Below are 115,343 nucleotides of genomic sequence, written 5' to 3'. Positions count from 1 at the left end.
CGCGTGCCGTCGGGACGGAGTTGTCTGGTGCGGAGACCAAGAACAGGGATCGAGCCGCCCAGTTGTTGTTCTTGTCGACCTGGACCGCCGTGCCGGTGGCCTTGGCCCCGTCCCACCCGGTGCGGTAGAGGGCGCCGTTCGACCGGCTCGCGTAGTAGAGACTGTCGCCCACCACGAAGGCGCCGGCCACGTCGGTCCACGATCGGCCGTCGACGACCGTCACCTGGGCCGCCATGATCCCTGACTCCGGCACGAAGTACCGGGAGTACATCGTCGAGGCGCCCGTGAGCGTGTAGTAGATGCGGTGGTTGGCGTAGAACATCGACGAGACGTTGACGAACTGGCCGTAGAGGTTCGGCACCACACCCCGGTAGGTCTGCGTGGCACCCGAACCGCTGTCGACCGGGCTCCACAACGCATCGTTGTAGGGGTCGACCCCGACCTCAGGACCGAACGAACCGCCGTCATAGCTGCGCTTGTTGAAGGTCCCGTCCGTCTTGCCGTAGAAGAGCGTCGACCCGACGAGGAAAGCACCACGCGTTGTGGCCCAGTCCATGGTTGCGGTGTCTGTCGTGGCGAGAGAACCGAACGAGCTCGAGCTCGCAACGGTCGAGGCGCGCAGCGCGTGGGGATCGGGTGGCCCGGCAGGCGTCGGACTCGTCTGAACGATCTCGATCGCGTTCACCAGGGGGTTGTTGGTGCCGTGGGTGAAGTCGATGTTGATCGTGCCGTCGCTGACCGCACTGAACTGACGCATGGTTCCGCGGTTGTTGCCCGTGGCCGCGATGATGTCGAAGCTGGACAGCACCCCAGAGCCCTCGACGGCGACGTCGAACTTACGCGACCCAACTCCGGTGGTGCTGCTGGCCCGGTTCGCAAAGTAGAGACGGACGTTCACAGTGGTCCCCGAGGCGACCGGGAACGCCCACTTCATCTCGCCCCCGTCGTTCTTGACGCCGGGGTCGTAGCGTTCCGTGTTGAAGAGCGTGGTGGGCGTGCCCGCCGGGATCGTGCTGTCCAGGGAGGCCGTGCCGGAATAGGTGGCAACCGTGCTTCCGCTGTTGCGGTAGGACGACGGCTCCGAGTTGTCAGCGACCCAGCTCGGGCCACCGTCGGTGCTCACCACGGCCGGCCCGGCCGCATTGACCCGGTACAGAACGTCGTAGCGAGCCGATGCGTCCAACCCGCCGGCGGCCAGGATCTTACCGGGAATGGTGCCTGTCGTGTCAGACGGGATCGCCGACCCGGTGGCGATGGGGAAGAAGGCCACTCGACCGCGGTGGTAGCGGTAGTTCCCGATGTAGTCGGTGTCGCTGCCGGTATAGAGGCCGGTGTCGGTGACCAGAATCGCGAAGGTCCCGACCCCGCGGGGGTTACGGCCAGGGTTCCAGGACAGTGGCACACCCGTCGACGGGTCGAGAGCGGCCAGACCCGGTCGCGGCACGGCCCCTTCCTTCGCGTTGTCGCTACCCAGGGGGTTGTTCATCCAGCGCTCGTGCCCGCCGACGTACACGGCGGCTCCGGACACCGCGACAGACAGGAGGGTGTCGCGACCGGTCAGCGCGACCCACGTGGGCAGAACGCTTGTGCCGGTGGCGTTCAGCTCCCAGCGAGACGCCGAGTCACAAAGGGCCTTCGTGCCGTCAACGTTGTTCGTCCACTGTCCGCCCGTCGCCGCCACGACGAAGTAGGTGCCGGTCGGGTCGATGTCGACGTCGCGAACCCAGGAGTCGAAGGCGTTCGTGGAGCATTGGCCGGTGAACTGAACCGAACGCCAGCTTCGGTTGATCGAGGCCGTGCCCGGACCCAGGTCGATCAGGGCGACCTGGTCTCGGTCAGTGGTCCCGTTCGCGTCGGTGACCGAGGTGAAGTTTCCGATGACCACCATCTGGCTACCGTTGGGGCTCACCACGATCTTCTTGGGAGACAGTTCCGCCTTGGCCCTGCCCGTACCGTGGCGACCGGCGAAGTCGACCTTGAACCAGCTGAGGTCCTTGCCGGTCAGAGGATCCAGAGCGGCCATCTCAGCGTGGGAGTTGCCGCCTGACTTGCTGAAGGAGCCCCCTACGTAGAGCACGCCATCACCAAGTGCTGCAGTGGCGGTGATGTTGTTGACCGAGGCCTTCCACCCCGCGGAGATCGCCCCGGTCGCGCCGTCAAGGCGCACGATCCGGGTCTTGACCCCGTTGACCTGGGTGAAGGACCCCACGACGTAGACCGAGTTGGCGGGGCCGGCGATGATCTGGCCGACCTCGCCGTTGATCTGCGGGACGAAGCTCTGGTCGACGGCGCCCGTCGTGGCGTCGAAGGCCAGGATGTTCGTACGCGCCAGCGGGGTGCTCGAACCCGGGTCACGCACCGTCGTGAAGGTACCGCCGAGGTAGACCCGGTTGCCCACCTTCGCAATCGTCTCGACGATGCCATCGTCGACATCCGGGGTGAGCTTGGATGGTGAGGCATCGACGACAGACACCTGCGAGACTGCCGCCGCAGGGGCGGCGGTCGCTGCTGCCGCAGTCGTCACCCCCGCAACCGCCACAGTGCCGACCAGCATCGCGCGCAGAGCGCGGGCGAGTTCCCCCATTATTTTCCCTCAGAATCTCTTGAGTCATACCCGCGCAAACAGAACACCGCCGCCCCCCGGCGGGGTGGTGATGGACGCCATCGTAGGGTCGGCCACCGGCTCGTGAACGGGTTTTGGAAAACCTGGGTGAAACCGCGCCGAATCGACCAGACCGGCGGGCACTGCACGCTCCGGCTTGCCTCAGATGCGCAACAGGCTTGGCCGTGGGCAGCGGCTCAGCCCAGAGGAACCGTGGGCCCCGTCGGGAGTAGTGAGAGGTCGTTCACGTCATAGCCCCACTGCCGGATCGCGTCGCCGAAGTCGCGCTCGATGAGGGAGCGGTTGCGTCGCGCCAGCAGCCCGCCTGACGCCATCGCGGCCCACTGCTTCTCATACCGGTCACTGTGGGTCGAGCGCAGGGCACCGCTGTCGAGCGGTGTCGACAGACCGAGCAGGTCGTTGACGGGGGCCAGCTGTGACTCCGCGTCGGAGACGAGGTTCTCGTACCTCAGCACGTGCACCCGTTGCAGGTGACCGAGATCTTTCCTGAAGATCTCGTGGGCGGTCAACCAATGCTCCACAAGGTCGTAGTAGGTCGTGTGCATTCGCACGTTGCGAGCAGCGAAGCGGCGCCACTTGTGCGTCGAGAGCGCAACCACGATCGGGTGACGGATGACGGCCACGAACGCTGAGCCCGGAAACAGGCTCTGGAGGAATCGGCCCATGATGAGGTTGGGTGGCGACTTCTCGAGCAGAAAGTCGCGCTCGCGATCCCAGAACGGGGACCACTCCTCGATGAGCTTCGCGGCGTTCCCGGCCGAGACCAGCGACGACTCCTCCGTCAGGTGGGATCGAGGGTCCATGGCGAAGCGGCCCGCGCCACCGTAGGTCTTGGCCTTCGCGTAGACACTCTGCAGGTGCTGGCCCTCGTCCTCCTTGACACCTGTCTCACGGAGCCCGCTGATCTGCGGGTGCGACCCCATCGTGCGAGCCAGGGGCGTGGTACCGCTCCGGTGCAGGCCGGCGACGAAGATCAACCGAGCTGGGTCTGTCATGATTCTCCACTTCTCGAAGTTTCCTGGCGGGGCTGCAGTGCCACCGGCAGCAACGCGAAGGGTGGTGTCCTATGACGGACACCACCCTTCGCTCAGACTGTGGCGAAGTTCGCCCTTACTGGTTCGGCGCCGCGAACAGCGAGCGACCGGTCCAGCTGTGGCCACTCACGGCTGGGTTGTCCACCAGGCTCGGCGTGCCGGAGACGGCACCGTTGCTGAACGCGACCGACCAGAGCTGGCCGTCGGTACGCACATAGTAGAGCCTGCCGCCGTTCAGCGTCATCGAGGTCACGGTCGAGAAGTCGAGTGACGTCGGCGCGAAGCTCTCGATGGGGTAGACGATCCCGCTGTCGGCGTTGAACGAACGGTAGTGCAACCGTGGGTCCCCGGACGTCGAGTAGTAGATACGGGAGTTGTCGAAGAACAGGCCGGTCAGAGACGGCAGCTGGGCCGCGAGGTTCGGGTCGGTGCCGTTGTACGTGCCGCCCGAGCCGTTGCTGATGTTCATCCACAGTGGGTCGTGGTACGGGTTGAGAACCACCTCAGGACCGTAGGTGGTGCCGCTCACGGTACGACGGTAGAGCAGCCCGTTGGCCTTGGCGTAGAACAGTGATCCCCCGATGACGAAGGCGCCCCGGGTGTTGCTCCAGTCGATCCCTCCACCGTTGACAGTGGTCGTGGCGCCGACCGTGCTGCCGTCGTAGGCAGTCTGGGTGACAGCGTCGGTGACCGTCGCAGCCACGGTGGGCACGCTCGGGTCGATGATCTCGATGCCGTTGACCAGAGGGTTCTCGGTGATGTGACCGAAGCCGATGTCGACGGCACCGTCACTGGTGACGGTGAACTCCCTCATGGTGCCCGTCTGGTCGGTGGCGCTCTTGACGATGTCGAAGTTGCTGAGCACCGGGTTGCCGTCGATGGCGACGTTGAACTGTCGGCTGTCTTCAGCGCTGGTGCAGGTGCACCGGTTCGCGAAGTAGAGCCGCACCTTCACGGAGTGACCCGCTGCGACGGGGAAGCTCCACGCCATCTCATCGCCGCCCGACGGATCCCAGCGCTCGCTGTCGAAGATCGCCGACGGGGTGCTGGCCGGAACCGTCGAGTCGACGTTCGGCACGGGTGCGTAACCTGCTGAGTTGCTGCCGCTGTTGCGCACCGGGCTGGGGTCGGACTGGTCCGCCGCCCAGTCGGGCCCACCATCATTCGCAGCAACGGTCGCGCCACCGGCATCCACCCGGTAGAGAACCGGCGAAGACCCAGGGCTGACCTGACCGCCGACCCGTAGACCGGTGAGGCTCGGTTCCGCGGTTGACGGCAGGTTGTAGCCCCCCGTGTAGGGGAAGAACGCGATGCGCGGACGCTTGTACTTGTGGTTGCCGATCCAGGGGGTGTCGCTACCGACCCAGATGCCGGCGTCGGTGGCCAGCAGGCTGTAGGCCCCGGCTCCTCGTGGGTTGCGGCCCGGGTTCCACGACAGCGGCAGGCCGGTGTCAGCAGCGACGGCGGCCAGGCCCGGACGCGGGACGGCGCCCGGTCCGGGTGAGTCGTTGCCCAGCTGGTTGTTCATCCAACGCTGGTGCCCGCCGAGGAAGACGGCCTCGTCGGTGACGGCCAGGCCGTAGAGCGTGTCGCCGCCCGCGTGTGAGATCCAGGTCGGGTGCAGGTCCTGACCTGAGGCGTTCGTCTCGAAGCGCGAAGCAGCATCGCAGAGCGAGCTGTTGCCGCCACCCGTCGCGGTCACGACGAACCACGACCCACTCGGCGCGAACATCACCTTGCGCACGGTGGTGTCGAAAGCACTGTTGTAGCAGAGGGGTTCGTAGTCGTTGGTCTTGAAGTCGGTTCGCACGGTGGCCGACGTGGCGCCAAGGCTGACGAGCGCCAGCTGCGTGCGCGCCTCGGTTCCGACCGTGCGGAAGTTGCCGATGACCGCCATCTGGCTTCCGTCGCCACTGATGTCGAAGTCGAGCGCACCGGTCTTCTCGACGCGGCCGCTGCCTGTGTCGTTGTGCCGGCCCGCCATGTTGAGGTTCATGTAGGGGTCGTTGTTACCCGTGGCCGGGTCGAGCGTCGCGAGCCCGACGTGCTTGAAGCTCTGGTACTTGGTGAACGAACCACCGACGAAGAGACGGCCGCCCGACGTTCGGATGCGCTGCACGATGCCGTTGAAGCCGGCACCCGGCTTGAAGGTCGTGACAGCCTGCCCGTTCGACAGGCTGAGGAGCGCGATGCGTGGTGCCTTGACCCCGTTGACGGAGGTGAAGCTGCCTCCGATGTAGACAGTTCCTGCAGTTGGGCCGGCGGCAACGGTCTCGACGTTGCCGTTGACGTTCGGTGCGAACGACGAGATGGCACCCGTACCGGCGTCAAACGCGAAGACCCGGGTGCGGTTGATGACAGCAGTGCTGCCGGAGGCGGAGACCGACGAGAAGGTTCCACCCACCACCATCGTCGACCCGACCTGGGCTATCGCGCGAACCTGGCCGTTGTTGACTCCGGGCGTGAACGCCGCAGGAACGGCAGAAGGAACGTCGTTTCGCCCAGCCGCGGCTTGAGCGGTGTCCAAGGAGGGCGCCCCGAGCCCCACTGCCAGCGTCGCCGCGACGGCCGTCGCACCGGCCACGGCCCTGCGCCGGCTCCCCCGTGTAACTGAATTGATCGCCATTGAATCCCCAAAGTGACTGTGCAGCCTGCTGTCCGCCGGGTGGCTGACAGCGTCAAGTTATCCGTTGTGTGCTGTGGCCGTAGTGGAATCGCAATTTTCGCGACATCGGAGAGTCTCCTTCTGGCTGCGCTTCTCGAGAGATGCGCCGAAGCGGGCCCGCGACGAAGACCTCTGACTCGAGACTGTGCGATTCCCCACCCCGTCGCCCGTGGTGGCCAAACCCTCGAACGAAGGTCGAGTGTCGACGAGCTCTCCGCGCAAATGGGGCAACGCACCCGCGTGTCCTCGACAGAGTGAGACGAAACCCCCTCAGAAGCCACCAGATTCGCCGAACAGGTACATCTTCTGGGAGAGATGGGTTCAATCCTCTCAACGTCTATGTCAGCACCACAACGATGGAGTCGAAGATGCAGCGGCAGTTCCGGTCAACGCTCGCCAAGGTTCTTTGGGTGGTACTCGCGCTGGGCCTGCTCCAGGTCGCTCCGGCCGGGCAGGCCTCAGCGGCCCCCGGTCAGGACACGATGGTGTCGGAGGTTCCGAGCCCCTGGACTCCGGCGTTCAACAACGGTTCTGTTCTGGGAATCGTGCAGACCGGCAGCACCATGGTTGCCGTGGGCGACTTCACCAGTGTCACGCCTCAGGGTGGCTCCGCTGTCTCGCGAGTCAGCGCGGTGGCGTTCAACGCGACCACGGGCGCTCTCGGAACCGGGTTCAACCCCAGCTTCAACGGCGCGGTCACCGACGTCATCGCCGGGCCAACCGCAGGCACCGTCTACCTCTCGGGATCCTTCACCCAGGTGAACGGTAGGCAGGCGCGGAAGGTCGCTCTCGTCAACGTCAGTGACGGTTCGCTCGTCTCGTCGTTCAACACTCCTGCGATCAACGGCACCGTCAACTCCCTGGCCCGTATCGGAAACCGGCTGTACCTGGGAGGCTTCTTCACCAGCGTTGGCAACAGCACCCACGCCGGCATTGCCTCCCTCAACGCGAACACCGGGGCCCTCGACTCCTTCGCGGGCAACAACGTCGCCGAGAGGCACAACTCCGGCGCTTCAGTGGGTGCCGTCGGAGTCAAGAACATCGAGGCGACACCCGACGGGTCGCGCCTCGTCGCCATCGGCAACTTCAAGACGGTCGACGGCCTGATGCGCGACCAGGTTGTCCTGCTCGATCTGACCGGCCCCTCCTCCGTGGTGCAGGCCGACTGGAGAACCCGTCGCTACGAACCAGCCTGCTTCAGCTTCGCCTTCGACAGCTACGTGCGTGGCCTCTCCGTCTCTCCCGACGGCTCCTATTTCGTCATCACGTCCACCGGCGGACAGAACGCGGGGACGCTGTGCGACACAGCGGCACGCTTCGAGTTCTCGTCGACCGGAGACAACGTTCAACCGACGTGGGTCGACTACGCCGGCGGGGACACGCTGTGGGGCGTCGAGGTGACCGAGCACGCTGTCTATGTCGGCGGTCACAACCGCTGGATGAACAACAGCTCGGGCAGCGACTACGCCGGACAGGGCGCGGTGCCACGTGCCGGGCTGATGGCGCTGGATCCCCAGACCGGCCTGCCCCTGGCCTGGAACCCGGGTCGGAACCCGCGCGGGGTGGCCGTCTTCGTGCTCTACGCTACGCCGGCCGGGCTCTGGATGGGCAGCAACACCGACTGGGTCGGAAGCTACAAGTACAAGCGGCCGAAGCTGGCCTTCTTCCCGCTTGCCGGGGGGAGCGCCAAGGCGTCGGACGCCATCGCTCCACTACCTGGTACCGCCTTCGTCGGTGGATCGACTGCGCAGGACAACGGCAACATCCTCTATCGGGTCAACGCCGGCGGTGCGGCGGCCGGCTCCGTCGACGCCGGGCCCGACTGGCAGGCCGACGACCAGACGGTCAGCGCCTACCGCAACACGGGAAGCAACGTGTCCGGTTACGAGCCGGGGGCCACCAGCGACGGAACGGTTCCTTCCTCCACTCCGAACTCCGTCTTCGACAGCGAGCGGTGGTCGCCCTCCGACGACCCGGCCATGGAGTGGGCCTTCAATGCGCCCGCCGGCGCTCCGCTACAGGTTCGACTGTTCTTCGCCAACCGCTACAGCGGAACATCGGCCCCCGGCTCACGCATCTTCGACGTCTCGATCGACGGGGTCAAGAAGCTGAGCGACTTCGACATCGCCGCGACTGCCGGTGACCAGCGCGGCACGATGAAGGCTTTCGACGTCGTCAGCGACGGTACGGTCGATATCGACTTCGGCCACGTCAAGGAGAACCCCCTGGTCAACGCGATCGAGATCGTGCGCACCGACCAGGCGCCGCCCGCCGCCGGAGCGAACGGGCTGCAGACCGTCCAGCTGAGCGCCGGCGGTGCTCAGCCGGCTCAGACGATCCCCAGCCAGGGGATCGACTGGACGAGCGTCCGTGGGTCGTTCTACGCCGGTGGCAAGCTCTGGTACGGAACGAGTGCCGGCACGTTCAACTCCCGGACCCTGACCGGAGCCACCCTGGGCCCGGTGATCAAGATCGACCCGTACAACGACCCCGCGTGGGCGGGGATCGGCACGGGAAGCGGCTCCAGCACCTACGACGGCAAGCCGGTGGACCTCTACAGCCAGCTGTCCGGCGTCACCGCTATGGCTTACGCGGACGGGCGCCTGTACTACGTGCGTTCCGGCGACTCCAACCTCTACTGGCGCTGGTTCAGCACAGACAGCGGGATCATCGGGTCGCAGTACTTCACGGCGAACGGCGGCCGCGCCTGGGCCGGCACGTACGGCATGTTCGTCGCCGACGGGTCGCTCTACTTCGTCACCGCGGATGGCGCGCTCAACAAGGTGGCGCTGCAGAACGGCATCCCCACCGGCGGTTCGACCCTGGTGGATGGACCCTCCCTGTCGGGCACCAACTGGCGTGCACGAGCGGTCTTCGTCGGACCGTCCTCCTCTCCGCCGGCCAACCAGCTACCGACCGCGTCGTTCACCAGCTCGTGCGTCGGCCTCGTGTGCACGTTCAACGGGGCCGGGTCCAGTGACCCGGACGGGTCCATCGCCGGCTATGCGTGGACCTTCCCATCGGGTTCAGGCACCGGCCAGTCGGTGACGCACACGTTCGCCGAGGCAGGCACGTACTCCGTGCAGCTGCGAGTGACGGACAACCTGGGCGGTCAGGCCTCGGTCGCGAAACAGGTCACCGTCGATCAGGGTGCGCAACCGACCGAGGACATTGCGTTCGTCGACACGGCAGTCGCCAACGGCAACCGGGCCAGCCAGACGCTCACGGTGCCCGCGTCGATCCAGGCCGGGGACACGATGGTGCTGGCCGCCGCCGTGAACTCGACCACCACGGTCGGCGACCCGGCCGGGTGGACCCGTAAGGACGGCGAGGTGCACTCGAGCATGTCGAGCACCATCTGGACGCGCACTGCCACCGCCTCGGACGCCGGCTCCACGGTGAAGGTCAACCTGGGCAAGCGGTCGAAGGTCTCACTGACCCTTACCGCGTATCGCGGCGTGGGGTCGGTCGGTACCGTCACGAAGGCCACCGATTCCAAGACTGCGTCACACGCCACCCCGACGGTCACCGTGCCCGGCGGCTCGTGGGTCGTCTGGGTGTGGAGTGAGAAGTCCGCATCCACCTCCCAGTGGACCCCGACCGGCGGCTTCACTGCTCGCGACGAGGTCTACTCGACGGGCACCGGACGGGTGTCCGGGTTGGTCGGAGACAGCAACGGGCCGCAGACCGGAGTCGTGGGGGGCGTGACCGCCACGACCGACGTCACCAGCAACCTCGGAGTGAGCTGGACACTGGTCCTGGAGCCTAAGGTGGCGTGAACCCTCAACCCACCACGACGATCGCACTGCTCGGTCGCGAGCCTGACGGCCCCGCGACCGAGCAGTGCGAGCAGGAGTCACCTCGGCTGTGCGACCGCACAACCGAAAGGAGTACACCCCCACATGCGTACCTCGACCATCGCGAAGTCCTTCTTCTACGCCGGACTGGTGATGCTGCTGGGGTTGGCCCTCACCCAGAGCCTCTCCGAGGTCATACCCGGCAAGCTGGGTCTGTTCCTCTCGAGGAACAGCGAGGCCTACGTGGCGCTGTTGGTTCTGTGCCCCTGGATCGACTGGGTGCGGCCACGCCTGCTCGGAAGGTCGATCGAGTGGCCGGTCGCCGTGTCCGCCGGCGCCGGACTGCTGCTGGCCGGGCTGGCGCTCAGGGAAGCTCCGTGGGCCCCACAGATTGTCACCCTCAACGAGGCCATGATCGGATGCTCGTTGATCATCCCTTACCTGCAACAGCGTCGTCCGGCCGCGCTCTGGAGCATGCTGCTGGCCGGAGGAGCGATCATGGTCCCCGTCGTCTCGGCTGGGAGCGACGCCTTCGTCACAGACATGGCCGAGGCGTTCGGGATGATCGCAGCCGTGGTGCTGCTGGTGGCGGCGCTCGATGCCGGCCTCCTGCGAGGGCGCCCGGTGAACCGCGTCCGCAGCCTGTGGTCAGCAGCAGCGGCGCTGGTCGCGATGCTCCTCGTGCACCGACTCACTCCCGCAGCGCCGACAGGTGTCGTCGAGCACGTCCTGTTCTTCGTCCAGCGGGCCAACGAGGGTCTGTTGGTGCTGATCGTCATGCTGCTCTACTACGCCAGCCGGCCGGCCCTTTCGCGGCCCCGCGACACCAGGAGCACGTCGGTGACCTCAGTCGACTCACCGCGCGAGGTCAGATCTTCCCACTGACCAGCGCGCCGCTGGGGAGCTACCGGGAGGACTTGGCCAGCGCCAGGCGGTCTGTGAAGGGAGCCATCTTCGCGCTCTTGGCGACGGCTGCCGCCACGCTCGGCTCCTTCTGGAACTCGTAGTTGCACGCCGGGCTCGTTCGGCTGGCCCACAGGGTGAACGCCTTGATCTGCGGATACTTCTGCAGTACCTGCGGTACCTGGCTGTACCAGTCAGCGGTCTTGGCCAGGTCGCCGTTGTACATGACCGACCCGGACTCAGAGATCATCATGGGTTTGTTCGGATCGATTCCCAGGCCGGGGCCCTTGGAGTGCACCCAGTCGTAGAAGGGCGCGAGGGCCTCCGCGAAGGTCTTGTACTTCTCAGGCTTCACCTGGCCGCTGTTGCAGCCAGAGGCGTTGTAGACGTTCCAGCTGATCCAGTCGACCGCATCGTTTCCGGGCCAGAGGCTGCCCGCGCGGTCGAGGTTCTCGGGGGCGCCGGTCATCACCCACGTCCAGACGGCATTGGTCGCCCCTGCGGCGATCTGGACCTCGCGAATGTGCCGCCACGCCGCTTTGAACTGTGTTGCATCACCGCGAACGTCCAGTTTCCGGTGCTGGTTCGCCTCCTGCTCGAAGGTGACGAACACCGGGACCTTGAGGCTCGCGATCCCCCTCCCCTGGGCACTGATCGACTTGTCGTACTTTCCGGCAGCGATGTCCTTGTACGTCACGACCAGCTTCTTGTCGGCGTACTCCCGGGCGGCGATCGACAGGTGCAGGATCCGACCTTCCGCGACAGCCTGCTGCTCCACCTCGTCGGGGATGGTCTGTGCGATGTCGTGGTAGCGGTAGATCATGTCGAAGTTCCGACCGACCAGACTCTCCACCGTAGCGACGCCCTGCAGGGTGGCCGGCTGCGTCGAGATCCCCCAGATCACCCCACACGACGGCACCAGCCTGTCGGAGACGGTGCACGAGTCGCCACCCGATGACGAGGGTCGGATGGCCTGGCCCGTGGAGGATGGGGCCTTGGGCAGGGGCGATGAACCGGCGGAACCGTTCGAGCTGCCTGCGGTTGATGAGCAGGCCGCGAGAAGCGACAAAGCAGCTACGGACACGACGACGGGCAGACGACGCAAGATGTGAGGTTCCGTTCGGAAAAGAGTGGTCGATGGGCTCCCGGCGCTTGACATTCCCCCGGTTCGCTCAGGTTACCCGGGCCTCGGGACTTGTTTGGCCGAGTCGACAAAGCCGACCCGGATGCGTGTCACGATGGGCCCCATGCCACTGCGGAACCTGCGCTCGCCTGCCCGTCCGCCCATTCTCGTCACGGGCGTACCCCGCTCGGGAACGACGTGGCTGGCTCGACAGCTGGCACTCGCGCCCGGCACCGCGCTCGCCGGGCGAGAGCCGATGAACCCCCGCGGATCCCAGTACGGTCTCGGGGGCACACTGCACGCCTGGACCCGGCTCAACCAGCCCAGTCGCCACCAGCAAGCCGTTCTGCGCACGGCCTACCTCGGGCTGAACCCCATGGTCTACAGCCGCTACGGCGTCAGACAATGGGCGGCGCCGGTGCCTGGTGTACGAGTGATCGTCAAGGATCCGTTCGCTCTGCTGTCCATCGAGACCCTGCACCACCAGACCGGCGCGCAGGCCGTGGTGGTCGTACGCCATCCGGGGGCCATCCTCGCGAGCTATCGCAGGATGGGATGGTCTCCGGATCTGGAAGAGCTGGACCCGATCGCGCAAGCCAGGCTCGGCGCCGATCGTGCGCTGTCACCGAGCGGTGACGCCGCAACCGACATGGGCGCCTTCTGGGCTGCGCTGCACGACATCGCGATTGCCGACATCGACGCCACAGGGGCCCTCGTCGTCTTCCATGAGGACATTGCCACGGGTGGCGTCGAGGCTGCCCGGCTGCTGTACGAGCGGCTCGGGCTCCGAATGACCCAACGATCCGAGCTGGGCTGGGCGCCAGTCAAGGCCGAGGCCGCCGATGCCGCTCGACTGCACAACTTCGACCGAGACTCCTCGACTGTGGCGCGCGGCTGGCGCGCGGCGACCGACGAGCACGAGCTGGCCGCCCTCGAACACACCGCCGGATCGACGCTCGAGCACCTGCGGGCCCGTGCCATCGACCTGGGTCCTGGAGCGTAGCGCGGTCTTTCTGGGTCAATCGTGGCAGATCACTGCGAAGCGGCCGGGCTTTGCCTAGCATGAGTCCAGGTGAGAAGCCGATACCCAGTTCGGTCGCGGGCGCAGTGCGCCTGAGTGGACAGAACGCCGACGTGGTGTCGAGGTGCCCTTTGAGGCCCACGAGCCCTCACCTGAGACGTACGAATCCGAATCAATCTTGGGGCGATGGAAAACAGTGAACAGCGTGAGTAGCCAGCCCTCAGACCTTTCTGAGCCCAACCGTCAGGAACGACCGACGGTCATCTACATCGCGGGTGCGGGCCGCTCCGGAAGCACCCTTCTCGAACGCACCCTCGGCGCGATGCCTGGACACGTGAACGTGGGCGAGCTGCTGGACCTCTTTCGGAGGGTGGCCCGGGCCGATGAGCGTTGCGGTTGCGGTGAGCTGTTCAGCGAGTGCCCGTTCTGGACCGAGGTCGGTGCTGTCGCCTTCGGTGGTTGGGACGATGCCATCCTGACGGAGTTCACCGAGCTGCAGGTGGCCGTGGCCCGACAGCGGCGAATGCCGGCTGTTCTCCGGCAGCAGGTGCAAGCCGCTCCTTCTCCTGAGCTGGCCCGGTACCGCTCGCTTCACCGGTCGCTCTACGCGGCGATACTGCAGGTCGCAGACGCTGACGTGGTGGTGGACGCCAGCAAGTGGCCGTCACAGGCTCTTGCTCTCTGCGGCGACGACATCGACCTCAGGGTGGTCAACGTCGTGCGTGATGTGCGAGGCGTGGCCTACTCGATGGGCAAACGCGACGTCATCCGGCCCCAGTCCGGTGCCTCCGGTGTGGTGGAGATGGATCGTCGGGGCGTGGCCGAGGCGGCTGCTCGCTGGACGTTGACGCAGGCTGAGACGAAGCTCGTCTCACGGTTCGCCGAACACCACACCTCCCTCGCGTACGAGGACCTGGTAACCCACCCACGTGAGAGCGTGAGCCGGGTGCTCACGGATCTCGGTGTTCCTTTCGATCCCGAGTGGCTCGCTCATGTCGGTACCGACGCCATCGACCTCCCGAGCAGCCACGGCCTCTCAGGCAACCCCTCACGGTTCGCCCACGGGTCGGTCGCACTGCGCCACGACCTTGCGTGGACCACGAAGATGCCGCGTTCCCAGCGACTTACCGCCACGGCAATCGCTGCGCCGATCCTGATCACCGACCACCTGACGAAAGCAGCCCGAGGAACACCGATGACTATCGACAAGGGTGTGACATCACACCAGTCCCCCCGCCCCGAGGATGCATCTCGCGAGTGGCCACTGGTCTCCGTCGTCGTGACGACGCGGGGACGGCCCGAGCTCGTCCGTGAGACCCTCGCCGGCATCGTGCAGCAGGACTACCCCGGAGAGATGGAGATCCTCGTGGTGCACGACCAGGAGGAACCAGATCACACTCTGACGGAGATGGGCGCTGCAGGACGCACCGTCGAGGTGATGCTCAACACTGCGCACGCCCCCGGCTTGGCGGGCGCTCGCAACAGCGGCCTCGACGCGGCGCGAGGTACCTTCATCGCGACCTCGGACGACGACGACGTCTGGCACCCCGGGAAGCTTCGCGCCCAGGTACGGCTCCTGAGCGACGAGCCTGACCTCCTTGCGGTCGGTTCCGGCATCCGACTCCTGTTCCCCGGCAGGGTCGTGGAGTGGCCGGGCCGGTCACCACGGATCTCCCAGAAGACGTTGTTGCGCAACCGGGTCAAGGAGCTGCACTCATCGACGTTGGTGATGCGTAGGGAGACCTTCGCCAGGGCGGGACAGTACGCCGAGAACCTTCCACACGGCTACGCAGAGGACTACGAGTTCCTGCTGCGTGTCGCTCAGGTGGGCGCCATCGGTGTGGTTCGCGAGCCGCTGGCCGACATCCGCAAGGACAACCAGTCGTGGTTTCTCCAGCGGGCAGAGAACACCAGCGAGGCGTTGACCTTCCTGCTCAAGCTTCATCCCGAGCTCAAAACCAGCCGGCCGGGTCACGCGCGCATCCTGGGCCAGATCGCGTTCGCCCAGTCGTCGTTGGGCCACCGTCGCGCAGCCTTCAAGCTGTCTGGACAAGCCTTGCTGAGGTACCCCGTCGCGCCGCACGCCTACCTGGCGTTGGCACAGGCCACGACCGGTGTCGACCCACGACGAGCCCTGGGGCTCGCCCGCCGGTTCGGCCGAGGTCTGTCATGAAGCCGAGCGGACGGCTGCCGAACTTCGTCTACATCGGCCCCGACAAGGCGGGATCCTCCTGGCTGCACGAGGCCTTGTCGCACCACCCTCAGATCAAGCTCTCGGAGGCGAAAGACCTCTACTTCTTCGACCGCTTCTACTCGCGCGGTGAACAGTGGTACGCCAACCAGTTCCGAGGCACCGAACCACAGCACGTTGTCGTCGGCGAGGTGTGTCCCGACTACCTGGCCTCCCCAGAGGCACCGGCCCGCATGCACCACGTGATCCCGGAAGCCAAGCTCGTTGTGACACTTCGCGATCCGGCCACTCGAGCCTTCTCGTCCTACCTCTACATGCGCAAGCACGGTGAGGGCCCCAGTACCTTTCGTGAGGCGCTCTCGAGCTTCCCGGACCTCCTCGAGCACGGACGCTATGGCACCCAGCTGAGTCGCTTCCAAGAGTTCTACTCCGGGGACTCCCTTTTCGTGGGGCTCTTCGACGACCTTCGGACCGACCCCCAGGGATTCATCGACGGGCTGACCGACTGGTTGGGCTTGAACCGCAATCCCCTGCCCGACGGCGAGCTGGAAGCCAGGCTCCCAGCGAGCCGGGCCCGGGTGCCGCTGCTGGCGTGGCTCGTTCGTCGGAGCGCCGACTTCGTCCGCACCCACGACGGCGCCAAGATCGTCGGAAGGATCAAGCGGTCACGTCTGGTGCACTCAGTTCTCTACGAGCCGCTTGGGGAGGATGCGCCGGTACTGGCCGACGACGACCGTGACCTGGTTCGAGACACCTTGATGGACGAGGTGGTGGAGGCGGAAAGGCTCAGCGGACTTCCGCTGCGCGAACGGTGGGGATGGCCGGTGGCCGGCCGCGCATCGCAGCCGACCACATCGGCTGCACCGGCTGAACGGCAGGAGCGTTCATGACGCCGTCGATCCGCAAGTCGGTTCCGCAACCGCTGCAACGCGCCGGCCGAAAGCTCTACGTGTCAACCGGCTCGATGTCATCGGGCCTTCGCGTCAAACCGGACTTCATCATGATCGGTGCCTCACGCGGTGGCACAACCTCGCTGTTCCGGGCCCTGATGGAACACCAGGACGTGGTACGTCCGACCTTCCACAAGGGCATCAACTATTTCGACCTCAACTACTACCGAGGTCCGTCGTGGTACGCGGGCCACTTCCCCACCCGTAGGGCAGCGTCCCGGAAGGTCACGCCCGGTCACCAGCCGCAGGTCTTCGAGGCGAGCGGCTACTACATGTTCCACCCGTTCGCGCCCGAGCGCATGGCTCAGGATCTGCCTTCCGTCAAGCTGGTCGTGATGCTGCGCGATCCCGTCGAGCGGGCCTACTCCGCTTACCAGCACGAAGTGTCACGGGGTTACGAGCACGAGTCTTTCGACCGTGCCCTGGCGCTGGAACCGGAACGACTGTCCGGGGAGGTCGAGCTGATGCGGCGCGACCCGGCTTACGAGAGCTTCCCCCACCGTCACCATTCGTACGTCGGTCGCGGTGAGTATGCCGCACTGCTCGAACGCTGGCTGTGCCACTTTCCTCGAGAGCAGATCCACGTCATGGCTTCCGAGCTCTTCTTCACCGAGCCCGAGACCACGTTCGAGAACCTCGCTCGCTTTCTGGGACTCTCCCCGCAGCCGGGGATGAGGTTCAAGCGCTACAACGCCGAGCCGCGCAGCGGCATGGACCAGCAGACGATGAAGCAGCTCGACGACCACTTCGCACCCCACAACGAACACCTGGCCCGGCTGCTCGGTGACACCTGGCGACCCCCGCCCTGGCTACAACGTCGTTGAGTCACGCGAGGGTGCTCCACTGAACCGGAGATGAGCCCCGCAGACGAGCAGCTTCGCCCCCGAACCACCGAGCAGCGCCGTCTGGCGCGGTGGTCCGGGGGCGAAGCTGTCACACCTGGCCCGGGCCTCGGTCAGCTCGAACGAGTGCGACGCCGGCCGGCACTGAGCAGGTCCACCAGCGCTGTCTGACGACGCGTCACCCACAACATCACGGCGTAGACGAACCCGCTGACGACGGCGGCAACGGCGAGCGACTGTGCGCCTTGGCCCAGTCGGAGCTGAATGCACCACGGGAGCAGGCCCATGAAGACGGTGGCCAAGCCCATCGAGACCAGAGCCCCGCGCCCGAACGGATGCAGCTTGAAGGCGACCGACACCTGGATCAAGGGAATCAGGTTGGCCGTGACGATGGCGACGGCCCAACCGACAGCCGCTCCCACGATTCCGTAGTGCGGGATCAGCAGCAGGTCCAAGCCGATGTTCACCCCGAAGGCGACCAACACGTTGGCCAGGTTCCAGGTCGTCTTACCGGCCATGGTCAGCACCATGCTCACCATCCCGCAACCCGTGCCGACGATCATGCTCACCGACAGGATGAGCAGAACCGGCCGACCGTCACCGTAGCCCCCACCGAACACGCGAAGAATGGTCGGCGCGAAGATGATGAGGAAGAAGTAGATGGGCCAGGCGCCAATCACCAGCCACCCCGTGGCCGTCTGGTACAGCTCTCGTGCTGATCGCTGGTCGCCTCGACCCAGCGCCTCACCGAGCAGTGGCTGCACCGCCTGTGAGATCGCGCCGTTGGCCAACAGTCCCAACGACAGAAAGCGTGTTGTCGCGGCGTACACAGCGGCGGGACCGACCCCGGCCAGGGACGCGACAAGGATGATATCCAGACGTTGCATCGCCACCTGGGCAACCCCGGAGAGCCCGCGCGGCAGAGTGAACTTCCAGAAGGCCCGGCGGGGCAGGTAGCCGGGGTCAGGTTTCGCACCCCCGGTGGCTCGAAGGCTCATCTTTCGCCACGCCCACCAGGCCAGGACGGCCGCTGGGAGATACGGAATGGCCCAGAACGTCGGCATCTGGTCGGCTGAGATCACCCAGGCGGCGACCGCGACCAGACCGAGCTGAAGCAGGGGACGTAGCAGCTGGTCGAGGATGGCGTTGGCCTTCATGCTGCCGAGGCCTCTGGTGCCCGACAAGGAGACATTCAGCACCGCCGCAAGGGGCACGAAGGGCGCAAGCCAGCGAATCGAGCTCGCCACGGCACTGTCGACCGGGCCGTTGGACATCAGCTCAGCCAGCGGCTGAGCCCACACCCACATCGCAACGGCCAGGGCGACGCCCAGGATCAGAACAGGGCGCATCCCCAGCCGCATGTAGACGCCGGCGTTCCGCAACGACCCTGTACCGCGCGCTCGGGAGATGAAGTAGACCACGCCGGTGTTGGTACCCAGCTGACCGATGTTGGTGGCCAGTAGGAACAGAGCGGTGGTCGTGAAGAATGCGCCCGCCTCAGCCTTCGAATGGCCATTCGTGACCACGGCCGCGAGCGCAAAGGCCGACAGCCCGGAGACGAGTGCACCGGCCAGGTTGAGCGCCCCACCGCGGGCAGCGCGCGCCACGTGCCTCCCCCCAAGGCCCCCGTCCTCGCTGGCAGGGCCCGGCTGAGGGGCGCTCACGCTGGGGGGTTGAGTTCCATCTGCTGCCTGGGTTATCGGCTGGGTGGGCCTCACTTTGTTCAACGCTCTCTTCCTGGCCCGCGTTCATGCAACAGCTGGTCCACCACGGGGAAGAGCCAGTCGTCGAGGCGACCGAGGCGGGCGCCCGCTTCTTCTTGACCGTCCACGGCGTAGCGGCACCCAAGAGTGAGGAGATAGACGAGAGTCGTGATGGTGGAGGTGACCGCATCGTGACCCCAGGGCGCGAGAATCTCCTGACGACGACCCACGTGCTCGGCGGTGACCCGAGCGGCATCCGAGCCCGGAACACGCAGGGATCGCTGGATCTGCAGGTGCAGGGCGTCCATGCCCAGCGGCACGCCCCGCTGTAGGCGCTCCCAGTCCCAGACGTTCACCACGTCACCCGACCACGACATGTTCCACGGGGTCCAGTCACCATGCCACGCTCCGGTGGCGACGCTCAGGTGTCCGAACGACTCTCGCAACCGGTCGAGGGCCCCCACGAGCAACCGGCCCTGTGGTGAGGACAGTGCTGCCGCGTTCGAACGCAGGCCCTGAAGGTGATCGCTGTCACCCACAGCCACAGAATCGGTACCGAGCGCCTCGCTGATCTCGACCATCGCCTGCTGCACCAGCGTGAGTGGAGCCGGCCTGCTGGTGGAGGTGTCGAGGGGCGAAAGACAGAGGATGCGCAGGTCGCCCCAGGTCTCCTCGTGCAGCACCTGCGGAACCTGGACGGCCCGGAGCGGAGCCGCCCCGATGCGAGTGAGGGCCTTGCCCTCAGCGCAGACGAGCGACCGCGTCAAGGGGTTGATGCCCACCTTGACGAAGGCAACCGTGCGGCCGGCGGCGTTCACCACGTTCAGCACCGGCTTGCGGTTGGCCCGTGGCGGACCGAGGTGGATCGAGGTGGTGAGAGTCTCATCGAAGATGGCGCTGAGACGTGCGATCAGCGACGGGGCGCCGGCCTCCTCCGCGATCGCCACGCCGGTCGGAGTGAACCGCAGCAGCCCGGCCCGAACGCCACCGGTGAGAGCCTTTCGGCGCAGTTGACCCATCAGGCCCGCCTTGCCGGCGGCGCCCGACAGCGCGTCTGCGGTCGAACCAGATCGGTTGTCGGGCACCAGCCGGGTGGGCCGGACGGCGTTGGGCAGCACGGCAAAACCCCGCTGCCTCAGGCTCGGCCCGGCTGTGGTGACCTGATGTGGAGGTGGCCAAAGCAGTCGGACGATGTCCAACGTCTCGTCGATGGCCTCGGTGCCGTCAGTCAGTGAGCTCGCGGGCCGATCAGTCACGGAGCGCATGGGAATCTGGAACCGCCGGGGCGCCGACTCGCGTGGAGGCGGCTTTTCGGTGGCTCGTGGCCACCACACGACCGACCAGGAGGAGCCCGAGTGACGGAGCCCCCAGGCGAAGCATGCGCTCGCGGGCCAGGCGGACGCCCGGGACGGTGGAGCGGTTCTCGCTCGCCACCAGCACGGTCGCATCGGCGAGCGAGGCCCCGACATCGCCGTCAGCGGTCCCACAGGGGGCCGCAGCCAGAATGGTGAAGTCGTTCGTGGCCCGCAGCTTCTCCAGGCGAGTCCGGACCTCGGGGTTGTAGAAGTCGTGCGGTTGCCCGTCAGCACGGATGACCTCCACGCCCGCGATCCCAGCGCCGTCTCCGGTCGACTCGGCCGTGGCACCCAGCTGCTCGAGCAGCCCCGGTGCGGACGAGTCCAGATCGACGACGCAGGCGCTGTATCCGGCGAGGGTGAGGGTGGTCGTCAGGTTGTAGGCCAGGACCGCAGTGGGCTTGGCCGGGCGAAGGCTGGTGAAGGCGACCACAGTTCCGCGTCCGGCCGACGTCGTGACCGCCGTGCGAAGCTGTCGGAAGGTCTCCAGGAGCGACTGCATGTCAGCGGAGGCCGCGTCGGAAGGGTCCAACACCTGCATCGGAACAGCGGCGGCCGCCAGGATGGGCAGGCCCTCGACCACCGTGGTGTCAGCGCTGCGGATGCGCTTGTCTCCCAGCTGTCGGGCCACTGCTGCCAGCAGGCCCAGGACCATTCCGAGAATGGCACCGGCCGCGACCAGGACCCAACCGGGAACCCCGTTCTCCGTCGTGGGGAGAACACCGGTGCGGATGACCGTGCCCGGGTCCAGCGAGACCGTGCCCGCTGTGCTGATCGAGTTGTTGAGGGACGCGACGCGCTCGGCGTACAGCTGTAGCTCTTGGGCGGCATAGGAGCGCGGGTCGGTGTCGCTGGCTGCCTGGGCAGCGGCAGTCTTCAGGGCAGCATCAGCGGCCTTCAGCTGGCTCTGCAGCGACTTCGTCTGTGCGTCCGTCGCAGCCTTGGCGTTGCTGGCTCGGAAGCTCAGGAACGCTTTGGCATACGCGTTGGCGCCAGCCTCTGCTCGGGTTGCGGTCGGCGCGGTATAGCTGACCACGACGATCTGCGTGCTCGGTGGCACGGTCGCTGCGACGGCGTCGCCTGTTGCCGGCAACGAGCCACCCGCGAGTGAGCTCGCTTTGGCAGCCACGACCGGCGTGGTGACGAGGGACACCTCGGTGGTCATCGCGATCGTGAGCTGGTTCGCGTTGGACAGCCCGATCTGCGGTGACAAGGAGTTGCCGGGGCTCGGACGCAACAGCACCGAAGCTGATGCCGTGAACGACTTCGGTGAGAGTTTCGAGAAGCCGAAGCCGGCAACCCCTCCGAGGAGGGCGCACACGATAACCACCGGGAAGTACCGACGGACTGCTGCTCTCACCACCGCAGCAAGCGTGGTGGTGTTTGACTCGTCGGATAGCAAGGATTCCTCTTCCATATGGTTTGGGCAACAGGGCGAGTCTAGACGGTGGGCCGAAGGCAAGATGAGCGTTTTGGAATTCTTGTCAAGAGGCTCTCCTGCTGGCCCGGTGGTGTCGCGGTCGATTCCCCGACCACGGCAGTGCTCGTTCCCTAAGATGGGGCGCGAGACTCGCGCGGCCACAAGAGCGGTGCGTCCAGGACGGACCCAGGACTCACCCATGACGTATCAATGGCGCGTCCGTGACGCATCCATGACGCATCCATGACGCATCTATGGCCCACTGAGAGACGAATCGAGATGGAGAGAGTAAGCATGCCGATGGGCACAGAAGATGTAGGGGACGGCAGGCCGTCACGCGTGTTGCTCATCGCTTCGAGCGGAGGGCACCTCGCTCAGCTGCTGGCACTTCGCTCATGGTGGGAGCCGCTGGACCGTTCATGGGCCACGTTCGACACCCCTGACGTGGTCTCCCAGCTGGAGGGCGAGAAGATCGACTTCGTGCGCCACCCAACCACTCGCAACGTGCCGAACCTGCTTCGCAACACCGTGATCGCGTGGCGCCTGTTACAGACGAGACGTCCGGATCTCATCGTGTCGACAGGGGCGGGCTCAGCCATCCCGTTCTTCCTCTTCGCCAAGGTGCTGGGGATCCCCAGCGCGTACATCGAGGTGTACGACCGCATCACCTCACGAACGGTGACCGGGCGGATCTGCCGTCCCCTGTCGTCCGCCTTCTGTATCCAGTGGGACGACCAGAGTGCGCTGTACCCAGGCGCGCACGTGATCGGACCGTTGCTGTGAGCCGGCTGACCATCGTTGAGACGGTGGGATCAGATCATCATCCCTTCGACCGTCTCATCGGCTGGACCGACAGCTGGGCCGCGACTCACCTGAACGACATCGAGCTCAGCGTGCAGCACGGTACGGCACGGGCCCCCCTGCACGGCGAGGCCATGGCGTACCTGCCCCACCCCACCCTGATGCGGCTCATGGAGAGCGCGGACGTGGTCGTCACGCAAGGCGGCCCGATGGGCATCGTCGAGACCCGGCGCATGGGCTTGAAGCCCATCGTCGTGCCACGTCTCAAGGCCTTCGGTGAAGTGGTCGACGACCACCAGGTCGACCTCTGCCGTCGACTCGCCGATCGTGGCGACATCTGGCTGGCCGAGGATGAGCGCGCTTTGCACGCGGCCCTCGACGCTGCCATCGCGGACCCATCTGTACTCCGCTTCGACCCGGTCGATGCCGAGGCCGGCGTCGAAGAGTCCGTCGCTCGGTTTGCCGCTGTGGTGGCGAACCTGCCTTCTCGGTCTGGTCCGTTGGCCTGGTTCACCTCAAGGAAGCGCGGGTCCCGCAGTCACGACTCGCACGAACGGCCGTCACCGCAGTGACCGGCTCAGGGCCGCTGACTCTTTCTTCTTGAGCCCGGCACGCCGCAGCCCCCGGGAGGCATGGTGGCGCAGCAGGGCCTTGGTGCGCTCCTGGCGCGTGGATGCCCGTCCACTCATGAGCACCACATCAGCTGCGCTGTGACTCCCGGTCACGGTCAGTCTGGGAGTCGAGTAGGGGTGGTCATCGCCACTGCTGACCACATCTGAGACGACGCACCCGTTCGTGTACCCGAGGTGGGCTGTCATCTGCCGCACCTCACGCGTCGAGTAACCGAAGGGATACGCCATCGAGGTGACCGGCACTCCGAGACGATCCTCGAGGGTGACCTTGGGCACCATGAGCTCGCGCGCGAGAACCTGGGGAGCGAGCAGGTCGAGCTGCGGATGGGTGTCGCTGTGAGCGCCGACCTCGACGCCACCAGCCGCCAGCGTCTCCAGGTCGGCCCAGCTCAGCATGGGTCGGTCTGCCTCACCCTCAGGAGCCAACCAGCGGCTTCTTCCGCCGATGAACCGCGTTGTCATGTAGAGCGTGGCGGTGAAGTCGTGAGCCTGCAGGATCGGTAACGCATTCTCTGCGAAGTCGAGAAAACCGTCATCGAACGTGAGCGCGATCGTCTTCTCAGGGAGCGCAACGCCGGCCGCTCTGGCCGCAGCGAGGTGCGACATGGTGATGCTGGTGAAGCCGGCGACGGCCAGCGCGTGGATCTGCGTCTCAAACCTTTCCGGCGAGACGACGAAGTCACTGAACGCGGGCGTCGAGCTGGTGGCTACCGAGTGGTACATCAGCACTGCCACGTCTGACGACGACGTCACGACCCCACCACGATCAGTCCCACGGTCTCGAGCTCTGCGGCGGTCGAGCGACGCTCGAAGGCCAGGACGTCCGCGACGCGGGTATCGGAAGGGGCGACGAGCACCACACGGCCTGACGTGCCCGGATCGGGGTCCCAGCTCAAGCCGTCCAATGCGGCTGCCACCTGCAGTGAGTGCGCGTCTCCCAGCGGCGCCAGAACAGCGCTGATCGGCGAGAAGGCGCGCAGCGAGGCCACCGCTTCTGCCAAGGCGGGATCCTGGGGGTCGATGGTGCTGCCGTCGCGGTCGGCAGAGCCGACCTTCACCCGGCTGATGATCGGCACGGCCTCACGCGAGCGCGACCACTTTCGACGGCGCGGGCTGACCCGCCGGAAGGCTCCGTCGAACAGGACCGCCAGGAAGAACCAGATGGCCAACCCGATCGCAACGCCGGAGGCTCCCTTGATGACCCATCCGTCGTAGTTGGGTTGGGCGCTCGTCTCACCCACGAGCTGGCCGACGTCAAGAGAGTTGTTCGCGAGTCTGTTGCGCGTCGTAACGACGTATCGCAGGTCGTTGTTGTACTTGCTCAGCGCGCTCTTAGTCACGTCGATGCGCAGGCTGCGGTCTGCCGGAACGGTCTTGTTCATGGTCGAGACGATCTTGGAGATGTCGGCGTAGCGCTGTTGCAGCAGCGCCAGCTGGGCCGTTTTCGACGCGCTGAGCAGGTCATAGCGTGCCAACAGGTAGGCCTCGCTCGCCTTCTGCGCAGCCAAGGTAGCCCTGGCCTCGTCGGGAAGCGTGACGTGCAGCACCAGGATGCGGGTGTTCGGCAGCGCTGTGACCCGCAGCCGGGAAAGAGCCTCCGCCGTTGTCATCGGAGTTCCGGCCGCGGCCTGGATGGCTTTGATGACTCCATCCGACCTGATCAGCTGGGCCTCCGTGTCGAGGGAGAAGTCGATCGTCGCCAGCTCGCCGCCCGCGTCGGTATCACCGTTGCGGATGTCTCGCACGAACACCCGCTGATGGGCCTCCACCGGGGTGCCTTGCCGCGCTTGCAGACCGACACCCACCAACGAACACGCCAGCACGAGTAGGACCAGCGCCACCCAGTGTCTCTTGACGATCTGGACGTAGCCGTTCAGTGGCACATCCGCACTGACTGGGGACTTCACAGCGACTCAGCCTCCACCCGGGCTCGCCACATGAGTCCGACCGCCGCGAGGATGACGAGCAGTGAGGTGTCGACCGTGTTGTAGAAGGGCGAGGTGATCAGGTGCATGGCCACGGCACTCAGCCCGGCCGTGGCATAGATCGACCTCATCCAGAAGTGTCTGAACAGCTGGTAGAGAAAGAACCCGAGGTAGGCGATCGCCCCACCGAAACCGGACGCGAAGAGCACCAGCCAGAACTGGCCCTGCGTTCCCAACGGCGGTGGCGTGCAGCGAGGGCAGTCGGCGGTTGCTCCCGCAGCGATGGAGACCCAGTTACCCGCTGGGTCGCGGGTCGTGCCGAAGCCCACCACCGGTGAACCCTGCCACGTGCTCTCGAGCGTCTGGGTGCCCAGGTTGGTGCGGCCGGTGTTGCTGTTTCCGTTGTCGAGGCGTACCGCGATCAGATCCCCGAGCGGCGACGCGACAATGATCGACGCTGCCAGCGCGGCAGCCACCAGAGCGCCCACGAGCACCAGCGGCCGGCCCTGCAGCGCCATGCGCACGACCAGCAGGAGACCGCAGAGGGTCAGCGCGAGCCATAGCCCGCGGTTGAGGGACGAGATGATCGGGATGATGGCCAGAACGAGTACGCCGACGCCAACGACCCGTCGCGCCTGGCTGGCGCGGTGAAACCAGCCGACGACGAAGAACGGCAGGGTGACAGCGCAGTTGACGCCCCAGGAGTTGGTGAAGGCGAAGGGTGCGCTCGGTCGGCCTTGCTCATAGCCGAGAAAGTCCTGGATCTGGGCGGCCGTTGGGTGAATGAGGTTCTGGAGGAAAGGCGACTTGCCTTTGCTTCCCAGCACAATCTCCAAAACAGAGTTGAACTCGAACTTCGGGGCGGCCCAGCCGAGCAGTCCCCCAGCAACGATGACGATGAACATTGAGCCGATGACTCTGCAGAACCACAGCAGGCTCAGCTCCTCGCGCATGTTGCCGACATAGAGAAGCACGACGGTTGCCGCGAGAAACCACAGGTAACGGAAGGCAAACGTGAAGTATCTGGCCATGCTCGTGGTGGGAATGGCCTCGGGAGCGGCTACCTGAAGCACCAGCACGCCGACCAGCAGCCAGACGAGAAAGAGCAGCCAGAGGCCGAAGCCGCGAGGAGCCCTCAGCTTTCCTCTGGACCGCAGCTCGATGGCCAGCGGAATTGCGACCCCGATCGACACGAACGGAGCGACTCCCAGAACCCACCAGAGGGGGTAGAAGGTGAACAGCGCGACCAGGGGCCAGCCGACGGGCAACAACCGGCGTCGTGACGGAGCCTCCAGGGACGCCGTCTCGCGGTCTGTCAGCATCTCCCTCAGCTGCAGCCCCGCCCTCGGTGTTGCAACCATTGGGTCGTCGGTTTCCTCTCACGTTGCGTCGGCATCCGTGGTGATCCCGCTTGGTCACGGTACCTCCTCCGCGACCGCTGTCAGGGCGGATGCGGTAATTCGCCCTATACGACCTGCGGGCGCGGATCAGACACCGACGCGCCCCTTCGAAGCCAGGCTTCGAAGGGGCGCGGTGTGGTGCTGGCCTGACCGCTCGCCGTGAGCGGTTCGGCGTCTGGTCAGAGAGTGGTCAGAGACTGACCGAGTAGGGACTGGTGATGAGCGTCCTCATGGCGTTCAGCCGTTCGGTGTCCAGCTCCCAGCTTCCGAAACGGCTGTGCTGGTAGGAGTTGAAGTACGACATCGACACCACGTTGTGGGTGCGGCACCAGTCGAAGGCGTCCCGCATCCAGGCAGCGGCCAGTCCCGGGTTCTTCGGGTCGGTGCGGCATCCGTACTCGCCCAACACGATGGGCCGGCCGTTGGCGTAGGGCAACGTCATCGACATCTTGTCGCCCAGGGACCGCCACTTGAGGCCGTTGGACTGCGACCAGGCGTTGTAGCAGTCGGTGCTGAACACCTTGGTCGTGGTGGGCACCCAGTCGGCGGGCTTGCGCCCTGAGCCGGGGTCGAACGTGAACTGCATGAGGATCGGCACCATCGTCACGTTCGGCGCCACGGATGCGGCCAGCACCACGGCGTGGTCGTACATCGAGCGCCAGTCCTGCGGCTTCATACCATTGCCACCGGTGTCGTTCTCGGGCTCGTGGTGCAAGGTCAGGAAGACCGGCTTCTTGGCCTGCGCCAGCGCGGTGAGCAGAACCCGCAGCCAGGCGTCCTGCTTGCCGGCCGCCATGTTGCCCCACGTGTCGGGGACCTTCGTCGAGACCGAGGGAAGACGACCGTTGGCGTGGTCGTCCTTGACCTGCTGGAGCAGACCCTTCTGGCTCTTGGGCACGAAGTACCCTCGGTGAACGCCGACCTTGTGCTTGAGCTGCGACTCGAGGGTGGACAGACCGTAGCTGGCAACCACGGACGCGCCGTAGTAAAGCTTGCCGGAACCCGGGTCGCCGGCGAAGCGGCTACCGGCGGCCTGCTGGGCGGCCTGCGGGGTGGCCTTGGATGGACGGGCGAAAGCGGTGACCGGCACGGCCGACGCAAGGGCAAGAGTGCCCAAGGCCGTACCGCCGCGCAGCACACCGCGTCTTGTTAGGGGAGTCATGGGCGGCGACAGTATCGGTTAGGTAACGAAACGCACAATCACCTGCGCTTTGAGCGTCCATATGCTGGGACCGACTCGAAGGGTCGGCGACCGGCTGAGGTCGACAGATCGGGACGATCTTGGCCACGCCAAGGTGGCGAAATCGAGGGTATCGACGTCTGCGCCGGGGTATGTTTCGGCTGGGGAAAATTTCTTTCGGCGTTCGCGCCGCGCTCAGGTGCAACGCCCGAACGGCGACGCACCGACTAGTCACTTTGGGGATACGAATGCGCACGAGCAGAACCGTTGTGGGGACCCGGAACGACGGTCATCGGAGGGGGTTGGCGACTCGAGCCGGGGCGCGCGCTGCTGCGGTCGCGCTGGCTCTCGTGCCGCTGGCCTCGGTGACAACGGCCTACGCCGACGACACCCCGTCGGTGTCGGCGGACACCAGCTCGTCGTCCCCGACCGCCGCTGACCCGGTCGAGTCGGCGGCACCGGAGACGGCCCCGGCGGAGGCGCCCGCTGCACCGGAGACGCCCCCGGCGGAGGCGCCGGTCACGACACCGCCCGTCACGACACCACCCGTCACGACACCGCCCGTTACCACCCCCGCCAGCACGCCGCCGACCACGACTGCTCCCAAGCCGACGACCAAGCCGACGACCAAGCCGACGACCACGCCGACGACTCCCAAGCCGACCACCACGCCGACGACTCCCAAGCCGACCACGCCGCCGAAGGCCGCCACTGGTGCGGGTCTGGTTCTCACCGTGAAGAGCTCGGTCTTCGTGGACGCGAACGGCAACCGGCGCACCGACGCTGGTGAGAGCTTCCGGGTGGTCTGGACCGTCACCAACCGCGCCGAGACCAAGGCGTCCGCTCTTGCTCTCAGCAGTGGCACCGGCACGTCGACGTGCGCGGCCAGCACGATCGCTCCGGGCGCCTCGGTGTCGTGCACGACCGTGCGTTCCGTAGGACAGAGTGACGTCGACGGGGGCGCCGTCGCCGTCACGGCGAGAGCCACCGGCACGATCGGGACCGCCCAGTCGACCACCGCCTGGCTCAAGGCCGCCAAGGACATCAAGGCGGTTCCCGGCATCCGAGTGAAGCAGACCTACAACCTCACGCTGGATGCCGACGGGAACAGGCGGGTCTCGGTCGGCGACACGGTCGGCTTCGTGTACGACCTGTCCAACTCGGGCAACGTGACCCTCACCTCGCCGGCCATCACCAGCCGTCTGCTGCGTGACAGGGGGCTCACCATCACCTGTCACTCCGGCTCGCTGAAGGCCAACACCCCCGGGCAGTCGATCAGGTGCTGGTCGCCGGGCTACCGGGTCAAGTCTGCTCAGGCGGTGATGGGCAAGGTCGTGAACACTGCCGTCGTCTCAGCTCGGTCCAAGGACGGCCGGACCACCGCGAAGGCGGTGTCCACCCTGGTGATCTCCCCGATCGCCAACCGGGTGCGGGTCACGCCCTCCAAACCCGTCAAGGTCGACCGGCCACCCAAGGCTCCGCGGGTTCCGGCTCCGAAGCCTGGCATCTCGCTGGTCTCGCGCATCACTCACGTGTCCGATGAGTACGCCATGAACGGTGTGACCGATGTGGGTGACAAGGTCACCTTCCAGTTCGTGGTGAGCAACACGGGCAAGCTGCAGCTGAGCCACCTGTCTGTCACCGACAGCCTGCTGACCAAGCAGTCCATCCGCGTGGTGTGCCCCAGCACGGCGGTTGCGCCGGGGCAGAGCATGACGTGTTCGGGTGACAAGCCCTACGTCGTCACGAGGCAGGACTTCGCCAGCGGCAAGCTCATGACGGTCTCCGTCGCGCGGGCGACGGTAGACGCCACCGGAAAGAGCATCGGGGTACGAGCCAAGCTCTCCCGGCCCCTCGCCGTGAAGCTCGATGAGACCCTGGGGTCCTCCGCTCTGGCCATGACCGGCTCTTCGGCCCTGCCTGCCATCACCATCACCGGCGGCATCCTGGTGCTGCTCGGTGGCGGATTCGTTGCCGTCGGCACTCGCCGCCGGCAGCTGCAGGCCCTGCACGGCTGACACGTAGTGGGCTCCCCTGTCGGGTTCGACAGGGAAGAGGCGCCATCAGGACAGAGGTCCTGCTGGCGCCTCTGTGCTTTTCGCACGCTCGGAGAAGGCTCGGACAGCGCGCAAGTGGGGGGCGCGGCCGGTCGCCAGCCCGGGTGACCGGCCCGATATCAGGCCCGGTGACCGGCTCGGTGACGCGTCACCGAGCCCCTGGGGGCCTGGTGTCCCCGCGGCTGGGCGGCGCACCGGAGAAGGCGACCCTTGCGCTCCCTCAGCACCTCACGGCGGTCGGGTGGCTCGGGACGGAGGCTAACCAGTCCAGCTCCAGCAGCGTTGCGCTGCAGGAGGTCTCATCGAGAACGAGTGCTTCGTTCAGTCGATGGGTCACTCGGTGGCGCGAGCCGTTCGACGACCGGCGGGCATGACAGTGCCCCGGTCAGGTCTCGGTTGGATGGGCGGTCCGCACGCGGACTCGAACCACCCAGTCGAACTGTTTCCTGACCGGGGCACCTCACGACATGCGCGCGAGCTCAGCTGGCCTCGGTGATCATGCCGGCTGCCACCGTGCGGTTGGTGCCCTCGTCGACGAGCACGAAGCCACCGGTGTTGCGGTTGCGCGAGTAGTCGTCGGCCATGAGCGGAACCGTCGTGCGCAGGCGCACCCGGCCGATCTCGTTGAGCGTCAACTCGTTCGCCTCCTCATCGCGGTGCAGCGTGTTGACGTCGAGGCGGTACTGCAGCCCCTTGACGATCGTGCGCGCAGTGCGTGTCGTGTGCTTGATCGAGTACTTGGCGCCGACTCGCATCGGAGCAGACTCGTCCATCCAGCAGATCATCGCGTCGATGTCCTGAGCGACGGTCGGCTGGTTGTTCGGCCGGCAGATCATGTCCCCACGCGAGACGTCGATCTCGTCCTCCAGGCGAACGGTCACCGACATCGGTGCGTAGGCCTCGTCGACCTCGCCATCGGCCGTTTCGACCGAGAGGATCTTGCTGGTGTAACCCGAGGGCAGCACGATCACCTCGTCGCCCTTCTTGAGGATGCCGCCGAGCACCTGGCCCGCGTAGCCGCGGTAGTCGTGCCACTCATCGGACTGCGGGCGGATCACGTACTGCACCGGGAAGCGCACGTCGATGAGGTTGCGGTCACTGGCGACGTGCACGTTCTCGAGGTGGTGCAGCAGGCTCGGCCCCTCGTACCAGGGCATGTTCGCCGAACGCGTCACGACGTTGTCGCCCTTGAGGGCAGACACCGGCATCACCGTCAGGTCGGGCACCCGCAGCTTCGCGGCGAACTGGGTGAACTCCTCCCGGATGTTCTCGTAGACCTCCTGCGAGTAGTCGACGAGGTCCATCTTGTTCACCACGAGCACGAGGTGTGGCACCTGCAGCAGCGAGGCGAGGAAGGCATGCCGACGGCTCTGCTCGACCAGGCCCTTGCGGGCGTCGACGAGCACGAGCGCCAGGTCGGCGGTCGAGGCTCCGGTCACCATGTTGCGGGTGTACTGGATGTGCCCCGGGGTGTCGGCGATGATGAACTTGCGGTTGGGCGTGGCGAAGTAGCGGTAGGCCACGTCGATGGTGATGCCCTGCTCCCGCTCGGCGCGCAGACCGTCAGTGAGCAGCGCCAGGTCGACGTAGTCGTCACCCCGGTCGTGGCTGACCTTCTCGACGGCGTCGATCTGGTCTTGGAAAACGGTCTTGGTGTCGTACAGCAGGCGCCCGATCAAGGTGCTCTTGCCGTCGTCGACCGAGCCCGCCGTGGCGAACCTCAGAATGTCCATCATTTTAGAAGTACCCCTCACGCTTGCGGTCTTCCATGGCCGCTTCGCTGAACTTGTCGTCTCCGCGGGTCGCGCCGCGCTCGGTCACTCGGGTGGAGGCCACCTCGTCGATGACGAGGTCGACGGTGTCGGCCTCGGATCGCACGGCGGCCGTGAGGCTGGCGTCACCGACGGTGCGGTAGCGCACCATCTCGGTGAACACCTCTTCGCCGGGCTTGGGCTGCTTCTTCTCGTGGACGGCGAAGAGCATGCCGTCGCGGTCGAAGACCTCACGCTCGTGGGCGTAGTAGATCGACGGAAGCTCGATCTCCTCACGCTTGATGTAGTGCCAGATGTCGAGCTCGGTCCAGTTCGACAGCGGGAAGACGCGGATGCTCTCGCCCGTGTGGATGCGCCCGTTGTAGAGGTTCCAGAGCTCGGGGCGCTGGTTCTTCGGGTCCCACTGGCCGAACTCGTCGCGGAAGGAGAAGATCCGCTCCTTGGCGCGGGCCTTGTCCTCGTCGCGGCGGGCTCCACCGAAGATCGCGGTGAAGCGGTGCTTCTCGAGCGCGTCGAGCAGCACGGGCGTCTGGATGCGGTTTCGGGTGCCGTCGGGCGGTTCGACGACCTGGCCCGAGTCGATCGCCTCCTGCACGCTGGCGACGATGAGCTGAACCTTCAGCTCGGCGACCCGCTCGTCACGTAGGGCCAGCACCTCGTCGAAGTTGTGGCCGGTGTCGACGTGCATCACGGCGAACGGGATTCGGGCCGGGTAGAAGGCCTTCTCGGCCAGCTTCAGCATGACGATGGAGTCCTTGCCACCGGAGAACAGCAGCACCGGCCGCTCGAACTCTGCGACCACCTCTCGCATGATGAAGATGGCCTCGGCCTCGAGCAGGTCGAGCTGGCTCAGCTGGTAGTCGTGCGCTGGAGAGTTCACTGCTTGACGTCCTCATGAGTCAGGGTGGAAATGGTCGCCAGAAGTCGTTCGGCCAGTTCAGGTCGGCAGATCAACAGGTCGGGCAGGAGCGGGTCGGCCTGGTTGTAGACCAGTGGCGACCCGTCGATCCGGCTGGCGTGCAGTCCGGAGGCGAGCACGACCGCGACGGGCGCGGCCGAGTCCCACTCGTATTGTCCTCCGGCGTGCACGTAGGCGTCGACGTGTCCATCCAGGACCGCCGTCGCCTTGATGCCGGCCGATCCCATCGGAACCAGCGAAGCGCCGAGGGTCTCGGCGAGGCGGCCCACGAACTCGGGTGGGCGCGAACGGCTCACCGCGAGCCGGATGTCGTTGCCGTCGGCCGCGGGAACCGGAGCAGGGGCTGCGGTCGAGAGCGTCGATCCCATGGCCGGCCGGGCCACGGCACCGGCCACCAGCTCGCCGTCCTGCCACAGTGCGACGTGCACGGCCCAGTCCTCGCGCGGCTTCTCGGAGTACTCACGGGTGCCATCGACGGGGTCGACGATCCAGACCCGCGATGCGCTCAGGCGGGCAGCGTCGTCCTTGCCCTCTTCGCTGAGCACAGCGTCGTCCGGGCGGAGCCGGGCCAGCTCGGCCATCAGAAACACGTGCGACCGGCGATCGCCCTCTCGCTTGAGCTCGGCCGGGTCGCTCAGCTGCTCGCGCAGGTCGAGCAGCAGCTGCCCGGCCCCGTCGGCGAGCTCTCTGGCCAGCTCATGGTCATCGAGCACGGGCTCAGCGGCGCCGACTCCGGCGCCGGCAGGCGCCTCGTCTGCGGTGGTCTTCATCAACTCTCGAACTCCTCGTCAACTTCGTGGGTCGTGCCCCGATGGGCGTCCGGCACCCTTTGCGCCATCGCCGCGCGGGCACGACTGTGTCGCGCCCGCCACGATCCCCTTGTTCCGTTCCTTGCTGTCAAGCAGTCCAGCACTGAGGTGGCGTCAGCCTCCCCGCGACGCCGCGACCGTCAGTGCACCGGCGCAGCGCGCGAACGCGTGACCAACTGACTTCCCTCAAGGTATCCAGTGAAATGTGGCCTCGCAGGGAATCGGCGAAATTGGGCAAAAGGACCCCACGTCAGGCTCAGACCTGCACGCTTTCGTCGGCTCAGCGGGGAGCATGGAAGCGTTGCTGAGCGGCCTCCAGCCCCACCTCGATCAGCGCCTCGACGGCATCCGCGGCGTCATCGAGCAGGAAGGGCAGGTTGGCGCGTTCGAGCTTGGAGAAGTCCTTGAGCACGAAGTCGGCAGGGTCCTGTCGACCGGGCGGGCGGCCGATGCCGACCCGCACCCGCAGGTAGTCCTTGGAGCCGAGCGACTGGGTCACCGAGCGGAGACCGTTGTGGCCGCCCTCGCCTCCCCCGCGCTTGAGGCGAATGGCGCCGGCCTCGATGTCGAGCTCGTCGTGCACGACGACAAGTCGTTCGAGTGGCACGCCGAAGTACTTCAGCAGGCCGGCGACCGGGCCTCCGGAGGTGTTCATGTAGGTGCTCGGCACTGCGAGCACGGCCTTGGGCCCCGGTGCGCCGCCCGCGCGGGTGCCCAGGCGCACCTGCGCCACGCTGGCCCTGGCTCGGTGGGCCTTGAACGACGCACGGCTGCCCGCGGCGCCTGAGGCGTCGCGGGCAGCCAGCTCGCCCACGACCATGGCGCCCACGTTGTGGCGGTTGCCGGCGTACTGGGGGCCCGGGTTACCGAGCCCGACGATCAGCCAGGGGTCCATGGTCGGGTTCTCGTTCAGAGTTCTAGGTGATGGGTTCTGTTTCTTGTCACCGGGTCCGGCGCACGCCGGCCTGCGAGATCAGGACTCGTCGGGCTTCTCGGCCGACTCGCCACCAGCACCGGTCGAAGCGCCGTCGGCGGCCTCTGCAGCGTCGTCGTCGGACTCCTCGCGCTCGATGCCGGCTTCGGCCTCGAGGTCGGCGAGCTCGGCCTCCAGGGCCTCTTCCGACACCTGCTGGGTGACGTTGACGACGAGCGCCTCGGCGTCGGTGACCAGCGTGGCACCCTCGGGCAGCTCGATCGCTCCGGCCAGGATCTGGGTGCCGGCGCGCAGCCCCTCGACAGACACGACGACATTCTCGGGGATGTTCGTGGCCAGCGCCTCGATCTCGAGCACGTTGCGGTCGAGGGTCACGTTGGTCTCGGGGGCCGCCTCGCCCTCGAGGTGCACCGACACGTCGACCGTCACCTTCTCGCCCTTGCGCACGACGACGAGGTCGATGTGGTCGATGACCGGCTTGATGGCGTCGCGCTGGACGTCCTTGGCCAGGGCCAGCTGCTCGTCGCCCTCGATGACGATGGTGAGCAGGGCGTTGGCCTGCTTGAGCGCCATCATCGTGGCGTGGCCCGGCAGCGAGATGTGGATGGGGTCGGTGCCGTGGCCGTACATGACGGCGGGGATCTTGTTGGCGCGGCGGATCTTGCGTGCGGCGCCCTTGCCGAAGTCGGTGCGCTTCTCGGCGACGAGCTTGATGGTGTCAGACACGGGGTACTCCTGATGTTCGGGGTCGGCACGAGGTTTGGCCTCGACGCGGGACGCCGCGCGGAGCAGGCCAGGATTTCGAGGGTCCGCACGCAGGGGCGGACCCGACCCAGGGGTCAGGCACCACCGCGTCGATCACGGACCCGGCGCGCCCGCAGAGCGGCCGTGCGTCGTCCCTCGCCGAGGCAACTTCTCGATCCTACGGGAAGCGGCGGGCACCCGTGAAATCAGTGGCTGCACGAGAGCGCCCCTGGGGCGGGCGGTCAGGCAGCGGGCCTGCGCGACTCGTCGGTGCGCACGGCAACCAGGCCGGCGATGATGAGCACGCCACCGACGAGCTGGATCGGGCTCGGCAGCTCGGAGAGCACCAGCCAGGCGAAGAGCACCGCGAAGAGCACCTCGGTGAGGGCCACGAAGGAGGCGACCTTCGCCCCGAGCATGCGCACCGCGACGATGCCGGTGACGTAGGCGAACGCCGCCGCGAGCAGGGCGATGACGAGCAGGGGCACCCACCACGCCACCATCGACCCGGCGAGGTCGACGCGGGTGGCACCCTTGGTGAGGTCGACGATGCCGAGCAGGCCAGCGGACCAGAGGGCGACGGCGCCGACGAACAGCCCGACGCCGGCCAAGGCGATCGGTGGCAGATCGGCGTCGACCTGGTCGGACAGCAGGAAGTACATCGTCAGGCACACCGCGGCCACCAACCCCCACGCCACCCCGATGAGGCTGACCCGGGCGCCGCCGGCAAGGTTGAGAACGAGGAGCAGGCCGATCATCGAGAGGCCGATGCCGGTGACGGTCAGGCGGCGCGGCGTCTGGCGGTGCCGGGCCCACAGCCAGCCGACGATGATCGTCGGGGCGAGGTACTCGAGCAGCAGGGCGACGCCGACCGACAGGTGGGTCACCGCGTTGAAGTAGGCCAGCTGGGCGCCGGCCACCCCGGTCAGCCCATAGCCGGCGACGAGCCACTTGCTGCGCCACAGCACGCCCCACTTGCCCCGCAGTGCCATCAGGGCGGGGACGAACAGCACGAGAGCAGCGAGAGTCAGGCGCAGGGTCGTCACGAGCCCCGGCGACCAGCCGCTGACGAGCAGCGACTTCGCGAACGGCCCGGACGTGCCGAACGCGGCCGCCGAGGCGAGGGCCACCCCGACACCGACGAGCGGATGCCGCACGCCCGCCCGAACCGGGGAACGGCGGGTCATGCCCGTGACTTCTCCACCGGTCAACTCTCCCGTGCGCGACATGATCTCCACCGACATGACACCTCCAACCTCGTGAACGCCCGGAGGCGTCAGGACCCAAACTCGTTTACACTCATGACATTATCGGATGGTCCGGTTAGGAGTCAAAGTGGTATTCGCTCATGACACCGAGGCCGCACTCAGCTCTGCAGCGGCCCTGGTGAACACCCTGCCCGGCTCGGTCACCGGTGACAGCTCCCCCGACACCCTGGGCACCGTGGCCGAGCTGACGCAGTTCTGTTCCGGTCACGGCTGGACGGGCCGCATCGACGCGGATGCCGCTGAGCTGGTTGCGGTGCGCGAGCTGCGGCCGCGCCTGCGTGAGCTCTGGGAGCGTGACGAGCAGGGGGTGGTCGACCTGACCAACGACCTGCTCGTCGAAGGCGCAGCCCTGCCCAGGCTGGTCGACCACGACGGCTTCGGCTGGCACGTGCACGCCACCTCGGCCGACGCACCCCTGGCCACCCGGATGACGGTCGAGGCAGCGATGGCGGTCGTCGACGTCGTGCGCGAGGGCGAGCTGGATCGCCTCAGAGTCTGCGAGGCGCCCGACTGCGACGACGTCGTGGTCGATCTCTCCCGCAATCGCTCCCGCCGGTTCTGCGAGGGCGGGTGCGCAGCGCGGGTTCACACCGCCGCCTACCGAGCCCGAAAGGCCGTCGAGACCCAGGCGCGAGAACCGGCCGGCCCGCGCTGACAGCAGCGTCTGCCCCGCAGGCCAGGAACCTCTCTACTCACAGCGCTCTTTCCAATGTGAGATATCCGCCGCTAAAGTACTTTCGCGGCATTCGCCGCAGAGCTATCACCGTGTCGCGACGGAGCCCACCATGAGCGCGCAGGACGACCTAGTCAACGACAGCCTCGACATCCTCCAGCAGATGCAGATCGGCGGCATGGACTACGAGGACTACGTGCGATGGCAGTCCAAGATCAACGACGTCAAGCATCGCTACGACGACGCCCGCGCGGTGGAGAAGGACGAGAAGCGCAGCGCCGATGAGCGGAAGGCGGCCAAGGACACCGCCGACGCCATCGCCAAGGCGGCCCCCGCGATCACCAAGAGCGTCATCGCCGCGGTCAAGGCGTTCAGTAAGGGTGACGCGGTGACCGGCGCCGCCGAGCTAATGGACATCTGCGCGTCGTTGGCCCCGCTCATCAGCACCTTTCTGGCCGCGGCGGGCCCCGAGGGCATGCTGATCGGAGCGCTCTTCTCGGTGATCGGTCAGATCCTGCGCTGCTTCGGGCCGAAGGAGGAGTCTGACGTCTCCAAGCTCGAGACGTTCCTCAAGGGGCTCGCGGCGCAGACCCAGCTGCAGAACATCAAGTCGGTCCACGACGACGTTCTCACCTACGCCACCACCTTGACCCTGCAGGCCAAAGCCCTGCGAGCCATTCTGGCCAGGCCGTTGAACACCCATGAGGACTACAAGGCCTTCTACGTCAAGCTCGGGGCCAGCACCATCGTGGTGTCCGATATCGGCCCGCACAAGAGCGTGTCGATGTTCGAGCAGTGGAAGGTGCTGGAGTACCTGCAAGCTCCCGAGAACCACAACGATCCGCTCTGGCCTGCCGTGCTCGGGGTTTGCTGCAAAACCTACTCCGACCTGGTGAGCACGACTATGACGATCACAGCGATGACCAACTCCGACGACCTGCTGGCGCGCTTCGACGACGTCGCCCCGGGCTCGTCGAGCAGCCTCTCGGCCGGGGACAAGGACACGCTGGAGCGCAAGCTGATGGATCTGGTCGCCTACGCCGAGGCGCGGATGAAGGAGTACCAGTCGTGCAACGCCAGGATGCTGCGTGCCCTGAAGGGCCTGGCGAGCGTGGCACAACAGTGGGGGGTGTACGCCTGCATCGCGGACAACTACGCCTTAAAGTTTCTCACCGGCCCCCAGAACGTCAAGAGCGGCTCGTGGACCGACCGCAGCGACCGCAACTACTACCACCGCCTCGTGCTGGTGCCTGATGCGGCGTCGACCATCACGAACGGCCAGGTGTCATCAGAGTTCAACTTCAAGCCCGCCTACCACTGTTTCGTGCTCAAGAGCAGCAGTAGCGACTACCCCGGCTCCAGCCACTGGGTCGACCACAGCTGGGCGCACCACGACGACGTGTCGCTCGACCACGGCCGGAACATCCTCGACAACTTCAACCCCGCGCTCACCGATCTCTGTGTGGCCGACGAGACCGACAAAGGCCTGAACCTGTTCGCCGGGACCGCCGAGGGCACGGGAGCACCCGGCAGTGTCATGGCGTGGACGTTGAAACCAACCGACGGCTACAACACGGGCGAGCTCGAGCGAGTGAACTGGTGGCCCCAGACGACCTCACCCGTCGACTCGATCGCCGCGGTCAACGGCCCGGTGGCTCTGCTTGACGATCCCGACAGCGCCGCCATCCCGCCGGGCTGGGGCGACGCGATGATCTACGCGTCGATGCACGGATCAGCACAGATCTACCTCAACACCGGCAACCACGACTACTACCTGCCGATGGTGCCCGGCTGGGGGCCGTGCACCAGAGTGGCGGTCGACCAGAGCTACCTGTGGGTCTACCAGCCGTACGGCTTCGCCCTGGTCTCGCACGCGTCGGTGCGCAGCTACATCGTCGGCACCCGAGCCGCACCACGCTGGATCGCCTTCCCATCCCTGGGTGACGCCGTGCTCGGCGAGCATCTCTCGATGGGCGATGGCGCCCAGGACGTGTACTACAACGGGAACCATGTCGAGACCAAGCCGCCCCTGCTGGGGCTGGTCTCGCTCAGCCCATGCGAGGACGGGACGTTGCTCGCTGCCGTCGTTCATCGCACCATCACGCATGACACCGCCAGCTTCCCGTACAACTGGTACCGCGTGCGAGACACCCGCACGATCCAGACAGCGCCCTACGAGATCGACGGCGCCGCCGGGACGGTGAAGGTGGGTCCCTGGGCCCCGATCCCGGGTGAGGCTCGGCAGGTGCAGAAGCTGCCCATGCCCGGTTGGAAGCTGCTCGCCAACCTCACCGCCGACCTCAGCCGCGGCAGCAAGCCTCAGTAGTCACGCAAGAGCATCCGTCACCGGTGGCGCAGGGTGCGGCGCAGGGCCACTCCCCCGGCGACGAGCGCAACCGCGGCCGATAGCCCCCAGATCGGGAAGCCGGCCGTGGCTGACGTGACGGCGTTCTGGGCGGTCACTTCAAGATCGGTGGTGTCCCCGAGGCCGAGCACCCCGACGATCCCGGCGGTGCCGTCGAAGCGCAGGAACAGCGCGCCGATCGCGATGAAGAGCAGCCCCGAGACCAGTGCCGTGCTGTGCACCGTGACCAGTCCCAGGTGCAGCATCCGCCCGCGCAGCCACCGACGTTCCCCGAGTCGGAAGCGGTCCCAGAGGGCGGCCAGGATGAACAGCGGCAGAGCCATTCCCAGCGCGTAGACGACCAAGAGCAGGGCGCCGCCGACCGGGTTCGACCGGGTCGCAGCCAGGGTGAGGATCGCCCCGAGCACCGGCCCGGAGCAGAACCCGGCGAGGCCGTAGACCGCTCCGAGCACGAGAGTCGAGAGGTAGCCACTGCGACCGGAACCGCGGCCACCGGCCCAGCCCTGCAACCGGTCGGCGAACGGCAGGGCGAAGCTGCCGCCGAGCACCTGAAAGACGCCGATCGCGATGATCGCCCATCCGGCGATGGTGATCAGCACGGCCCGGTGCCCGTAGAACACCTGCGAGGCCAGGGCCGCTCCGGTGCCAAGGGGCACCAGGGTGATCAGCAACCCGAGGTAGAACACGCTGGTGCGGGCCATGAGCGCCGAGCGGCTGGTGAACGCGTAGGCGAAGAACGACGGCAGCAACAGCGCACTGCACGGCGAGAGCAGTGCGAGAACGCCGGCGGCCAGGGCGCCGAGCAGCCCGATGTCGGTCATCGCGCCGCGGCAGCCGCCTGGTCGATGGCCTGCTCGAACACGGCCGCCGGTTGGGCCCCGATCACGGGCTCGCCGTTGATGAGAAAGGCCGGAGTGCCGGTGACGCCGGAGTTCTGCCCCTCGCCGAAGTCCTTCTCGGCCGCGTCCTTCAGGGCCGGGTCGCGCAGGTCCTGGGTGAGCTGGGGCCCGTCGAGCCCGGCCTTGACGGCCACCGAAGCGAGGAACGCCGGGGTCAACCGACCACTGTTCGTCGGCTGCTGCTGGGCGAACAGCGCGTCGTGGAAGGCCCAGAACTTTCCCTGCCGCGCCGCCGCCCGGCCCGCCACTGCGGCCGTCACCGACTCCTCACCGAGGTACGGGAAGTCGCGCCATTCGATACGCAGCACCCCGGCATCCACATACTTGGCAATCAACCTGGGCTCGGTGTCACGGGCGAACTTCCCGCAGAAGGGGCACTGGAAGTCGGAGTAGCTGACCATCACGACCGGGGCGTCGACCCGGCCGATGGCGAAGGGGTCACCAGGGGTGCGCCGAGCCAGCTTCGCCAACGCAGTGACGGCATCCTCACGGTTCTGCGGTGACCCAGAGACGGGCGGGCCCCCGTCGTCGGAACCGTCGAAGGAGGCATCGCCCGACTCCTTGTCGCTCGCGTCCGGCGACACGCCGAGGCCGTCGTCGGACGTGGTGGCTGTCGGTGGCCCGACCGTCGGGCTGGCGCTGCTTGCGGTCGATGTGGGCCGGGCTGCGGAGGTCGGCTGCGGTTCGGGGCGCGACACCACGAACCCGATGACCGCCACAACCGCGGCGACAAGAGCGATGACCGCCGGAGCACGTGCCGAACGGCGCGCGGTCTGCGGCGCCAAGTCAGGCCTTGCCGTCGAAGAGGCTCGTCACCGAGCCGTCTTCGAAGACCTCGCGAATCGCCATCGAGACGAGCGGCGCGATCGACAGCACGGTGAGCTTGTCGAACCGCCGGTCGTCGGGGATCGGCAGGGTGTCGGTGACGATGACCTCCTCGACCTTGCACGACTTGAGCCGGTCGACGGCCGGGCCCGACAGGATCGCGTGCGTCGCCGCGATGATGACGGATGCCGCTCCCTGGCCGAGCAGCGCGTCGGCGGCCTTGGTGATGGTTCCGGCGGTGTCGATCATGTCGTCGACGAGCACGCAGACCCGGCCTTTGATCTCGCCGACGATGCGGTTGGCCACCACCTCGTTCGGCCGGGTGATGTCTCGGGTCTTGTGCACGAACGCGAGCGGGGCACCGCCGAGGCGGCTCGACCAGTCTTCGGCGACCTTGATGCGACCGGCATCCGGTGAGACGACGGCGAGGTCGAGGTGACCGTACTTGTCGGCGACGTGCCTCGCGAGAATCGGCATCGCCATGAGGTGGTCGACCGGGCCGTCGAAGAAGCCCTGGATCTGGGCGGTGTGCAGGTCGATGGCCATCAGCCGGTTGGCGCCGGCGGTCTTGAACAGGTCAGCCATGAGCCGGGCCGAGATCGGCTCGCGGCCACGGTGCTTCTTGTCCTGCCGGGCATAGCCGTAGAACGGCAGCACCACCGTGATCCGCTTGGCCGAAGCCCGCTTGAGGGCGTCGATCATGATCAGCTGCTCCATGATCCACTCGTTGATCGGCGCGGTGTGGCTCTGGATGACGAACGCGTCCGACCCGCGCACCGACTCCTCGTAGCGCACGTAGATCTCGCCGTTGGCGAAGTCGTACGCCGAGGTCGGCACGAGCGTGATGCCGAGCTGAGCAGCCACGTCGTTGGCCAGCTGTGGGTGCGCCCGCCCGGAGAAGAGCATCATGTGCTTCTCGGGGGTCTTGTTGAGGCCGCTCATCGCTGGGCCTCCTTCGCATCGGCCGCGGCCCAGTCGTCGCCGGGGGCCACCGCCCCGGGCTGCTCTGCCAGTTTGGCCTCCGCCGCAGCCGCGTTGGCCTGGTGGGCCGCCTGGTCGGTGCGGGTGCCCGACCGACGCCGTGCCACCCAGCCGTCGATGTTGCGCTGCGCAGCCCGAGTGACCGCGAGCTGGCCGGGGCCGACGTCGCTCACCACGGCGGAGCCTGCGGCCACATAGCTGCCGGCGCCGATGTCACGCGGGGCCACGATCACCGAGTTGCTGCCCACGAAGCTGTACGCCCCGACGTCGGTGTGCTCCTTGGTGATGCCGTCGTAGTTGGCGAAGATCGTCCCGGCGCCGATGTTGGCCCCCTCACCGATGGTGGCGTCACCGCAGTAGGTCAGGTGCGGCACCTTGGCGCCGTCGCCGATCTGGGCGTTCTTCGTCTCGACGAAGCCGCCGATCTTGCCCTCGGCGCCCAGCCGGGTGCCGGGCCGCAGGTAGGAGAACGGCCCCACGGTCGCCCGGGGCCCGATCACGGCCAGCTCGACCTGGCTGCGCACGACGCTGGCGCCATCGGCGACCTCTACGTCGATCAGGGTGGTGTCGGGCCCGATCACGCAGTCACGACCGATCGTGGTGGCGCCGTGGATCTGAGTGCCCGGGTGCACCACGGTGTCGTGCCCGATCGTCACGTCGGCGTCGATCCAGGTCGTGGCCGGGTCGATGACGATGGCCCCCTCGCGCATGGCCGCCTCGACGGTGCGCCGGTTGAGCTCGGCGCCGAGACGAGCCAGCTGCACCTTGTCGTTGACGCCCTCGGTCTGCCAGAGGTCGGCGATGAGGTGGGCCTGCACCGCCAGCCCCCGGCTGCGGGCGATCGCCACGACGTCGGTGAGGTACTTCTCACCCTGCGCGTTGTCGGTGCCGACCTGGGCTAGCGCCTCGCGCAACATGACCGCGTCGAAGGCGTAGAGGCCGCTGTTGACCTCCTGGATGGCGCGCTGCGCCTCGGTGGCGTCCTTCTGCTCGACGATGGCCTCGACCGCGCCGTCGATCCCCCGCACGACCCGTCCGTACCCCGTGGGGTCGGCCGGCGTGGCGGTGATGACCGTGGCCGCCGAATGCGTCGCGAGATGCGCGTCGACCAGCCCGGCGAGGGTGTCGGCCGTCAGCAGCGGCACGTCGCCCATCGTGACCACCACGGTGCCGGCGAAGTCGGCGGGGAGCGCCTGCAGCCCGCATTCGACGGCCCGCCCGGTGCCCGCGATCTCGTCCTGGTCGGCGATGATGACGCCGTCGTCGAGGGAGAGCACGTGCTCTGACACTCGGTCTCGTTCGTATCGGACGACCACCTCGAGGTGAGCGGGCGAGATGCCGCGCGCGGCCCGCACCGCGTGGTCGAGCAGACTTCGGCCCCCGATGGTGTGCAGCATCTTCGGGATGGACGACTTCATGCGTGTGCCCTCGCCAGCAGCGAGGACGATCACGGCGGTCTGCCGCGGATCGCTCACGGGACGCGCTCCTTCAGGTTCAGGTGCAGGTGCGGCGATGAGTCGGACGTTCGCCCGAGCGCGCCGCAGCCATGCTACCTGCGCCGCACCGCTCCCTCGTGACGCGCCGGTGAGGATTCACCTCGCCAGGCCCGCGTTTCCGATGCCGTCGGGTGGGCAGCGGGCACCACGTGCTCCCCGGGTAGGAGTCGAACCTACGTCGCTAGTCCTGATTCAAAGTCAGGCGGGCCCTGCCGGCAGACCAACCGGGGAACGAACCCGGGCCGGCTGCTGCCGGGCCCAGGACGGCACCGGCCACGGGCCGACGCTCGTGGCACAGGCTAGTGCAGATCGCCCCGCCGCCTGAATCGTGTGCGGGCGCGGTCAGAGAACACGGAGTCAACCGGCGAGGCGGTGCGGGCGGGCGCGGGCGCCAGCGAGCCGGCATCCGGCGTCGGTGGGGGCCGAAGCTCGCCGCACCGGCACAATGGCAGCGTGACCGCCGATCGAGCCGACCGACCTGACCGCTCGCGACCCCGCGCCCGGATGTCGGGGCCGGAGCGACGCGAGCAGCTGATTGTCGTCGGGCGCAGGCTCTTCGCCGACAAGGGCTTCGAGGCCACGACCGTGGAGGAGATCGCGGCCAAGGCGAATGTGTCCAAACCCGTGGTCTACGAGCACTTCGGTGGCAAGGAAGGCCTCTACGCCGTCGTCGTCGACCGCGAGATCAGCGCGCTGCTCGGCGGCATCAGCACGGCACTCGACGAGGGCGGCGGGGCACGGGTGTTGCTCGAACGGGCCACCCTCTCGCTGCTGGACTACATCGAGGTGAGCTCTGACGGCTTCCGCATCCTGGTGCGTGACTCCCCCACCGGGCAGTCCACCGGCACCCTCTCGAGCGTGCTCGGCGACGTCGCGGCGCAGGTCGAGCACCTGCTCGCGGCGGAGTTCAAGACCCGCAACCTCGACCCCAAGACCGCGGCCATCCACGCACAGATGCTCGTGGGCATGCTCGCCCTGACCGGTCAGTGGTGGCTCGACCAGCGCAAGTTCAAGAAGGACCAGGTCGCTGCCCACCTGGTCAACCTCGCCTGGAACGGCCTCGCCGGGCTCGAACGCCACCCCCGCCTGGTGTCCACGCGCTGACTGCCGCGATCGTGCCATCACAGTGGACGCCCTGATCGAGCTCGCTCATGGAGCCGACGTGGCGCCCGTGCCCGTGCTGTTTGCGCTGTCGGTGCTGTTGCTGCTGTTGCTACCCGCCGGGGGACATTGAGCGACCTGGTCGAGCCCGGCGGCCGGGTCAGCCCACTCCGGTGAGGTCACGCACACCCCCTCGACGGTGAGCACGCCAGCGCCTGTCGGCTCGGAGGTAGACCCTGGGTCAGCACCTGCTGCCGACGCTGGCGACGCCGACCCGGCTGCCGCCCCTGCCTCGAGAGCGGCCACCACCGTCGACGCCGTCGTGACGGCCCCGGCACCCTTGACGGGTGGGTGGCCGATGGAGGTCGTGATGACGGTGTCGGCAGCTGCCGACGCACTAATGCCGGCCGCCGATGACGATGACGATGATGCCGGAACGCTCGAGGCGCCCGCAGCGGTGGTGTCAGCCATCGCCTGGCCGATCGGTCCGGTCGCGGCCGCCGGAGACGTCGTGTCGCCCGTCGAGGAACCGCCGGCCGAGGCTGCGACCACGGGTGGGGCGGCGACCGGAGCCGCCACCACCGGCGCGACCGGCGCGACCGGCGCGACTGCCGCGACCGGTGCAACCGCAGCCGGAGCCACCACCACCGGTTCAACGACAGGCGGAGCCGCCACGATCGGTGCGACCGGTTCCACGACAGCCGGAGCCACCGACACCGGCGCAACCGGTTCAACGACAGCCGGAGTCACCGACACCGGCGCAACCAGTGCAACGACGTCTGGCGCAGCCAGCACCGGCGCAACCGCGACGACACCAGAGGGTGGCGCGGCCGGATCCGTGGGGAGCGTCACTGCGCCGCTCGGGGCAGACATCGAGCTCGCGGAGCCCGGAACGGTCGAGAGGTCGAGCAGAAGCGGGAGCGCGGTCGGGCTGGAGCTGCTCGCGGGTGACGGCAAGCCGCTGCCGGTGATGGTCGCGTCGACGACGAGACCTGATCCGGCGAGCGCGGACCGGGCAGCGGGCACGCCTGCTGCCGAGACCACCGGAGGCGGGGTCGAGGCGACAGCGACGGCTGGGGCGGCGGTGGCCATTCCCACGCCGAGCATGAGACCCGCCACAGCCCCCGCGACGGGAGTCGACAGGCCGATGCCGGCGGCGACCACCGGCGCTGCCACGGCCGGCAGCACGATGGCTGCGGCTCCGGCCGGCAGCAGGGTTGACGCGACGGCGGTGACCGAGAGGCCCGAGGCCATCCCTGTGACGGCGGCTCCCGAGGAGACCGCGGCGGTGGCAGACCCTGCCGCGCTCGCTCCTGCAGAGGCCAGAGCCGCACCGGTCGAGACTCCTGACGCCGCACCGGCCACCGTGGCGCCGGAAGCGACCGCGGCAGCCGAGGCCGCGCCGGAGGCCGCAGCCGCACCGGAGGCCGCAGCCGCACCGGTGGCAGTGGCTCCGGTTGCCGCCGCTGCTGCCCCACCCATGCCGGCGCTTCCCGTGGCCCCCACCAGACCCGCAGCACCAGCCGTGCCCGCTCCCGCCGCGCCAGCCGAGCCGGTGGCGCCGGCAGCAGCGATGCCCGCTGAGCCGGCGGCTCCCGCGGTAGACCCTGTTGTAAGACCTGTGGCGCCGGCTGCCGCGGCCATCCCGGCGACTCCGCCCGAACCGAGCAGGTGCGGTAGGCCGAAGCCGGCGAGCAGCACGATCGGGCCGACGAAGGCACCGAAGTCGGCGTGCAGGGCACGAAGGTCGTCGGCCAGGCCCGTGGCCAGGACACACCCGGTCAGGTGCGCTTCGAGGCGTCGACGCTGACCGGCGCGCAGCCGTCCCTGCACGTGGGCACCGAGGTGGTCGACCGCCCAGCGGCATTCGTCGTTGTCGCACCGGGACGTCAAGCGGGCCGCGACCGCGTCCAGATAACGGGCGCGCAGTGACTCACGGGCGCGTAGAGCCCGCACACTGACCGAGTTGGCCGACAGCCCGAGCAACGGCGCGACCACCCGAGGAGCGCTTCCCTCGACTTCGGTGTGCCACAGCACCTGCTGGTCCCGCTCGGAGAGGCTCTTGAACGCGGCATGTACGAGGTCGGGGTCGAGCTCTCGATCGTCCATCGCGCCGAGATCCGTGGGAGGGCAGAGCCGCTCGAGCACCTCGGAGTCTGATGGAACTTCGCGCAGCTCCTGTCGAGAACGGTCGACGGCGATGCTACGAACCGCACTCAGGAAGTAGGCGCGGAAGTTGGTCTCGGGCCCTCGTCCCTGGCGAAGCAGGTCGAACACGCGGGTGGCGGCGCTGGCCACGATGTCATCGGCGCTCGTGCGACCTCGGTGTCGGCCGGCCACCATCATGGCGGCCTGCAGGTGGCGGCGCCAGAGTTCGCCGAACGCGTCGGCCGACCCTTCCCGAGCCCGCTCGAGAAGAACGTCGTCGGAGGCGGACGCGAGCGCGTCAGCCTCCCACACCACCGCTTCTGCCGACACCCCGGTCTCCTCTGCAGCCCGCCCCTGCACAGTGTGCCGCGCCGGACGGCCCTGGTCGAGGGACTCGGCCAAAAAACTTCGCTTTCCCGGGTGATCCCCTCCGCCACCCGGGAAAGCGATGCGACGGAATGCGTGCAGATGCCCCCCGGCACACTCTCCCCCGATTCAAGAGAGTTCCACCGTCCGTCACCAGTAAGACGACGACATTGCCGTTTCATGACAGGTGGATCGTCAAGAAGTTCTCCCGCGTTCTCGCGGCCCCCGAACCTGCTGGGCGCGAAACGACAGAGCCGGGCCCCGGTTTCTGACGGGGGCATGGCGCATCATGGCCAGGTGATGCCTCGATGACGCGCCGTTGGCTCTTCGGTGACCAGCTCGGTCCGCACTTCGACGTCGGACGGTCTGGCGTGCTGCTCGTCGAGAGCCGCACTGCGCTCACCCACCGGCGCTACCACCGCCAGAAGCTGCACCTCGTGCTCTCGGCGCTGCGACATCGCGCCGAGGAGCTCGGCGAGAGTGCCGTGCTCGTTCGGGCCGCGACGTACACCGATGCCCTTCGCCAGCTCGGCGAGCCGGTGCGCGTCTACGAACCGAGCTCGTACGCCGCCGATGACCTGGTGCGCCGCCGCATGGTCACCGGTGAGGTCGAGGCGGTCGACCCGACTCCCGGGTTCAGCCTGCCTCGAACAGACTTCGCTCTCTGGGCCGGTGACCGTGGACGGTTGCGTATGGAGGAGTTCTACCGTTTTCAGCGTCGGCGCCTCGACCTGCTCGTCGAGGGGGTCGGTGGCACAGAGCCCGTTGGGGGCCGCTGGTCGTTCGACGACGAGAACCGTGAGCCGCCGCCCAGACACGTCGAGACACTCGACGTGCCGTCTGCCTACCGACCACGTGAGTCCGACATCGATGGTGGAGTGCGTGACGACCTCGACCGCCTCTGTCGTGACGAGGGACTCGAGACCGTGGGCCACGACGGTCCTCGGCTGTTCGCGGTGACCCGCCGCGAGGCTCTAGCCGCCCTCGAGAGGTTCGTCACCGAGCGGCTCGGCGCCTTCGGGCCCCACGAGGACGCGATGCTTCGCGGCGACTGGGCGATGGCCCACAGCCTGTTGTCGGTTCCCCTCAACCTGGGGCTGCTCAGCCCGGTCGAGGTGGCCGAGCGCGCGGTCCGGGCCTACCACGAGGGTGCGGTGCCGCTGGCCTCGGTCGAGGGGTTCGTTCGTCAGGTCGTCGGGTGGCGTGAGTACGTGTGGCAGCTCTACTGGCACTTCGGGCGCGAGTATCGCCACCGCAACGCGCTCGGCGCCGACTCGCGCGTACCCGACTGGTTCGACGAGCTGGACGCCGACCGAGTGGATGCCGCGTGCCTCTCGGACGTGCTCAGTGGCGTGCGTGACCGGGGCTGGGTGCACCACATCCCACGGCTGATGGTGCTCGGAAACTGGGCGGCACAGCGTGGCTACGATCCCGACGCCCTCACCGAGTGGTTCCAGACCAGCTTCGTCGACGGCTACGACTGGGTCATGCCCGCCAATGTCGTGGGCATGAGTCAGCACGCTGACGGGGGCGCCATGGCGACCAAGCCCTACGTGTCCGGCGGCGCGTACATCAACCGAATGAGCGACTACTGCGGTGGATGCCGCTACAACCCGAAGAAACGGGTGGGTCCCGACGCGTGTCCCTTCACGGCCGGCTACTGGGCCTACCTTGACCGCAACGCCCCGCTGCTGTCGGGTAGCAACCGCATGGCCAGGCCGTTGCAAGGTCGGCACCGGCTGGCCGACCTCACCGAGCTGGTCGAGCAGGAGAGGTCGCGGGGCGACGACCCGCCGTGACCGCTGCCCGACCCCTGCCCGACCCCTGCCCGACCCCTGCTCGGCTCGTGCCCAGCTCGCCGCCGTCTCGCCCAGCCCGTCGACGAGAGTCTGCTGTGAGATCTGCGAAACACTGACCGGCCCCGGTGGCCCAGCGCTACCGTCGGCCCTATGAGATCTCGGCGGATGACCCCGGCGGCCGTGCTGGCCGCAGCCATGCTTGCCTGGCTGGTCCCGTCGGCCACCGCGGCCGCACCGGGCTGGACGCAGGTCTCGACCAAGGCCACCGGCGGCATCAGCGGGCTGGCCCCGGCGCCGACCGGTTGGGTGGTCGTTCGAGACAACAAGAAGGCCGGCCAGAACCGCATCGCGTTGCTGAGCGACACCGGCGCGGTCACTGAGCTCAGCTGGCCCGGCGCTCAACCGACAGACCTCGAGGCGCTGTCCTCCGTTCCGGGTCAACCGGGAGGGTATGCCGCTCTCACCAGCGCCGGTTCGGGCTACCTACTGACCGTTAGCGGCTCGGTCGTCACCGTCAACCGATCCTTCACCGTTCCGCGTGGCACGGCCAACATCGAGAGCTTCACGCTGACGCAGATCGGCGACACGACGGTCGCGGTCTGGGCGGTGCGCGGCTCCACAGCCTCTCCGGCCAAGGTCTTCGCAGCCGGCTTCAGCCCGGTCACCGGCCAGTTCGGGCCGGTGGCGACGGGCCGTGTCACCGTCCCCTACCCGACCTCAAACGTGCGACAGATCGCCGACCTGACCACCAGCGGTGGCCGGCTCCTGGGCTCATCGACCTCCGACCCCGGCGCGTCGGGCCCCTTCACCGCCGCCCTCTACGACCTCGGAACCGTCTCCACCACGTCCGGGCGGGCCGTCCTGAGGCTGCAACCGCCCGTCCAGCTGGGTGTCTACGACCACAAGGTCGAAGGTATCGCCTGCTCAGGCACCACGGGGTTGCTCGGCTCTGACGATGAGAAGCTGGGCGGCTGGATGCGAACAGAGTCGTTCTGCGGATGAGCGCACGGTGCGGTGGCATTGCCGAACCCGGCTCGACCCCGCTGCTCGTGACTGAGAACCTGACTCAGACCTCAGCCGCGCGGGCGACCGCGAAGGTACGGGTGAAAGGGAACAAGACACCGAACGGCCGTCTTGGATAGGCCTTCTCAAGCTCTGCCTCATAGTCGGCGACGAAAGCGTCACGTTCTGCGGTATCGGTGAGCACCCCGAGAACCGGGCGCAGGCCCGTTCCCTTGACCCAGTCGAGCACCGGATGGGTACCGTCAGCCGGGGGCGCCAGCACCTGCAGGTAGGTCGTCTGCCAGACGTCGACGTCGGCGCTGACCTCGAGCAGCAGGGCAGCATACGTCTCGGGGAGGGCAGTACCGGCGGCCCGGTCGAGGCCGGGGGCGAGGTCGTCTGCGCGAGAGTGGCGAGCGGCGACCTCACGCATCAGCCGGTGCGACGGGGCGTCGAAGTTCGCCGGCACCTGCATGGCGAACGTGCCACCGGGCGCCAGGGCGCTGACCCACGATGGAATCAGGCGCAGGTGGCTCGGCACCCACTGCAGCGTCGCATTGGTCACGAGCACGTCCACGCAGCCGCTCGCTTCGGCTCCGTCCCAGTTCTCCGCCGTGGCCTGCACCCACTCGACGCGGTGACCGGCATCCGCGGCCCGCGCCGCTTCGAGCATCTCGGCCGAGCTGTCGACGCCCACCACGTGCGCGTCCGGCCACCGATCGGCCAGCGTCAGGGTGAGATCTCCCGGGCCACAGCCGAGGTCGACGACGACCTTGGGTTCGACGGCGCCGATGCGAGCCACGAGCTCATGGAACGGACGGTCGCGAAAGCCTCCGAAGTGGGCGTACTGCGCGGGGTTCCACGCAGACGCCTTCGAGCTTGCCTCGTCACTGCTCTGTCGGTCGGTCATAGCGGCCTTTCATTGTTTGATGTCAAGACTCTTGATGCGCACTACAGTCGATGCATGAGCTTCCATCGACCGCCTGTCGATGACGTGGACGAGATCGTCTCGGCCTGGCGTCGCGAACGGCCTGACCTCGACGTCAGCCCACTCGAGGTTCTCTCGCGGGTGTCGCGGTTGGCCCGTCGGCTCGATCTGGCTCGCGGGTCGGCCTTCGCCGAGCACCTGCTCGAGGGATGGGCCTTCGACGTGCTCTCGGCGCTGCGTCGTGCCGGCGAGCCCTATGAGCTCTCCCCCGGAGCGCTGGTGCAGCAGACGCTGGTGACGTCGGGCACGATGACCAACCGGGTCGACCGACTTGAGCGTCGGGGGTTCGTCGTGCGCCGCCCCGACCCGGGCGACCGGCGCGGGGTGCTCGTGCGGCTCACGGCGGCAGGCCGTGACGTGGTCGACTCGGCGATGGCAGACCTGATCGAGCAGGAGAAGTCGTTGCTCTCGCAGCTCCCCACGGCCGACCAGGCCAGTCTCGCGGCGCTGCTGCGCGCGATGCTCGTTCCCCTTGAGGCCCGCGAGGCCCGAGGCGCCTGACGGCGCCGCGTCGGCGAGCCTGAAGGCGCAGGGGGGCTGCCTCCTGATGGGGGTCGTCATGCCTGTTGGAACTCCACACGGTTGCCCACCGGGTCGGTCGTGTGGAAGCGGCGCACACCGGGGATGTTGTCGTCCCAGGTGACCGGTGCCCCCGACGAGGCCACGCTGGCCGACAGCGCCTCGACGTCGCCGACAGCGATGCCGGGGTGAGCCTTTCGGGCGGGCGCGAAGTCGTCCTCGATGCCGACGTGCACCTCGAGCCGGCCGCCGCGGAACCAGGCGCCGCCCCGGGCGCGGAGGCGTTCCGGCTTCACCACCTCGGTGAGTCCGATCGCACCCACCCAGAACGCGCGCATCGCCTCCTCGCACCCGGCAGGGCCCGACAGCTGAACGTGATGCAGGCTCATCTCCATTGCGCCAAACTATCTTGACGTCAAGATAGTTTCAAGAGGGCGCGCGTCAGCCCAGCAGCTCGGCAGCCTCGAGCCACTCGAGCTCGAGCAGCTCACGCTCGGCCACAACCTGCTGCAGCGAGGTGTTCAGGCCCCGCAGGGCGACGGGATCCGTCGCAGCCGTGGCCATCTCGCCGTGCAGCCTCGCCTCGCGGTCGTCGAGACGCGTGAGCTGCTTCTCGATGCGAGCCATGCTCTTACGGGCCTCGCGCAGCTCACCCGGGCTCGCCGTCGGGCCAGGGTGGGCACCACCCGGCGCCGGCCTGCCTCCGGGGCCGGGGGCCGCCGAGGTTCTGGACGCGGCCTGGTCCCTGGCCTGGTCCCTGGCCCGGTCGGCGTCGTGGCGCAGGCGGAGATACTCCTCGACCCCGCCCGGGAGATCGCGGATCTTGCCGTCGCCCAGCAGGGCGATCTCGTGGTCGCAGACCCGTTCGAGCAGGTACCGGTCGTGCGAGACGACGATGAGGGTGCCGGGCCAACCGTCGAGCACGTCCTCCAGAGAGGTCAGTGTCTGGATGTCGAGGTCGTTGGTCGGCTCATCGAGAATGAGCACGTTGGGCTCGGTGAGCAACAGCCGAGTCAGCTGCAGCCGGCGCCGTTCCCCACCGCTGAGGTCACCGACCCGCGTCTGCTGGCGGCCGCCGGTGAAGCCGAGTCGAGTGGCGAGCTGCCCGGCGCTGATCTCCTTGCCGCCCAGGGTGGTCCACTGCTTGACGTCCTCGATGGCCTCGATCACCCGCCACGCTTCGAACCGTTCGAGCTCGCGAACCTCCTGCGTCAGATGGGCGATCGACACCGTCTTGCCCTGCCTCCGGCGGCCGCCGTCAAGCGGCATCTCGCCGGTGAGGGCGCGGAGCAGCGTCGACTTGCCGGCGCCGTTGACCCCGACGATGCCGACCCGCTCCCCCGGCGCGAGCCGCCAGGTGACCCGGTCGAGGATCGTGCGCTCGCCGAGAACGATGGTCGCGTCCTCGAGGTCGAGCACATCCTTGCCGAGCCGCTTGGTGGCGAACGAGGCGAGCTCGACGCTGTCACGCGGCGCGGGCTCGTCGGCGATCAACGCGTTGGCAGCGTCGATGCGGAACTTGGGCTTGCTCGTGCGCGCCGGTGGACCTCGGCGCAGCCAGGCGAGCTCCTTGCGCATCAGGTTCGCCCGCCGGTCGGCGACCACGCCCGCCAACCGGTCGCGCTCAGCCTTGGCCAGCACGTAGGCGGCGTAGCCACCCTCGAAGTCGCTCACCTTGCCGCTCTCGACCTCCCACGTGGTGGTGGCGTAGGCGTCAAGGAACCAGCGGTCGTGCGTGATGGCGACCGTCGCGTTGCCCGGGCGGGGCCGCTTGCTGGCCAGGTGGTCGGCGAGCCAGGCCACCCCCTCGACGTCGAGATGGTTGGTCGGCTCATCGAGCAGCAGCAGCTCGGGGTCGTCGACGAGCAGCCGGGCCAGGGCCAAGCGCCGCCGCTCGCCCCCCGACTTGGTGCCCACCCTGCTCTCAAGCCCGTCCATCGCCTCGGCCGCGATACCGCCGAGCAGGCCGGTCATGACGTCACGGATGCGCGGGTCACCCGCCCACACGTGCTCGTCGCGGTCACCGAGCACCGCCTCGTGCACCGTCCAGGCCGGGTCGAGGGCGTCGTCCTGCGCGAGCATGCCGATGCGGATGCCGTCAGCGCCGCCCTGCTTGGCGACGCGGCCCTCGTCGGGCTCCTGCAGGTCGGCCATCACCCGTAGCAGGGTCGACTTGCCGCCACCGTTGACGCCGACCACCCCGATGCGTTCACCGGTGAGGACGCCGATACTCACGTCGTCGAGTACGTGTGCGGTGCCGAAGACGAGAGAGACGCGTTCAAGGGATACGAGGTTGGCCATGGCGGAGACGACTCTATGCGGTGGCCCGGGTCGCGCCGAAAACGGTGCGGTCGGTCGAACCCCTTAGCCTGCCTCGAACGCCACCGTAAGGGTCGAACGCTGGGGTAGTGGTCGAACGCTGCGGTAGACCGGCGCGTTCGACCTCGAACGAGTCGTTCGCGGGATGGTGGGCGGGTGGGTGGGGCGGTTTGGGTCAGTCGCGGGAACCGGTCACCACGTGGGCTCCGTGCACCGGGCCCTTGGCTCGGCGCAGGTCTCCGGCGACGTCGGCGGCGGCCAGCGACACCGACAGGTCGAGCGCGGCCTCGTGGCTCGCGGTGAGAAAGGCCACCGTCGGGCCCGATCCCGACACCATGCCGCCCAGGGCTCCGAAGTCGACCCCGGCGTCACGCAGCTCCTTCAGCTCGGGTCGCAACGAGAAGGCGGCCGGTTCGAGGTCGTTGTGCAGGGCGCGACCGAGGGCGACGGCGTCGCCCTGGCGCAGAGCACCCATCAGCTCGGCGTCGATCTCAGGAGACGGGACCCTCTCACCACTACGTTCGCGGAGCCGGTCGCACTCGGCATACACCGCCGGTGTCGACAGGCCCTGGTCACTGACGGCGAAGACCCAGTAGAAGGTGCCCCGAGCCAGCACCGGCGCGATCTGCTCTCCACGGCCGGAGGCCATCGCGGTGCCGCCGTGAAGGGGAAAGGTCACGTCGCTGCCCAGCTCCGCAGCCATCGAGGCCATCTCGTCGCGGTCGAGCCCGAGCCCCCACAGCTGGTCGCAGGCGAGCAGAGTGGCGGCGGCGTCGGCCGACCCGCCCGCCATGCCGCCGGCGATCGGGATGTCCTTGTCGATGCGGATCGAGAGCGACTCGTCGATGTGGCACCGCTCGGCCACCAGCTTGGCGGCCCGCACCGCCAGGTTTCCCTCGTCGGTCGGGATGCCCGCGGCATACGTGCCCGAGGGCACCACCTCCCAGGCGTCCCAACGGGCGACCGACACCTGGTCGTGCAGCGAGACCGCCTGGAACACGGTTGCGAGGTCGTGGTAGCCGTCAGCACGTCGCTGACCGACCTTGAGCTGCAGGTTCACCTTGGCCGGCACCCGAACCGTGACGGTTCCGGGAAGGGTCGGCGCAGCGGTCATGTCGTCACCCTATGCGTTCTTCCGCCTGCGCTTCTTGCCTGTCGCGCCCGCGACGACGCTCTCGTCGGCGCCAGGGTCGGTGGGCACCCGTGACTCGGCAATGCGGGCGAAGTCGGCGATGCCGAGCTGCTCTCCGCGCACCATGGGGTCGACACCGGCGGTCACCAGCGCCTGCTCAGCCAGGTCGGGCGAGCCGGCCCAGGAGGCGAGTGCACCGCGCATCGCCTTGCGCCGGTGCAGGAAGGCGGCGTCGACACACCGGAAGACCTCCTCGCGACTGGCCGTCGTGGCCGGTGCCGCGCGGCGCACCATCGAGACCAGGCCCGAGTCGACATTCGGCACCGGCCAGAAGACGGTACGACCGACGCGTCCGGCCAGCTCGACATCGGCGTACCAGGCGGCCTTGAGGCTCGGCACCCCGTAGATCCGGCTTCCTGGCGGAGCAGCCAGCCGTTCGGCCACCTCGAGCTGTACCATCACCAGCACCCGCTGGATGCTCGGGAACCGCTCGAGGAAGGACAACACGACCGGAACCGAGATGTTGTACGGCAGGTTGGCGACCAGGGCGGTTGGGGCCGGTCCGGGCAGCTTGGTCACGGTGAGGGCGTCAGCGGCGACCAACCGCAGCCGGTCGACATGTTCTGGCTGGTAGGCCGCGACGGTCGACTCGAGGGCACCGGCCAGTCGTGGGTCGACCTCCACGGCGATGACCCGGCTCACCACGGGCAGCAGCGCCAGGGTGAGCGAACCCAGCCCGGGGCCGACCTCGACCACGGTGTCGTCGGCACCCACGCCCGCCACCCGTACGATCTTGCGCACGGTGTTCGCGTCAACGACGAAGTTCTGGCCCCACTGCTTGGTCGGGCGCACCTCGAGTCGCTCGGCGAGCTCGCGCACCTGAACGGGCCCGAGCAGCGCCGCATCGGGGGCAGCGGCTGATGGGGACGCGCCCTTCTTCGTCATGGCGCCACCCTACGGCTCGGGCCGAGACCGTCGTCGTCGACTGCTCGGGGCGGCTGCCATGAACCGTCAGGTCGACGGTTCATGCTCAGCGCGCTGGGCGGTCTCGCTCAGCCACAACCCCACTGGGAGGTGCCACTCGTGGCGTAGAGCCGGTTGGCGACGGTGATCTGCTCGGCGCGGCTGGCGAGGTCAGCCCGCGGGGCGAAGTCGCCACCACCGGCTCCGAGCCACGTCGAGCTCGCGAACTGGAGGCCGCCGTAGTAGCCGTTGCCGGTGTTGATCGACCAGTTGTTGCCCGACTCGCAGGCCGCGATGCCGTCCCACATGCCGGCGCGAGCCAGGTTGATGGCCCCACCCGACCCCCCCGACGGCGGCTTGCTGGCGCTCGGTGTGCTGGGGCGCGGCGCCGGCGCCGGGCGGGTCTTGGTGCCCACCAGCAGAACCTGTTTCGTAGGCGCCTTGGTGACCTTGGCGTCGGACTTCGCGGCTCCGTACGCTGCCCCGTCGACCAGCGTCTGTCGCGTCGTGACGGTGCGAGCGCCGTTGACGCCGCGCACGTCGACCTTGGTGTCGCCCGTGTAGAGCTGCGACGAGGAGGTACGCACCGTGGCGAACGGGATGCTCTCGGTGCGGCTCGTGCTTCGGGTGGTCACCCGCTTGACCGTCACGGTCATGGCGTCGGTGAGGGGAGCGCTGACGGCGGGGGTGACCTGGTCGGCGCCGCCCACGGCGATGCGCAGCTGAACGAGAGCCTCGCCGACGGTGCCGGCGGTGATCGTCTTCTTCGTGGTCTTGCCGTCGGCAACGATGGAGACCTGCTTGGGCGTCACCAGCGACATGGCGAGACCGCTGCGCCCGATGGTCTGGGAGCGCGACACCGACAGACGGCCGCCCTCTTCGCGCAGCCCCAAGGCGGCCAGTGCTCCCTCGACGGTGCGCTCGGTGGTGTTCACCGTGCGGGTCTTGCCGTCAACCGTGACCGTGAGCGGGCGAGCGTAGGCGACGTTGACGGTGTCTCCGTCGTGAAGTGCCGCGCCGACGGCGGGCACGACCCGGTCGTCGGCTCCGATCGTGATGCCCTGGTTCTCGAGCAGGTCACCGACGGTGCTGCCGAAGACATGGGCAGCACGGGCCTGGCCGTCGACCGACAGGGTCACCGCCTTGTCGATCTGGGCGGCTCCGACGCCGGCCGCGGTGAGCAGCAGGGCGGCACCGGCACCGGCGAAGGAAAGGACTTTGGTGTTGCGAGAGAACAAGACACTCCGTAGTTCGAGGGGTTCGAGCTGCGCTACCAGCGGCGGGGGCTTACACAGATCTGACCCGCACCGAGGTCGTTCTCGGCAGGGTCAGGCAGGCACGGCATCCGTGCGTCGATGGACGATCTACGCCCTAGAGTGACGGACCCGCGGGGTGAAGGTCAAATTTCGGTAACGTTTGCGACTCGGAACCGACACGGTTCAATGGCCGTCACCACGGCCCGTAGACCTGCTCGGAGTTCTCGGAGACGGCTCGGCACACGGCCGGCACGTCGAGGCCGAGTACCGCAGCGATGGCGCGGACGGTGTGGGGCACGAGGTAGGAGGCGTTGGTCGCGCCACGATGGGGCGAGGGCGTCAGGTAGGGCGCGTCGGTCTCGACGAGCAGGCGGTCGAGCGGAACCGCCGTCAGGGCGTCGCGTAGGTCACGCGCGTTCTTGAAGGTCACCGTGCCGGCGAAACTGAGGTAGTACCCGCGCTCGACGCACTCGCGCGCCATCGACAGGTCGCCCGAGAAACAGTGCAGCACCGTGTGCTCGGGCGCGCCCTCTTCGATGAGGATGCGCAGCACGTCGTCATGAGCGTCGCGGTCGTGGATCTGCACTGCCTTGCCCGTGCGCTTGGCGAGGTCGAGGTGCCAGCGGAACCCCTCCTGCTGCGCCGGCACGCCGTCGGGCCCGGTGCGGAAGTAGTCGAGGCCGGTCTCGCCGATCGCCCGGATGCGATCGTGCGTCGCGCAGCGCTCGACCTCTGCGTACGCGTCCTCGAGACCACCCGATGCCGCCAGGCGAGGAATCTCGTTGGGGTGCAGCGCGATTCCGCCCACGATCTCCGGATGCCGGTCGATCACGTCCATCGTGAACGCGATGCCGTCGAGGTCGCAGCCCACCTGCACGAGCCGGGTCACCCCGACCGACCGAGCCCTGGCCACGGCCTCGGCTACGTCGAACGGCTCATCCCCCTCGCGGGTGATATCGAGGTGCACGTGGTTGTCGACGACCGACAGCGGCAACGGGTCGGGAGCCGCCGGCAGCCCGTGGCGCCCCGAGGAGGTCGGGCTCATTCGCTGGGCGCCTCGCCGGTCTCCGCCCCGCTCGCCAGTCTTGCCTGCTCGTCGGCGACCACCTGGTCGGGGTCGAACTTGGTGAACACCCCGGTGGGCTTGGCGATGGTCGCCCCGACCTCGACCGGTCGCCGCTCCCAGCGCGGGGTGGCCGAATAGTCGCCGGTGATGACGGGATAGGAGCGGCTGTCGTCGTCGAGGTCGCGAACCACCTCGAGCCGAGGCATCGGCATGAGCTCGCCCTGGCCCCCGATCACCGTGTGCACCCGGTTGGCCGAGTGCGGCAGGAAGGGGCTCATCATCGTGTTGAGGTCGCTGACCACCTGCACGAGCGTGTGCAGCACCGTGCCGAGGCGCTCCCGCTGGTCGTCACTCTTGAGCTTGAACGGTTCGGTGCGGCTGACGTAGGCGTTGGCCTCACCCACCAGACGCATCACCTCAGCCAGCGCCGCCTTCTGACGCTGCCGCTCGAGCAGGCCTCCCACAGCATCGAACCCGGCCTCGACGGCAGACAGCAGCTCGGCGTCGACCGGCTCGACGGCATCCGTCGCGGGGATCTCGCCGAAGCTCTTGGCCACCATGGTCGCGGTGCGCTGCACGAGGTTGCCCCAGCCGGCCACGAGCTCGCTGTTGTTGCGTTGCACGAACTCCTTCCAGCTGAAGTCGGAGTCCTGGTTCTCGGGGCCGGCGGCGCAGATGAAGTAGCGGATCGGGTCGGGGCCGTAGCGAGCGACGACGTCCTGCACGTAGATGACGTGACCCCGCGAGGTGCTGAACTGCTTGCCCTCGAGGGTCATGAACTCGCTGGCCACGACCTCGGTGGGCAGGTTCAGCACGCCGTACTCCCCCGGCTCTCCGCCCTGGTCGCCCTTGCCGGCGTAGGCGAGCAGCTCGGCCGGCCAGATCTGGGCGTGGAAGGTGATGTTGTCCTTGCCCTGGAAGTAGTAGGAGCGGGCGTCAGCGTCATTCCACCAGTCCCGCCACCGGTCGGGCGCGCCTTGCCGTCGGGCCCACTCGATCGAGGCCGACAGGTAGCCGATGACCGCGTCGAACCACACGTAGAGACGCTTGCCCGGGTTGTCGACCCAGCCGTCGACCGGGATCGGGATGCCCCAGTCGATGTCGCGGGTCATCGCGCGGGGGCGCAGGTCGTTCAACAGGTTTCGGCTGAACTTGATGACATTGGGGCGCCAGGTGCCCGACGCCTCCCGACCGTCGAGCCACTCACCGAGCGCGCCGGCGAGGGCGGGCAGGTCGAGGAAGAAGTGTGCGGACTCGCGAAACTGCGGCACCTCGCCGTTGATCTTGCTACGCGGGTCGATCAGGTCGATGGGGTCGAGCTGGTTGCCACAGTTGTCGCACTGGTCGCCGCGCGCCTCCGCGAAACCGCAGATCGGGCAGGTGCCCTGGATGTAGCGGTCGGGCAGGGTGCGCCCCGTCGACGGGCTGATCGCCACGAGCTGCGTCTGCTCGATGAGGTAGCCGTTGGCGTGCACCTGGCGGAACATCTCCTGCACGACGGCGTAGTGGTTGCGGGTCGTCGTGCGCGTGAACAGGTCGTACGAGAGGCCGAGGTCGGTGAGGTCCTGAGCGATGACGGCGTTGTACTTGTCGACCAGCTCCTGCGGGGTGAGACCTTCCTGCTCGGCGAGCACGAGGATCGGGGTGCCGTGCTCATCGGTGCCCGAGACCATCAGCACGTCGTGACCGGCCATCCGCATGTACCGGCTGAAGACGTCGGAGGGCACGCCGAAACCGGCCACGTGGCCGATGTGGCGCGGGCCGTTGGTGTACGGCCAGGCGACGGCAGACAGAACATGACTCATGCCCTGAATCCTAGGTGGCCCCCGGCGGTCGCTGCTCCCGCCTTACCGCCTCGCCTGCGTCCGGCGTCGGGCCAACTCGGGAGCCTAGAGTCAGAAGGTCGCCACGTCGAAGAAGGGCATCCCGATGACCAGGTCGAAGTCCGTGCAGAGGGCGAACAGGCTGAGCCGCTCGTCGGAGACGGAGGCGACGGTCGAGCTCAACCCGTTGTTCGCGCGTGCGGAGGAGGAGTCAGCACTGCCACGCTTCTCCCTACCGCCGGGTGAGTCCCTCGCCGAGACGGCCTACCAGATCGTCCACGACGAGGCCATGCTCGACGGGAACGCGCGTCTCAACCTCGCGACCTTCGTGGGCACCTGGATGGACGAGCAGGCCGAACGGCTCTACCTCCAGGCGGCCGACAAGAACCTCGTCGACAAGGACGAGTATCCGCAGACGGCGGCCATCGAGACCCGGTGCTGGATGATGCTGGCCGACCTCTGGCGTGCACCCGACCCCGAGAACGCGATCGGAACCTCGACCGTCGGTTCCTCGGAGGCGTGCATGCTCGGAGGGCTGGCGCTCAAGCGTCGCTGGCAGCACGCCCGGCGAGCCGCCGGACTGTCGACGGAGCGGCCCAACCTCGTGATGTCCTCCGCGGTGCAGGTGTGCTGGGAGAAGTTCTGCAACTACTGGGACGTCGAGCCGAGGTACGTGCCGATCTCCGCTGCGCACAAGGTGCTCGACGGGCACGACCTGGCCCGCTACGTCGACGAGAACACGATCGGCGTCGTGGCCATCATGGGGGTCACCTACACCGGCATGTACGAACCGGTCCGGGCCATCTCCGACGCCCTCGACGGCATCCAGGCCGCGACCGGTCTCGACGTCAGGATCCACGTCGACGGGGCCTCCGGGGGGATGATCGCGCCCTTCCTCCAGCCCGAGCTCGAGTGGGACTTCCGGGTCGACCGGGTGGTCTCGGTCAGCACCTCCGCCCACAAGTACGGTCTGGTCCCCCCTGGTCTGGGTTGGGTCGTCTGGCGCAGCCAGCACGACCTCCCGGAGGACCTCGTGTTCAAGGTCAGCTACCTCGGCGGCGAGATGCCGACCTTCGGGCTCAACTTCTCTCGCCCCGGCGCGCAGGTGCTGCTGCAGTACTACCTGTTCCTGCGCCTCGGTCACGACGGGTACGTGAAGGTCCAGCAGGCCGCCCAGAACGTCGCGCGACACCTCGCCGCCGAGATCGGGGGCATGCCTGCGTTCGACCTGTGGAACGACGGCAGCGACATCCCCGTCTTCGCGTGGAGCCTCAAGCCGGGGCACACGAAGAACTGGAACCTCTACCATCTCTCCGAGCGGCTGAGGATCAGAGGCTGGCTCGTGCCGGCCTACCCGATGCCCGATGACCTTGGCGACCTGACGGTGCAGCGGGTCGTCGTGCGCAACGGGTTCGGTCGCCCGTTGGCCGAGGGGTTCCTGCAGGACCTACGAGCCGCGGTCGACTACCTCGACCGGCTCGAGTCGCCCATGCCCACCGAGCGCCCGGCCACCGCCTTCCACCACTGACGGCAGAACGCCCGAACGCCGGGCCAGCCGAACCGCGGACTAGCCACGACGATCATCCGGGCGGATGCCGTCAGCCCTTCACACCGCCCTCGTTGGCCCCGCGCACGAAGTACCGCTGCAGCGCGAAGAACAGCACGGCCACCGGAATCGTGGTCAGGAGTGCGGTGCCGAGCTTGAAGGGGTACTGGGTGCCCGAGCCGAGCTGTCCGCTCGTCAGGCTCGCCAGCCCCGTCACCAGGGTCTGGTGTTCGGGGGTGCCCTTGGTGACCACGAGGAAGTGGCTGAACTCGTTCCACGACCCCTGGAACGACAGGATGGTCAGGGTGATCAGCGCGGGCCTGGCCATCGGGAGCACGACCGACCAGAAGGTGCGAAAGATGCTCGCGCCGTCCATGCGGGCAGCCTCCTCGATCGAGATCGACACCGAGTCGAAGAACTGCTTCATGATGAACACCCCAGCCGCATCGACGATGAGCGGCAGGATCATGGCGTAGTAGGTGTCGTAGATGCCGAGGTAGTTGACCATGAGGAACTTCGGGATGAGCAAAGCCACGCCCGGCACGGCCATGACGGCGAGGATCGCTGCGAAGAGGGCACCCTTACCGCGAAACTGCAGCCGCGAGAGGGCGTAGCCCGCCAGCGAGTCGAGGAAGACGCGCCCCACCGTGACGATCAAGGCGACGAGGAAGGAGTTCTTCGTCCACGTCAGGATCGGCACCGAGGAGTCGTTGGTCCCGCCGAACATCCGACTCCACGCCGCCGTGCTGAACGGGTTCGGGACGAGCGACAGCGGGTTGTCGACCGCACCCGCGTCGGTCTTGAACGACGTCGCGATCTGGATGAAGAACGGGTAGATGAACAAGGTGGCGAAGGCGAGCAGGGCGATGTAGAACAGCACCGTCTTGACGGGGTGTGAGCGAGTGGTCATGACCGGCCTCCGCGTCGTAGCGATCGGAACAGCGGGGTGCGTTCGTCCTTGTCGGTGAGCACCCGACGCTGGATGCGGGTGAGCACCACGATGATGACGAAGATGATGAAGGCCATGGCGGCGCCCGAGCCGTACTGGAAGTTCTCGAAGCTCTGCTGGTACGACAGGAAGGCCGGACTGAGAGTGGTGCCCGCCGGGGCGCCCTTGCCCATGACGTAGATCTGGTCGAAGACCTGCCAGGTACCGATGAGGCCGAGCGTGATGACCAGGAACAGCGCGGGTTTGATCATCGGCACCGTGACGAGCCGTAGCTTCTGCCACTGGCTCGTGCCGTCGAGCGCCGCAGCCTCCTCGACCTCGACCGGCACGTCCTGCAGGGCCGCGATGAACATCAGCATGAAGGTGCCCGACGTCGTCCAGACCACGAGGAAGATGATGACGCACATGGCCACCGACGGTCCTGAGAGCCAGTCCCAGACACTGCGTCCGAGGATGTCGCCCTGCGCCCAGGCCGGGTTGTCGACCCCGACCCACCCAAACATGATGTGCAGCAGGCCGCGACTGTCGGAGAACCACTGCGGCGCGTCGATGCCGAAGAAGCCGAGGAAGGCGTTGACCGCCCCGCTGTTGCTGAACAGGAACAGGAACACGGTCGCGATGGCGATCGAGCTCGTCACCGAGGGGAAGTAGAAGGCTGTGCGGAAGAAGCTCTTGGCCTTGAGCATCTTGTTGTTGACGAGCAGCGCGAGCGAGAGGGCGAGGATGGTCTGCAGCGGCACGACGAGCAGCACGTAGTAGAAGGTGTTCCCGATCGACTGCATGAAGTTCGACCGGGTCAGGCCGTCACGGGTGAACAGGTCGAGGTAGTTGCGCGCCCCGACGAACTGCGCCCCCTCCCCACCCGTGAAGGGGCTGCCGTTGCCCTGCCAGTTCGTCAGGCTGACGTAGAGCGCCATGAAGATGGGGATGACGAGGAAGATGCCCAGGATGAGGACGAGAGGCGAGACGAAGAGCCAGCCGGCGATTCCTTCCCGGCCCCGGATGCCGCCGCCGCGCTTCTGCCGTGGGGCTGAGGTCTGTTGTGATGGCGTCATGGCGCCTGCTCCTTTTCTGGGTCGTGCGGCTGGAACGAGCCCCTTCGGGGCGTGAGGCGGGGTGACGGGTGGCGCCGGTCGAGGGGTACCGGGGGGGCGTTCGCCACCCGTCACGTCTGCCGGGTGTTCGTCAGGGAGGGCTCAACCCCCGATGGCGGCCGTTCCGTTCTTCTGCAGCTCTGCCAGCCACGCGTTCGGGTCGCCGCCCTTGCCGAGCGTCGCGAGCTGCGAGTTGAACTTGGCCAGCACGTCGTTGAACCCCGGCAGGTTGACCGGGCCCTGGGCGTAGTCGCCACCCTTGACGAAGGCCGCCGAGTCGGGGTACTTCTCGGCAAAAGCCTTGGCCCCCTCCTCCGTCGACGGCATGACGCCGAAGGCGTCGGCGAACTTCATCTGCTGGTCGGTCGCGAGGAGCGACTTCACCAGGTCGATGGTCTGGTCGTGGTTGGGCGACTTGGCGGCGATGCCCCAGCAGTTGCTGAAGAGCAGGGTTCCCTTGCCGGCGGGGCCTGCGGGCAGCTCGACGACCTTGTACTTCAGGTTGGGGAAGTCCTTCTTGGCGCCACTGATCCAGTTGCCCTCGATGGTCATCGCGGCCACGCCCTTGCCCAGGGCCTCACCGCCCCACCCCGTCGAGGGTGAGGTGTCGGTGTTGAACTTCAGCACACCGGCCTTCATCAGCTTCTGCACCTCGGCCAGGCCGGCCTTGGCCGGCTCGCTGGTGGCGGTCATCTTGGTGCCGTCCTCCGAGACGACCCAGCCGCCGGCCTGCTTGATGAACGCCCCACTGCGGTTGATGTCGTTGCCGATCACCAGACCGGTGACCTTGCCGGTGGTGAGCTTCTTGGCCACCGCCTCCAGCTCCTCCCACGTCTTCGGAACGTCGGCGTCGGTGAGCCCGGCCTTGGCCCAGAGGTCGGTGTTGATCTCGAGCGCGAGGGTCGAGTAGTCCTTGGGGGCACACCAGAACTTGTTGTCGTAGGTGAAGGTCTTGACGAGCGCCGGTAGAAAACCGGCGTCCTTGACCTGGTCGCCGTAGGCGAAGAGGTTGCCCGCCTTCGCGAACGTGCCGATCTGGGCGGCATCCGTGTAGAAGATGTCTGGTGGCTTGGTGCTGGCGAAGGCCTGCCCGAGCTGTTGGCTGAGGTTCGCCGCTGCGACCACCTCGACCGTGTTACCCGTCTTCGTGGCCCAGGCCGCGGTGGCCGCCTTGACGGCGTTCGTCTCGGCGTCACCCGAGCTGCCGATGATCATCGTGAGGTTCACCGGGCCTTTGGCGGTGTTCTGGGGAGCAGCGTCACCGCTGCCGCTGAACCCACCCCCGCCACAGGCGGTCAGTCCGACGGCGACCGTCGCGCCCAGCGCGACGCTCATGATCTTCCGATTGCTGTGCGCGGTCATGATCTTCCTTCTTCTTCTTCGGGGGTGGCCCTCCGGATGGAGGTGGCGCGAACGATGAGGGTGGGCAGGGCGAGCCGACCGTGGGCGGGTGGGTCATCGCCGTCACCGAGGCCGGTGGCCACGGCGACGAGGTGCTGGGCGATCTCCGACACGGGCTGTCTCAACGTGGTCAGGCCGAGAGCCTCGGCCAGTGGGCCGTCGTCGAAGCCGACGACGGAGCAGTCGAGGCCGGGGGTGAGCCCCGCTGCGCGGGCGGCGCGCAGAGCTCCCATGGCCAGCTCGTCGGAGGCGCAGACGATGGCGTCGCCGGGGTTGAGCCGTCGCACGAGCCCGGCAGCGGCGAGGGTGGCCTCGGAGACGTCTTGAACCGACTCCTGCACGAGGCTGGGGTCCTCGATGCCGGCGGCGCGCGTCGCTCGTTGCCACCCGAGTCGACGCTCGTCGCCCGTGGGTGACCCGCTCGGCCAACCCAGGAAGGCGACCTGGTGGGCGCCGCCCGCCACCAGGTGCTCCACCGCTGTCGCAGTCCCCGCAGCGCCGTCGACGTCGGCCCACGCCGTGTGCTCGGGGTCGTCCCACACCCGGCCGAACGAGACGAAGGGGATGCCGCGCTCGCGCAGCCACGCCGGACGAGGGTCGCCCAGCCTGGTGTCGACGATGATGAAGCCATCGACCATCTGACGACGAACGAGGTCGTCGAACTCAGGCTCAGGCCGCTCGTGGTCGGCGCTCACGAACGGCACGATGCTGGCCCGGTGGGTACGGGCGGCGAGCACGCTCTCGACGAGGAACGCTGTGAGCACTCCGCTGACCCGTCGGTTGCCGGTCACGTCGAGCTCGATCCCGAGTGCATGGGCCCGGCGCTGGCGCAGCTGCTTCGCTGCCGCGTTCGGTCGGTAGCCCTGTTCGTCGATGACGGCGAGCACCCGTTCGCGAGTCTCCGGCCTGACCCGCTCGGGGTTGTTCAGCACGTTGCTGATGGTCTGCCGGGAGACCCCCGCGACCCGCGCCACGTCAGAGATCGTGGCTCGCGTGCCGTGCTGACGGTCCATCCGGAAGCCCTCTCGCATCTTTGCGTCATCAGTGATTTGATCGTTCAAATCATGGCAGACTCTGCTCACGTTCGGAAGCCCTGTCAAGAGGCTCCGCCTCCGGGCAGGCAAACTGTCACCGACCGACCGGGCCGATGTGGCGCCACCCGCAGCACCAACAGCAATGCCCGGACATGACCAACGGAGGTTCGATGTCGACCGTCCGACACCACCAGCCCTGGCTGCACGACCTGCAGATCGCCACCCACGGCAACTCCACGGTCCTGAGCGCGCACGGAGGCTTCACGGGCGGCGCCGAGGGGCTGTACGTCGATGACCGTCGCGTGCTCAGCCACCTGCGGGTCGAGACGGGTGACCTGGCCATCACCTCACTGGCGGCCAGCAGCCTCGGGCACCACGCTCGCTTCCTGGGCGCCGTGCGCGATCTGGGCGAGCAGGCCCCCGACCCGACCGTCGAGCTGCACCAGAGCCTCGAGGTCGGCCCGGCCACCCTCGTCGACACGGTCTGCCTCGTGTCGCGGTCGGGGTCACCGGTGACCACGACCCTGCGCCTCGAGATCGGCGGCGACGGTGCCGATCTTGCCGAGGTCAAGCACGGCACGGCGAACGGGCCCCTGCTCCCGATGAGCCGGTCACAGACCGCTGCTGAAGACCCGCGTCCGGCCGACGCAGGGCTGCGCTGGCACGACGCCCGCCACCGCACGAGCGTCACCCTCAGTCCGCCGCCACGGTTGCTCGAGACCGGCAACGAGGGGATGCCGGGCGCCGCAACCTGGGACGTCGACCTGCGGCTGGGTGAGCGGTTCGAGGTGACCGTCACCGTCTCGGTCGAACGGGTCGCGCCGTCGAGCTTCGACGCCGACTCCGGCAGTGCGCTCGTCGACTGGCGCGGGGTGTCAGCGACGAGTCGAGACCCTCGCCTGGCCCGCACCCTCGAGGCCGGCGTGACCGACCTCGCTGCCCTGCTGCTCTGCGACCCGCAGAACCCGGCCGACGTGTTCGCAGCAGCCGGAACCCCCTGGTACCTAACCCTTTTCGGTCGGGACTCGATCTGGGCGGCACGCCTCTCCCTCCCCCTCGGAACCGACCTGGCCCTTGGCACGCTACGCACCCTGGCCCGCCGGCAGGGCACGCGCCACGACGCCGAGACCGCAGAGGATCCCGGCAAGATCCCGCACGAGGTTCGCCGGTCGAGCTTCATCGACGCGGCAGCCGGTCTCAGCCTCGACCCGGTCTACTTCGGCACGGTCGACGCCACCCCCCTCTGGATCTGTCTCCTGCACGACGCGTGGCGGTGGGGGCTGCCCGACTCCGACGTGCTGGGCCTGCTGCCGAACCTCGAACGCGCCGTCGACTGGCTGCTGCACCATGCCTCCCCCGACGGCAGCGGTCTGATCCGCTACATCGACACCACCGGACACGGTCTGGCCAACCAGGGCTGGAAGGACTCCGGCGACTCGATGCGCACCGCCTCCGGGCACGTCGCCACGGCCCCGATCGCCCTCGTCGAGGCCCAGGCGTACGCCATCGAGGCAGCATCCGCCTCGGCCACCCTGCTCGACCACTTCGGCCGACGCGGCGCCGGCGAGGTGCGCGCCTGGGGCAGGGCCCTCACCGAACGCCTGCGCGCCCAGTTCTGGACCTCGGTCGACGGGAGCCCTGTTCTCGCGATGGCCCTCGACGGCGAGGGTGGGCTCGTCGATGGCATCGGCTCGAACATGGGGCACGCCCTGGGCACCGGGGCCCTCAGCCCCACCGAGGCGGCCGCCGTGGCCGCGACCGTCACCGGGCCTCGGCTGCTCGGCCTGCTCGGACTCGCGACCCTCTCGCACGACAACCCGGCCTACAACCCGATCGGGTACCACACGGGTTCCATCTGGACCCACGACACGGCCATCTGCGCCTGGGGCCTGGCCCGTGAGGGTCGGGCCGACGACGCTGCCCGAGTGGCCGCCAGCCTGGTCGACTCCGCAGAGCTGTTCGGCTACCGCTGGCCTGAGCTCTACGCCGGTGAGACGCTGCTCGGCCGGCCCGTTCCCTACCCCGCCTCGTGTCGACCTCAAGCCTGGGCCGCCGCCTCGGCCGTGGCGGTGGTCACTGCCTCGCTCGGGCTGGCGGCCGACGCTCCGGCCGGCCGCCTACGGGTGTCTCCCCCTTCACGCTCGCCGTTCGGTGCCTTTCGCGTCGAGGGGCTGCGGTTCGCTGGTCGGGTCTTCAGCGTGGGCGTCGACGACGACGGGGCGGCGAACGTCGAAGGCGACCTGCCCGGCGTCGAGGTGGTCATCGACCCACCCGCGGCCCTGCAGTCCAGGGCCGCGATGACCGCGTCCTAGAGCACCATCGTCGACCGGCCGGTTCGCGACGCGAGGTCGGGCAGACGCCCTGGGCCGCTCAACCCGTTGACGCGCGACCGTGACGCGCGGACACTCGAACCCGTGCTGTTCCCGCGCCGGCTGGCTGAAGTGACTCTCGTAGCGATCGTGGCGGCTGTCACCTTCACCTCACCCGCGAGTGCGGTGAGCACGGTGCAGTCCCTCGGCGACGCATCGACGTCGGGTCTGCGCGTCGGGTCAGTCTCCTTGCAGCCGTGCATGCTCCAGACGCAGCGCGCCGCCTGGTGCGGCAGCGTCCAAGTGCCACTCGACCGCACTGACCCGTCTGCCGGCGAGATCAGGATCGGGTTCGGCTGGGTGCCGAGCCAGGGTCGGCCGCAAGGAACGCTGGTCGCCCAGGAAGGTGGTCCCGGATACCCCTCCACGGGCACCGCGCCGAGCTATGAGGCGATGGCGGGGTCGCTGCTGCGCCACCGGAACCTGCTCGTGGTGGACGCTCGCGGCACCGGGCGTTCCACGCCGCTGAACTGCGCGCCGTTGCAACAGCTGCCCAGCCCCTCCGACCAGTTTCCCGATGCGGCGAAGCGATGCGGTGAGCAGCTCAACCACACCTTCCGGCGCACCGATGGTGCCTTCGTCCAGGCGTCCGACCTGTTCGGCACCGCGAACGTCGCGAGCGACATCGCCGACGTCGTGGGCAAGCTCGGGTTGGGCAGGGTCGACTTCTACGGTGACTCCTACGGCACCTATGTCGCACAGTCCTTCCTCGCCCGGTATCCCGAGATGTTGCGGTCGGTCGTGATGGACTCCGCGTACGAAGCGCGCGGACTCGACCCTTGGTACACCACCTCCGTCACCACGGCCAGGAAGGCGTTCGACACGGTCTGCCGGCGCACGGCCGGCTGCCCGCCGGGGTCCTCCTGGGCGCGGGTCGGCCGGCTTGCGGCCGCGCTGCGCCACCACCCGGTCACGGGCTGGACGGTCGGTACCGACGCCCGGCGTCATCACGTGTCGGTTGATGTCACCGCACTGGTCAACATCGTCAACGATGCCGGATACGACACAGACCCGTACCGTCAGCTCGATGCGGCGGCCCGGGCCTATCTCGAACGACACGACGGCCAACCGCTGCTGCGCCTCTACGCCCAGGACGTCGGCTACGACTACAGCGACTACGTCGGCACCCGAGCGAGCTACTACTCCGACGGGCTCTACCTCGCTGTTGCGTGCACCGACTACCCGCAGCTGTTCTCGATGCACGCCTCACCGGACGAGCGGCGCGCGCAGCTGGCCAAGGCCGTCGCTGCAGAGCCGGCCGCCACGTTCGCCCCGTTCTCGGTGCGGGAGTGGCTCTCGGTGTTGCCCTACACCGAGACCTACACCGGTTGTCTTGACTGGCCCCGACCGACGCATACGGCCGATCCGGCGGTGCCGCCTGGCCCCTTCAACCCTCGACACGTGCCGGTCCTGGTGCTCAACGGCGAGCTGGACTCGTTGACGCCCGCCGCGGGAGGAGCCCACATCTCCCGCCAGCTGGGACCGTCGGCTCGGGCCTACGTCGCAGCCAACAACGTGCATCTGGTCGCCCTCGACAATGCCTACCCCTGCGGCGCCTCCGTTCTGCAGGCCTTTGTCACCAAGCCTGACGGCGCGCTCGATGCCTCCTGCCTGTCCCGCATACCGGCCATCGACGCCGTTCCCGCATACCCGAGCTCGCTGGCGTCAGTTCAGCCGCTGCCGGGCGACGGTCCGCTCTGGTTGCGCAGGCTGGCGGCCATGGCGCTGCTGGAGGGCAAGGATGCCCTGGTTCGTTGGGACTACGTCGACGGCAACCGAGATCTCGGTCTGCGCGGCGGCACGGTTCGGTACTCCGACTCCGGTGCAGCCACGCTCAACGCGGTGCGCTTCACCCGCGACACGACGGTGTCCGGCCATGTGCAGCGGGTCGGCACCGCAGGTGGGTCCGGCACCGTGAGGGTGACCGGCGGTGGTCGATCCGTCACGATGACGGTCTTGTGGAACGCCGCCGGTGCGGTGTCCTTTCACACGGCGTCCTGAGCGCCGCCCCGGACCCACCGGCTGCCGTTCAGCCCCGGGCCGCGATGGCGGCGTCGTAGAGCGCCTTCTTCGACAGGCCGGTACGCGACGCCACGTCGGCGCAGACGTCCTTGAGCCGCTCTCCCGTCGCCACCCGTGACCGGATGCCGTCGAGCGCGTCGTCGACGGTGCCGACCTCTCGGGGGGCTCCGGCCACCACGATCGTGATCTCTCCGCGCACGCCCTCGGCCGCCCAGTCGGCGAGCTCGGCCAGGCCTCCGCGCCGCACCTCCTCGTAGGTCTTGGTCAGCTCTCGACACACTGCGGCAGGTCGCTCGGCGCCGAAGGCCTGCGCCATCGCGGCCAAGGTGTCATCGAGCCGGTGCGGCGCCTCGAAGAACACCATGGTGCGACGCTCGTCGGCCAGCTCGGCGAGCTGGCGGGCCCGCTCACCCGCCTTCCGCGGGAGGAAACCGTCGAAGCAGAACCGGTCGACCGGCAGGCCCGAGACCGCGAGCGCCATGAGCACGGCGCTCGGCCCCGGCACACAGGTCACCCGGATGCCGGCTGCGACCGCAGCGACGACGAGCCGGTACCCGGGGTCGGAGACCGACGGCATCCCGGCATCCGTCACGACGACGACGCGCTCTCCGGCCGTGAGTCGCTCGACGAGCTCGGGAGTGCGAGCAGCCTCGTTGTGCTCGTGGTAGCTCACGATGCTTCCCCCAGGAGTGATGCCGAGGGCCGACGTGAGCCTCTTCAGACGACGGGTGTCTTCGGCCGCAACAACATTCGCCTTGGTCAGCTCAACGGCCAGGCGAGGCGCGGCGTCGTTCGGGTCGCCGATGGGGGTCGCCGCGAGAACGAGGATGCCGGTGGTCATGGCGTCATCCTCGCAGCCACGGGCACTCAGCGAGGCGGCAGCGTCACTGCTGCTGGTGGCGCAGGTCGTCACCGGCGGCCGGCGAGAGGCACACCACCCGCTCGAACCCGTCTGCCCGGTCGGAGACGGTCGCGACGAGACACCGCGCGTCGACCCAGAACCTCACCGTGACGGCCCCCCGCCCCCGCGTCATCGCTTCACCCGACACGTCGCTCACCGTGTCGACGAACTCGTCGAACGTGGCGGTGGCCCGCTCTCGTCGCTCAACCGTCGCGGACAACAAGCAGGCCTTGAGCCGATGCGGGCCGAAGCTGCGCAGGTCGTCGATCTGCACCGCCGGTGGCTCCTGCTCGAGAGGGTGCAGCATGGCGAACCGTTCCTGCGGCTGCGCAACGGTCATCGGGCCGGGACCGGCGCGGTGTCGACCTCGGGAGCGTGGAAGCGGCTGATCTCCTCGAGGTCGGCGAGGCGGTCGGTGGCGTCGAGCACCGCCGACTCGTCGCCGCGGGCCATGGCCCGCTCGAGCCGACGTTCGGCGCGCTTGCGCTCGTGCTGGAGGGCGGCCGCGAACGCGGGGCTGCTCATCATGCTGACTCCTGGGGGTTTCGTCGGTCAGCCGGCGTGATCGTGGCGATCGGGCTGATCAGCGCGGCGCTGCCGACCGGAATGTCGGCGAAGAGGGTCTCGAGCAGCGTCACCGGGTCGGTGCGCAGGAACCGGGACGGGAACTCCCGGAGGAGGACGACCAAGGCGCGTGGCAACGTCTCGTAGGCGGCGGCGGACAACACCAGCAGCCGGTGCTCGTCATCGACCACGGCCCCACCGACACTGCAGGGGGTGCTCGGCACCAGCTCGGCTCCGGACCGTCCGACGAGCAGCGCCGGGGGCGCGGAGCACGAGCGGACCTGCACACGACGGTCACCCAGGCAGGTGACCGCCGTGAAGCAGGCGTGGCCATCGCCGCCTGCGTCGTTCACAGGGTGGTTCTCATCGCCCACGAACACCTCGACGGCCGGGCGGGACGGGTCGTTCGAGCACCCGGAACCGGCGGCGGGGGTGGCGCCGTCGTCGCGCGCACGGCGCACCTCGGCCGTCGCGTTCGCCTGTTGGAGAAGGGTGATGTCCCACCCCGGTGCCGACCGGCCGCGGTCGCGTACGACCCGGGCGAAGCGCACCGCGAGCGCGCTCACCTCTCGCCGCCCGAAGCCGTCGCGTCGATGGCCCGCAACATGCCGCACCGACGCATGACGCTGAGGTTGCGGGCATTGGGGTTGCACACGCGCATCTCGACCCCACGCGCCAGGCAGATCCGCTTGATTCGCAGCAGGGCGGCCACGGTCACGGAGGAGAGACTGTCGACCGCGCCGATGTCGACGCTGACCACGCCATGGCCGTCGAGCAGGATCGGGGCGAGCTTTCGCTTGATCCCACTGAGGTCCTGCAGGAGGGTCTCCGGGTCGAGGGTCACCTCGAGTGACCGCTCGCCGTGCACGCGAACCGCTTCGACGGTCACCGGTTCCTCCAGAGATGACGGGGGTGATGGACTCCTCACACTGACGGTCGAACATGACGACGGGCTGCTCGAGTTGTTTTCAGTTGTGTGACAACCACCCCTGCACGCGTGGGTCGTGGGGTGGAGGCCCGGTTCTGCTGGCACCATGAGGCCATGTCCCCGCGCCTGCTGCTCCTCGAGGACGACGACGGCATCCGCACTGCGTTGCGACTCTCCATGGAGGACGAGGGCTACGAGGTCGTCGATGCCGCCGACGCCGAGACCGCGCTGGCAGCGGTGCAGGAGTCGGCGCCAGACTTGATGCTGGTCGACCTCATGCTGGGCGGGATGGACGGCTTCTCGTTCATCCGGTCGGTCCGACCGACCAGCTCGGCGCCGATCATCGTGCTCAGCGCGCGTTCCGACACCCATGACATCGTGGCGGCCCTGGAGGCCGGTGCCGACGACTACGTCACCAAGCCCTTCGAGGTCAAGGAGCTGAGCGCCCGGCTCCGGGCACTGCGCCGCCGGCCCCCCGTCGCCGTGGGCCCCGACACCGACGCAGCCCACACCTCCCACCAGCTCGTTCTCGATCGTGAGAACGGGCCGCTCGTGCTCGATGAGGCGGCCGGGCTCGTTCGACGTGGTGACCGTCACGTGCACCTGACGGTCACCGAGTACCGCCTCCTCTGCGAGCTGGGCGCCGCCTCCGGCCGAGTGCTCAGCCGGCGAGCGCTGCTCGAGAGCGTCTGGGACCGCGGCTACTTCGGCGACGAGCGCATCGTCGACGTGCACGTCCGGCGGTTGCGAACCAAGATCGAGAGCGACCCAGGCACCCCTACCCTGCTGGTCACGGTCAGAGGCCTCGGCTACCGGCTCGACCCACGGTGAAAACGGTGGCGACGATGGCGACGGTTTCGATGGTGGCGAGGTGAGGCGCTGGCGGTCCCCGCTGGGTCTGCGCGCGACGGTGACCGTGTCGTTCGCGGCTGGGGCTCTGACGGTGTCGGCGCTGCTGGCGCTCAGCACCTACGTCGCCGCCCGGCACTACCTCGTCGACCAGCGCGAGCGGATCGCGACGCGGCAGGCCTTCGTCGACGCCTCCGTGGTGCGAGACGGCCTGCTCACCGCCGGGGCGCGCGAAAGCGACGTCATCGGCTCGGTGTCGCCGCCGGCGAGCTCCGACATCCTGCTCTACCGCGATGGTCAATGGTTCTCGTCGTCGTTGCGCGAGGGATCGGCCAGCGTTCCACCGGCGGTGCTGAGCGACGCGTTGTCCGGCACCGCGAGTCTCGCCTGGACGAGCACCTCCGACGGCCCAGGCATCGTGGTGGGCGTTCCGCTGCCTGCCGTAAGGGGAGAGTTCTTCGAGGTCAGCTCGACCACCGAGCTGGCTGGGACCCTGTCCACCCTCTCGACGGTCCTGCTCATCTCTGCCCTGGTGACGACCCTCGGCGGCGCCCTGCTCGGCCGCGCCGCGGCCCGACGCCTCGTGGCCCCGCTCGACACCATCTCGGGGGCGGCGGCCAACATCGCGATCGGCAAGCTGGAGACCCGGCTCCCCGGTACCGACGACCCCGACCTGGCCGTGATCGTCGGCTCGTTCAACGCCATGGTCGAGACCCTTCAGGACCGGATCGAGCGAGACGCCCGTTTCGCAGCCGATCTCAGCCACGAGCTGCGCTCACCCCTGACGACCCTGAAAGCCAGCGTCGACGTGCTGGTCCGTCGCCGCCACGAGCTCTCCGACCGCGGGCAACAGGCGCTCGACCTGGTCGAGGGCGAGCTCGAGCGGCTTCGACAGTCTCTCGAGGACCTGCTCGAGCTCGGTCGGCTCGATGCCGGGGTCGCCACCCTCGACCTGGCCCCGACCGACTTGGGGGATCTCGTGCGGCATGCGCTCATGGAGCGACATCGAGGGACCGACCCCCTGCTCATCCTGGCCGGTCCCGTCCCGTCGTCGGGCGACGCGACGCCGCTGCCCGTACTCGTTGACAAGGGTCAGATCCATCGGGCCCTGCTCAACCTGTTCACCAACGCCGACGTGCACGGCGAGGGACTGGCAGCCGTCACCCTCGAACGCGCCCGAGACCAGGTGATGGTGTTCGTCGACGACGCCGGGGCCGGGGTGGAGCCCACCGACCGCGAACGGATCTTCGACCGGTTCGCGCGCGCCGGGTCGCGCGGCTCCCGTCCCGGGAGCGGGCTCGGGCTCAGCCTCGTGGTCGAGACGGTCCAGGCCCACGGTGGTGCGGCCTGGTGCACCGAGTCCCCCACCGGTGGCGCGAGGTTCGTGATGAGGTTGCCGCTGCTCATGGACGACAACGATGCTCCCGACCGCGATTCAGACGCCGGCGCTCAAGCCCGTCCGGGCGACGGGGTCAGCCACGGCCACCCGTCGGATGCCGTCCAGCCGGCGACGGGGCGCAGCTCGTGAAGCTGACTCGCTTCGTGCTGGCGCTGCTGGTCGTCTGCGCGGTGTCCACCTCGTGTGGCCTGCCCGACTCCGGACCGCCCCGACAGATCGACCCGAGCTCTGTCCCCTACCACCTGCTCGGAACCGCGACCGCGGCCCCTTCGACGAAGGCTCAGCCGCTGCGCGCCACGACACCCCGCCTGTACCTGCTGACGAGCAGCAACCGTCTCAGGGCGGTGGAGGCGCCGCTCGAGTCGAGCGGTCCGCCACAGGTTCTCCAGGCCCTGCTCGCCCAGCTGGCGCAGGGGCCCGACGAGGCCCAGCGCGCCTCAGGGCTGGCGACCGCCCTCGGCCCGGGGGTGGCGTTGTCGCTGAATCAGGTGAGAGAGCGAACCGCGGTCGTGCAGCTCGACCTGGGCGAACAGGGCCCGGCAGCGAACCGGCTGCCCCTTGCCATCGGGCAGGTCGTGCTGACCGCGACGTCGGTGCGTGGTGTCGACCGGGTCAAGCTGGTCCGGGCCGACGGGAAAGCCATCGAGGTGCCACTTCCCGATGGCGCGCTCACGGTGGAACCGGTGCAGGCTGATGACTACGCGTCGCTGGTGACCACATCGCCCACGTCATCGACGTCCACAGGACAGGCGCCTCCGAGCCGGCCCGACCCCGGCGTGGGCTCACCGCCCGACCGGAAGGCGACATCGAGTGCGAGCGGCGAACCGGCACGAAGTTGACGAACCCGGCACGCCAGGGCCTAGGTTGAACACCCGACCACAGCTGGGAGCACATCGTGAGCCAGAAAGCCGACCACGAGAAGAACCCGTCCACCAGCCCCGTCGAGTCGCTGGGGCGCGCGCGGTGGTTCATCCCGGCCATCACCTTCGTGGTGGGGTTGCTGCTCGGGGGTCTGCTGATCGGAGCGCTGCGCTCGGGCGACTCGGGTACGGCTCCCCCCGATGCCGCTGCGTCATCGACGGCGTCGACGACCGGGGCCGGGAGCACCGGGGCGCCCACGACGGCCACTGTGGTCGTACCGGCCGAATGCCTCAAGGTCTCCGCCGATGCCGTGGCGCTGAACGACCTCGCCAAACGTGCCGTCACGGCTGCTCGTGACCTCGACGCCAGCGAGCTGAGCTCAGTGGTGCGCGAGATCGACACCGCTCAGACGGCGCTGCGTCAGCATGCCGACGCCTGCCGAGACGTGCAGGCCTCCATCACGGGTGGCACCACCCCCTCGGTGACGACGCTCGAGACGCCGTCACCGACCTCGTAGGTCGACTCACGCCCCTTCTCCACCTGGCCCGTCTACTCCTCTGTAGCGGTCCCGGCCTCGCCGCTCACCATCGGGGTCGGCATCGCAGTCGGCTTCGCCTTCGTGCAGGCCACCTCGCTGCTGCTGAAGGTTCCCCGACACCCGGCTCCGGTCACCCAAGCATGGCGTGGCGCCACGCACAGACGGCATCCCCGGCAGAGCGGCATCCGTGCGGATGCCGTGATCAGGTGGGCGGTGCCTCGTGATCTTTGGGAGCATCCGGTTCTGAGGCCGCAGAGAGACCGGTTGTCTTCTCGTTCGGGCCCGGCCGGTCGTTCTGCTTGTGCCGCTCCACACCCGCCCTTGCGGCTGCTCCGGGAGCCAGCACGGCCGAGGCGTAGAGCGGTAGCGGTGCGTACTCCGGCGGCGGTTCGGGTGCCATCCGATCGGCGTCGACGCGGCGGGGTTGGCCGAACAGGTCTTCGACCCCGGTGAGGTACTTCACGGCTGCGTGCACCGATGCCACGATCGGGATGACGATGATGGCGCCGAAGATACCGCCGATGACACCGCCGGCGGTGAGGGCGAGCACGATCGCGACCGGGTGCAGCGCCACCGCCCGCCCGACGACGAAGGGCTGCAGCAGGTGAGCCTCAATCTGACTGTCGATGAGCAGGATCGCCAGCATCCCCAGGGCGGGCACCGGCCCTTGGCTGACCAGCGCGACCAGAACGGCGAGGCCGCCGAAGACGATGGAGCCGATGACCGGAATGAAGCTGCCGATGAAGACCAACACGCCGAGGGCAACGGCCAACGGCACGTCGAGAAAGTAGAGGGTCAGACCGACGACGACACCGTGGAAGAGCGCGATGAACGCGGTTCCGACCACCCAACCGGACAGTGCCTGCCAGGACCGATAACCGGCGCCCCGGATGCTGGGCTGCACGCTCGCAGGGCACAGTCGCACGACCCAGCTCCAGATCCGGTCGCCTTCCTGAAGGAAGTAGAAGGTGAGAAAGAGTGTCACGATCGCGCCGGTGAGCAGCTCGCCCAGCACCGCCCCGAAGGAGAGAACGCCACCGATCACCGTGTTGCTGTGCTGCTGCAGCCACGAGACCGCACTGTTCTGCAGCTGGGCCAGCTGCAGCGTGTTGCTGCCGCTGACCTGGCCAACGTACCCACGCAGCCGGCTCGCGAGGCTGTCGACCTCCGCGATGAGCTGCGTGTAGCTCGAAGCGGCGCGCGTCCAGACGAACCACCCGACCCCGGCAATCACCACCAGCGCGATCATGATGGTCGCCCAGGTGGCCATGGCTCGCGGGAGGTTCAGGCGCCGCAGCGTGCCGAGCAGCGGGTGCAGGAGGGCGGCTAACAACAGCGCGAAGAAGAAGGGTAGGACCAGTAGGTAGAAGCGGGACGCCAGGATGATGAGACCCAGCCCGGTGGCGGCCACAACGAGGATGCGCCAACACCAGGCAGCCGCGATGACCAGACTGGCTGGTGCGGCTGCTCGCTGTAGGGATGCGGGTTGCGGATGCTGGTGGAGCCGGGGCCCGTGGCCGGCCTCGCGCGCGGGCTCGCCGCCCGGTTCGAGACCGTCGTCGCCCGTTCGAGGTGCGGTCACGGGAGGCTCGTCATCGCTGCCTCGGCAGTGACCACCGTGACGCCGCATCATGATTGGGAAGCCGGGGAGCGAGGTGCGCGAGCTCTGCCCGCAGCGACGGTGAGATCGTCACCAGGCTGGTCCGTCTGACGGTGACGCTCACCAGGTCTTCCTCCCCTGGTGCCGGCTGGCGCGGGTCACTTGATGGTCTTGCCGGAGCGGTCGATGTCGGGCTTGGGCACGTCGCAGACCCGCGCGGTGAGGGCCGTCACCACGTAGGCGTTGCCGGTGATCGCCTCCGCGGCCACCGCATCGAGCCACGGCCCAGGTTTGGCCGGCAGGCCACGCTCGGCGAGGCTCTCGGCGAGCTCTGCGACCACCTCCGCGTGCTGACGGCCCCGAGAGCCTCTGGCGAGGTCGTCGATGATCTGCTGGGTCAGGATGTCGTGCCGGTCGTTGGCATCGACCGGGGACGCCTCCACGGTGGGCTCCTGCTGCTGGGCATCTGTCGTCGGGTCATTCATCGTCGATACACCTCGTTTCGTTGAGCGGTGGGCGGTTCAGTGGTCGGTCTTCCCCAGCGCCTGGCTGGCTTCGAGGAGCAGGGCGTGGACAAAGCCTTGAGGGAGGTTGCCGCGGAGCTGGCGTTGTTGCACGTCGAACTCCTCCGAGAGCAGGCCGGGGGTGCCACAGGCGGCGCGTTGGCGTTCGAACCAGCGATACGCCTCGACGCGGTTGCCGTCGGCGAGCTGGGCGAGGCTCATGGCGAACCCGCACATCAGGAACGCTCCCTCGGCAGAGCCGAGCGGGCGGTCGTCGGGCGCGTACCGGTACAGGTAGCCGTCCTGTGCGAGCTGCTCAGTGACGGCCGCCAGGGTCGCGCAGCTGCGAGGGTCATCTGCTGGCAGGGCCCCTCGCACGGGCGCGAGCAGCAGGGAGGCGTCGACCCCAGGTCGGTCGGGGGCCTGTTTCCAGGCACCGTCCGGCCCCAAGCCGCGTTTGGAGGTCTGGGCCATGATGGCGTCAGCCAGAGAGAGCAGGCGGGTGCTGTCGGTGCCGGGCACGTCCCGTACCGTCACTCGCAGGCCGGCGACGCACGCCAGCCGCGACTGGATCCACCAGTTGTTCTCGAGCTCCCAGACGCCGGCTTCGGGCTCGGTCCAGCGCGAGGTGATCGTCTCGACAATGCTGGCGATGGCGCGTTCGTCGTCGGTGCCCAGGTGCCCGTGTCGCCCCGCGGCGGCGTAGAGCTGGAGCAGCTCCCCCATCGAGTCGAGCTGGAACTGCCCACGCACCCAGTTGCCGGTGACGACCGCACCACCGGGGTAACCGGGCAGGTCAAGGTGCTTCTCCGCCGGCGGCAGGCTGCCGTCGAGGCGGTAGGCGGGGGCCAGCTGGTCACCGTTCTCGAGAACCCGGGCGGTGGTGAAGGCGACGGCCTCGTCGAGCAGGGGCAGCGGCTCGAGCACGCTGACGGCGAGGCCGGCGTAGGCCTGGTCGCGCAGCCACACGTAGCGGTAGTCGTAGTTCTTCCCGCGTTCGGCCCGCTCGGGCAGACCGAGAGTCGCGGCGGCCATCATGCCGCCGCCCGGTGCCGTCAACCCGCGCAGGACAGCGTAGGCGTGCTGGCTGTCGCGCGGCGCGGCCGAGCCCGCGAAGTCAGGAACGCTCTCGTGCCAGTAGTGCTCAGTCTCGGACCAGAGCCGGTCGGGGTCGCCCGGGCCCTCCAGCGGTAGGTCACCGATCTCGAGGAGCAGGTCGCGTCGTTCGCCGGCGGCCAGCTCGAGAGAGAGCCGAAGCGAGCCGTCACCGCCGTGTCGGGCGCCCACGGCACCGGACCAGCGGCAGTGCAGGCCGCCCGTCTCGATCGACCAGACCCCACCCCCCTCGGCATGGATGTCGCTGGGCGCGGAGCCGAACTCGGCGCGCAGGTCGAGCCGCACGTCGATGCGGGCGGTGGTGCGGTCGACGTTCTCGACCCGCCGCAGCAACCTGAGGGTGTGGGGGTCGGACGGCACAGCCAAGGCTTCCCGCGACTCGATCCGGCCGCTCGTCGTCGTCCACCGGCTACGCCAGATCAGCGAGCCCGGCTCGTAGTAACCGCCCCAGACGTAGGTGTCGGCCGGGGAGATGACGTAGCAGCCCCGGCCGCCGATGAGATTGGCCAGAACCGCCGGGGAGTCCCACGTGGGTGCGCAGAGCCAGGAGACGTCACCGCGCGGGCCGACGATGGCGCCACGGTAGCCGTCAGCGAGGAAGGCGTAGTCGCGCAACGCCTGCGGTGGTACCAGCGGCGCGATGGTCCGGTCGTCCACCGTGCCGTTCGTGGTGGTCATGAGCCGGCCGGCGTTGCGTGGGAGGAACGGGCGCGGATGGCCATCCCGGCAGTGGCGCTGGCTACGGCCACCGACGCGGTGACCAGCGCCGGGCGACGACGGGGTGGATCGGCGGCGGCCAGGGCGACCATGGTCGCGGTGTGGATCAGGTCGACCGCGATCTCGAGCCGCTGGAACCGGGTGGGGAAGAACACCTGAACGACACCGGTGGCGAGGTGACGGGAGCCGAGAAACCTCAGGGCGATCTGGTCGACGTCGGTGGGTCCTCGGTCATCGAGGTAGCGCCAGATGGGCGGTCCAGCGGTCAGCAGCGCTGCGCCCCAGGCGATACCGGCCACCCCGAGAGCACGCGCGAGACGGTGGTTGTCGCGGCTGGTCCCCACGCTCATCGACGTCGGCCCACGGCCATGGCCACCCCGGCCGCCCCGGCGAGCACCGCTGCCGCGACCCCGACCTGCGGGTAGCGATGGGCCACCCACTGCTGTGGGCTGCCCGCTCTGGCCTTGTCGTCGAAGACGCCACGGGCACCGAAGTCTCGGCCCTGCTCGCCATCAGCCGGTTCCCAGAGGTTGACCACGTTGCCCTCGGTGCTCAGGTCACCGTTCTGCTGGGAGGCGAAGCCGGTGCGCCCAAGGTAGCGGTCGAGGATGCCCGGCGCGACGGCGTTGGCCAACAGGGTGCCGACGGTGCTGGCACCGACCCAGTACTCGCGACGTCTGGGGTGGTCGGCTGCGAAGACGACGGCCCGCGCTGCGACCTCCGGCTGGTAGATCGGCGGCACCGGTTGCGGATGCTTGGGCAGGCGGGAGAGCACCCACGAGAACTGGGGGGTGTTCACCGCCGGCATCTGCACCATCGTCACGTGCACGTTGCTGTGCTCGTGCAGCAGCTCGCACCGCAGGGCCTCGTGGAAGCCTTGGATGGCGTGCTTGGCGCCGCAGTAGGCGGTCTGCAGCGGGATGCCGCGGTAGGCGAGGGCCGATCCGACGTGCACGATGGTGCCGTGGCCCCGGTTCTTCATCCGCGGCAGCACGGCCATGGTGGAGTAGACGTACCCGAGGTAGCTGACCTCGGTCGCCCGGCGGTACTCCTCGGGCGTGATGTCATCGAACTTCGAGAACACCGAGGTGAACGCCACGTTGACCCAGACGTCGATGGGGCCGAGCTCGGTCTCGATGCGGTCAACGGCATCGGCGACGGCGTCAGCGTCAGAGACGTCGGTCGGCACCGTGAGGGTCTTCGCCCCGAGCTCCTGACAGGCGGCAGCGGCCGCATCCAGCCCCGTCTGCCCGCGGGCGATCAGCGCCACGTGGTCGCCCCGTCGGGCGAACTCTGCCACGGTGGCCCGTCCGATTCCTCCACTGGCTCCGGTCACTACGACTACGCGAGACATCTGTGCTCCTTCGTTGTTGATCTGCTCTGTGGTTCAGCTCTGTGGTGCAGCTCTGTGGTTTCGTTCGATCCTGCTCACACCCCAGCTCGCGCTCGAGCTGTCACCGGGTTCGAGTCGGATCACCTGGTCGCCGCTCTGCAACGCGTTGGGTGGGCCGCTCATGGGTTCGGTACCCAACCCGCGGCGGCGCCGGTCAGGGGCCAGGGTGTCGCCGGTGTAGATCTCGATCACCGGGTACGCCTCATCGACCCACAACGATTTGGCCTGACCGTCAGCGTCCTCGAGCCGAACCCACGCCCGGCCCTGCTCGTCGCGGCTCAGGTCGGTGAAGGCGTCGTCGATGGCGAGGTGGCCGATCTTCCTCCCGTCCCGAAAGTCGAACGGGGTCCCGCTGACGTCCTCGCGGCCGGTGGGTAGCTGCCGCTGCGGGTCGGTCACGATGCGGGTGTCAGCCCGGAGCTGCAGCGTGCAGTCGTCGACCGTGCCCACCCCCGGGGAGAGGTAGGGATGCTGCCCGCAGGCGTACGGGGCCGCCTGGTCGCCAAGGTTGGTGGCCGTGGTCGTGACGGTCAGACCGAACTCGTCGAGGCGGTAGCTCACGCGCACATCGAGCGTGAACGGATACCCCTGCAGCGGGAAGAGGGTGGAGGCCATGACGACGCGGTCCACCTCATGGTCCAGGCAGCTCCACGGTCGCCAGCGCAAGAACCCGTGGATGGCGTTGCTCTTCTCCGGTTCGGTCAGGGCCACCTGGTAGTCGGCTCCGTCAAAGCGGTAGCGGCCGTCACCGAGCCGGTTGGGCCACGGCACCAGCGGGGCCCCGTGGGCTCCGTCGCACATCTGGTCGACGGCGTACGGTTGCAGCACCTCCACGCCGCCGACGTCGTAGGCGCGAATTCCGCCACCGACCTCGACGACGACCGCGTGCTGATCCTCGAAAGCAATCTCGAACTGTGCGCCGGACGGTACCTGAGCCATGGTCGGCCTCTCTGTGTGCGGATGGGCTTCTAGTCGCGGCGACCGAGCCGTGCTCGAACACGTCGCACGACGACCGCCCGTATGGACAGAGCGACCGCGGCGCCCAGGAGAGCTGCTCGAACAGATCGGGAACGCCCCTCTCTGAGCACGGAGTCATTCACGACCGGTTCACCAGCGCGTACGTCTTCGGTCTGCCTCTGGACCAGTGCACGTTCGACCGGCGCGGACACAGAGCCGAGCCACGGCCGGTTGCGCGTGTGGTCGGAGACCTCCTCGTCGGAGGCGCCTGGGCCACGGCCACCGAGCAGCGTGGCCCGTAGCTCAGCGAGCCGCTTCGCAGGCGAGTCATCACGTGGGCTGACGCGAACCTGGGTGCCCGCATCTGTGGTCGTGTTCACAACCTGATTCTGACACAGTCCGTTGCGATATCGCAACCGTTGCGCTTATGCTACGACGTGGTCTGCGCGTGGTCGCATCGTCGGCTGACGTCCCGACGGCCCGCATCAGTGGAGTGCAAAGGAGAAAGCCCGTTGCCCAGTTTCTTCCCGATGTGGGTGGTCGTCACCCACTTCCTCAACCTCTTCTTCATGCTCTTGCTGTTTCGCTCCGGGTTCGAAGTGCTCTCGGCGTTCCCGAAGCTGTACTGGCACGACGACACCCCCCCGGGTCGGGAGTGGGCCCGGCTGTCCAAGAAGGCTTTCGGCGCCGACTCCCGCAAGCCATGGTCGTCTCTGGACGAGGAGGAGTCGTGGTCACCGCTGGTCGCGCTACCGGGTAGGAAGAACCTTGGCCTGGGTCGACACTGGCACTTCATGAGCATCCAGTTCTGGATCCTCACCGGCGCCGTCTACCTCGTGATGGTCTTCGTCACCGGGTACTGGCACTACCTCGTTCCGGCCCACTGGTCGCTGGTCCCCGACTCGATCAGGTCGATCGGCGCCTACCTGCAGTTCGAGCTACCGGCCAAGATCCCTGGTGAGCCGTTCGAACCGGCGCAGAAGCTCGCCTACTTCATCGTCATCTTCATCATGGCCCCGCTACAGATCGCGTCCGGCGCAGCCATGTCACCCTCTGTCCTAGCCCGCTTTCCCTGGTACGGAAGGCTGTTCGGCGGTAAGCAGGGCGCCCGCAGCGTGCACTTCCTCCTCATGTGCGCCTTCGCCGCGTTTACCGTCCTTCACGTGGCCATGGTCGTCATCCATGGCGTGCCCAAAGAGTTCGCCGCCATCGTGCTGGGCGATCCCGGCGGGAACCGGCGCCTCGCCCTGGGCATTGGCCTCGCGGGGCTGTTCGCCATCCTGCTCCTGCACGTGGCCATCACCTGGTTCTCGCTGCGCTATCGCCGACGAACGCAGCGACTGCTGGGCCACATGGTGAACCCTTTCGAGCGCGTCCTCTCTCGCACCTTCACCTCCAGGCAACACTTTGGTCGCGGCGACATCTCACCCTACTTTCGGGTCAACGGATATCCGCCTCCGGGAGATGACTACCAGGCTCTGGCCGAAAGTGACTTCCGCGACTACCGGCTGAGCGTCGGCGGGCTCGTCGAACACCCCCTAGACCTGTCTCTCGAGCAGCTGCGGGCCCTGGGCGAGCAGAGCCAGGTCACGAAGCACAACTGCATCCAGGGCTGGACGGCCGTTGCCGAGTGGGGCGGGGTGCCGCTCGCGCGAATCGTCGACGAGGTGCGCCCGTCACCGCAGGCCCGCCATGTCGTGTTCTACGCCATGGACGACAAGGGACTGACCGAGGGCGACGGACGATACGGGTTCTTCTACGGCACGATCCCGATCCACCTGGCCGACAACCCCCAGACACTTCTCGCCCTGGAGATGAACGGAGCCCCCCTGCCCGTGGAGCATGGCGCCCCCCTGCGGCTCCGGCTCGAGACCCAGCTCGGCTTCAAGATGGTCAAGTGGGTCACCGCCATCGAGTTCGTGGCCGACGTCACCGACATCGGCCAGGGCATGGGCGGGTGGCGCGAAGACCAGCAGTTCTACGCCAACGCCGCTGGGATCTAGCCCCCGGCCTGACCTTGACCCGCCGATGCATCGGAGCTGGCCCTGGGCCAGCCCAGCTTCCAGGCCGACTCCGCATGAGTCTCGCCGGCTGCCTGAGCGAACGAGAGCATGGCGCTGGCCAGGGTGCGTCGGCGTGACTCCGGCATCTTCCCCAGGATGGCGGCAATGGCCGCACGTCGATGCTCGATGAGCTCGTCGATGAGGGCGTGCCCCTTGCTGGTCAGGTCGAGCATCAGGTTGCGACGATCAAGGGTGGAGTCCGTTCGCCTCAGCAGCCCCGCATCGACGAGCCGGTCGCACGCTCGACTGGCGTTGGAGGGGTGCACCCCCATGGCCTGGGCAAGGGCCCCCAGGTTCAACCCTCCCCGGGTGGCGACCAGCATGAGGACACGTAGCTGCGGCAGGGTCACCCGGTCTTCCACCTCGGCAACTCCCTGGGCGGCCACGCCGACCAGAGCCTGCGCAGCGATCATGACGGCGTGCACCTGGTCAGCGGAGACCGGTGCCGCCACACCACTCGTCGGTTGTTTCATGAGTCCATTATGGTGCACGGTTGCCATACCGCAAACATTTACGCTATCATTGCGGTTACGCAACCATTACTCGCCGGCGGGGCTGACATTCCAGTCCCGAGACACCGCTCCGCCGCGAGGCACCGAGAGGATCAGAGATGGCAGCATCATCAACCGCCGCAGTGGCCGAGCCAGTCGTGCATGGGATCGACCGGATGGTTCGAAACATCGAGACCGGTCGTTTCGAGCGCAGCCTGTCGGCCCTGACCGCAGCGGGAGCCTTGGTAGCCGCTGCGGAGATCTTCTTCGAACACGACTCGGCAAGCTTCGGCAACAAGCTGATGTGGCTCCCGGTCGCGATGGGGCCCGTCGGGGCGGTCGCCGGCGTTGCCGGGTTCTGCAGCCACCGAATGGCCAAGACCGCCCTCCCGATCGCCTCGGTCGCCATCTGCGCCAACGGTCTTCAGGGCTTCTACCTGCACGCGCGCGGCATCGCCCAGAAGCCGGGCGGGTGGCGCAACGCTCGGTACAACATGGAGATGGGGCCACCGTTGCTCGCGCCGCTGCTCGTCACCATGGTGGGCGGCATGGGTCTGCTGGCCGCTGTGCTGCGCCGCGAGAAGTGAGCCGTGAGGTGGGTGCCGTGACGCCCTTGAGCAGCAAGCCGTGGTCGGGCCGGTTCCCCGGGTTCGACGTGTTGAACCAGAGCAGCCACTGGGACCCGGTGACCACCGGGGTCGTTCTCGATCGCATCGGCATGGCGCCAGACATCCGCTTCTTCTCCCCCCAGGAGCAGGCCGTCGCCACCGTCCTGTGCGACCACCTGCTGGACCAGCACGACGAGCTCACGCCCGGAGCCAAGATCCCCATCGTGAACCTCATCGACTCGCGGCTCGCCGAGCAACAGACCGACGGTTGGCGCTACCACGACATGCCCGCCGACGGGCAGGCCTGGCGTGACACCTTGGCCGGCCTCGATGCCAAAGCGCACGAACGTTTCGACAGAGACTTCGTGGCCTGCTCTGCAGACCAGCAGGCACACATGATCCAGACCGTTCAGAACCGCGGGGCGGGCCAGTGGCACCACCTCAATGCCAAGCACGTCTGGAGCCTGTGGACGCGCTACGCGTGCACCGCCTTCTACTCCCACCCCCTCGCCTGGAACGAGATCGGCTTCTCGGGCCCCGCCTACCCGCGTGGCTACAAGAACACCGGCGTCGACAAGCTCGAACCGTTCGAGGTGCACGACGCACACCCGTCTGACGACCCCCTACGGAGACAGTCATGAGCTCGGTCCGCGACCGCAACCAGTCGGCATGGCTGCTGCCCGCCGACGGCAAACACGTCAACCACCAGCTCCGCCACGACATGCGCCGCTTCGACGACACCGACGAGGTCGACCTGGTGGTGGTCGGATGCGGCGCGGGCGGCTCGACAATGATCCAGCGCCTGGCCCGGTCGGGATGGCGGGTCGTCGCCCTGGATGCCGGCCCGTTCTGGGACCCCGACACCGACTGGGTCAGCGACGAGGCGGGCTCGCACCACCTCTACTGGACCGAGCCGCGGGTCATCTCCGGTTCCGACCCGGTCCCACTGGGCTCGAACAACTCCGGCCGAGGCGTCGGGGGGTCAATGGTGCACTACGCGGGCTACACCCCGCGTTTCCACCCGAGCGACTTCCAGAGCCACACCCTCGACGGCGTCGGCGCCGACTGGCCCATCGGCTACGGCGACCTCAAGCCCTACTACGAGGCGATCGAGGGCGAGCTGCCCGTCGCCGGCGAGACGTGGCCGTGGGGCGACCCGCACTCCTACCCCTACCGCCCGCACCCCGTCGGCGGCAACGGTGAGATCTTTCTGCGCGGCGCCGAGGCGATGGGGCTGACCGCCAAGGTCGGGCCCGTCGCGATCGTCAACGGCCGCTTCGGCAACCGGGCCCACTGCATCTACCGCGGTTTCTGCCTCCAGGGCTGCAAGGTGAACGCCAAGGCCTCACCGCTCATCACCCACATCCCCGACGCCTTGGCCCACGGGGCCGAGGTTCGCGCCAATGCGATGGTCACCAGGGTCGAGGTCGACGACCGCACCGGGCGGGCCACCGGCGTGCACTACGTGCAGGATGGGGTGGCCCGGTTCCAGAAGGCCAACATGGTCGCGGTCGCCGGCTACTCCATCGAGACCCCGAGGCTGCTGCTCAACTCGGCCTCCGACCGCTTCCCCGAAGGGCTCTGCAACGACTTCGACCAGGTCGGCCGCTACCTGATGGTGCAGGGCGCCCCACAGACCGCCGGCCGGTTCGACGCCGAGGTGCGGATGTTCAAGGCTCCCCCACCCGAGGTCAGCACGGAAGCCTTCTACGAGACCGACCCGTCCAAGCCCTACAAGCGGGGGTTCTCCATCCAGACGGTCTCACCCTTGCCGATCACCTGGGCCGAGCACGTGGCGGCCCAGGGCCACTGGGGGGCCGACCTGCGCAACTACATGAGCGACTACGTGCACTGGTCGTGTCTCGGAGCCCTGTGCGAGTTCCTCGCCCAACCGGAGAACCGAGTGACCCTGTCGGATGAGAAGGACCGGAACGGGTTGCCCGTAGCCAACTTCGCCTACTCGCAGTGCGACAACGACGCCGCGTTGATGAAGGCCGCCCAGGGTGTCATGGAGGACATCCTGCACGCCGCCGGAGCCGACGAGGTGATCACCATCGACCGCTTCGCCCACCTCGTCGGCGGGGCGCGGATGGCCGCCGACGAACAGCACGGCGTCGTCGACGCGAACTGCCGCAGCTTCGCCGTGCCCAACCTCTACATCACCGACGGAAGCGTGCTGCCGACCCAGGGCAGCGCCAACCCGGCACTGACGATCATGGCGGTCGCGGCCCGCGCCGCCGAGCGTCTCATCTCCACCTCACGTCGGGGCAGCTAGACCCAGCGTGAGCGGTGGGCATGAGTGGGTATCGGCGTCCTGGCGCCCGTCCTCCACCTCACCAGGTCCCCGAGCGCAAGGACCGCACCGTGGAACAGATCCACGACGGTCTGAACATCGGCGACCTGAACATCGGCGAAGACCAACCCATCGAGGAGCCCACATGAGCGACACCACCATCAATGTCATGACCGACGCCACCATCGACAGCGTCGAGGTCAGCGCCTACACCGTGCCCACCGATGCCCCCGAAGCCGACGGCACGATCTCCTGGGACTCCACGACGCTGGTCCTGGTCCGCGCCCGCTCCGGCACGACCGAGGGCATCGGATGGACCTACGGCCCCTCTGCCTGCGCCACTCTCATCAAGAACAAGCTCGCCGGCCTGGTGAGACGACGCAACGCGATGGACGTCACCGGAGCCTCCCAGGCCATGATCAGAGCGGTACGCAACGCCGGCCGCCCCGGCATCGCGGGCTACGCCATCTCCGCCGTCGACGTCGCCCTCTGGGACCTCAAGGCACGGCTGCTCAACCTCCCCCTCCACCACCTCCTCGGCGCGGTTCGCACGGAGGTTCCCGTCTACGGCAGCGGTGGCTTCACCACCTACGACGAACGACAGCTCCGACACCAGCTGGGCCACTGGGCCCTCGAAGAACGCATCCCGCGGGTCAAGATCAAGATCGGCGAGTCCTGGGGCACCGATCCCGACCGCGACCTCGATCGGATGCGCCAGGCGAGAAGCATCATCGGCACGCAGACCGAGCTGTTCGTCGACGCGAACGGCGGCTACACCCGAAAACAAGCCATCCGGGTCATGGCCGCGGCAGCAGACCTGGACGTGCGCTGGTTCGAGGAACCCGTCTCCTCCGACGACCTCGACGGCCTGCGCGAGATTCGCGACTCCGTGCCCGCCGACGTCACCGCCGGTGAGTACGGCTACGACCTCTACTACTTCCGTCGTATGTGCGAGGCCGGCGCGGTTGACTGCCTCCAGGCCGACGTCTCACGGTGTGGTGGCATCACCGAGTTCATGCGAGTGGCGGCCGTGGCGGCATCCTTCGGTCTACAGGTCTCCGGCCACTGCGGGCCGCACCTGCACGCCCACGTCGCCGCGGCCACCCCCAACCTGCGCCACCTCGAGTGGTTCCACGACCACGTCCGTATCGAGTCGATGTTCTTCGACGGCACCCTCGACCCGACGGGCGGAACCATCACCCCGGACGCCGACGCACCCGGTCTTGGTTTGACCCTTCGCCTCGCTGACGCCGAGCGCTACCGCGTCGCCTGACCTCGCGGGTGGCAACGGACACTGATGGGAACACGAACAGCCTGAGCCGACGGCTGGGCCCGAACCAGCAGCCGGTGAGCTCCGTTCTGTATCAGCCGTCGTGTTGCTCTCCCAGCCGTGCTTGGGCAGCCAGGCGTCGGGCTCGTTGTCGACGACCGCTTGCGCTCTCGTAAAGCCGGCTCGCGAGTCGAGCCAGCTGCGAACTTTCTTCGCGGCTCCCCCGATCAGCCATGGCTGCCGCCTGCGCCGCCGCCTGCGCCGCCGCCTGCGCCGCGTCGTACAAGTCCAGTGCCGCCGCCTCTTGCTCACGTCTCGCCGTGGCCAACAGCTCCTCCGGATGTGTCCGGCCCTGAGCGCCCGACGAACGGGCCGACTCACCCGCGACTGGGCCGCTGGGCGGCTTGAAGTTCTGGTTCATTCCAACAGTGCAACGGTGCAACCTGTCCGAACGCTACTGCGCCTCTGTGTGACAGCTGTGCGAAGGCCCCAGATCATTCAGGACCCGGCTGTTCGTCACCTGACGCCAAGGGTGTGACCGTCGATCTCGTGAACAGCACACTCCGTTGCCGGCGGCAACGCTTCCTGTCGTTGACCGCAAGACGGACGTCGCCCCGCAGTCCGCCGGCACCAGCGACCCGACCGACTGAGCGTGGGCAACCTCGGGATCGTCTCCGTCATCGCCCTTGACCTGGCGGCGATGAACGTGCTGAGAGGCGAGATAATTATTTGCGCTAAAGCATGTTTGCGCTTAAGCATGCTTGCGGTACCGCAAATATCGGATAGAGTTGACGAACGACAACAGGGTCGTCCGTGGTGCGCGTAAGGGCTCACCAGAAGGGAGAAGCGTCATGGCCAATGTGAGCGATTTCGTCATTCAACGGATCCGCGAGTGGGGGGTGAGTCGGGTCTTTGCCTTCCCTGGGGACGGCATCGGGGAGTTCGACGGCGCCCTCGGCGCAGCCCAGCGCGAAGGCGACGGCCTCGACTACATTCGTCCGACGCACGAAGAGATCTGCTCCCTCATGGCAACAGCGCACGCCAAGTTCACCGGCGAGGTCGGCGTCTGTATCGCCACCTCCTCGCCGGGTGCCTTCCACATGCTCAACGGGTTGTACGACGCGAAGAGTGACAACCAGCCTGTCGTCGCGATCGTGGGCCAGCAGGCGATCAGCTCATTGGGGACGTTCGAGCAGCAGGAAGACAACCTCGAGCGCACGATGGAAGACGTCGCCGTGTACGTACAGACGATCGTGACGCCGCAGCAAGCCCAGGCCGTCGTCGACACCGCGTTCCGAACGGCATTGGTACGCCTAGGCCCTGCCGTCATCGTGCTGCCGCACGACGTGCAGGGAATGGACATGCCGAAACTGGAACCAGCGAACGGAGTATCGCGCTCCAGCTCGGCGGCTCCGTCGATCTCCATCGTTCCCCCGCTAGCAGAGATCGAGAAGGCCGCCGAGATCATCAACGCCGGGGCCAAGGTCACCTTCTTGGTGGGACACGGCTCGAACGGCGCCACCGACGAGGTGCTGGCGGCGGCGAAGCTATGCGGAGCCGGCGTCATCACCGCGTTGCGGGCCAAGCAGGTCGTTCCCTCCGATGTGCCGTTCCACACCCAGCAGCTCGGCTTGCTCGGCACCCGCCCCAGCCAGCATCAGATGGAGGGCTGCGACACCTTGGTGCTGCTCGGCACCAACTATCCCTACTCCCAGTTCCTGCCCGAGAGCGGACAGGCACGCGCGATCCAGGTCGATCTCAAACCGGAACAGATGGGCCTGCGCTACCCCACCGAGCTCAACATCTGGGGCGACGTCAAACAGACATTGCTGACGCTGATTCCCCACCTGCGCCAGAAGACCGACCTGTCGTGGCAGGACGGGATCGCCAAGGACATGGTCGAGTGGGAGAACGAGATGCAGGCCCAGGCGATGCTCCACTACTCCGACGGCGTCAACCCGCGGCGCGTCTACCACGAGCTGAACCAGCGCCTGCCCGCCAAGGCGATCGTCACCTGCGATGCCGGGTCCACCGCGGACTGGTACGGGCACCACGTTCGCCTGCGCGACGGCATGATGGGTGACCTGTCGGGCCGGTTGGCGAGCATGGCGGCCGCGATGCCGTACGCCACGGCGGCCAAGTTCGCCCACTCCGACCGGTGCGTCGTCTGCACCATCGGTGACGGCGCCTTCCAGATGCTCGGGATGAACGAGCTCATCACCGTCAAGAAGTACCTCAGCAAGTGGGACAACCCGCAGTTCATCGTCCTGGTGCTGCACAACAACGACCTCACCCAGGTGTCCTGGGAGATGCGTACCGAAGACGCCAACCCCGTGTGGTCCGTCTCTCAGGACGTGGAGTCAGTGGACTACGCCGGGTGGGCGGAGCTGCTGGGCTTCAAGGGTATTCGCGTCAAGAGCGACGATGACGTCGCAGCGGCTTGGGATGCGGCGTTCGCGCACCCGGGAGTGACACTCATCGACGCCTACACCAGTAAGAACGTGCCGCCGTTGCCGCCGAAGATCACGGTGGAGTTCGCCACGAACACGGCCAAGGCGCTGCTGCACCGAGACCCTGACGAGCTGGACGTCATCCGCGACTCGGCCAAAGCGGTCGCGTCCGAGGGGATCGAGCGGATCAAGGGAAAGCTCAACATCGGCCAGCACAACGACGATCGGTGACGCGAGCGACGGGATCGACGGGTCCGTGGACGACCGTCACCGCCAACGGTGGTCGTGGTCAGCAGGGCGGGCGACGTCGTCGGAGCTGGCTTCTCAACGACGACGACGCCACCCTGCACCGCACATACCCCGTCAGGCCCCGCAGAGGCCATCCGTTGACACGTCGACTTCCCCGGGTCGGCATGAGCCACCCGTCGTTCACTCGCACTGGCCGGTTGTCCCTCCAGCGGCTGAGCGGGTACGACAGTCTGTATGAGCCACGACGAGAAGAGTGAAGTGTCACGAACCGCTGAGGCGCCGCTCGCGCTCGTGCTCGGCGGATCACGGGGGCTGGGACTTCTCATCGGGCGGGAGCTTCTCGAGCGGGGGCACCGCATCGTCATCACGGCCCGTGACACCGTCGAGCTCGAACGTGCCCGAGAGCAGCTCGACGGCTGGGGGCCGGTTCTGGTGCGCACCTGCGACGTGCGCGACCGCCACGGGATACGCCAGCTGGTCGACGAGCTCGAGGAGCAGGTTGGACCCATCGAGGTGTTGGTCACCGTCGCCGGAGTGATCCAGGTGGCACCGTTGGAGTCGCTCACTGTGGAGCACTTCGACGAGGCCATCGAGACCATGCTGTGGGGGCCCGTCCAGGCCGCCATGACGGTGCTGCCGGCCATGCGGCGCCGCGGGCGAGGCCGCATCGCCACGATCACCTCCATCGGCGGCATGGTCTCACCCCCACACCTGCTGCCTTACGCCACAGCGAAGTTCGGGGCCGTCGGCTTCTCCGACGGACTGGCTGCCGCACTGTCGGGAAGCGGTGTCACCGCGACGACCGTCGTTCCCGGCCTGATGCGCACCGGCTCTCAGGATCGGGCGCAGTTCGGGGGTGATGCGCCGAAGGAGTACGCGTGGTTCGCCCCTGCCGCCTCGCTGCCCTTGTTGTCCGTCGATGCGGAAAGGGCTGCGCGACGCATCGTCGAGGCCGTGCTGCGCGGAAAGCCCATGGTGGTGCTGACCCCGATGGCCTGGGTCGGCATCCGGGTGCGGGGCCTCGCACCCGCAACCACGACCCGCCTGATGGGCCTCGCGAACCGGCTGCTGCCCAGCGGCCCCGACCACGGAGGTCAGCATCTCGTTGAAGGTGGCCGGGCGGGAGAGCGGCTCGCCTCGCGAACCGTCCACGCCCTCACCGTTCTGGGGCGGCGTGCCGCAGAGCGCACCAACGAGCACGTCCGGCCCGATCGCCACGAGCACCCCGAGGGGTGAGGTGAAGCGCCAGCCGCCCTCGACGTCGATGGCTCTTTCGGCTTTCTGACGCGCGAGTCGCAGCACACCAACGTCAAGCTGCGCGACATCGCTGACGAGGTCGTTCACCACCGCCGAGAGCTCTGACCCTGGCGACCCGTTGCCCGCGATGTGAGCGTCAGCGCCGCGACTGCCAGAGTCGCTCGAGCAGCGGAGCCGCATCGAGCCGGCTCACCTGAGCACCACGCGGCCACGACCTCCAGGGCGAGGTCGTGAGACCACGCCGTTCACGGTTGGCACCTCTGGTCGTGCGCAGTGCGAAGCCCTCGACCCGAACGGGTGCTTCGGAACAGAGCTGCCGAAGGCTCATCCCCGCGAGAACGACGGGCCCACAGTCGACGACGTAACGCGCTCTGGCCATGATCGCGGCCGGCGGCTCCCCAAGGTGCAGGCGAGGGTCCTCGACCGCCTCGGCGTCCCACCCACGGCATCCGGTCAACCAGACGTGGGCGTCCGACCCGGCCAGCAGCGACTCCACACTCGCCAGCACCGTGGCCGACTCGGCGTTCTGCGCGTCGAGGCGAACCACGACGTCGGGCTGCTTCCACACGAGGTGCTCACCTCGCACGTCACGGTCGGGGAGGCGGCGAGCCAGGGCCAGGGTCTCGGCGTTCTTGGTGCTCACCAGCTGTTCGCGGCCTGCGAGGTCAGGCCCGTCGTGCCACACGACGGCATCCGGCAGATGCTGCACCCCGGCTCCCGCCACGAGGGCCCGGTGCCCGTAGTCCCAGTCCTCACCCCCGTAGGCGGTGAAGCCCTCATCGAACCCCGACAGGTGCTGGTGCAGGTCCCGGCTCACGCTGAGCACCGCCCCGATGACCAGCTGGTAGGTGCGCGCGTCCGGCCGGCGCAGGTTGTCGGTGCGCGAGTAGCCGTCGACCAGCCACTGTGGGTCTTCCAGCTGACGGGGTGCGCGGCCGGAGCCCTCGAGCCACGAGGCGGTGCGGATGCCGTCCCAGCCGTCGAGGTCGACGTGCCGTCGTCGACCGACGGTGACGCTCCACCCAGCACTCGTGTGGTCTGCCACCCGTTCGAGGTAGGACGCCGAGGGCACGCAGTCCTGGTCGAGGAACGCGATGACCTCGGCCTGCGCCGCTCGCGCGCCCAGGTTGCGAGCAGCCCCGGCTCGAAAGCCGAGGTCCGGCTGCGCCACGACGCGCACAGAATAGGGTCTCCGACCCGGCTCGGGTGGTCGAGGTGACCCGTCGTCGGCCACGATGACCTCGAACCGGTCATGGCCGAGAGTCTGCAGCCCGAGAGCCGTCAGCAGCCGATCCAGCTGGTCCTCACGGTCGAAGTAGGGCACCACCACGCTGACGCGCAGCCTCGAAGCGCTTCCCGTCATGGCGTGCCCACGAGGAGTCGGAGGTGCCGGTCTGCGGCCTGCGCCCAGCTCGGGCCAAGACGCACGTCGGCCAGCCAGGTGCTCGCCGGTTCGTCGAGGGCCGCAGAGACCGACCTGCCCAGATCGCGGGTGAGGGTCAGCGACCCGGGGATGCGCGTCGCGAGCTCAGCCGCCCACCCGCCGTCGACCACGACCGGGCGGCGTCCAGCGCTCAGCCACGTACCGATCGAGCCGGAGGCGGAGACGTGCCGGTGGGCGGCCACCGGCACCGTCGTCGTGCGAAGCCCCCGCATCAGACTCGACGCGTCGAGGTACCCGGTGATGGTCAGCTCGACGCCCTGGCGGCGGGCCACGGCCTCGAGGTCGGTCGCATACTGCCGGTGGCCGTCGGCCACGGGCCCATAGTTCGTCACCCGTAGCGGACCCACCCGCCGGCTCAGCCGGGCTGCTGCCGCGATCACGTCCTCGACGCCCTTCCCCGGGTACAGGAAGCCGAGCACGCCGATGTCATCGGCTCGGGTCGCCCTCGTCACCGGTGCTTCCAGCTCGACGGCCTGCTCCAGCGGTAGTGGAACCACGACCGTGTCAGTCTCTGTGTCGGCGACGCCACACTGCCTCAGCAGCATGCGTTCGTGGTCGCTCGCGACCACGACGACGTCGGCGGCCGCAGCGATCTCACGGTAGGCAGCGCGGCGACGAGCGCATCGACCGGCCCCCTCGGCGGGATGAGGAAGATCGTGCAGACACACCACGAGGCTCGTGCTTCTCCCGATGGAGGCGAGCAGGTGCGCGGCGTCGTGGGCGGTGCGGCCGAAGAGCCGGTCGGTCACCTGCACCATGACCCGGTCGTGCCCGGCCAGACGCTCCGCGGTGAGGCCGGCCGGCTCGTCCAGCGACCGTGACGGGAGTCGCACCAACGACGCCGCGAGACCGGCGGAGGCCCGAGCCAGCCGCAGACCGTGGAGCACCACCCCGTGTCGCTCGGGCCCGGCGACGACGTAGGCCACCGTCATGATGCCGTGAGGCTCGAACCGGCCTCGTGGAGTCTGAGGTAGAGCGAGTCGTGGAACTGGCTCACCCTCACCTGCTCGGCCATCCGGGCCGCCCGGTCTACGCCCCGGAGGGTGGGTCTCGGCGTGCCTGTCGGAGGGCGGAGCGGAGCTCGGCGACGTCGGGCTCGCAGCCAGACCCCCAGCCGAACGACAGCATCGGCTGCTGCTCGACCCAGAACCCGGTTCGAGGTGCCACGACGACGGCGCCGAGGTCGTGGCAGGCCTCGACCCAGCCCGAGTGCGTGCCGAAGGCGTAGGGCAGCAGCGACACGTCGATGGCGCTGAGGTAGGCGAACAGCTCGTCGTCGGTGAAGGTGTCGTGCACCCGCAGGTCGAGGCGGCCCGCTCGCTCGTGCGAGCGCAGGGCCTCGACCAGGGTGGGGTCGTGGCGCGGGTGGTCGGCCCGCCAGACCTCGGCGTTGACGTCGACGCGCAGCACCGCATCCGGCAGCTGGCCCACCGCCTCGACAGCGGCCTTCACCATCGGCCGGGCGGCGATGTTCGCCCGCAGACCCTTGAGATGGAGCCCGACGACCCATGGACCGTGAGTCCGGTCTTCTCGAGACCCGATGAGATGGTCGGGCACGACGTGAGGGTGAGGTGTCACCGTCACCGGGCGGCGCCATCTCCTGCGGATCTGGGCGGCTGCTCCACTCGTCAACGTCAGCACGGCCGAGGCAGCCGGCACCAGCACGTCGAGCCGGGCCAGATGATCGCGCTGTTCGACGAAGTGCGGGTTGACCAGGTCGTGCACCGTGAGCACGAGCGGTAGTCGTTGACGCCGAAGCTCGGTCGTCCAGGCCTCGAGATCACGCGGGCTGAGGTGGTCGAAGCCGAAGTGCAGGTGCACCACGTCGACCTCGCCTCCGTGCTGGCGCAGCCACGCCAGGTCCAACGCCGGCGGCGGCCACCACCGACCGGGTTCGCCTCCGGACACGACGGGATCGGGCAGATGCGACACGACGCGCCCGGCCCGGATGCCGTCGGCGCGCAGCCGAAGCGGGTAGCTGTGCTGACTCGGCACCGACAACACCCGGAGCGGATGCCGGTTCGGCTCAGTGCCGACACCGGGTTGACCATCCCCCTTGTCGTGCCCGAGTCCACGTTCGGTCTGCACGTCCCACCGCTCTCTCGACGAACTGTGGCGCTGCTCGAAACGCCGCGCCGAGCCCGTACGTACCCCGAAAGGCGTCGTGGGGCGCGCCCACTGCCGCCTCAGCGCGCCCTCCGCCGGCTCAGCGCGTGCGAGGACGGATCTCACGCATGGTGTCCGGGAGGAAGCCGTGCTGCACCCCCCACAGCACCGCCTGCGAACGAGTGGTCACCCCCATCTTGCGATAGGCCGTGCGGATGTAGGACTTGATCGAGTTGATGCTGAGAAAGGTGTGCTCGGCGATGGTGCGGTTGGCCAGACCCTGGGTGATCAGCGCCACCACCTCCGCCTCGCGGGCCGTCAGACCTTCGGTGCGGCCCGGCCAGTCGCCGGGGTCGGCCACTGGGTCCCGAGGAGGCTCCGACCGGCTGCGCTCGAGGCGGTGGGCCCTCTCGAGGGCGGCCACCAGCTGCTCTGCGGTCAGCCCCTTGGAGACGAAGCCGGAAGCGCCGTCGGCCATCATCCGTTCGATGAGCTCGGGTTCCTCCTCCCAGCCGTAGACCACGACCTTGCCGACGTGACCGGTGCCCAGGATCGCCCGGATGGCGCCGGCATCGCCGCGGGCCGTGCCGAAGGTGTCGTAGAGAACGATGTCGACCGGCTGCGAGACCGTCACCTGGGCGTCGAGCTCGACAAGCTCGATGCGGTCACGGTAGGAGTCGAACATGCGCGCGAGCCCCCGCACCACGACCTCGTAGTCGTTGACCAGGGCCACCCGCAGCAACGCACTGTCGGTCGTCGTCACACCCTCAACCTACTCACCCCTAGGGAGGTGACGCCGCCGCGATCCGGTACCTACGGTGACACCATGCCCGACACCCGTCCCGTGCTGCTGGCTGCGCCCGACCCTGCGCGCCGGCAGCCGCTCGAGCTCTTCGCCGCCCAGGCGACGGCTGCGGTCGGCGACCGCGAGAAGGGCTTCGCGCTGCCCATCGACCACCCGACGCTGTTTCCGCTGCCGGGGCGAGGCTCGACCCGTGCCCTGTGGGAGTCGCTGGCCACCCTCGGGGCGACAGACCTGTCACTGGCGCGGATGCTCGAGCCCCACCTCGACGCCAGGGCCATCCTCGCGGAGGCGAAAGAGCCCAGTCAGACCACGAGGGATGCCGCCCCCGTTCCCGATATCGGTCAGGGCACGTGGGGCGTCTTCGCAGCCGAGGGGGCCGGGATGCGAGTGGTCGCGAGCCGCGAGGGCGACCAGGTCGTGCTGTCGGGTCGGAAGCCGTGGTGCTCGCTCGCCGGGTCGCTCAGCCACGCGCTGGTCACGGCGTGGGTCGACGAGAACCGCCGTGGACTGTACGCCGCGCCGCTGACCCACCCCGGCGTCGAGGTCGACGACGCTGCCGGCTGGGTCGCCCGCGGACTGCGCGACGTTCCCAGCGTGCCGGTGTCGTTCAGTGATGTGCCAGTGGTGCCGATCGGTGAACCTGGTTGGTACCTCGAGCGGCCCGGCTTCGCGTGGGGTGGTATCGGGGTTGCCGTGATCTGGTTCGGTGCGACGGTCGCCATCGCGCGGCGGGTGTTCGAGCAGGCCCACCAGCGCCAGCTCGACCAGATCGGTCAGAGCCATCTTGGCGCCATCGACGCGGCGATCACCGGTGCGCGCTCGGTTCTCGCCAGCGCGGCCGACCTCGCCGACAGCGGAACCACTGACCGAGCCGAGGCCGCGATCGCGGCGCTTCGTTGCCGCCGAGTGGCGGCTGAGACGGCGGAGACCGTGCTGTGGCGCAGCGACCACGCCCTCGGGCCGGCGCCCCTCGCGCTCGAGGAGGAGCACGCCGCTCGGGTCGCAGACCTGCGCCTGTACGTTCGACAGGAGCACGCCGAGCGTGACCAGGCAGCCCTGGGTCGGGCGTTGGTCACCGGGGCCCACGACGCCAGCCCATGGTGAACCACTCCCCAGCCTTCCTGCACGGAGACCCGGGCACCGCCGAACGGCAGTGGGTCGACGACACCAGGTGGGCGGACGTTGCGGCCCTCACGCTCCTCAACGAAGGCCACCTCGAACGCGTGGTGGTCGTATCGGCACATCCCGACGACGAGACGCTCGGCGCCGGCGGTCTGATCGCGGCGGCCGCGGCCGCTGGGCTGCGAGTCGACGTCGTCGTGCTCACCGACGGTGAGGCGTCGCACCCCGACTCGCCCTCGACGACCCCGGCCCGCCTCGCCGCCATCCGGCGGTCCGAGATGCGAGCGGCCGTGCACCACCTGAGCCCCGGCTCGACGGTCATCTTCGCCGACCTCGGCGACGGCCGGCTGACGGTGTCACTCGCCGAGGCTGTGTCCACGCTCGTCGACGTCATCGGTGAGGACGGCCGTAAGACCCTGCTCGTCGCCCCCTGGCGCGGCGACCGGCATCCTGACCACGAAGCGGCCGGGCGGGCGGCAGCCATCGCCGCGGAGCGCACGGACGCTCGCCTGCTGGAGTACCCGATCTGGTTGTGGCACTGGGCCGCTCCCGACGATGCTCCCTGGGCAGCAATGCGCGCCCTTGCACTCCCCCCTGCCGCGCGCACGACCAAGGAGGCGGCCCTGGCCTGTCACGCCAGCCAGGTTCGACCGCTCTCGCAGGCAGCAGGCGACGAAGTGCTCCTCACCGCCGACCTCCTCGCCCACTTCCACCGCGACCGCGAGGTCTTCGTGCAACCCGACCTCGCGGACGGCCCCGAGAAGGTCGACTCCGCCTTCGACGACCTCCACCACGAGAACCACGACCCCTGGTCGGTGATGACCTCGTGGTTCGAACGTCGCAAGCGAGCCCTGACCTTGGCGGCGCTGCCCGACGAGCACTACGGGCGGGCCCTCGAGATCGGGTGCTCGCTGGGCCTGCTGGCCGGTGACCTGGCCACCCGGTGCGACGAGCTCGTCGCCCTCGACCGCAGCGATGTCGCGGTCGAGCGGGCCCGGCACCGTCTGAGTGACGCGCCGAACGTCCAGGTCGAGGCCGCCGTCGTGCCCCGGGACTGGCCCTCACGAACGTTCGACCTCGTCGTGGTCTCCGAAGTGGGCTATTTCCTCAGCCCGGTCGAGCTCGACGGTCTGCTGGCCCGGGTGCGTGACACCCTCGCACCCGGCGGCCACGTCGTGCTCTGCCACTGGCGGCATCCCATCGTCGGCTGGCCGCTCGACGGCGACCGCGTGCACGACCTCTGGAGGGCTGCCTCCGAGCAGGACCCTCTGGTCGCCCACCGGGAACGTGACTTCATTCTCGAGGTGCACGCACACCCTGGGTCTCCCGCACCCGCGACGGAAGGCGAACGGCGGTGACTCCATCAGCGTCGGCCATCGACGCGGTGCACGTCGTGGTGCCGGCCCGCAACGAGGAGCAGCTGCTCCCACGGTGCCTTGACTCCATCGAGGTGGCCGGGTCAGAGTTGAAGACGCAGTACCCAGAGGTGACCCTGTCGGTGTGCGTGGTGCTCGACGGATGCACCGACCGCTCGGAGCGGCTCGTCCGACGACGTGCCGGCGTCAGGGGCCTGACGATCGACTCGTGCTCGGCCGGCGCAGCCCGGCGTCACGGTCTGGACGACGTGGCGAGGCGCACCCTGCGATGGTCGCGCCGCACGACGTGGGTGGCCAACACCGACGCCGACACGCTCGTGCCTCCACACTGGCTGACCCGACAGGTTGCCCTGGCCACGACCGGCCTCCAGCTCGTGGTCGGGACGGTCGTTCCGGACGCCGCCGATCTCGACGCGTCGCTGCTCTCCGAGTGGTGGGCTCGGCACGAGCTCGGCGAGGGGCACCCCTACGTGCACGGCGCCAACCTGGGCTTCACCCTCGGCGCCTACCTTTCGGTCGGCGGCTATCGCGCCCTCCCCGAGCACGAGGACGTCAGCCTCGTTCGCGCTCTGCGCGACGCACACGTTCCCTGGTGCGCAACGGACACGACCCGGGTCGTGACGTCGGGGCGTCAGATCGGCCGCGCCCCAGGTGGATTCGCTCGGTACCTGCATCGTCTCACGTCGCCGGGCGCCCTGGGCGGCGCCGTCGTCACAGGCGGGGCATGATGTCACCGACCGAGCCCCGGCTCCACAGCCGGATGCACGTCGCGACCGCCGACGACCGCCCCCGCCCCCATCGGCTGCGGATCGCGCTCGTGGGCCCGTACCGCTACCCCGTACGGGAGCCGTTCGCCGGTGGGTTGGAGAGCCATGTGCACGAGCTGGCGAACGGGCTGGCCGAGCGTGGCCACGACGTCAGCGTGTTCGCCAGGGCTGGCAGCACGGGTGTCGCCCCGGGCGACGAGCTCGAGTCGGGTTGGACCCCGTCGGTCGCGGCCACCCAGGACGTCTCGATGCCGCACCTCCCGGCGATGCTCGAACACCATGCCTACCAGCGGCTCATGCTGCGTCTCGTTCACGGGGAGGCGCTGCGCCGGTTCGACGTGGTGCACCTGCACGCCGTTCACCACCTGCCCGTGGCGCTGGCCCCGTCGATGCCGGTGCCCGTGCTCGCCACCTTGCACATCCCGCCGACGGCGTGGATGGAGTCAGCCCTGGCCGTCACCGGCGGTCTCGGCGCCAGCTTCACCGCCGTCAGCGACCATGTGTCCCGCGCATGGACCGTGCTGGCCGAACGCCCGGCCGTGGTGCTGAACGGTGTCGACACCGACGTGTGGTGCCCGGGACCGGGCGGGGCAGACCTCGTCTGGTCGGGCCGGCTCGTGCCCGAGAAGGCGCCGCACCTGGCCATCCTCGCGGCGCGAGCCGCGGCGCGGCGTCTCGTGATCGCCGGCCCCCTCTCCGACGGCGACTACGTTCGCCGGCAGATCGTGCCACTGCTCGGTGACGATGTCATCTACGCCGGGCACCTCGGCCAGCGCGAGCTGGCCGGTCTCGTCGGCGGCGCCGCGGCCGTGCTCGCGACACCCGACTGGGACGAGCCGTTCGGTCTCACCGTGGCCGAAGCACTCTCGTGCGGAACGCCCGTCATCGCGTTCGACCGCGGCGGCATCCGCGAGGTCACCGGTGGCTCCGGCTCCGGCATTCTCGTGCCACCGGGCGACGTCGCGGCGATGGCCCAAGCGGTGCCCGTCGCCGAGCGCATCGACCGTCGAGCCGTGCGTCGCGACGCCAGGGCGCGGTTGTCACTCGACCGGATGCTCGATGAGTACGTCAGCCACTACCGCCGTCTCGTCACGGTCGAGCACGACCCAGCGGTGCGAGACCGGGTCATGCTTCGCGAGGCCGAGCCGCTCGAAGGCGCGTAACCATCCCTGCATCGGGAACCACCCCCACCGTTCCTGGAAGTGGTTGGCGTTCCTGACGATCGAGGCAAGGTGTCGGCGAGGCGGAGTCTCGACCTCGTGGTACTGGTGGAACGCGTCTGCGCCGCCGACCCAGTAGAGCACCCCGCCGGTCGCCGCCACCCGCAGGGCGAAGTCGGTGTCCTCCCCGCCATAGCCGCGGTAGCCGGTCGCGAACCCGCCGATGTCGTCCCACTGCAGCGCCGCGACAGCGAACGACAACGACCAGAACAGGCGCAGGTCGGCGGCCCTGACCAACCGGCCCGGTCGAGGGGCCGGGCGGGCAGCGTGCGGCCGAGCGAGCGACGCGAGTCGGCCTGTCGGGTACGTGTCCTGCCCGGGTGTGAGCGGTGGCAGGTACGAAACCGGCCCGCTCAGCAATACCGGCCCACGGTGTCGGCCCCGGGTGCGTCGCCAGGCCCGCTCGTACCGGCCCAAAGCGCCGCTCGACACGAGGCAGTCGACGTCGAGGAAGACGAGCAGGTCGCAGCCCCGGCGGAGGGCCTCGTCGGCGCCGAGGTTGCGGGCCGCGGCGAGCGGCAGCTCCCCGTCGTCGGGTACGTCGACCGCACAGCAGATGACGTCGACGCCGTGACGGGCCAGGGGGCCATCAGCCACCAGACCGGCGATCTCAGGATCACCCATCGAGACGACGACGTGCACGTCGGGCCGCCGAGCGGACCGGGCGAGGGAGGCCAGATGCGCCCGTAGGTGGCGGTGCCGGCCCGCGACGATCGTCACCACCGCGAGCCGGGCCTCACCAGTCACTGCTCCCCCAGCCTTTCGAGCAGGGCCACGGCCCGCGGAATCCCGTCGAGGTCAGACCAATCGCGCCAGCCCTCGCCGCCGCGGTCGCGGGCTCGGGTCAGCAGCCGGGGCCAGTCCTGGTCGGACGGCCAGGCCGAGAGCCCGACCGCGATGCCACCGGCGTCGATGACCCCAGCGGTCTCCTCCTGCTCGCCGAACGGGCGTTCCTCGGCCACCACCACGGCGGGTCGTCGGCCGGCGGCGACCTCCGCCACGGCGTTCTGGCCGGCGTGGGTGACCACGACCTCTGCGCGGGTCAGCTCTGCCCACAGCGTGGCGGCATCCGCACTCGCTGACGGTCGGCGCCACGACCACTCCGGTCCTGAGACGGCCGACGCCCGCTCGAGGTCCGGCCCGTCGCCCTCGCCGCCCCGGCCCCAGAGCAGCAAAACCGAACCGGGCTCCACCGGCTCGGGCACCGCCGCCCGCGCCAGGTCGTCGAGGCGCGAGAACCCCCCGGTGTGACAGGTCTTCTCGACCCATCGACCTGGCCACGTCGCACTGGCCAGGTGCCCGGGCCACAGCGCGATGAGCGCGTCGGCGGCGTCGTAGGCGAGGGCGTGGGCCCGGTCACCCCGGTCGCCGCGCATCGCCACCACGACGACCCGCACGCCGAGCAGACGCACGAGCATGGTCACCTCGACCGACACGTCGACCACGACGAGCTCGGGCCGCGTCTGAGCCACCCATCTCGAGATGACCGCCATCCGATCGGCATAGCCTGCGTGCGCGGTCGGAGCCCAGTGCAGCACTCCCCCCGCGCTCACGTCGACGTTCGGCGCGGGGGGCGGAGTCGCGTCGTGCGGGAGCTCGACCCACGGCCCGGTCCAGTCCGCGGGCCGGGGCAGAGAGCTCAGCCCCGTCACGGTTCGGCCGAGAGCAGCCGCCAGCAACCGGGCCCGGGTGAGGTGTCCCGACCCGTGGTGGTGGACGTAGTAGCCGATCACCAGAGGGTCACCCAGCGCTCGTCACGGGACGAGCACGACCTTGAGGCAGCCGTCCTTCTTCTGCTGGAACGTGGCGTACATCTCCGGAGCCTGCTCCAGCGGCACATGGTGGGTGGCCAGTGTCTCGAGGCCGAGCACGTCATCGGGCTGTGAGGCGATCTCGAGCAGCTCGTCCGTCCACTGGCGCACGTGGCACTGGCCCATCCGGATCTGGAGGCCCTTGTCGAACATCTCCATCATCGGCAGCGGGTCGGCCATGCCGCCGTAGACACCGCTGATCGACACGGTTCCACCGCGCCGCACGGCCGAGATCGCGGTGGTGACCGCAGAGAGCCGGTCGATCCCGACCCGTTCGATGGCCGCCCGCGCCAGGGGACCGGGCAGGTGCGACGCCGCAGTGATAGCGGTCTCGGCCACCGGGTTGCCGTGTGCCTCCATGCCGACGGCCTCGAGAACCGAGTCAGGGCCACGACCGTCGGTCAGCTCGCGCAGGGTCGCGGCCACGTCGTCGACCGCGCTGAGGTCGATCACGTGGGCACCGGTCTGTTCGGCGAGCGCCAGCCGCTCGGGAACGAGGTCGACGGCGAAGACCCGCTCGATGCCCTGGTGCAGGGCCGAGCGAACCGCGAGCTGGCCCACCGGGCCCAGCCCGAGAACGGCGAGCGACCCACCTTCTGGCACTGCGGCGTACTGCAGCCCCTGCCAGGCGGTGGGCAGGATGTCGGAGAGGTAGAGAAAACGGTCGTCGGGCATCTCGGCGGGCAGCTTGATCGGCCCGAAGTCGGCGTGCGGCACCCGGACCAGCTCGGCCTGGCCGCCCGGAACCGCTCCGTAGAGGCTGGTGTAGCCGAACAGGTCGGCCCCCTTGTTCTGGTCGACGTTCTGCGTCGTCTCGCACTGGGCGAAGAGTCCGCGGTCGCACATCCAGCAATGACCGCAGGAGATGTTGAAGGGCACGACGACCCGGTCACCGACTGCCAGCTGGTCGACGGCCGACCCGACCTGCTCGACGATGCCCATGAACTCATGGCCGAGCACGTCGCCCTTGCTCAGGTAGGGCGCCAGCACCCGGTAGAGGTGCAGGTCGGAGCCGCAGATCGCCGTGGAGGTGACGCGCACCACAGCGTCGGTCGGCTCTTCGATGCGGGGGTCGGGAACCTCCTCGATGCGGACGTCCTCGATACCGTGCCAGGTGAGAGCTCTCATCATCCGACCGTATGTCGGCGGCCCGCGGGATGCTTCCACCCGCAGGGGTGGGCTCGGTTCTGCAGCCGACACGGTGAGCCCTTCCGCCCGCCGAAGACGGGTGTGTGCGGGGTTTGAACCATCAACCTTCCGGGTACTACCGAGAAGTAGTCGTGAGCCTCAGCGAAGAGGCCGGCTCGCGGGCACCAGCGGCGAGTCCAGGCTCGACACCGCACCGGCCCTGAAGGAGAACCGAGCTCATGAGCGTCACCCCTCGCGCGAATGTTGCGCCCCTGCGTGTGGCACTGGTCAACGACTACGAGCTCGTCTTGCGCGGCCTGGCCCAGATGTTCCGGCCGTACCGTGATCGCATCACCATCGTGGAGCTCGACGCCCGGATGCCGGTGTCGGGACCCGTCGATATCGCCCTCTACGACCCCCACGGCCGGGCACAGCGCGAACAGCTCGTCATCGAGGAGCTGATGGCCCAGGCCACCGTCGGCAAGGTCGTGGTCTACGGCTGGACGTCGGGTTCCGAGCCGGCTCGGCCGGGTCTGCGTCGCGCGTCCCCCGTGCTGTCGAAGGGTCTGGGGGCACAGGAGCTCGTCGACGGTCTCGAGCGGATCCACCGAGGCGCTCCCCCCGCTCTCACGCTGCCGCGACGCGAACACCGTAGGGCGCTCGCGTGGCCGGGGCGCCACGAGGGCCTGACCCCACGCGAGAGCGAGATCATCGCCCTGATCACCCAGGGCCTGACCAACCAGGCGATCGCCGACCTGACCTACCTCAGCATCAACTCGGTGAAGTCCTATATCCGCACGGCCTATCGCAGGATGGGCGTGACGAGTCGCAGCCAGGCCGTGCTCTGGGGCGTTCAGCACGGCTTCGAACCCGACCACGTTCGGATCGCGTCATGACCGACCCCCGGAGAGTGCTCGTGACCGGCGCCTCGAGTGGCATCGGCCGGGCCAGCGCCCTGGCCCTGGCCCGAACCGGCGCCTCCCTGATTCTGGTGTCACGCTCACAGACGGCTCTGGCCGAGGTCGCCCGCGAGTGCGTCGAGCTCGGCGCGAGCGCGCAGGTCGTGGTCGCCGATGTGTCGGATGCGGCAGCCGTGACGCGCGCGTTCGCCGAGGCCACCCGCAACGGCATCCTGCACGGCGTGATCCACTCGGCGGCTGTGCTCTCGTACGGCCGCTTCGAGCAGGTGCCGGCCGAGGTGTTCGACCAGTCCATCCGAACCACCCTGCTCGGCACTGCCAACGTGTCGCGCAGCGCCCTCGAGGTCTTCGGCCACCAAGGTGACCGGGGCAGTCTCGTGGTCATCGGGTCGCTGCTCGGCAAGATCGCCACCCCCTACATGAGCAGCTACGTCACGGCCAAGTGGGGGGTGCACGGCCTTGTGCGCACGCTGCAGATCGAGGCCCGGTCCACTCCCGGCATCCGGATCAGCCTGGTCTCCCCCGGCGGCGTCGACACGCCGGTCTACCTCCAAGCCGGCACCTACCTGGCTCGGCACGGTCGTCCGCCACCACCCGTCGACCCACCCGAGAAGGTGGCGGATGCCGCCGTCGCAGCCCTGCAGCATCCCCGGCGTGAGCGCTACGTCGGCATCGCGAACGGTGTCGTCGTCGCTGGGTTCCGTTTTCTACCAACGGTCTTCGACACCCTCGTCTCACCCCTGATGAGGCTGGGCGGGCTCAGCGGCTCGCAAGTCTCAGCCACCCCCGGCAATGTCTTCGAGCCGCAGCCTGAGGGCGAGTCGCTGCGATCGGAATGGCGCCGCTGGGGCGGCCGACGGTGAGCAGTTCGGAACCAGGCCCTGAGGTACGTCGTCTCCGCGACCACCGCCGTGGTCTCCGACGTGCCGGAGCCGAGAACCAACCGCTCGGGCGAAGTCGTCGAATGACCGACAGCGGCTTCGTCATCGGCCGCCTCAACGCGTAGGCCCGGCACCAGGTCTACGGCTACCCCGCTGACGGAATCGGAGGGGCGACCCACCTGAGCCCGCGGGCCGGCGCGGTTCCGGCCCCGACTCAGGCCGGGTAGGTCAGCCGCCCGTGGGCGTCGACCGTCGGCGTGGCGCCCCACTCGCCCAGCCGGTGGGGGTGCGGGTCGGCGTCACCGATGATGTGCTCGACGTTCCAGCCCCGCGCTACCAGCGTGTTGGCCACGAGCAGCCGGTGACAACGCCACGGCGTCGGCTCGGCGCACATCAGCACGACGCGCGAGGTGGCGGCCAAGGCGGCCAGTCGGTCGAGCCCCAGCTCGTAGGCGGGGGTTCGGGTGTAGTCGGCGTAGTTCCTGAAGCTGGCGTTCTGCCAGCCCTGGATGCTCTCGTCGGCATCCGGCTGCTTCCTCCGTCGACCCCCGAGCTGCTCGAGGTGGGCGTAACCGACCCCGGCTCGGCTTAGCCAGCCCGGCATCCCGTCACGTCCGTACTGCGGGCTGCTGCGCGAGCCGGGATGCGCCCGGATGTCAGCGACGAGGTCGATCTGCTGGCCCGCGAGCAGCTGGAGGAAGGTCGCCTCCGAACGCGTCCAGTGCCCCACCGTCCAGACCGCGCCCATGACCACCCCATCCGTGACCACCGCATCCATGAACACATTCTCGCCGACCGCGGTTGGACGGTGGTCGGGGTCGGGTACGCCAGAGAGGTCAGCATCTTTCGAGGAGGACCCCGTGGACGAGCCCCGCACCCCACCGTCAGTCGACCAGCCCACCACGGCCCACGAGCCCTTGGCGCCACCACCTGACCAGGCCGCGCCCGAGGTCGTCACGGCGACCGGCAGAGCGACGGGGGCTCCGGCCACCGCACGGGCCCAGTCGGGCGCCTTCCTGACGACCGCGCAGGGTCTTCGCCTGAAAGAAACCGACCACTCGCTCAAGTCGGGCGAGCGCGGACCCACGCTGTTGCAGGACCATCACCTGCGCGAGAAGATCACCCACTTCGACCACGAGCGCATCCCGGAACGGGTCGTGCACGCTCGCGGGGCCGGCGCTCACGGGGTGTTCCGCGGCTACGGCAACGCTGCGACGGTGTGCCGGGCCGGTCTTTTCGGCAAAGACGTCGAGACCCCGGTCTTCACCCGCTTCTCCACGGTGCTGGGCTCACGTGGGTCCGCTGACACCGTGCGTGACACCCGCGGCTTTGCGGTGAAGTTCTACTCCGACGAGGGAACGTGGGATCTCGTCGGCAACAACATGCCGGTGTTCTTCATCCAGGACGGCATCAAGTTCCCCGACGTCGTGCACGCCGCGAAGCCGCACCCCGACCGCGAGATTCCCCAGGCGCAGTCGGCCCATGACACGTTCTGGGACTTCGTCTCGCTGCACACGGAGGCTCAGCACCACACGTTGTGGAACATGTCTGACCGCGGGGTCCCCTCGTCCTTGCGGATGATGGAGGGTTTCGGCGTGCACACCTTCCGACTGGTCGACGCCGAGGGCGCCACCACCTTGGTCAAGTTCCACTGGAAGCCCCGGGCGGGGGTCAGCTCCCTGATCTGGGAGGAGGCCCAGCTCGCCGCCGGCGGCGACCCCGACTTCCACCGTCGCGACCTCGCCGACGCCATCGAGGGTGGCTTCTTCCCGCAGTGGGAGCTCGGCATCCAGACCTTCCCCGACGAACCCGACCAGATGTTCGAGGGCATCGACCTGCTTGACCCGACCAAGCTCGTTCCCGAAGAGCTGGCCCCGGTCCAGCCCATCGGGCTGATGACCCTGACCGCGAACCCAAGCAACTACTTTGCCGAGACCGAACAGGTGGCCTTCCACCTCGGCAACCTCGTGCCCGGCATCGAGGTGACCAACGACCCGCTGCTGCAGGCCCGGCTCTTCTCCTACCTCGACACCCAGATCACGCGCCTGGGTGGGCCGAACTTCAACCAGATCCCGATCAACCGGCCGCACGCGCCGGTCAACGACATGCTGCGTGACGGCTTCCACCAGCACGCGGTGCACACCGGGGTCTCGCCGTACCGCCCCAACAGCCTCGACGGCGGGTGTCCCTTCGTCGCCGGCGAGGCCGATGGGGCGTTCGTCGAGGTGCCCGCCCCCGTCGCCGAAGGAGCGAAGGTTCGGGCCGCTGCTCGATCGTTCGACGACCACTTCTCGCAGGCCCGGTTGTTCTACCGTTCCATGACCCCGGTGGAGCAGCAGCACATCAAGGGGGCGTACAGCTTCGAGCTCGCCAAGTGTTACGAGCAGGCGGTGCGCGAGCGACAGCTGCAGTCGCTGGCCAACATCGACGCTGACCTGTGTGCTGCCGTCGCTCGCAGCCTCGGCCTGCCGGCCCCCGAAGCGACCATCGAGGTGGCCGAGAGTGCACCCAGCCCAGCGTTGTCCCAGCTGGGCGCCACGTACCCGGTCGACGGTCGGAAGGTTGCCGTCGTCATCGACGACGCGACCGACACCGCACTGGCCGGTGAGGTCATCGCGGCCGTTGCCGAGTCGAAGATGGTGCCGTTCCTGGTCGGCCCGCACGGCGGCACGATGGGCGAGCTGACCGTCGCGAGAACATTCGCGACCGCCCGGTCGTTCGAGTTCGACGCCGTCGTCGTGCTGGGCGCGTCGCCCGCCGAGGATGCCGTGCCAGGCCTCGACGCGCGGGCCGGCGAGCCGACGGCCGAGACCGGAGCCGCAGGAAGCGTGGATCCACGGATCACCCTGTTGCTGGGCGAGATGTGGCGGCACTGCAAGGCCGTCGCTGCCACCGGCGACACAGGAACCCGCGCTCTGCCCGAGGTGGCCAGGGCTGGGGACGCACGAGGGGTCGTGGTCGACGACGACCCCAGCGCCGTGGTCTCCGCTCTGGCTGAGCTGCTCGCCTCGCACCGAGTCTGGGACCGGTTCTCGGCGAACGCGCGATGACGTTCGTCAGCCGGGTATGACCACGACGTCCATCGAATCAAGGAGCGCCATGCCTACCGCCTCGACCGACGCCATCGTGCTGCTCAAGGATGAGCACCAGCAGATCCGCGCGCTGTTTCGTGAGTTTCAGAAGTCGGGCACGAACGAGGCCCGCAAGGGTCGTCTGGTCGAGCAGATGATCGAGCTGCTCACGGTTCACACCTATATCGAGAACGAGGTCATGTACCCCCGGGTCCGGCAGCTGCTGCCTGACCTGGAGCAGGACATCCTCGAGTCCTACGAGGAGCACCACGTCGCCGACGTGCTGACCATGGAGCTGTTCGCCATGACACCGCAGGACGAACGGTTCGAGGCGAAGACCACCGTGCTGATCGAGAACGTCACCCATCACATGGAGGAGGAGGAAAAGGACTGGTTCCCGAAAGTCCGGGCCGGACTGGGCCGCAAGCAGCTTCAACAGCTGGGGCAGGAGCTCATCGAGTCACGGAAGAACGCACCTCGCGAGCCCGCCCAGCCCGGTGCCTTGAAGAAGACGATCGATGCTGTCCTGTCCTGACCTCACCGCTACCGACGTGGAGGCGCCATGACCAGCCCGGTGGACGCAGCAACCATCGCGAGACAGACCTCCGCCTCGCCCCGGCAGGTGTGGTCGGTGCTGGCCGACGGCTGGGCCTACACGACGTGGGTGGTCGGCGCCTGCCGGGTTCGCGCGGTTGAGCCGGACTGGCCCGAAGTGGGCCAGCGGATCCATCACTCTTTCGGAACCTGGCCCATGCTGCTCAACGACACCACCGAGGTACTCGAGGCCATCGAGCTGGAGTCGCTGACGTTGCAGGCCCGAGGTTGGCCCGTCGGCGAGGCCACCGTTCACATCACCTTGCAGCCGTGGCAGAGCGGCACGCTCATTCGCATCCGAGAGGATGCCGTCTCCGGGCCCGGCACCCTGGTGCCCAAACCGCTTCGGCAGCTGGCCATCGGCCCCCGCAACCGCGAGAGTCTGCGGCGTCTGACCTACCTGGCCGAGGGCAAGCCGGGAGACCCGACGTGAGCACCGCGGCCGTCCCGCGAGCCTCTGTGAGCTGTGCCGACATCGTGAGACACCTGATGGAGTGGTTGTTGGCCGGCCCACTCCCCGCAGGGCCGGACCCCGACGCCGAGGAACCGCCCGCCCAGGTTCCGCCCCATCCGTCCGCCCCCGTTGAACGCGAGTGACCGGCGTAGACGACGACGCGAACTCACCGTTTCATGACGCCTCTTTGCGGCGGCCTCCTGCGACACCCTGGCCGCGCAGTTGGTGGTCGTAGCCGGCTTGACGGTTCGCCCGGCCGGCACCTCGTAGGTGTCCGCGGTCCCGGTCATCGTCGTGAGGTGACCGGAACCGCAGACTGAGGAACGGCCGCTGCCACCAGGGGGGCCCGCTTCATGGTGGCCGGCCGGGCGGGCGCGAGCCGCGCGGACTTGTCGTCAGGACTCGTAGTGGGCTCGAACGTGCACGGCCCTCAAGGGTTTCACCCCGGCGTGACGAGGACGTCTCGTAAAAACGTGAACGACCGGGTTACTCGCGTCGAACTCATCCCGCAGCAGGTCCGAGTCGCTCAGGATGCCTTCGAGCATCTCGTCCGCGACCAAAGCCCCGCCGACTACTGGCGTCGCCGTGACTGCTCCCACCTCGCTCACCTCCTTGAGGGTGCCTCAGCGCCGGTGCCGATTCGGGCGGTGCCGGTTCAGGCGGTGATGCTCTGCCGGTCGTGTGCGTCGTGACTGGCGTTCGTGATCTCGATCTTGCGCGGGTTGGCCTGCTCGGCCACCGGGCTCTGCAGGGGCGGCACGCCTGCTGCGTAGCCGGCCTCGATCCGCTCGGTGTCGAGGTTGTCCCCCAGAACCAGCTGGCGGGAGAACGCCCCGCGTGGGCGTTCAGCAACGAGCATCTCCTTCTCCCCGTCCAGAGCGGACCCCTCGGCCCGGACGTTCACCACGTTGCGTTCCACGTCCAGATCGACCGAGTCCGGGCTGACCCCGGCAGGTCGAACTCGATGTGGAAGGTGTCTCCCTTGCGCCTGCACGAGACCCGCGGTCTGCTCCGACCCGAGCGCACCCCCGGCGGTACCCGCCGTTACAGCCCCGATGACCTGGACCGGGTCCGGCGCATCGGTCGGCTGCTCACCGACGGGCTCAACCTCACCGGCATCTCCATGGTCTTGGATCTGGAAGAACAGAACACCCACCTGCTCGCGACCAACCAGGCAGGCAGGCAGGCACAGGATAGTTGGACCAGATGACTCCACTGTGGGGTCCCAGTGACTGCGACGCTCCGTGGTGCGCATCTCGGCAGAGATCAAACACCGCAACCAGGCCGCCAGACCCGATGCGTGACGGCATCGGGCCCGGCTCGATCCCGGTGTCCCGAACAGGCGGGGGCGGGACCACTCCCTACGGCAAATACCACCCGGAGCCGGTGCCGGTGCGGTAGCCGCTCGCCGCGGCCGACGCACTGGCGGTCATCGGGCGAGAGAAGTCGTACACCGCGCTGGTGACCGCCTGGTTATCGCCGATGTCGAAGGAGATGACGATCGGGTCATAGGCCTTCCCAGGCGCGACGGCGGCGGTTGAGCGGAGGGTCCAGGTCGTCTCCTTGGACGTGCTGTCGAGGACGGGGTCGCCCACGAGCTGCCAGGCGGAGTTCCCCAGCGATCCGTACTGTCCAACACCGATGAGAGAAGCGATGTGTGCTTTCGGGGTCATCTTCAGCGTGACGGTGGTCACTGCGGGGCGCTTGGCCAGCAGGCCGGACAAGGACACGGGCACCGTGACGGTCAGCACCTCACGACCCGGGTCGGCCTGGGTGATCGGGGTCGTCCGGAAGGTGGCGTAGGTGTCTTCTCGGAAGATTGGGCCCGTCCACTTGTGCCAGTTCGGGTCCGGCGGCGTCAGGCCCCGCGCGGCGGTTCCGAACGGTGACGTTGCGAAGGAGACCGGCCCGAGGGTGCTCGTCGTCGGCAGCCTCGTCAACGCGGCCACCACGAGGCACTGCAGTCGGTTCTTGAACAGGGGGCCGAAGCTCTTCCAGCCGTCGGTCTGGCAGTCCGCGAACGTCAGCGGGGTGGTCTCCAACCGGAAGAAGGCAATGGAGCCAGGGTCGGTACCGTTCCAGATGGTCTTGTTCACGAAGTTCAGGGAGTGAAAGCCCGGCGCCAGGTAGAACGTGCCGTGACTGAGCGTCGGGTCGGTCATCGACGCGTCTGCGCGAGCGATGTCCGAGAGGTAGAAGCGCGGTGAGCAGCTGCGGAGGTCTTCAGGGACGGTCGCGGTGTCACCGAGCTGCCTGCGTCCGTCGACGACGGAGAACGCGTCACCATGGCAGTACGCGTCGGTGACGGTCACCTTGGTCAACGCGCTGCTCCAGAAGGAGTACGGCCCATCCACCGAGGTGCCACCGACCCCACCGTCGGTCTGAAACTCCTGCCACCCGGCATCCGGGTGCACGTCAGACCCGGATGGGTCCGCTGTGGAGACGCCGGCCTGCAGAGCCGCACCAGCGGCGCCGAGGGTGGCGGCCTGCGCCGGTGCGCCAGCGAGGGCGCCAGCAACCATGGCGCCGGCGGCCACGAGCACTCCGGCCCTCAGAGCGCGGGCCCGACGTCGTCGGTACTCGTTCACCCGGCTGCCGCGGTCAACGGTGGACTGGTTGGAGCTGGGCATGGCGTGCGTCCCTTCGGTCCGGGTCAGTGGCGATCCGGGCCGTGACGGCTGGTCATCACTAACGCTAGGAGATGTGGTCTTTAGAGTGGCCCTCTCTCCCAGCCATGTCAAGATCCATTAGCTATAGAATGAGAGCTGTCGTTGCGGCCCGGCAGGTCACCGCGCCCGCGGCTCCCGCGAAGGTGCGGGCCGGGCCACCCGCTGACTGGGCCCACGAGCACGAGCAGGGCAGGCACGAGCAGTGAACGCACGAGGAAGGCGTCGATGAGGATGCCGCACGCCATCGCGAACCCCAGCTCCCGGAAGGGCGAGAGAGGGATGATCGCCAGCATCCCGAAGCTGACGGCCAGGGTGAGCCCGGCCGAGGTGATCGCCCGCGACGACTCGGGAACCGCCTTGATGACGGCCTCGCGCAGCGGCAGGGTTCGGGCTTCCTCCCAGACCCGGCCGACGCCGAAGATGTTGTAGTCGGAGCCGAGGGAGACGAGCAGCACCGCGGCCGCGAAGGGCACGTAGAAGGTCAGTCCGTCGGTGGTGCCGACACCCATGAACACCCAGACCGTCAGCCCCAGTGACGCGGTCAGCGCCAGCACACTCGACGCCAGCAGGAACAGTGGCGCGACGAGGGCACGCAGAAAGACGACGAGCAGCAGCAGGTTGACCGCGATCCCGGCGATCGCGATGCGGTAAAGGTCCTGCTCGGTGGAGGTGACCAGGCCCTCGGCCAGGGCCGTGTCTCCGCCCAGGCTGAGCGTCGCATCCGTCAGCCCGCTGGCGGTGGCGAGCGCGGGCAGCCGGTCTCGCAGCGCGGTCAGGTCGTTGATCGCTGTGGCGTCGAGAGGGTCGTTCTGCAGCACGATGAGCATCCGGGCGGCGTTGCCGCTCTTGGCCAGCACCACGTCGAACGCCTGAGCGGTGAAGTTCTGGGCGGGACCGAGCACCCCTGCGACACCCGGTTCGGCCTCGATGCGGGTCTGCAGGTCGCGAAGCCGGGGCAGCTGCGAGGTCACCTTCGCGCCCTCGATGAGCAAGGTGGTGGGCGAGGTGATCCCCGGGGCGAACGCCTTCGATGCCGCATCGGAGGCGACCTTGACCGGGTTGTCCGACGGCAGCGAGCTCGAGAACGCCACGCCGAGGTCGAGGCCGCGCACGGCAACCGAGGCCAGGCCCAGCACCCCGACGCAGGCCAGCACCACAACCGCGGCAGCGCGCCGGGTGGCCAGGCGTCGCACGAGGTGAAGCCTGGCGAGATGCCCGCGGGCCGTCGTCACCAGCCCCGCGGGCCGTGGCGTTCGGTGACGACCCGCCGGTCGGGTGCTTCGGGGCCAGAAGACCCTGGGGCCGAGGACCGCGAGGGCGGCGGGCACGAGGGTCACCGACACGATGAGCCCCACGAGCACGGCCAGGGCCATCGCCGGCCCGAAACCCCGGAAGAACTCCGACTTCGCCGCCAGCAGAGCGGCCGTTCCGGCTGCCACGGTCACGCCCGCGGCCCCGACGATGGGCGTGTCGACGGCCACCGCCCGGCGTACGGCATCGCGCCAGTGGCTCGCTGCGGCGACCCTCGACTGGAAGGCGGTGACGTAGAAGATGGTGTAGTCGGTGACGACGCCGAGCAGCAGGGCCACGAGCAGCGGTTCGAGCTCGGCCGGGGTCGTGATCCCGGCGAGGCTCTCGAGCCAGGCCGACAGGCGGGTGGTGACCACGAAGGCCAGGGCGGAGCACACGAGCGCGATGCCGGGCGCCACGACCGACCGGAAGGTGAGCCCGACGAGCACGATGATGGCGAGCACCGTGAGCAGC

General features: G+C 68.5%; 96 protein-coding genes, 1 tRNA gene and 1 pseudogene (2 of these 98 running past the window's edge). 39 read left to right on the top strand and 59 right to left on the bottom strand.

The features are described from left to right. From BA895_RS19330 to BA895_RS19320, 3 genes are all read right to left on the bottom strand, one after another. Positions 1 to 2,584: the 5' portion of a PKD domain-containing protein gene (locus BA895_RS19330; RefSeq protein ID WP_070193494.1), read on the bottom strand. The gene continues 1,790 nt to the left of window position 1, outside the view; the window shows 2,584 of its 4,374 coding nt (coding positions 1-2,584); its start codon is at positions 2,582 to 2,584; the stop codon falls past the left edge of the window. Positions 2,585 to 2,799: 215 nt separating this feature from the next. Next, positions 2,800 to 3,618, bottom strand: coding sequence for a sulfotransferase (locus tag BA895_RS19325; protein ID WP_083283553.1), 819 nt, complete (start codon positions 3,616 to 3,618; stop codon positions 2,800 to 2,802). A gap of 115 nt (positions 3,619 to 3,733) precedes the next feature. After that, a complete protein-coding gene (locus BA895_RS19320) occupies positions 3,734 to 6,241 on the bottom strand; it encodes a malectin domain-containing carbohydrate-binding protein (protein ID WP_175442390.1) in 2,508 nt (835 codons plus the stop codon). Between the two features lie 449 nt (positions 6,242 to 6,690). Here BA895_RS19320 and BA895_RS19315 point away from each other — a divergent pair, with 449 nt between their 5' ends. Next, a complete protein-coding gene (locus tag BA895_RS19315) occupies positions 6,691 to 10,101 on the top strand; it encodes a PKD domain-containing protein (RefSeq protein ID WP_175442389.1) in 3,411 nt (1,136 codons plus the stop codon). Positions 10,102 to 10,224: 123 nt separating this feature from the next. Beyond that, entirely contained in the window at positions 10,225 to 11,004 is a 780-nt protein-coding gene (locus BA895_RS19310) for a hypothetical protein (protein ID WP_070193490.1), read from the top strand. Between the two features lie 19 nt (positions 11,005 to 11,023). Here the strand turns inward: BA895_RS19310 and BA895_RS19305 are convergent, their stop codons facing one another. Continuing rightward, positions 11,024 to 11,926 (bottom strand): hypothetical protein, encoded by a 903-nt coding sequence (locus tag BA895_RS19305; RefSeq protein WP_070193489.1) that lies wholly within the window; start codon positions 11,924 to 11,926, stop codon positions 11,024 to 11,026. A gap of 343 nt (positions 11,927 to 12,269) precedes the next feature. On the opposite strand from BA895_RS19305, the gene BA895_RS19300 reads away from it, so the two are divergent. From BA895_RS19300 to BA895_RS19285, 4 genes are all read left to right on the top strand, one after another. Further along, positions 12,270 to 13,148 (top strand): sulfotransferase, encoded by an 879-nt coding sequence (locus BA895_RS19300; protein WP_175442388.1) that lies wholly within the window; start codon positions 12,270 to 12,272, stop codon positions 13,146 to 13,148. Between the two features lie 223 nt (positions 13,149 to 13,371). Continuing rightward, the gene (locus BA895_RS23285) at positions 13,372 to 15,339 is read left to right on the top strand and encodes a glycosyltransferase family A protein (protein WP_139142784.1); all 1,968 of its coding nucleotides are present in this window, start codon (positions 13,372 to 13,374) and stop codon (positions 15,337 to 15,339) included. Then, entirely contained in the window at positions 15,336 to 16,247 is a 912-nt protein-coding gene (locus BA895_RS19290) for a sulfotransferase (RefSeq protein ID WP_070193487.1), read from the top strand. The genes BA895_RS23285 and BA895_RS19290 overlap by 4 nt, the downstream gene beginning before the upstream one ends. Further along, entirely contained in the window at positions 16,244 to 17,131 is an 888-nt protein-coding gene (locus tag BA895_RS19285) for a sulfotransferase domain-containing protein (RefSeq protein ID WP_070193486.1), read from the top strand. The genes BA895_RS19290 and BA895_RS19285 overlap by 4 nt, the downstream gene beginning before the upstream one ends. 131 nt (positions 17,132 to 17,262) lie before the next feature. Here BA895_RS19285 and BA895_RS19280 read toward each other — a convergent pair whose 3' ends face one another. The 3 genes from BA895_RS19280 to BA895_RS19270 all read right to left on the bottom strand — a co-directional run bounded on the left by BA895_RS19280 (position 17,263) and on the right by BA895_RS19270 (position 21,567). Then, positions 17,263 to 18,756, bottom strand: a complete 1,494-nt coding sequence (locus BA895_RS19280) for a lipopolysaccharide biosynthesis protein (RefSeq protein WP_175442387.1) — start codon at positions 18,754 to 18,756, stop codon at positions 17,263 to 17,265. Positions 18,757 to 18,872: 116 nt separating this feature from the next. Next, on the bottom strand, positions 18,873 to 20,108 hold the full coding sequence (locus BA895_RS19275; RefSeq protein WP_139142783.1) for a hypothetical protein: 1,236 nt from the start codon (positions 20,106 to 20,108) through the stop codon (positions 18,873 to 18,875). Further along, positions 20,101 to 21,567 carry a hypothetical protein gene (locus BA895_RS19270; RefSeq protein WP_139142782.1) on the bottom strand — a complete coding sequence of 489 codons (1,467 nt, stop codon included), beginning with the start codon at positions 21,565 to 21,567 and terminating at the stop codon, positions 20,101 to 20,103. The genes BA895_RS19275 and BA895_RS19270 overlap by 8 nt, the downstream gene beginning before the upstream one ends. Positions 21,568 to 21,966: 399 nt before the next feature. On the opposite strand from BA895_RS19270, the gene BA895_RS19265 reads away from it, so the two are divergent. Together BA895_RS19265 and BA895_RS19260 are read left to right on the top strand one after the other, a co-directional pair. Then, complete coding sequence (locus BA895_RS19265) at positions 21,967 to 22,410, top strand: UDP-N-acetylglucosamine transferase subunit ALG14 (RefSeq protein ID WP_254666563.1); 444 nt, start codon at positions 21,967 to 21,969, stop codon at positions 22,408 to 22,410. A 23-nt stretch (positions 22,411 to 22,433) separates the two neighbouring features. After that, positions 22,434 to 23,000 (top strand): glycosyltransferase, encoded by a 567-nt coding sequence (locus tag BA895_RS19260; protein ID WP_139142781.1) that lies wholly within the window; start codon positions 22,434 to 22,436, stop codon positions 22,998 to 23,000. On the opposite strand, the gene BA895_RS19255 is transcribed toward BA895_RS19260, so the two are convergent. The 5 genes from BA895_RS19255 to BA895_RS19235 all read right to left on the bottom strand — a co-directional run bounded on the left by BA895_RS19255 (position 22,989) and on the right by BA895_RS19235 (position 28,298). Then, positions 22,989 to 23,813 (bottom strand): polysaccharide deacetylase family protein, encoded by an 825-nt coding sequence (locus tag BA895_RS19255; RefSeq protein ID WP_083283549.1) that lies wholly within the window; start codon positions 23,811 to 23,813, stop codon positions 22,989 to 22,991. The genes BA895_RS19260 and BA895_RS19255 overlap by 12 nt on opposite strands. Continuing rightward, positions 23,810 to 24,967: a hypothetical protein gene (locus BA895_RS19250; RefSeq protein WP_139142780.1), complete on the bottom strand. Its 1,158-nt coding sequence runs from the start codon at positions 24,965 to 24,967 to the stop codon at positions 23,810 to 23,812. Before BA895_RS19250 ends, BA895_RS19255 begins: the two co-directional genes overlap by 4 nt. Further along, the gene (locus BA895_RS19245) at positions 24,964 to 26,307 is read right to left on the bottom strand and encodes a hypothetical protein (RefSeq protein WP_070193481.1); all 1,344 of its coding nucleotides are present in this window, start codon (positions 26,305 to 26,307) and stop codon (positions 24,964 to 24,966) included. The genes BA895_RS19250 and BA895_RS19245 overlap by 4 nt, the downstream gene beginning before the upstream one ends. A gap of 268 nt (positions 26,308 to 26,575) precedes the next feature. Then, complete coding sequence (locus BA895_RS19240; protein WP_139142779.1) at positions 26,576 to 27,547, bottom strand: hypothetical protein; 972 nt, start codon at positions 27,545 to 27,547, stop codon at positions 26,576 to 26,578. 394 nt (positions 27,548 to 27,941) lie between these two features. Beyond that, positions 27,942 to 28,298: a hypothetical protein gene (locus BA895_RS19235; protein WP_139142778.1), complete on the bottom strand. Its 357-nt coding sequence runs from the start codon at positions 28,296 to 28,298 to the stop codon at positions 27,942 to 27,944. Position 28,299: 1 nt separating this feature from the next. Between BA895_RS19235 and BA895_RS19230 the strand changes: the two genes are divergently transcribed. After that, positions 28,300 to 29,583: a hypothetical protein gene (locus tag BA895_RS19230; RefSeq protein WP_139142777.1), complete on the top strand. Its 1,284-nt coding sequence runs from the start codon at positions 28,300 to 28,302 to the stop codon at positions 29,581 to 29,583. Positions 29,584 to 30,101: 518 nt separating this feature from the next. On the opposite strand, the gene cysN is transcribed toward BA895_RS19230, so the two are convergent. The 6 genes from cysN to BA895_RS19200 form a co-directional block, all read right to left on the bottom strand. Then, positions 30,102 to 31,355 (bottom strand): sulfate adenylyltransferase subunit CysN, encoded by a 1,254-nt coding sequence (cysN, locus tag BA895_RS19225; RefSeq protein ID WP_083283568.1) that lies wholly within the window; start codon positions 31,353 to 31,355, stop codon positions 30,102 to 30,104. A gap of 4 nt (positions 31,356 to 31,359) precedes the next feature. Beyond that, positions 31,360 to 32,274: a sulfate adenylyltransferase subunit CysD gene (gene cysD / locus BA895_RS19220; RefSeq protein ID WP_070193476.1), complete on the bottom strand. Its 915-nt coding sequence runs from the start codon at positions 32,272 to 32,274 to the stop codon at positions 31,360 to 31,362. Continuing rightward, a complete protein-coding gene (locus BA895_RS19215; protein ID WP_070193475.1) occupies positions 32,271 to 33,083 on the bottom strand; it encodes a 3'(2'),5'-bisphosphate nucleotidase CysQ in 813 nt (270 codons plus the stop codon). The genes cysD and BA895_RS19215 overlap by 4 nt, the downstream gene beginning before the upstream one ends. A gap of 319 nt (positions 33,084 to 33,402) precedes the next feature. Further along, on the bottom strand, positions 33,403 to 34,017 hold the full coding sequence (gene pth, locus BA895_RS19210; protein WP_070193474.1) for an aminoacyl-tRNA hydrolase: 615 nt from the start codon (positions 34,015 to 34,017) through the stop codon (positions 33,403 to 33,405). Between the two features lie 78 nt (positions 34,018 to 34,095). Then, the gene (locus BA895_RS19205) at positions 34,096 to 34,782 is read right to left on the bottom strand and encodes a 50S ribosomal protein L25/general stress protein Ctc (RefSeq protein WP_070193473.1); all 687 of its coding nucleotides are present in this window, start codon (positions 34,780 to 34,782) and stop codon (positions 34,096 to 34,098) included. Positions 34,783 to 35,042: 260 nt separating this feature from the next. Then, positions 35,043 to 35,987, bottom strand: coding sequence for a DMT family transporter (locus BA895_RS19200; protein WP_254666562.1), 945 nt, complete (start codon positions 35,985 to 35,987; stop codon positions 35,043 to 35,045). A gap of 148 nt (positions 35,988 to 36,135) precedes the next feature. On the opposite strand from BA895_RS19200, the gene BA895_RS19195 reads away from it, so the two are divergent. Continuing rightward, on the top strand, positions 36,136 to 36,723 hold the full coding sequence (locus BA895_RS19195) for a CGNR zinc finger domain-containing protein (protein ID WP_070193471.1): 588 nt from the start codon (positions 36,136 to 36,138) through the stop codon (positions 36,721 to 36,723). A gap of 130 nt (positions 36,724 to 36,853) precedes the next feature. After that, positions 36,854 to 39,067, top strand: a complete 2,214-nt coding sequence (locus tag BA895_RS19190) for a hypothetical protein (RefSeq protein ID WP_070193470.1) — start codon at positions 36,854 to 36,856, stop codon at positions 39,065 to 39,067. Positions 39,068 to 39,084: 17 nt separating this feature from the next. Here BA895_RS19190 and BA895_RS19185 read toward each other — a convergent pair whose 3' ends face one another. From BA895_RS19185 to BA895_RS19165, 5 genes are all read right to left on the bottom strand, one after another. Next, complete coding sequence (locus BA895_RS19185; RefSeq protein WP_070193469.1) at positions 39,085 to 39,927, bottom strand: cytochrome c biogenesis CcdA family protein; 843 nt, start codon at positions 39,925 to 39,927, stop codon at positions 39,085 to 39,087. Next, positions 39,924 to 40,790 carry a thioredoxin domain-containing protein gene (locus tag BA895_RS19180; RefSeq protein WP_254666561.1) on the bottom strand — a complete coding sequence of 289 codons (867 nt, stop codon included), beginning with the start codon at positions 40,788 to 40,790 and terminating at the stop codon, positions 39,924 to 39,926. Before BA895_RS19180 ends, BA895_RS19185 begins: the two co-directional genes overlap by 4 nt. 1 nt (position 40,791) lies before the next feature. Continuing rightward, positions 40,792 to 41,772, bottom strand: coding sequence for a ribose-phosphate diphosphokinase (locus BA895_RS19175; protein WP_070193468.1), 981 nt, complete (start codon positions 41,770 to 41,772; stop codon positions 40,792 to 40,794). Then, positions 41,769 to 43,286, bottom strand: a complete 1,518-nt coding sequence (gene glmU, locus BA895_RS19170) for a bifunctional UDP-N-acetylglucosamine diphosphorylase/glucosamine-1-phosphate N-acetyltransferase GlmU (RefSeq protein WP_070193467.1) — start codon at positions 43,284 to 43,286, stop codon at positions 41,769 to 41,771. Before glmU ends, BA895_RS19175 begins: the two co-directional genes overlap by 4 nt. Before the next feature lie 173 nt (positions 43,287 to 43,459). Further along, positions 43,460 to 43,538 (bottom strand) — tRNA-Gln (locus tag BA895_RS19165). 273 nt (positions 43,539 to 43,811) lie between these two features. Between BA895_RS19165 and BA895_RS19160 the strand changes: the two genes are divergently transcribed. Continuing rightward, positions 43,812 to 44,411 carry a TetR/AcrR family transcriptional regulator gene (locus BA895_RS19160; RefSeq protein WP_070193529.1) on the top strand — a complete coding sequence of 200 codons (600 nt, stop codon included), beginning with the start codon at positions 43,812 to 43,814 and terminating at the stop codon, positions 44,409 to 44,411. 45 nt (positions 44,412 to 44,456) lie between these two features. Here BA895_RS19160 and BA895_RS24825 read toward each other — a convergent pair whose 3' ends face one another. Further along, on the bottom strand, positions 44,457 to 46,886 hold the full coding sequence (locus BA895_RS24825; RefSeq protein ID WP_139142776.1) for a sigma-70 family RNA polymerase sigma factor: 2,430 nt from the start codon (positions 46,884 to 46,886) through the stop codon (positions 44,457 to 44,459). Positions 46,887 to 47,230: 344 nt separating this feature from the next. Between BA895_RS24825 and BA895_RS19150 the strand changes: the two genes are divergently transcribed. Both BA895_RS19150 and BA895_RS19145 read left to right on the top strand, forming a co-directional pair. Continuing rightward, positions 47,231 to 48,721: a cryptochrome/photolyase family protein gene (locus BA895_RS19150; RefSeq protein WP_070193465.1), complete on the top strand. Its 1,491-nt coding sequence runs from the start codon at positions 47,231 to 47,233 to the stop codon at positions 48,719 to 48,721. Between the two features lie 150 nt (positions 48,722 to 48,871). Then, positions 48,872 to 49,723, top strand: a complete 852-nt coding sequence (locus BA895_RS19145) for a hypothetical protein (protein ID WP_139142775.1) — start codon at positions 48,872 to 48,874, stop codon at positions 49,721 to 49,723. 64 nt (positions 49,724 to 49,787) lie between these two features. Here the strand turns inward: BA895_RS19145 and BA895_RS19140 are convergent, their stop codons facing one another. After that, positions 49,788 to 50,633, bottom strand: a complete 846-nt coding sequence (locus tag BA895_RS19140) for a methyltransferase domain-containing protein (RefSeq protein WP_070193463.1) — start codon at positions 50,631 to 50,633, stop codon at positions 49,788 to 49,790. Between the two features lie 54 nt (positions 50,634 to 50,687). On the opposite strand from BA895_RS19140, the gene BA895_RS19135 reads away from it, so the two are divergent. After that, positions 50,688 to 51,212 carry a MarR family winged helix-turn-helix transcriptional regulator gene (locus BA895_RS19135; protein ID WP_070193462.1) on the top strand — a complete coding sequence of 175 codons (525 nt, stop codon included), beginning with the start codon at positions 50,688 to 50,690 and terminating at the stop codon, positions 51,210 to 51,212. 56 nt (positions 51,213 to 51,268) lie between these two features. Here BA895_RS19135 and BA895_RS19130 read toward each other — a convergent pair whose 3' ends face one another. The 7 genes from BA895_RS19130 to metG form a co-directional block, all read right to left on the bottom strand. Next, complete coding sequence (locus BA895_RS19130; RefSeq protein WP_070193461.1) at positions 51,269 to 51,625, bottom strand: glyoxalase; 357 nt, start codon at positions 51,623 to 51,625, stop codon at positions 51,269 to 51,271. Between the two features lie 46 nt (positions 51,626 to 51,671). Continuing rightward, the gene (locus BA895_RS19125; protein WP_070193460.1) at positions 51,672 to 53,531 is read right to left on the bottom strand and encodes an ABC-F family ATP-binding cassette domain-containing protein; all 1,860 of its coding nucleotides are present in this window, start codon (positions 53,529 to 53,531) and stop codon (positions 51,672 to 51,674) included. Between the two features lie 193 nt (positions 53,532 to 53,724). Continuing rightward, on the bottom strand, positions 53,725 to 54,663 hold the full coding sequence (locus BA895_RS19120) for a 4-(cytidine 5'-diphospho)-2-C-methyl-D-erythritol kinase (protein WP_070193459.1): 939 nt from the start codon (positions 54,661 to 54,663) through the stop codon (positions 53,725 to 53,727). 9 nt (positions 54,664 to 54,672) lie between these two features. Next, entirely contained in the window at positions 54,673 to 55,626 is a 954-nt protein-coding gene (gene rsmA / locus BA895_RS19115; protein ID WP_070193458.1) for a 16S rRNA (adenine(1518)-N(6)/adenine(1519)-N(6))-dimethyltransferase RsmA, read from the bottom strand. Positions 55,627 to 55,733: 107 nt separating this feature from the next. After that, the gene (locus BA895_RS24820) at positions 55,734 to 56,882 is read right to left on the bottom strand and encodes a resuscitation-promoting factor (RefSeq protein ID WP_070193457.1); all 1,149 of its coding nucleotides are present in this window, start codon (positions 56,880 to 56,882) and stop codon (positions 55,734 to 55,736) included. Between the two features lie 211 nt (positions 56,883 to 57,093). Further along, a complete protein-coding gene (locus BA895_RS19105; protein WP_070193456.1) occupies positions 57,094 to 57,945 on the bottom strand; it encodes a TatD family hydrolase in 852 nt (283 codons plus the stop codon). Then, positions 57,942 to 59,771 (bottom strand): methionine--tRNA ligase, encoded by a 1,830-nt coding sequence (metG, locus tag BA895_RS19100; protein ID WP_070193455.1) that lies wholly within the window; start codon positions 59,769 to 59,771, stop codon positions 57,942 to 57,944. The genes BA895_RS19105 and metG overlap by 4 nt, the downstream gene beginning before the upstream one ends. Positions 59,772 to 59,895: 124 nt before the next feature. Here metG and BA895_RS19095 point away from each other — a divergent pair, with 124 nt between their 5' ends. Beyond that, positions 59,896 to 61,317 carry a glutamate decarboxylase gene (locus tag BA895_RS19095; RefSeq protein ID WP_070193454.1) on the top strand — a complete coding sequence of 474 codons (1,422 nt, stop codon included), beginning with the start codon at positions 59,896 to 59,898 and terminating at the stop codon, positions 61,315 to 61,317. 70 nt (positions 61,318 to 61,387) lie between these two features. On the opposite strand, the gene BA895_RS19090 is transcribed toward BA895_RS19095, so the two are convergent. The 4 genes from BA895_RS19090 to BA895_RS19075 form a co-directional block, all read right to left on the bottom strand. Further along, complete coding sequence (locus BA895_RS19090; protein ID WP_070193453.1) at positions 61,388 to 62,245, bottom strand: carbohydrate ABC transporter permease; 858 nt, start codon at positions 62,243 to 62,245, stop codon at positions 61,388 to 61,390. After that, positions 62,242 to 63,339, bottom strand: coding sequence for a carbohydrate ABC transporter permease (locus BA895_RS19085; RefSeq protein ID WP_070193452.1), 1,098 nt, complete (start codon positions 63,337 to 63,339; stop codon positions 62,242 to 62,244). The genes BA895_RS19090 and BA895_RS19085 overlap by 4 nt, the downstream gene beginning before the upstream one ends. A 141-nt stretch (positions 63,340 to 63,480) precedes the next feature. Continuing rightward, positions 63,481 to 64,740, bottom strand: a complete 1,260-nt coding sequence (locus BA895_RS19080) for an extracellular solute-binding protein (RefSeq protein WP_070193451.1) — start codon at positions 64,738 to 64,740, stop codon at positions 63,481 to 63,483. Next, positions 64,737 to 65,792 (bottom strand): LacI family DNA-binding transcriptional regulator, encoded by a 1,056-nt coding sequence (locus tag BA895_RS19075; protein WP_070193450.1) that lies wholly within the window; start codon positions 65,790 to 65,792, stop codon positions 64,737 to 64,739. Before BA895_RS19075 ends, BA895_RS19080 begins: the two co-directional genes overlap by 4 nt. 191 nt (positions 65,793 to 65,983) lie before the next feature. Here BA895_RS19075 and BA895_RS19070 point away from each other — a divergent pair, with 191 nt between their 5' ends. Further along, complete coding sequence (locus tag BA895_RS19070) at positions 65,984 to 68,125, top strand: glycogen debranching N-terminal domain-containing protein (protein ID WP_175442386.1); 2,142 nt, start codon at positions 65,984 to 65,986, stop codon at positions 68,123 to 68,125. Positions 68,126 to 68,227: 102 nt separating this feature from the next. Beyond that, on the top strand, positions 68,228 to 70,183 hold the full coding sequence (locus BA895_RS19065) for an alpha/beta hydrolase (RefSeq protein WP_139142774.1): 1,956 nt from the start codon (positions 68,228 to 68,230) through the stop codon (positions 70,181 to 70,183). Between the two features lie 28 nt (positions 70,184 to 70,211). Here the strand turns inward: BA895_RS19065 and rsmI are convergent, their stop codons facing one another. Genes rsmI through BA895_RS19040 form a run of 5 tightly spaced genes read right to left on the bottom strand, consistent with a single transcriptional unit; the run spans position 70,212 to position 72,558 of the window. Next, positions 70,212 to 71,045, bottom strand: coding sequence for a 16S rRNA (cytidine(1402)-2'-O)-methyltransferase (gene rsmI, locus BA895_RS19060; RefSeq protein ID WP_070193528.1), 834 nt, complete (start codon positions 71,043 to 71,045; stop codon positions 70,212 to 70,214). A 43-nt stretch (positions 71,046 to 71,088) separates the two neighbouring features. Next, positions 71,089 to 71,445, bottom strand: a complete 357-nt coding sequence (locus tag BA895_RS19055; protein ID WP_070193447.1) for a hypothetical protein — start codon at positions 71,443 to 71,445, stop codon at positions 71,089 to 71,091. Further along, a complete protein-coding gene (locus BA895_RS19050; protein ID WP_070193446.1) occupies positions 71,442 to 71,633 on the bottom strand; it encodes a hypothetical protein in 192 nt (63 codons plus the stop codon). The genes BA895_RS19055 and BA895_RS19050 overlap by 4 nt, the downstream gene beginning before the upstream one ends. Then, entirely contained in the window at positions 71,630 to 72,235 is a 606-nt protein-coding gene (locus BA895_RS19045) for a hypothetical protein (RefSeq protein ID WP_070193445.1), read from the bottom strand. Before BA895_RS19045 ends, BA895_RS19050 begins: the two co-directional genes overlap by 4 nt. After that, the gene (locus tag BA895_RS19040) at positions 72,232 to 72,558 is read right to left on the bottom strand and encodes an STAS domain-containing protein (protein ID WP_070193444.1); all 327 of its coding nucleotides are present in this window, start codon (positions 72,556 to 72,558) and stop codon (positions 72,232 to 72,234) included. Before BA895_RS19040 ends, BA895_RS19045 begins: the two co-directional genes overlap by 4 nt. A gap of 153 nt (positions 72,559 to 72,711) precedes the next feature. Here BA895_RS19040 and BA895_RS19035 point away from each other — a divergent pair, with 153 nt between their 5' ends. From BA895_RS19035 to BA895_RS19020, 4 genes are read left to right on the top strand one after another with little or no spacing between them, the layout of a single operon-like run. Continuing rightward, positions 72,712 to 73,428 (top strand): response regulator transcription factor, encoded by a 717-nt coding sequence (locus tag BA895_RS19035; RefSeq protein WP_070193527.1) that lies wholly within the window; start codon positions 72,712 to 72,714, stop codon positions 73,426 to 73,428. Positions 73,429 to 73,468: 40 nt separating this feature from the next. Then, positions 73,469 to 74,974, top strand: a complete 1,506-nt coding sequence (locus BA895_RS19030) for a HAMP domain-containing sensor histidine kinase (RefSeq protein WP_083283546.1) — start codon at positions 73,469 to 73,471, stop codon at positions 74,972 to 74,974. Next, positions 74,971 to 75,684 carry a GerMN domain-containing protein gene (locus tag BA895_RS19025; RefSeq protein ID WP_070193442.1) on the top strand — a complete coding sequence of 238 codons (714 nt, stop codon included), beginning with the start codon at positions 74,971 to 74,973 and terminating at the stop codon, positions 75,682 to 75,684. Before BA895_RS19030 ends, BA895_RS19025 begins: the two co-directional genes overlap by 4 nt. A gap of 56 nt (positions 75,685 to 75,740) precedes the next feature. Continuing rightward, complete coding sequence (locus BA895_RS19020; protein ID WP_070193441.1) at positions 75,741 to 76,223, top strand: hypothetical protein; 483 nt, start codon at positions 75,741 to 75,743, stop codon at positions 76,221 to 76,223. Positions 76,224 to 76,446: 223 nt separating this feature from the next. Here BA895_RS19020 and BA895_RS19015 read toward each other — a convergent pair whose 3' ends face one another. From BA895_RS19015 to BA895_RS18990, 6 genes are all read right to left on the bottom strand, one after another. Next, positions 76,447 to 77,826 (bottom strand): AI-2E family transporter, encoded by a 1,380-nt coding sequence (locus tag BA895_RS19015; protein ID WP_175442385.1) that lies wholly within the window; start codon positions 77,824 to 77,826, stop codon positions 76,447 to 76,449. A 176-nt stretch (positions 77,827 to 78,002) separates the two neighbouring features. After that, complete coding sequence (locus BA895_RS19010; RefSeq protein ID WP_070193439.1) at positions 78,003 to 78,329, bottom strand: hypothetical protein; 327 nt, start codon at positions 78,327 to 78,329, stop codon at positions 78,003 to 78,005. Between the two features lie 36 nt (positions 78,330 to 78,365). Continuing rightward, positions 78,366 to 80,141 carry a glycoside hydrolase family 15 protein gene (locus BA895_RS19005; protein ID WP_070193438.1) on the bottom strand — a complete coding sequence of 592 codons (1,776 nt, stop codon included), beginning with the start codon at positions 80,139 to 80,141 and terminating at the stop codon, positions 78,366 to 78,368. Next, a complete protein-coding gene (locus BA895_RS19000; protein ID WP_139142772.1) occupies positions 80,138 to 80,530 on the bottom strand; it encodes a hypothetical protein in 393 nt (130 codons plus the stop codon). The genes BA895_RS19005 and BA895_RS19000 overlap by 4 nt, the downstream gene beginning before the upstream one ends. Then, a complete protein-coding gene (locus tag BA895_RS18995) occupies positions 80,527 to 81,534 on the bottom strand; it encodes an SDR family oxidoreductase (protein WP_070193436.1) in 1,008 nt (335 codons plus the stop codon). The genes BA895_RS19000 and BA895_RS18995 overlap by 4 nt, the downstream gene beginning before the upstream one ends. Before the next feature lie 33 nt (positions 81,535 to 81,567). Then, the gene (locus tag BA895_RS18990) at positions 81,568 to 82,512 is read right to left on the bottom strand and encodes an aldose 1-epimerase family protein (protein WP_070193435.1); all 945 of its coding nucleotides are present in this window, start codon (positions 82,510 to 82,512) and stop codon (positions 81,568 to 81,570) included. Positions 82,513 to 83,042: 530 nt separating this feature from the next. Between BA895_RS18990 and BA895_RS18980 the strand changes: the two genes are divergently transcribed. After that, positions 83,043 to 84,533, top strand: a complete 1,491-nt coding sequence (locus BA895_RS18980; protein WP_139142771.1) for a molybdopterin-dependent oxidoreductase — start codon at positions 83,043 to 83,045, stop codon at positions 84,531 to 84,533. On the opposite strand, the gene BA895_RS18975 is transcribed toward BA895_RS18980, so the two are convergent. Further along, the gene (locus BA895_RS18975) at positions 84,530 to 85,066 is read right to left on the bottom strand and encodes a MarR family transcriptional regulator (protein WP_070193432.1); all 537 of its coding nucleotides are present in this window, start codon (positions 85,064 to 85,066) and stop codon (positions 84,530 to 84,532) included. The genes BA895_RS18980 and BA895_RS18975 overlap by 4 nt on opposite strands. 137 nt (positions 85,067 to 85,203) lie before the next feature. Between BA895_RS18975 and BA895_RS18970 the strand changes: the two genes are divergently transcribed. The 6 genes from BA895_RS18970 (at position 85,204) to BA895_RS18945 (ending at position 93,190) form a co-directional block, all read left to right on the top strand. Next, the gene (locus BA895_RS18970; protein ID WP_070193431.1) at positions 85,204 to 85,671 is read left to right on the top strand and encodes a hypothetical protein; all 468 of its coding nucleotides are present in this window, start codon (positions 85,204 to 85,206) and stop codon (positions 85,669 to 85,671) included. A 17-nt stretch (positions 85,672 to 85,688) separates the two neighbouring features. Continuing rightward, positions 85,689 to 86,333: a gluconate 2-dehydrogenase subunit 3 family protein gene (locus BA895_RS18965; protein ID WP_070193526.1), complete on the top strand. Its 645-nt coding sequence runs from the start codon at positions 85,689 to 85,691 to the stop codon at positions 86,331 to 86,333. Further along, positions 86,330 to 87,967, top strand: a complete 1,638-nt coding sequence (locus BA895_RS18960; protein WP_070193430.1) for a GMC family oxidoreductase — start codon at positions 86,330 to 86,332, stop codon at positions 87,965 to 87,967. Before BA895_RS18965 ends, BA895_RS18960 begins: the two co-directional genes overlap by 4 nt. A 163-nt stretch (positions 87,968 to 88,130) precedes the next feature. Next, positions 88,131 to 89,258: an enolase C-terminal domain-like protein gene (locus tag BA895_RS18955; protein ID WP_175442384.1), complete on the top strand. Its 1,128-nt coding sequence runs from the start codon at positions 88,131 to 88,133 to the stop codon at positions 89,256 to 89,258. A gap of 848 nt (positions 89,259 to 90,106) precedes the next feature. After that, entirely contained in the window at positions 90,107 to 91,936 is a 1,830-nt protein-coding gene (locus BA895_RS18950; RefSeq protein WP_070193429.1) for a thiamine pyrophosphate-requiring protein, read from the top strand. A 252-nt stretch (positions 91,937 to 92,188) separates the two neighbouring features. After that, positions 92,189 to 93,190, top strand: a complete 1,002-nt coding sequence (locus BA895_RS18945; RefSeq protein ID WP_070193428.1) for an SDR family oxidoreductase — start codon at positions 92,189 to 92,191, stop codon at positions 93,188 to 93,190. A gap of 157 nt (positions 93,191 to 93,347) precedes the next feature. Here BA895_RS18945 and BA895_RS18940 read toward each other — a convergent pair whose 3' ends face one another. From BA895_RS18940 to BA895_RS18925, 4 genes are all read right to left on the bottom strand, one after another. Continuing rightward, positions 93,348 to 94,574: a glycosyltransferase family 2 protein gene (locus BA895_RS18940; protein ID WP_070193427.1), complete on the bottom strand. Its 1,227-nt coding sequence runs from the start codon at positions 94,572 to 94,574 to the stop codon at positions 93,348 to 93,350. Next, entirely contained in the window at positions 94,571 to 95,587 is a 1,017-nt protein-coding gene (locus tag BA895_RS18935; protein WP_070193426.1) for a hypothetical protein, read from the bottom strand. The genes BA895_RS18940 and BA895_RS18935 overlap by 4 nt, the downstream gene beginning before the upstream one ends. Before the next feature lie 97 nt (positions 95,588 to 95,684). Next, positions 95,685 to 96,743, bottom strand: a complete 1,059-nt coding sequence (locus BA895_RS18930) for a hypothetical protein (protein ID WP_070193425.1) — start codon at positions 96,741 to 96,743, stop codon at positions 95,685 to 95,687. 118 nt (positions 96,744 to 96,861) lie between these two features. After that, the gene (locus tag BA895_RS18925; RefSeq protein ID WP_254666560.1) at positions 96,862 to 97,524 is read right to left on the bottom strand and encodes a response regulator transcription factor; all 663 of its coding nucleotides are present in this window, start codon (positions 97,522 to 97,524) and stop codon (positions 96,862 to 96,864) included. 63 nt (positions 97,525 to 97,587) lie between these two features. Here BA895_RS18925 and BA895_RS18920 point away from each other — a divergent pair, with 63 nt between their 5' ends. From BA895_RS18920 to BA895_RS18905, 4 genes are read left to right on the top strand one after another with little or no spacing between them, the layout of a single operon-like run. After that, positions 97,588 to 98,670 carry an acyl-CoA dehydrogenase family protein gene (locus tag BA895_RS18920; RefSeq protein ID WP_083283564.1) on the top strand — a complete coding sequence of 361 codons (1,083 nt, stop codon included), beginning with the start codon at positions 97,588 to 97,590 and terminating at the stop codon, positions 98,668 to 98,670. Beyond that, on the top strand, positions 98,664 to 100,046 hold the full coding sequence (locus BA895_RS18915) for a bifunctional PIG-L family deacetylase/class I SAM-dependent methyltransferase (RefSeq protein ID WP_070193423.1): 1,383 nt from the start codon (positions 98,664 to 98,666) through the stop codon (positions 100,044 to 100,046). Before BA895_RS18920 ends, BA895_RS18915 begins: the two co-directional genes overlap by 7 nt. Next, positions 100,043 to 100,792 (top strand): glycosyltransferase family 2 protein, encoded by a 750-nt coding sequence (locus tag BA895_RS18910; RefSeq protein ID WP_254666559.1) that lies wholly within the window; start codon positions 100,043 to 100,045, stop codon positions 100,790 to 100,792. The genes BA895_RS18915 and BA895_RS18910 overlap by 4 nt, the downstream gene beginning before the upstream one ends. Then, positions 100,789 to 101,994 carry a glycosyltransferase gene (locus tag BA895_RS18905; protein WP_254666558.1) on the top strand — a complete coding sequence of 402 codons (1,206 nt, stop codon included), beginning with the start codon at positions 100,789 to 100,791 and terminating at the stop codon, positions 101,992 to 101,994. Before BA895_RS18910 ends, BA895_RS18905 begins: the two co-directional genes overlap by 4 nt. A gap of 132 nt (positions 101,995 to 102,126) precedes the next feature. Here BA895_RS18905 and BA895_RS24600 read toward each other — a convergent pair. The 3 genes and pseudogenes from BA895_RS24600 to BA895_RS18890 form a co-directional block, all read right to left on the bottom strand. Further along, a pseudogene (locus tag BA895_RS24600) lies at positions 102,127 to 102,675 on the bottom strand (galactosyltransferase-related protein); the annotation flags it as partial. A gap of 119 nt (positions 102,676 to 102,794) precedes the next feature. Continuing rightward, a complete protein-coding gene (locus BA895_RS18895) occupies positions 102,795 to 103,784 on the bottom strand; it encodes a hypothetical protein (protein ID WP_070193420.1) in 990 nt (329 codons plus the stop codon). 21 nt (positions 103,785 to 103,805) lie between these two features. Next, entirely contained in the window at positions 103,806 to 104,990 is a 1,185-nt protein-coding gene (locus tag BA895_RS18890) for a zinc-dependent alcohol dehydrogenase (RefSeq protein ID WP_070193522.1), read from the bottom strand. Between the two features lie 239 nt (positions 104,991 to 105,229). Between BA895_RS18890 and BA895_RS18885 the strand changes: the two genes are divergently transcribed. Together BA895_RS18885 and BA895_RS18880 are read left to right on the top strand one after the other, a co-directional pair. Beyond that, positions 105,230 to 105,886: a response regulator transcription factor gene (locus tag BA895_RS18885; protein WP_070193419.1), complete on the top strand. Its 657-nt coding sequence runs from the start codon at positions 105,230 to 105,232 to the stop codon at positions 105,884 to 105,886. After that, entirely contained in the window at positions 105,883 to 106,773 is an 891-nt protein-coding gene (locus tag BA895_RS18880) for an SDR family oxidoreductase (protein ID WP_070193418.1), read from the top strand. Before BA895_RS18885 ends, BA895_RS18880 begins: the two co-directional genes overlap by 4 nt. A 232-nt stretch (positions 106,774 to 107,005) precedes the next feature. On the opposite strand, the gene BA895_RS18875 is transcribed toward BA895_RS18880, so the two are convergent. Continuing rightward, complete coding sequence (locus BA895_RS18875) at positions 107,006 to 107,569, bottom strand: DUF488 family protein (RefSeq protein WP_254666557.1); 564 nt, start codon at positions 107,567 to 107,569, stop codon at positions 107,006 to 107,008. Here BA895_RS18875 and BA895_RS18870 point away from each other — a divergent pair. Genes BA895_RS18870 through BA895_RS18860 form a run of 3 tightly spaced genes read left to right on the top strand, consistent with a single transcriptional unit; the run spans position 107,568 to position 110,889 of the window. Then, positions 107,568 to 109,841 (top strand): catalase, encoded by a 2,274-nt coding sequence (locus BA895_RS18870; protein ID WP_083283543.1) that lies wholly within the window; start codon positions 107,568 to 107,570, stop codon positions 109,839 to 109,841. The genes BA895_RS18875 and BA895_RS18870 overlap by 2 nt on opposite strands. A 49-nt stretch (positions 109,842 to 109,890) precedes the next feature. Continuing rightward, positions 109,891 to 110,397 carry a hemerythrin domain-containing protein gene (locus BA895_RS18865; RefSeq protein WP_070193416.1) on the top strand — a complete coding sequence of 169 codons (507 nt, stop codon included), beginning with the start codon at positions 109,891 to 109,893 and terminating at the stop codon, positions 110,395 to 110,397. 27 nt (positions 110,398 to 110,424) lie between these two features. After that, entirely contained in the window at positions 110,425 to 110,889 is a 465-nt protein-coding gene (locus BA895_RS18860) for an SRPBCC domain-containing protein (protein WP_070193415.1), read from the top strand. Between the two features lie 676 nt (positions 110,890 to 111,565). On the opposite strand, the gene BA895_RS23275 is transcribed toward BA895_RS18860, so the two are convergent. Then, positions 111,566 to 111,829 (bottom strand): Hsp20/alpha crystallin family protein, encoded by a 264-nt coding sequence (locus BA895_RS23275; protein WP_305778074.1) that lies wholly within the window; start codon positions 111,827 to 111,829, stop codon positions 111,566 to 111,568. Between the two features lie 63 nt (positions 111,830 to 111,892). Here BA895_RS23275 and BA895_RS18850 point away from each other — a divergent pair, with 63 nt between their 5' ends. Beyond that, a complete protein-coding gene (locus BA895_RS18850) occupies positions 111,893 to 112,120 on the top strand; it encodes a MerR family transcriptional regulator (RefSeq protein WP_305778073.1) in 228 nt (75 codons plus the stop codon). Positions 112,121 to 112,271: 151 nt separating this feature from the next. On the opposite strand, the gene BA895_RS18845 is transcribed toward BA895_RS18850, so the two are convergent. Beyond that, entirely contained in the window at positions 112,272 to 113,540 is a 1,269-nt protein-coding gene (locus BA895_RS18845) for a hypothetical protein (protein WP_070193413.1), read from the bottom strand. Between the two features lie 107 nt (positions 113,541 to 113,647). Further along, positions 113,648 to 115,343, bottom strand: partial view of an MMPL family transporter gene (locus BA895_RS18840; protein WP_070193412.1) — the 3' portion only. It continues 578 nt past the right edge of the window; 1,696 of the gene's 2,274 nt are visible here — the last part of the coding sequence; the start codon falls outside the window, past its right edge; it ends in the stop codon at positions 113,648 to 113,650.

This window comes from Humibacillus sp. DSM 29435 (assembly GCF_001758225.1).
Taxonomy (GTDB): domain Bacteria; phylum Actinomycetota; class Actinomycetes; order Actinomycetales; family Dermatophilaceae; genus DSM-29435.
This window is presented reverse-complemented; position numbering and strand designations above follow the sequence as displayed.

What these genes read in the sequence shown, in the direction of transcription:
- BA895_RS18905 (WP_254666558.1), top strand. Translation starts at nt 100,789, where the DNA reads ATGATGTCACCGACCGAGCCCCGGCTCCACAGCCGGATGCACGTCGCG.
- BA895_RS19245 (WP_070193481.1), bottom strand. Translation starts at nt 26,307, where the DNA reads ATGCTGACAGACCGCGAGACGGCGTCCCTGGAGGCTCCGTCACGACGC.
- BA895_RS19140 (WP_070193463.1), bottom strand. Translation starts at nt 50,633, where the DNA reads ATGACCGACCGACAGAGCAGTGACGAGGCAAGCTCGAAGGCGTCTGCG.
- metG (WP_070193455.1), bottom strand. Translation starts at nt 59,771, where the DNA reads ATGAGTCATGTTCTGTCTGCCGTCGCCTGGCCGTACACCAACGGCCCG.
- rsmI (WP_070193528.1), bottom strand. Translation starts at nt 71,045, where the DNA reads ATGACCACCGGCATCCTCGTTCTCGCGGCGACCCCCATCGGCGACCCG.
- BA895_RS18975 (WP_070193432.1), bottom strand. Translation starts at nt 85,066, where the DNA reads ATGAAACAACCGACGAGTGGTGTGGCGGCACCGGTCTCCGCTGACCAG.
- BA895_RS19150 (WP_070193465.1), top strand. Translation starts at nt 47,231, where the DNA reads ATGACGCGCCGTTGGCTCTTCGGTGACCAGCTCGGTCCGCACTTCGAC.
- BA895_RS19300 (WP_175442388.1), top strand. Translation starts at nt 12,270, where the DNA reads ATGCCACTGCGGAACCTGCGCTCGCCTGCCCGTCCGCCCATTCTCGTC.
- BA895_RS19010 (WP_070193439.1), bottom strand. Translation starts at nt 78,329, where the DNA reads ATGAATGACCCGACGACAGATGCCCAGCAGCAGGAGCCCACCGTGGAG.
- BA895_RS19240 (WP_139142779.1), bottom strand. Translation starts at nt 27,547, where the DNA reads ATGACTCCCCTAACAAGACGCGGTGTGCTGCGCGGCGGTACGGCCTTG.
- BA895_RS19145 (WP_139142775.1), top strand. Translation starts at nt 48,872, where the DNA reads ATGAGATCTCGGCGGATGACCCCGGCGGCCGTGCTGGCCGCAGCCATG.
- pth (WP_070193474.1), bottom strand. Translation starts at nt 34,017, where the DNA reads ATGGACCCCTGGCTGATCGTCGGGCTCGGTAACCCGGGCCCCCAGTAC.
- BA895_RS18995 (WP_070193436.1), bottom strand. Translation starts at nt 81,534, where the DNA reads ATGTCTCGCGTAGTCGTAGTGACCGGAGCCAGTGGAGGAATCGGACGG.
- BA895_RS19325 (WP_083283553.1), bottom strand. Translation starts at nt 3,618, where the DNA reads ATGACAGACCCAGCTCGGTTGATCTTCGTCGCCGGCCTGCACCGGAGC.
- BA895_RS19160 (WP_070193529.1), top strand. Translation starts at nt 43,812, where the DNA reads ATGTCGGGGCCGGAGCGACGCGAGCAGCTGATTGTCGTCGGGCGCAGG.
- BA895_RS18890 (WP_070193522.1), bottom strand. Translation starts at nt 104,990, where the DNA reads ATGAGAGCTCTCACCTGGCACGGTATCGAGGACGTCCGCATCGAGGAG.
- BA895_RS18865 (WP_070193416.1), top strand. Translation starts at nt 109,891, where the DNA reads ATGCCTACCGCCTCGACCGACGCCATCGTGCTGCTCAAGGATGAGCAC.
- BA895_RS18920 (WP_083283564.1), top strand. Translation starts at nt 97,588, where the DNA reads ATGCCCGACACCCGTCCCGTGCTGCTGGCTGCGCCCGACCCTGCGCGC.
- BA895_RS19185 (WP_070193469.1), bottom strand. Translation starts at nt 39,927, where the DNA reads ATGACCGACATCGGGCTGCTCGGCGCCCTGGCCGCCGGCGTTCTCGCA.
- BA895_RS19120 (WP_070193459.1), bottom strand. Translation starts at nt 54,663, where the DNA reads ATGACCGCTGCGCCGACCCTTCCCGGAACCGTCACGGTTCGGGTGCCG.
- BA895_RS18960 (WP_070193430.1), top strand. Translation starts at nt 86,330, where the DNA reads ATGAGCTCGGTCCGCGACCGCAACCAGTCGGCATGGCTGCTGCCCGCC.
- BA895_RS19285 (WP_070193486.1), top strand. Translation starts at nt 16,244, where the DNA reads ATGACGCCGTCGATCCGCAAGTCGGTTCCGCAACCGCTGCAACGCGCC.
- BA895_RS19080 (WP_070193451.1), bottom strand. Translation starts at nt 64,740, where the DNA reads ATGACCGCGCACAGCAATCGGAAGATCATGAGCGTCGCGCTGGGCGCG.
- BA895_RS19200 (WP_254666562.1), bottom strand. Translation starts at nt 35,987, where the DNA reads ATGACCCGCCGTTCCCCGGTTCGGGCGGGCGTGCGGCATCCGCTCGTC.
- BA895_RS18950 (WP_070193429.1), top strand. Translation starts at nt 90,107, where the DNA reads ATGGCCAATGTGAGCGATTTCGTCATTCAACGGATCCGCGAGTGGGGG.
- BA895_RS19125 (WP_070193460.1), bottom strand. Translation starts at nt 53,531, where the DNA reads ATGGCCAACCTCGTATCCCTTGAACGCGTCTCTCTCGTCTTCGGCACC.
- BA895_RS19290 (WP_070193487.1), top strand. Translation starts at nt 15,336, where the DNA reads ATGAAGCCGAGCGGACGGCTGCCGAACTTCGTCTACATCGGCCCCGAC.
- cysN (WP_083283568.1), bottom strand. Translation starts at nt 31,355, where the DNA reads ATGGACATTCTGAGGTTCGCCACGGCGGGCTCGGTCGACGACGGCAAG.
- BA895_RS18880 (WP_070193418.1), top strand. Translation starts at nt 105,883, where the DNA reads ATGACCGACCCCCGGAGAGTGCTCGTGACCGGCGCCTCGAGTGGCATC.
- BA895_RS19005 (WP_070193438.1), bottom strand. Translation starts at nt 80,141, where the DNA reads ATGACCACCACGAACGGCACGGTGGACGACCGGACCATCGCGCCGCTG.
- BA895_RS18940 (WP_070193427.1), bottom strand. Translation starts at nt 94,574, where the DNA reads ATGACGGGAAGCGCTTCGAGGCTGCGCGTCAGCGTGGTGGTGCCCTAC.
- BA895_RS18970 (WP_070193431.1), top strand. Translation starts at nt 85,204, where the DNA reads ATGGCAGCATCATCAACCGCCGCAGTGGCCGAGCCAGTCGTGCATGGG.
- BA895_RS19215 (WP_070193475.1), bottom strand. Translation starts at nt 33,083, where the DNA reads ATGAAGACCACCGCAGACGAGGCGCCTGCCGGCGCCGGAGTCGGCGCC.
- BA895_RS19090 (WP_070193453.1), bottom strand. Translation starts at nt 62,245, where the DNA reads ATGACCACTCGCTCACACCCCGTCAAGACGGTGCTGTTCTACATCGCC.
- BA895_RS19075 (WP_070193450.1), bottom strand. Translation starts at nt 65,792, where the DNA reads ATGGACCGTCAGCACGGCACGCGAGCCACGATCTCTGACGTGGCGCGG.
- BA895_RS19175 (WP_070193468.1), bottom strand. Translation starts at nt 41,772, where the DNA reads ATGAGCGGCCTCAACAAGACCCCCGAGAAGCACATGATGCTCTTCTCC.
- BA895_RS19130 (WP_070193461.1), bottom strand. Translation starts at nt 51,625, where the DNA reads ATGGAGATGAGCCTGCATCACGTTCAGCTGTCGGGCCCTGCCGGGTGC.
- BA895_RS18885 (WP_070193419.1), top strand. Translation starts at nt 105,230, where the DNA reads ATGAGCGTCACCCCTCGCGCGAATGTTGCGCCCCTGCGTGTGGCACTG.
- BA895_RS19190 (WP_070193470.1), top strand. Translation starts at nt 36,854, where the DNA reads ATGAGCGCGCAGGACGACCTAGTCAACGACAGCCTCGACATCCTCCAG.
- BA895_RS19135 (WP_070193462.1), top strand. Translation starts at nt 50,688, where the DNA reads ATGAGCTTCCATCGACCGCCTGTCGATGACGTGGACGAGATCGTCTCG.
- BA895_RS19105 (WP_070193456.1), bottom strand. Translation starts at nt 57,945, where the DNA reads ATGAGCCCGACCTCCTCGGGGCGCCACGGGCTGCCGGCGGCTCCCGAC.
- BA895_RS19085 (WP_070193452.1), bottom strand. Translation starts at nt 63,339, where the DNA reads ATGACGCCATCACAACAGACCTCAGCCCCACGGCAGAAGCGCGGCGGC.
- BA895_RS19050 (WP_070193446.1), bottom strand. Translation starts at nt 71,633, where the DNA reads ATGATGAGCAGCCCCGCGTTCGCGGCCGCCCTCCAGCACGAGCGCAAG.
- BA895_RS18845 (WP_070193413.1), bottom strand. Translation starts at nt 113,540, where the DNA reads ATGCCCAGCTCCAACCAGTCCACCGTTGACCGCGGCAGCCGGGTGAAC.
- BA895_RS18875 (WP_254666557.1), bottom strand. Translation starts at nt 107,569, where the DNA reads ATGGATGCGGTGGTCACGGATGGGGTGGTCATGGGCGCGGTCTGGACG.
- BA895_RS18935 (WP_070193426.1), bottom strand. Translation starts at nt 95,587, where the DNA reads ATGACGGTGGCCTACGTCGTCGCCGGGCCCGAGCGACACGGGGTGGTG.
- BA895_RS18860 (WP_070193415.1), top strand. Translation starts at nt 110,425, where the DNA reads ATGACCAGCCCGGTGGACGCAGCAACCATCGCGAGACAGACCTCCGCC.
- BA895_RS19070 (WP_175442386.1), top strand. Translation starts at nt 65,984, where the DNA reads ATGTCGACCGTCCGACACCACCAGCCCTGGCTGCACGACCTGCAGATC.
- BA895_RS18945 (WP_070193428.1), top strand. Translation starts at nt 92,189, where the DNA reads ATGAGCCACGACGAGAAGAGTGAAGTGTCACGAACCGCTGAGGCGCCG.
- BA895_RS19315 (WP_175442389.1), top strand. Translation starts at nt 6,691, where the DNA reads ATGCAGCGGCAGTTCCGGTCAACGCTCGCCAAGGTTCTTTGGGTGGTA.
- BA895_RS19095 (WP_070193454.1), top strand. Translation starts at nt 59,896, where the DNA reads ATGACCAGGTCGAAGTCCGTGCAGAGGGCGAACAGGCTGAGCCGCTCG.
- BA895_RS19310 (WP_070193490.1), top strand. Translation starts at nt 10,225, where the DNA reads ATGCGTACCTCGACCATCGCGAAGTCCTTCTTCTACGCCGGACTGGTG.
- BA895_RS19000 (WP_139142772.1), bottom strand. Translation starts at nt 80,530, where the DNA reads ATGAGCGTGGGGACCAGCCGCGACAACCACCGTCTCGCGCGTGCTCTC.
- BA895_RS18955 (WP_175442384.1), top strand. Translation starts at nt 88,131, where the DNA reads ATGAGCGACACCACCATCAATGTCATGACCGACGCCACCATCGACAGC.
- BA895_RS18990 (WP_070193435.1), bottom strand. Translation starts at nt 82,512, where the DNA reads ATGGCTCAGGTACCGTCCGGCGCACAGTTCGAGATTGCTTTCGAGGAT.
- BA895_RS19035 (WP_070193527.1), top strand. Translation starts at nt 72,712, where the DNA reads ATGTCCCCGCGCCTGCTGCTCCTCGAGGACGACGACGGCATCCGCACT.
- rsmA (WP_070193458.1), bottom strand. Translation starts at nt 55,626, where the DNA reads ATGACGAAGAAGGGCGCGTCCCCATCAGCCGCTGCCCCCGATGCGGCG.
- BA895_RS18915 (WP_070193423.1), top strand. Translation starts at nt 98,664, where the DNA reads ATGGTGAACCACTCCCCAGCCTTCCTGCACGGAGACCCGGGCACCGCC.
- BA895_RS19055 (WP_070193447.1), bottom strand. Translation starts at nt 71,445, where the DNA reads ATGACCGTTGCGCAGCCGCAGGAACGGTTCGCCATGCTGCACCCTCTC.
- BA895_RS18870 (WP_083283543.1), top strand. Translation starts at nt 107,568, where the DNA reads ATGAACACATTCTCGCCGACCGCGGTTGGACGGTGGTCGGGGTCGGGT.